112 protein-coding genes and 1 pseudogene (2 of these 113 only partly in view) are annotated in these 112,811 nt (G+C 67.5%); 62 read left to right on the plus strand and 51 right to left on the minus strand.

What is annotated here, in order from left to right; translation table 11 throughout:
• Positions 1 to 414, minus strand: partial view of an FBP domain-containing protein gene (locus AB0F43_RS30070; RefSeq protein ID WP_360484242.1) — the 5' portion only. The gene continues 75 nt to the left of window position 1, outside the view; only the first 414 of its 489 coding nucleotides appear in the window; its start codon is at positions 412 to 414; the stop codon falls past the left edge of the window.
• Between the two features lie 232 nt (positions 415 to 646).
• Here AB0F43_RS30070 and AB0F43_RS30075 point away from each other — a divergent pair, with 232 nt between their 5' ends.
• Both AB0F43_RS30075 and AB0F43_RS30080 read left to right on the plus strand, forming a co-directional pair.
• Positions 647 to 1,198 carry a YceI family protein gene (locus tag AB0F43_RS30075; RefSeq protein ID WP_360484245.1) on the plus strand — a complete coding sequence of 184 codons (552 nt, stop codon included), beginning with the start codon at positions 647 to 649 and terminating at the stop codon, positions 1,196 to 1,198.
• Between the two features lie 352 nt (positions 1,199 to 1,550).
• Complete coding sequence (locus AB0F43_RS30080; RefSeq protein WP_360484248.1) at positions 1,551 to 1,949, plus strand: hypothetical protein; 399 nt, start codon at positions 1,551 to 1,553, stop codon at positions 1,947 to 1,949.
• A 195-nt stretch (positions 1,950 to 2,144) separates the two neighbouring features.
• Here AB0F43_RS30080 and AB0F43_RS30085 read toward each other — a convergent pair whose 3' ends face one another.
• On the minus strand, positions 2,145 to 2,690 hold the full coding sequence (locus AB0F43_RS30085) for a hypothetical protein (protein WP_360484250.1): 546 nt from the start codon (positions 2,688 to 2,690) through the stop codon (positions 2,145 to 2,147).
• A 247-nt stretch (positions 2,691 to 2,937) separates the two neighbouring features.
• Between AB0F43_RS30085 and AB0F43_RS30090 the strand changes: the two genes are divergently transcribed.
• Genes AB0F43_RS30090 through pgm form a run of 6 tightly spaced genes read left to right on the plus strand, consistent with a single transcriptional unit; the run spans position 2,938 to position 9,039 of the window.
• Positions 2,938 to 3,630, plus strand: a complete 693-nt coding sequence (locus AB0F43_RS30090; RefSeq protein ID WP_360484253.1) for a hypothetical protein — start codon at positions 2,938 to 2,940, stop codon at positions 3,628 to 3,630.
• Between the two features lie 25 nt (positions 3,631 to 3,655).
• Positions 3,656 to 4,855, plus strand: a complete 1,200-nt coding sequence (locus tag AB0F43_RS30095) for a sensor histidine kinase (RefSeq protein WP_360484256.1) — start codon at positions 3,656 to 3,658, stop codon at positions 4,853 to 4,855.
• A complete protein-coding gene (locus AB0F43_RS30100; protein ID WP_360484259.1) occupies positions 4,830 to 5,489 on the plus strand; it encodes a response regulator transcription factor in 660 nt (219 codons plus the stop codon). Before AB0F43_RS30095 ends, AB0F43_RS30100 begins: the two co-directional genes overlap by 26 nt.
• A 10-nt stretch (positions 5,490 to 5,499) precedes the next feature.
• Positions 5,500 to 5,859, plus strand: coding sequence for an MmcQ/YjbR family DNA-binding protein (locus tag AB0F43_RS30105; protein ID WP_360484262.1), 360 nt, complete (start codon positions 5,500 to 5,502; stop codon positions 5,857 to 5,859).
• Positions 5,860 to 5,909: 50 nt separating this feature from the next.
• On the plus strand, positions 5,910 to 7,364 hold the full coding sequence (locus tag AB0F43_RS30110) for a fused MFS/spermidine synthase (RefSeq protein ID WP_360484265.1): 1,455 nt from the start codon (positions 5,910 to 5,912) through the stop codon (positions 7,362 to 7,364).
• 52 nt (positions 7,365 to 7,416) lie between these two features.
• On the plus strand, positions 7,417 to 9,039 hold the full coding sequence (pgm, locus tag AB0F43_RS30115) for a phosphoglucomutase (alpha-D-glucose-1,6-bisphosphate-dependent) (protein WP_360484268.1): 1,623 nt from the start codon (positions 7,417 to 7,419) through the stop codon (positions 9,037 to 9,039).
• On the opposite strand, the gene AB0F43_RS30120 is transcribed toward pgm, so the two are convergent.
• Positions 9,036 to 9,422: a DUF3037 domain-containing protein gene (locus AB0F43_RS30120; protein ID WP_360484271.1), complete on the minus strand. Its 387-nt coding sequence runs from the start codon at positions 9,420 to 9,422 to the stop codon at positions 9,036 to 9,038. The genes pgm and AB0F43_RS30120 overlap by 4 nt on opposite strands.
• Complete coding sequence (locus AB0F43_RS30125) at positions 9,419 to 10,156, minus strand: HipA family kinase (protein WP_360484274.1); 738 nt, start codon at positions 10,154 to 10,156, stop codon at positions 9,419 to 9,421. Before AB0F43_RS30125 ends, AB0F43_RS30120 begins: the two co-directional genes overlap by 4 nt.
• Positions 10,157 to 10,204: 48 nt before the next feature.
• On the opposite strand from AB0F43_RS30125, the gene AB0F43_RS30130 reads away from it, so the two are divergent.
• Positions 10,205 to 11,260, plus strand: coding sequence for a glutamate--cysteine ligase (locus AB0F43_RS30130; RefSeq protein ID WP_360484277.1), 1,056 nt, complete (start codon positions 10,205 to 10,207; stop codon positions 11,258 to 11,260).
• Here AB0F43_RS30130 and AB0F43_RS30135 read toward each other — a convergent pair.
• From AB0F43_RS30135 to AB0F43_RS30155, 5 genes are all read right to left on the minus strand, one after another.
• On the minus strand, positions 11,257 to 13,032 hold the full coding sequence (locus AB0F43_RS30135; protein ID WP_360484280.1) for a glycerophosphodiester phosphodiesterase family protein: 1,776 nt from the start codon (positions 13,030 to 13,032) through the stop codon (positions 11,257 to 11,259). The two genes, AB0F43_RS30130 and AB0F43_RS30135, sit on opposite strands and share 4 nt — an antisense overlap.
• A 123-nt stretch (positions 13,033 to 13,155) precedes the next feature.
• Positions 13,156 to 13,872, minus strand: coding sequence for a hypothetical protein (locus tag AB0F43_RS30140; RefSeq protein WP_360484283.1), 717 nt, complete (start codon positions 13,870 to 13,872; stop codon positions 13,156 to 13,158).
• 33 nt (positions 13,873 to 13,905) lie between these two features.
• Entirely contained in the window at positions 13,906 to 16,686 is a 2,781-nt protein-coding gene (locus AB0F43_RS30145) for an FtsX-like permease family protein (RefSeq protein WP_360484286.1), read from the minus strand.
• Positions 16,683 to 17,411, minus strand: a complete 729-nt coding sequence (locus AB0F43_RS30150) for an ABC transporter ATP-binding protein (RefSeq protein ID WP_360484289.1) — start codon at positions 17,409 to 17,411, stop codon at positions 16,683 to 16,685. Before AB0F43_RS30150 ends, AB0F43_RS30145 begins: the two co-directional genes overlap by 4 nt.
• Positions 17,412 to 17,554: 143 nt before the next feature.
• Positions 17,555 to 17,794, minus strand: a complete 240-nt coding sequence (locus AB0F43_RS30155; protein WP_360484295.1) for a LuxR C-terminal-related transcriptional regulator — start codon at positions 17,792 to 17,794, stop codon at positions 17,555 to 17,557.
• Positions 17,795 to 17,807: 13 nt separating this feature from the next.
• On the opposite strand from AB0F43_RS30155, the gene AB0F43_RS30160 reads away from it, so the two are divergent.
• Positions 17,808 to 17,939, plus strand: a complete 132-nt coding sequence (locus AB0F43_RS30160) for a hypothetical protein (RefSeq protein WP_360484298.1) — start codon at positions 17,808 to 17,810, stop codon at positions 17,937 to 17,939.
• A 544-nt stretch (positions 17,940 to 18,483) separates the two neighbouring features.
• Here the strand turns inward: AB0F43_RS30160 and AB0F43_RS30165 are convergent.
• Positions 18,484 to 19,089, minus strand: a complete 606-nt coding sequence (locus AB0F43_RS30165; protein WP_360484301.1) for a hypothetical protein — start codon at positions 19,087 to 19,089, stop codon at positions 18,484 to 18,486.
• Positions 19,090 to 19,322: 233 nt separating this feature from the next.
• Here AB0F43_RS30165 and AB0F43_RS30170 point away from each other — a divergent pair, with 233 nt between their 5' ends.
• The 4 genes from AB0F43_RS30170 to AB0F43_RS30185 all read left to right on the plus strand — a co-directional run bounded on the left by AB0F43_RS30170 (position 19,323) and on the right by AB0F43_RS30185 (position 22,833).
• Entirely contained in the window at positions 19,323 to 19,721 is a 399-nt protein-coding gene (locus tag AB0F43_RS30170; RefSeq protein ID WP_360484304.1) for a hypothetical protein, read from the plus strand.
• Between the two features lie 90 nt (positions 19,722 to 19,811).
• Complete coding sequence (locus tag AB0F43_RS30175; protein WP_360484307.1) at positions 19,812 to 20,927, plus strand: GNAT family N-acetyltransferase; 1,116 nt, start codon at positions 19,812 to 19,814, stop codon at positions 20,925 to 20,927.
• On the plus strand, positions 20,899 to 21,849 hold the full coding sequence (locus AB0F43_RS30180) for a potassium channel family protein (protein WP_360484721.1): 951 nt from the start codon (positions 20,899 to 20,901) through the stop codon (positions 21,847 to 21,849). Before AB0F43_RS30175 ends, AB0F43_RS30180 begins: the two co-directional genes overlap by 29 nt.
• Positions 21,850 to 21,924: 75 nt before the next feature.
• Entirely contained in the window at positions 21,925 to 22,833 is a 909-nt protein-coding gene (locus AB0F43_RS30185) for a zinc metalloprotease (protein WP_360484309.1), read from the plus strand.
• 219 nt (positions 22,834 to 23,052) lie between these two features.
• Here AB0F43_RS30185 and AB0F43_RS30190 read toward each other — a convergent pair whose 3' ends face one another.
• Positions 23,053 to 23,982 carry a hypothetical protein gene (locus tag AB0F43_RS30190; protein WP_360484311.1) on the minus strand — a complete coding sequence of 310 codons (930 nt, stop codon included), beginning with the start codon at positions 23,980 to 23,982 and terminating at the stop codon, positions 23,053 to 23,055.
• A 386-nt stretch (positions 23,983 to 24,368) separates the two neighbouring features.
• On the opposite strand from AB0F43_RS30190, the gene AB0F43_RS30195 reads away from it, so the two are divergent.
• The 13 genes from AB0F43_RS30195 (at position 24,369) to AB0F43_RS30255 (ending at position 39,260) form a co-directional block, all read left to right on the plus strand.
• A complete protein-coding gene (locus AB0F43_RS30195; RefSeq protein ID WP_360484313.1) occupies positions 24,369 to 25,358 on the plus strand; it encodes a LacI family DNA-binding transcriptional regulator in 990 nt (329 codons plus the stop codon).
• Between the two features lie 115 nt (positions 25,359 to 25,473).
• Positions 25,474 to 26,397 (plus strand): sugar ABC transporter permease, encoded by a 924-nt coding sequence (locus AB0F43_RS30200; protein ID WP_360484316.1) that lies wholly within the window; start codon positions 25,474 to 25,476, stop codon positions 26,395 to 26,397.
• Positions 26,394 to 27,227 (plus strand): carbohydrate ABC transporter permease, encoded by an 834-nt coding sequence (locus tag AB0F43_RS30205; protein ID WP_360484319.1) that lies wholly within the window; start codon positions 26,394 to 26,396, stop codon positions 27,225 to 27,227. Before AB0F43_RS30200 ends, AB0F43_RS30205 begins: the two co-directional genes overlap by 4 nt.
• 22 nt (positions 27,228 to 27,249) lie before the next feature.
• The gene (locus AB0F43_RS30210; protein ID WP_360484322.1) at positions 27,250 to 28,533 is read left to right on the plus strand and encodes a sugar ABC transporter substrate-binding protein; all 1,284 of its coding nucleotides are present in this window, start codon (positions 27,250 to 27,252) and stop codon (positions 28,531 to 28,533) included.
• A complete protein-coding gene (locus tag AB0F43_RS30215; protein ID WP_360484325.1) occupies positions 28,533 to 29,666 on the plus strand; it encodes an ADP-ribosylglycohydrolase family protein in 1,134 nt (377 codons plus the stop codon). The genes AB0F43_RS30210 and AB0F43_RS30215 overlap by 1 nt, the downstream gene beginning before the upstream one ends.
• A gap of 59 nt (positions 29,667 to 29,725) precedes the next feature.
• Complete coding sequence (locus AB0F43_RS30220) at positions 29,726 to 31,018, plus strand: ADP-ribosylglycohydrolase family protein (RefSeq protein ID WP_360484328.1); 1,293 nt, start codon at positions 29,726 to 29,728, stop codon at positions 31,016 to 31,018.
• Positions 31,008 to 31,946 (plus strand): ribokinase, encoded by a 939-nt coding sequence (locus tag AB0F43_RS30225; RefSeq protein ID WP_360484331.1) that lies wholly within the window; start codon positions 31,008 to 31,010, stop codon positions 31,944 to 31,946. Before AB0F43_RS30220 ends, AB0F43_RS30225 begins: the two co-directional genes overlap by 11 nt.
• The gene (locus AB0F43_RS30230; RefSeq protein ID WP_360484334.1) at positions 31,943 to 33,931 is read left to right on the plus strand and encodes an SUMF1/EgtB/PvdO family nonheme iron enzyme; all 1,989 of its coding nucleotides are present in this window, start codon (positions 31,943 to 31,945) and stop codon (positions 33,929 to 33,931) included. Before AB0F43_RS30225 ends, AB0F43_RS30230 begins: the two co-directional genes overlap by 4 nt.
• Complete coding sequence (locus AB0F43_RS30235) at positions 33,928 to 35,115, plus strand: CoA transferase (RefSeq protein ID WP_360484337.1); 1,188 nt, start codon at positions 33,928 to 33,930, stop codon at positions 35,113 to 35,115. Before AB0F43_RS30230 ends, AB0F43_RS30235 begins: the two co-directional genes overlap by 4 nt.
• A complete protein-coding gene (locus tag AB0F43_RS30240) occupies positions 35,116 to 35,943 on the plus strand; it encodes a CoA ester lyase (protein ID WP_360484340.1) in 828 nt (275 codons plus the stop codon). It begins immediately after the preceding gene.
• A 10-nt stretch (positions 35,944 to 35,953) separates the two neighbouring features.
• Entirely contained in the window at positions 35,954 to 37,546 is a 1,593-nt protein-coding gene (locus tag AB0F43_RS30245; protein WP_360484343.1) for an NAD(P)/FAD-dependent oxidoreductase, read from the plus strand.
• Between the two features lies 1 nt (position 37,547).
• Entirely contained in the window at positions 37,548 to 37,955 is a 408-nt protein-coding gene (locus tag AB0F43_RS30250; RefSeq protein WP_360484345.1) for a TIGR03668 family PPOX class F420-dependent oxidoreductase, read from the plus strand.
• Between the two features lie 57 nt (positions 37,956 to 38,012).
• Positions 38,013 to 39,260, plus strand: coding sequence for a DUF6596 domain-containing protein (locus AB0F43_RS30255; RefSeq protein ID WP_360484348.1), 1,248 nt, complete (start codon positions 38,013 to 38,015; stop codon positions 39,258 to 39,260).
• On the opposite strand, the gene AB0F43_RS30260 is transcribed toward AB0F43_RS30255, so the two are convergent.
• A complete protein-coding gene (locus AB0F43_RS30260; protein ID WP_360484351.1) occupies positions 39,261 to 40,337 on the minus strand; it encodes a methyltransferase domain-containing protein in 1,077 nt (358 codons plus the stop codon).
• Positions 40,338 to 40,400: 63 nt separating this feature from the next.
• Between AB0F43_RS30260 and AB0F43_RS30265 the strand changes: the two genes are divergently transcribed.
• Together AB0F43_RS30265 and AB0F43_RS30270 are read left to right on the plus strand one after the other, a co-directional pair.
• Positions 40,401 to 41,708: an acyl-CoA dehydrogenase family protein gene (locus tag AB0F43_RS30265; protein ID WP_360484354.1), complete on the plus strand. Its 1,308-nt coding sequence runs from the start codon at positions 40,401 to 40,403 to the stop codon at positions 41,706 to 41,708.
• Positions 41,708 to 42,916: an acyl-CoA dehydrogenase family protein gene (locus AB0F43_RS30270; RefSeq protein ID WP_360484357.1), complete on the plus strand. Its 1,209-nt coding sequence runs from the start codon at positions 41,708 to 41,710 to the stop codon at positions 42,914 to 42,916. Before AB0F43_RS30265 ends, AB0F43_RS30270 begins: the two co-directional genes overlap by 1 nt.
• Positions 42,917 to 42,949: 33 nt before the next feature.
• Here AB0F43_RS30270 and AB0F43_RS30275 read toward each other — a convergent pair whose 3' ends face one another.
• Positions 42,950 to 43,435: a tyrosine-type recombinase/integrase gene (locus AB0F43_RS30275; protein ID WP_360484360.1), complete on the minus strand. Its 486-nt coding sequence runs from the start codon at positions 43,433 to 43,435 to the stop codon at positions 42,950 to 42,952.
• A gap of 113 nt (positions 43,436 to 43,548) precedes the next feature.
• Here AB0F43_RS30275 and AB0F43_RS30280 point away from each other — a divergent pair, with 113 nt between their 5' ends.
• From AB0F43_RS30280 to AB0F43_RS30290, 3 genes are all read left to right on the plus strand, one after another.
• Positions 43,549 to 43,761 carry a helix-turn-helix domain-containing protein gene (locus AB0F43_RS30280; RefSeq protein ID WP_360484723.1) on the plus strand — a complete coding sequence of 71 codons (213 nt, stop codon included), beginning with the start codon at positions 43,549 to 43,551 and terminating at the stop codon, positions 43,759 to 43,761.
• Positions 43,761 to 44,717, plus strand: coding sequence for a DUF3560 domain-containing protein (locus AB0F43_RS30285; RefSeq protein WP_360484363.1), 957 nt, complete (start codon positions 43,761 to 43,763; stop codon positions 44,715 to 44,717). Before AB0F43_RS30280 ends, AB0F43_RS30285 begins: the two co-directional genes overlap by 1 nt.
• Positions 44,718 to 45,447: 730 nt before the next feature.
• Positions 45,448 to 46,083 carry a hypothetical protein gene (locus AB0F43_RS30290; RefSeq protein WP_360484366.1) on the plus strand — a complete coding sequence of 212 codons (636 nt, stop codon included), beginning with the start codon at positions 45,448 to 45,450 and terminating at the stop codon, positions 46,081 to 46,083.
• A 247-nt stretch (positions 46,084 to 46,330) separates the two neighbouring features.
• Here the strand turns inward: AB0F43_RS30290 and AB0F43_RS30295 are convergent, their stop codons facing one another.
• Both AB0F43_RS30295 and AB0F43_RS30300 read right to left on the minus strand, forming a co-directional pair.
• Positions 46,331 to 46,534: a hypothetical protein gene (locus AB0F43_RS30295; protein WP_360484369.1), complete on the minus strand. Its 204-nt coding sequence runs from the start codon at positions 46,532 to 46,534 to the stop codon at positions 46,331 to 46,333.
• Positions 46,535 to 46,562: 28 nt separating this feature from the next.
• Positions 46,563 to 46,844 (minus strand): hypothetical protein, encoded by a 282-nt coding sequence (locus tag AB0F43_RS30300; RefSeq protein WP_360484372.1) that lies wholly within the window; start codon positions 46,842 to 46,844, stop codon positions 46,563 to 46,565.
• Positions 46,845 to 46,948: 104 nt separating this feature from the next.
• Here AB0F43_RS30300 and AB0F43_RS30305 point away from each other — a divergent pair, with 104 nt between their 5' ends.
• From AB0F43_RS30305 to AB0F43_RS30330, 6 genes are all read left to right on the plus strand, one after another.
• Positions 46,949 to 47,161 carry a hypothetical protein gene (locus AB0F43_RS30305; RefSeq protein ID WP_360484374.1) on the plus strand — a complete coding sequence of 71 codons (213 nt, stop codon included), beginning with the start codon at positions 46,949 to 46,951 and terminating at the stop codon, positions 47,159 to 47,161.
• 250 nt (positions 47,162 to 47,411) lie between these two features.
• Positions 47,412 to 48,143, plus strand: a complete 732-nt coding sequence (locus AB0F43_RS30310; RefSeq protein ID WP_360484377.1) for a hypothetical protein — start codon at positions 47,412 to 47,414, stop codon at positions 48,141 to 48,143.
• Positions 48,144 to 48,455: 312 nt separating this feature from the next.
• Entirely contained in the window at positions 48,456 to 49,511 is a 1,056-nt protein-coding gene (locus AB0F43_RS30315; RefSeq protein WP_360484380.1) for a serine hydrolase, read from the plus strand.
• A 140-nt stretch (positions 49,512 to 49,651) separates the two neighbouring features.
• The gene (locus tag AB0F43_RS30320; protein ID WP_360484383.1) at positions 49,652 to 49,876 is read left to right on the plus strand and encodes a hypothetical protein; all 225 of its coding nucleotides are present in this window, start codon (positions 49,652 to 49,654) and stop codon (positions 49,874 to 49,876) included.
• A 359-nt stretch (positions 49,877 to 50,235) separates the two neighbouring features.
• Positions 50,236 to 50,979: a DUF2071 domain-containing protein gene (locus AB0F43_RS30325; protein WP_360484386.1), complete on the plus strand. Its 744-nt coding sequence runs from the start codon at positions 50,236 to 50,238 to the stop codon at positions 50,977 to 50,979.
• 293 nt (positions 50,980 to 51,272) lie between these two features.
• Positions 51,273 to 51,548, plus strand: a complete 276-nt coding sequence (locus AB0F43_RS30330) for an SOS response-associated peptidase family protein (protein ID WP_360484389.1) — start codon at positions 51,273 to 51,275, stop codon at positions 51,546 to 51,548.
• Here AB0F43_RS30330 and AB0F43_RS30335 read toward each other — a convergent pair.
• From AB0F43_RS30335 to AB0F43_RS30345, 3 genes are all read right to left on the minus strand, one after another.
• Positions 51,520 to 52,095 carry a dihydrofolate reductase family protein gene (locus AB0F43_RS30335; RefSeq protein WP_360484392.1) on the minus strand — a complete coding sequence of 192 codons (576 nt, stop codon included), beginning with the start codon at positions 52,093 to 52,095 and terminating at the stop codon, positions 51,520 to 51,522. The two genes, AB0F43_RS30330 and AB0F43_RS30335, sit on opposite strands and share 29 nt — an antisense overlap.
• A gap of 115 nt (positions 52,096 to 52,210) precedes the next feature.
• Complete coding sequence (locus AB0F43_RS30340; RefSeq protein WP_360484395.1) at positions 52,211 to 52,621, minus strand: hypothetical protein; 411 nt, start codon at positions 52,619 to 52,621, stop codon at positions 52,211 to 52,213.
• Positions 52,618 to 52,971, minus strand: a complete 354-nt coding sequence (locus tag AB0F43_RS30345) for a hypothetical protein (RefSeq protein ID WP_360484397.1) — start codon at positions 52,969 to 52,971, stop codon at positions 52,618 to 52,620. The genes AB0F43_RS30340 and AB0F43_RS30345 overlap by 4 nt, the downstream gene beginning before the upstream one ends.
• A gap of 438 nt (positions 52,972 to 53,409) precedes the next feature.
• Here AB0F43_RS30345 and AB0F43_RS30350 point away from each other — a divergent pair.
• A pseudogene (locus AB0F43_RS30350) lies at positions 53,410 to 53,643 on the plus strand (SOS response-associated peptidase family protein); the annotation flags it as partial.
• 314 nt (positions 53,644 to 53,957) lie between these two features.
• Here AB0F43_RS30350 and AB0F43_RS30355 read toward each other — a convergent pair.
• From AB0F43_RS30355 to AB0F43_RS30375, 5 genes are all read right to left on the minus strand, one after another.
• On the minus strand, positions 53,958 to 56,345 hold the full coding sequence (locus AB0F43_RS30355) for a glycoside hydrolase family 3 N-terminal domain-containing protein (RefSeq protein WP_360484399.1): 2,388 nt from the start codon (positions 56,343 to 56,345) through the stop codon (positions 53,958 to 53,960).
• Positions 56,346 to 56,451: 106 nt separating this feature from the next.
• Positions 56,452 to 57,348: a carbohydrate ABC transporter permease gene (locus AB0F43_RS30360; protein WP_360484402.1), complete on the minus strand. Its 897-nt coding sequence runs from the start codon at positions 57,346 to 57,348 to the stop codon at positions 56,452 to 56,454.
• Positions 57,349 to 57,355: 7 nt separating this feature from the next.
• Complete coding sequence (locus AB0F43_RS30365) at positions 57,356 to 58,297, minus strand: sugar ABC transporter permease (protein ID WP_360484405.1); 942 nt, start codon at positions 58,295 to 58,297, stop codon at positions 57,356 to 57,358.
• An 11-nt stretch (positions 58,298 to 58,308) separates the two neighbouring features.
• Entirely contained in the window at positions 58,309 to 59,592 is a 1,284-nt protein-coding gene (locus tag AB0F43_RS30370) for a sugar ABC transporter substrate-binding protein (protein ID WP_360484408.1), read from the minus strand.
• 532 nt (positions 59,593 to 60,124) lie between these two features.
• Positions 60,125 to 61,336 (minus strand): LacI family DNA-binding transcriptional regulator, encoded by a 1,212-nt coding sequence (locus AB0F43_RS30375; protein ID WP_360484411.1) that lies wholly within the window; start codon positions 61,334 to 61,336, stop codon positions 60,125 to 60,127.
• 44 nt (positions 61,337 to 61,380) lie between these two features.
• Here AB0F43_RS30375 and AB0F43_RS30380 point away from each other — a divergent pair, with 44 nt between their 5' ends.
• From AB0F43_RS30380 to AB0F43_RS30390, 3 genes are all read left to right on the plus strand, one after another.
• Positions 61,381 to 61,740 (plus strand): SOS response-associated peptidase family protein, encoded by a 360-nt coding sequence (locus tag AB0F43_RS30380; protein WP_360484414.1) that lies wholly within the window; start codon positions 61,381 to 61,383, stop codon positions 61,738 to 61,740.
• Between the two features lie 301 nt (positions 61,741 to 62,041).
• A complete protein-coding gene (locus AB0F43_RS30385) occupies positions 62,042 to 62,509 on the plus strand; it encodes a PPC domain-containing DNA-binding protein (protein ID WP_360484417.1) in 468 nt (155 codons plus the stop codon).
• 952 nt (positions 62,510 to 63,461) lie between these two features.
• Entirely contained in the window at positions 63,462 to 63,728 is a 267-nt protein-coding gene (locus AB0F43_RS30390; protein WP_360484420.1) for an oxidoreductase C-terminal domain-containing protein, read from the plus strand.
• Positions 63,729 to 63,738: 10 nt separating this feature from the next.
• Here AB0F43_RS30390 and AB0F43_RS30395 read toward each other — a convergent pair whose 3' ends face one another.
• From AB0F43_RS30395 to fdxA, 3 genes are read right to left on the minus strand one after another with little or no spacing between them, the layout of a single operon-like run.
• Entirely contained in the window at positions 63,739 to 64,170 is a 432-nt protein-coding gene (locus AB0F43_RS30395; RefSeq protein WP_360484423.1) for a hypothetical protein, read from the minus strand.
• Positions 64,167 to 64,874: a helix-turn-helix domain-containing protein gene (locus AB0F43_RS30400; protein WP_360484426.1), complete on the minus strand. Its 708-nt coding sequence runs from the start codon at positions 64,872 to 64,874 to the stop codon at positions 64,167 to 64,169. The genes AB0F43_RS30395 and AB0F43_RS30400 overlap by 4 nt, the downstream gene beginning before the upstream one ends.
• Positions 64,875 to 64,879: 5 nt before the next feature.
• On the minus strand, positions 64,880 to 65,206 hold the full coding sequence (fdxA, locus tag AB0F43_RS30405; protein ID WP_360484429.1) for a ferredoxin: 327 nt from the start codon (positions 65,204 to 65,206) through the stop codon (positions 64,880 to 64,882).
• Between the two features lie 86 nt (positions 65,207 to 65,292).
• On the opposite strand from fdxA, the gene AB0F43_RS30410 reads away from it, so the two are divergent.
• Together AB0F43_RS30410 and AB0F43_RS30415 are read left to right on the plus strand one after the other, a co-directional pair.
• Positions 65,293 to 66,015 (plus strand): DUF2249 domain-containing protein, encoded by a 723-nt coding sequence (locus tag AB0F43_RS30410; RefSeq protein WP_360484432.1) that lies wholly within the window; start codon positions 65,293 to 65,295, stop codon positions 66,013 to 66,015.
• A complete protein-coding gene (locus tag AB0F43_RS30415) occupies positions 66,008 to 66,412 on the plus strand; it encodes a hypothetical protein (RefSeq protein WP_360484435.1) in 405 nt (134 codons plus the stop codon). The genes AB0F43_RS30410 and AB0F43_RS30415 overlap by 8 nt, the downstream gene beginning before the upstream one ends.
• Positions 66,413 to 66,484: 72 nt before the next feature.
• Here the strand turns inward: AB0F43_RS30415 and AB0F43_RS30420 are convergent, their stop codons facing one another.
• The 15 genes from AB0F43_RS30420 to AB0F43_RS30490 form a co-directional block, all read right to left on the minus strand.
• Entirely contained in the window at positions 66,485 to 67,447 is a 963-nt protein-coding gene (locus AB0F43_RS30420) for a TerC/Alx family metal homeostasis membrane protein (RefSeq protein WP_360484437.1), read from the minus strand.
• Positions 67,447 to 68,859, minus strand: coding sequence for a V-type ATP synthase subunit B (locus AB0F43_RS30425; protein WP_360484440.1), 1,413 nt, complete (start codon positions 68,857 to 68,859; stop codon positions 67,447 to 67,449). Before AB0F43_RS30425 ends, AB0F43_RS30420 begins: the two co-directional genes overlap by 1 nt.
• A complete protein-coding gene (locus AB0F43_RS30430) occupies positions 68,856 to 70,658 on the minus strand; it encodes a V-type ATP synthase subunit A (protein WP_360484443.1) in 1,803 nt (600 codons plus the stop codon). The genes AB0F43_RS30425 and AB0F43_RS30430 overlap by 4 nt, the downstream gene beginning before the upstream one ends.
• The gene (locus AB0F43_RS30435) at positions 70,655 to 70,996 is read right to left on the minus strand and encodes a V-type ATP synthase subunit F (RefSeq protein WP_360484446.1); all 342 of its coding nucleotides are present in this window, start codon (positions 70,994 to 70,996) and stop codon (positions 70,655 to 70,657) included. Before AB0F43_RS30435 ends, AB0F43_RS30430 begins: the two co-directional genes overlap by 4 nt.
• A 28-nt stretch (positions 70,997 to 71,024) precedes the next feature.
• A complete protein-coding gene (locus AB0F43_RS30440) occupies positions 71,025 to 72,032 on the minus strand; it encodes a V-type ATPase subunit (RefSeq protein ID WP_360484449.1) in 1,008 nt (335 codons plus the stop codon).
• Entirely contained in the window at positions 72,029 to 72,592 is a 564-nt protein-coding gene (locus tag AB0F43_RS30445; protein ID WP_360484452.1) for a V-type ATP synthase subunit E, read from the minus strand. Before AB0F43_RS30445 ends, AB0F43_RS30440 begins: the two co-directional genes overlap by 4 nt.
• Positions 72,592 to 72,771 carry a hypothetical protein gene (locus AB0F43_RS30450; protein WP_360484725.1) on the minus strand — a complete coding sequence of 60 codons (180 nt, stop codon included), beginning with the start codon at positions 72,769 to 72,771 and terminating at the stop codon, positions 72,592 to 72,594. The genes AB0F43_RS30445 and AB0F43_RS30450 overlap by 1 nt, the downstream gene beginning before the upstream one ends.
• Positions 72,695 to 74,767, minus strand: a complete 2,073-nt coding sequence (locus AB0F43_RS30455; protein ID WP_360484455.1) for a V-type ATPase 116kDa subunit family protein — start codon at positions 74,765 to 74,767, stop codon at positions 72,695 to 72,697. Before AB0F43_RS30455 ends, AB0F43_RS30450 begins: the two co-directional genes overlap by 77 nt.
• A complete protein-coding gene (locus AB0F43_RS30460) occupies positions 74,764 to 75,144 on the minus strand; it encodes a hypothetical protein (protein ID WP_360484458.1) in 381 nt (126 codons plus the stop codon). Before AB0F43_RS30460 ends, AB0F43_RS30455 begins: the two co-directional genes overlap by 4 nt.
• Positions 75,141 to 75,809 carry a V-type ATP synthase subunit D gene (locus AB0F43_RS30465; RefSeq protein WP_360484461.1) on the minus strand — a complete coding sequence of 223 codons (669 nt, stop codon included), beginning with the start codon at positions 75,807 to 75,809 and terminating at the stop codon, positions 75,141 to 75,143. The genes AB0F43_RS30460 and AB0F43_RS30465 overlap by 4 nt, the downstream gene beginning before the upstream one ends.
• A 232-nt stretch (positions 75,810 to 76,041) precedes the next feature.
• Positions 76,042 to 76,590: a hypothetical protein gene (locus AB0F43_RS30470; RefSeq protein WP_360484463.1), complete on the minus strand. Its 549-nt coding sequence runs from the start codon at positions 76,588 to 76,590 to the stop codon at positions 76,042 to 76,044.
• A gap of 5 nt (positions 76,591 to 76,595) precedes the next feature.
• On the minus strand, positions 76,596 to 77,540 hold the full coding sequence (locus tag AB0F43_RS30475; RefSeq protein ID WP_360484466.1) for an NAD(P)-dependent oxidoreductase: 945 nt from the start codon (positions 77,538 to 77,540) through the stop codon (positions 76,596 to 76,598).
• Between the two features lie 21 nt (positions 77,541 to 77,561).
• Entirely contained in the window at positions 77,562 to 78,518 is a 957-nt protein-coding gene (locus AB0F43_RS30480; protein ID WP_360484469.1) for an NAD(P)-dependent oxidoreductase, read from the minus strand.
• A gap of 28 nt (positions 78,519 to 78,546) precedes the next feature.
• Positions 78,547 to 81,276 carry a pyruvate dehydrogenase (acetyl-transferring), homodimeric type gene (gene aceE / locus AB0F43_RS30485; protein WP_360484472.1) on the minus strand — a complete coding sequence of 910 codons (2,730 nt, stop codon included), beginning with the start codon at positions 81,274 to 81,276 and terminating at the stop codon, positions 78,547 to 78,549.
• The gene (locus AB0F43_RS30490; RefSeq protein ID WP_360484475.1) at positions 81,273 to 82,265 is read right to left on the minus strand and encodes a universal stress protein; all 993 of its coding nucleotides are present in this window, start codon (positions 82,263 to 82,265) and stop codon (positions 81,273 to 81,275) included. Before AB0F43_RS30490 ends, aceE begins: the two co-directional genes overlap by 4 nt.
• 176 nt (positions 82,266 to 82,441) lie before the next feature.
• Here AB0F43_RS30490 and AB0F43_RS30495 point away from each other — a divergent pair, with 176 nt between their 5' ends.
• Together AB0F43_RS30495 and AB0F43_RS30500 are read left to right on the plus strand one after the other, a co-directional pair.
• The gene (locus tag AB0F43_RS30495; protein WP_360484478.1) at positions 82,442 to 83,683 is read left to right on the plus strand and encodes a helix-turn-helix domain-containing protein; all 1,242 of its coding nucleotides are present in this window, start codon (positions 82,442 to 82,444) and stop codon (positions 83,681 to 83,683) included.
• Between the two features lie 364 nt (positions 83,684 to 84,047).
• Complete coding sequence (locus AB0F43_RS30500) at positions 84,048 to 84,809, plus strand: hypothetical protein (protein WP_360484481.1); 762 nt, start codon at positions 84,048 to 84,050, stop codon at positions 84,807 to 84,809.
• 46 nt (positions 84,810 to 84,855) lie between these two features.
• On the opposite strand, the gene AB0F43_RS30505 is transcribed toward AB0F43_RS30500, so the two are convergent.
• Positions 84,856 to 85,755: a universal stress protein gene (locus tag AB0F43_RS30505; RefSeq protein WP_360484728.1), complete on the minus strand. Its 900-nt coding sequence runs from the start codon at positions 85,753 to 85,755 to the stop codon at positions 84,856 to 84,858.
• A 9-nt stretch (positions 85,756 to 85,764) separates the two neighbouring features.
• The gene (locus AB0F43_RS30510; RefSeq protein ID WP_360484484.1) at positions 85,765 to 86,355 is read right to left on the minus strand and encodes a helix-turn-helix domain-containing protein; all 591 of its coding nucleotides are present in this window, start codon (positions 86,353 to 86,355) and stop codon (positions 85,765 to 85,767) included.
• Between the two features lie 707 nt (positions 86,356 to 87,062).
• Here AB0F43_RS30510 and AB0F43_RS30515 point away from each other — a divergent pair.
• The 3 genes from AB0F43_RS30515 (at position 87,063) to AB0F43_RS30525 (ending at position 91,075) form a co-directional block, all read left to right on the plus strand.
• Positions 87,063 to 88,202 (plus strand): TerC family protein, encoded by a 1,140-nt coding sequence (locus AB0F43_RS30515; protein ID WP_360484731.1) that lies wholly within the window; start codon positions 87,063 to 87,065, stop codon positions 88,200 to 88,202.
• 141 nt (positions 88,203 to 88,343) lie between these two features.
• Positions 88,344 to 88,787, plus strand: a complete 444-nt coding sequence (locus AB0F43_RS30520; RefSeq protein WP_360484487.1) for a universal stress protein — start codon at positions 88,344 to 88,346, stop codon at positions 88,785 to 88,787.
• 683 nt (positions 88,788 to 89,470) lie between these two features.
• On the plus strand, positions 89,471 to 91,075 hold the full coding sequence (locus tag AB0F43_RS30525; protein WP_360484490.1) for a GMC family oxidoreductase N-terminal domain-containing protein: 1,605 nt from the start codon (positions 89,471 to 89,473) through the stop codon (positions 91,073 to 91,075).
• 836 nt (positions 91,076 to 91,911) lie between these two features.
• Here the strand turns inward: AB0F43_RS30525 and AB0F43_RS30530 are convergent.
• The 3 genes from AB0F43_RS30530 to AB0F43_RS30540 all read right to left on the minus strand — a co-directional run bounded on the left by AB0F43_RS30530 (position 91,912) and on the right by AB0F43_RS30540 (position 94,447).
• Entirely contained in the window at positions 91,912 to 92,493 is a 582-nt protein-coding gene (locus tag AB0F43_RS30530) for a dihydrofolate reductase family protein (protein WP_360484493.1), read from the minus strand.
• 66 nt (positions 92,494 to 92,559) lie between these two features.
• Entirely contained in the window at positions 92,560 to 93,399 is an 840-nt protein-coding gene (locus AB0F43_RS30535; protein WP_360484496.1) for a helix-turn-helix domain-containing protein, read from the minus strand.
• A 172-nt stretch (positions 93,400 to 93,571) separates the two neighbouring features.
• Positions 93,572 to 94,447: an aminoglycoside phosphotransferase family protein gene (locus tag AB0F43_RS30540; protein ID WP_360484499.1), complete on the minus strand. Its 876-nt coding sequence runs from the start codon at positions 94,445 to 94,447 to the stop codon at positions 93,572 to 93,574.
• A 647-nt stretch (positions 94,448 to 95,094) separates the two neighbouring features.
• On the opposite strand from AB0F43_RS30540, the gene AB0F43_RS30545 reads away from it, so the two are divergent.
• The 10 genes from AB0F43_RS30545 to AB0F43_RS30590 all read left to right on the plus strand — a co-directional run bounded on the left by AB0F43_RS30545 (position 95,095) and on the right by AB0F43_RS30590 (position 105,568).
• Entirely contained in the window at positions 95,095 to 96,126 is a 1,032-nt protein-coding gene (locus AB0F43_RS30545; RefSeq protein ID WP_360484502.1) for a LacI family DNA-binding transcriptional regulator, read from the plus strand.
• 403 nt (positions 96,127 to 96,529) lie between these two features.
• Positions 96,530 to 97,360: a hypothetical protein gene (locus AB0F43_RS30550; RefSeq protein WP_360484505.1), complete on the plus strand. Its 831-nt coding sequence runs from the start codon at positions 96,530 to 96,532 to the stop codon at positions 97,358 to 97,360.
• A gap of 256 nt (positions 97,361 to 97,616) precedes the next feature.
• Complete coding sequence (locus AB0F43_RS30555; RefSeq protein ID WP_360484507.1) at positions 97,617 to 98,423, plus strand: hypothetical protein; 807 nt, start codon at positions 97,617 to 97,619, stop codon at positions 98,421 to 98,423.
• A gap of 166 nt (positions 98,424 to 98,589) precedes the next feature.
• On the plus strand, positions 98,590 to 99,438 hold the full coding sequence (locus tag AB0F43_RS30560; RefSeq protein ID WP_360484510.1) for an aminoglycoside phosphotransferase family protein: 849 nt from the start codon (positions 98,590 to 98,592) through the stop codon (positions 99,436 to 99,438).
• A gap of 267 nt (positions 99,439 to 99,705) precedes the next feature.
• A complete protein-coding gene (locus tag AB0F43_RS30565) occupies positions 99,706 to 100,881 on the plus strand; it encodes a globin domain-containing protein (protein WP_360484512.1) in 1,176 nt (391 codons plus the stop codon).
• Positions 100,878 to 101,495: a DivIVA domain-containing protein gene (locus AB0F43_RS30570; RefSeq protein ID WP_360484515.1), complete on the plus strand. Its 618-nt coding sequence runs from the start codon at positions 100,878 to 100,880 to the stop codon at positions 101,493 to 101,495. The genes AB0F43_RS30565 and AB0F43_RS30570 overlap by 4 nt, the downstream gene beginning before the upstream one ends.
• Positions 101,496 to 101,622: 127 nt before the next feature.
• Entirely contained in the window at positions 101,623 to 103,155 is a 1,533-nt protein-coding gene (locus AB0F43_RS30575) for a nitric oxide synthase oxygenase (RefSeq protein ID WP_360484518.1), read from the plus strand.
• Positions 103,156 to 103,319: 164 nt separating this feature from the next.
• Positions 103,320 to 104,063: an MBL fold metallo-hydrolase gene (locus tag AB0F43_RS30580; protein WP_360484521.1), complete on the plus strand. Its 744-nt coding sequence runs from the start codon at positions 103,320 to 103,322 to the stop codon at positions 104,061 to 104,063.
• A gap of 256 nt (positions 104,064 to 104,319) precedes the next feature.
• The gene (locus AB0F43_RS30585; protein WP_360484524.1) at positions 104,320 to 105,159 is read left to right on the plus strand and encodes a DUF1353 domain-containing protein; all 840 of its coding nucleotides are present in this window, start codon (positions 104,320 to 104,322) and stop codon (positions 105,157 to 105,159) included.
• 79 nt (positions 105,160 to 105,238) lie between these two features.
• Positions 105,239 to 105,568: a cupin domain-containing protein gene (locus AB0F43_RS30590; protein WP_360484527.1), complete on the plus strand. Its 330-nt coding sequence runs from the start codon at positions 105,239 to 105,241 to the stop codon at positions 105,566 to 105,568.
• An 83-nt stretch (positions 105,569 to 105,651) separates the two neighbouring features.
• On the opposite strand, the gene AB0F43_RS30595 is transcribed toward AB0F43_RS30590, so the two are convergent.
• The 5 genes from AB0F43_RS30595 to AB0F43_RS30615 form a co-directional block, all read right to left on the minus strand.
• Positions 105,652 to 106,866, minus strand: coding sequence for an MFS transporter (locus AB0F43_RS30595; protein ID WP_360484530.1), 1,215 nt, complete (start codon positions 106,864 to 106,866; stop codon positions 105,652 to 105,654).
• Positions 106,867 to 106,960: 94 nt separating this feature from the next.
• Positions 106,961 to 108,613 (minus strand): glycoside hydrolase family 13 protein, encoded by a 1,653-nt coding sequence (locus AB0F43_RS30600; RefSeq protein ID WP_360484533.1) that lies wholly within the window; start codon positions 108,611 to 108,613, stop codon positions 106,961 to 106,963.
• Between the two features lie 136 nt (positions 108,614 to 108,749).
• Complete coding sequence (locus AB0F43_RS30605; protein WP_360484536.1) at positions 108,750 to 109,433, minus strand: response regulator transcription factor; 684 nt, start codon at positions 109,431 to 109,433, stop codon at positions 108,750 to 108,752.
• Positions 109,430 to 109,804 carry a response regulator transcription factor gene (locus AB0F43_RS30610; protein WP_360484539.1) on the minus strand — a complete coding sequence of 125 codons (375 nt, stop codon included), beginning with the start codon at positions 109,802 to 109,804 and terminating at the stop codon, positions 109,430 to 109,432. Before AB0F43_RS30610 ends, AB0F43_RS30605 begins: the two co-directional genes overlap by 4 nt.
• Positions 109,805 to 109,978: 174 nt before the next feature.
• The gene (locus tag AB0F43_RS30615; protein WP_360484541.1) at positions 109,979 to 110,554 is read right to left on the minus strand and encodes a GNAT family N-acetyltransferase; all 576 of its coding nucleotides are present in this window, start codon (positions 110,552 to 110,554) and stop codon (positions 109,979 to 109,981) included.
• Positions 110,555 to 110,763: 209 nt separating this feature from the next.
• Between AB0F43_RS30615 and AB0F43_RS30620 the strand changes: the two genes are divergently transcribed.
• From AB0F43_RS30620 to AB0F43_RS30630, 3 genes are all read left to right on the plus strand, one after another.
• Positions 110,764 to 111,771, plus strand: a complete 1,008-nt coding sequence (locus tag AB0F43_RS30620; RefSeq protein ID WP_360484544.1) for an acetylxylan esterase — start codon at positions 110,764 to 110,766, stop codon at positions 111,769 to 111,771.
• 109 nt (positions 111,772 to 111,880) lie between these two features.
• Positions 111,881 to 112,306 carry a VOC family protein gene (locus AB0F43_RS30625; RefSeq protein WP_360484547.1) on the plus strand — a complete coding sequence of 142 codons (426 nt, stop codon included), beginning with the start codon at positions 111,881 to 111,883 and terminating at the stop codon, positions 112,304 to 112,306.
• Positions 112,303 to 112,811: the 5' portion of an RNA polymerase subunit sigma-70 gene (locus AB0F43_RS30630; protein ID WP_360484550.1), read on the plus strand. 454 nt of this gene lie beyond the right edge of the window; 509 of the gene's 963 nt are visible here — the first part of the coding sequence; its start codon is at positions 112,303 to 112,305; its stop codon lies off the right edge, out of view. Before AB0F43_RS30625 ends, AB0F43_RS30630 begins: the two co-directional genes overlap by 4 nt.

Genomic DNA, 112,811 nt, shown 5'->3' on the forward strand with positions numbered 1-112,811 from the left:
CTCGCCCTGCGGTACGTCGACGTCGCGCAGCCCCCGCACGTACAGCGAGCAGGCGAGGTCCGCGCAGATGTACAGGCCTACGGTGTTGCCCTCCCGGCCGGCCGCACCGGCGCGGCGCGCCGCGAAGAGGGCCACGTCGGTCACCTGGTGTGCGGTGTAGCAAAGGTCGCACAACCCGGTCCCGCGGCGCGGCTTACCGGTCGCCTGGGTGTTCAGTGCGATCCCGGTGACGCCGCCGTCTCGCCGTACGACGAGGTACCCCCGGTTGGGCGCTTTCGGATCGCGCCAGCCGAGGTAGTCCAGCGAATCCCACGGGAGCTCGGCGAACCCTCGCGGGAGCGTCATCGCCTTGACCAGGCTCTTGGACGAGTTCACGAACGAGCGCCTGATCTCCTCCGCGGTGAGCGGTTGCACGACAATCCTCCATTCCTTCGACCACACATCACACCTGCCGCCCGCCGTACCCGCAACCGAATATCAGCTAGTTGCCAGTGGCAACGGTCAACTGCCGGCTGGTCGTCCGGCGCGTGTCCTGGTTGCCCGCGCCGGACCCGGAATGCGGACACCGGGGGTGGACAACTGGGCGCATCGGGTGAAAAGTAGACTGTGCAAACTTCAACTATAATACCCTCTGGAGGAAGACTTCATGGTCAGCGAGTACGCCGCTCTGACCGGTGACTACACCATCGACACCGCGCACAGCCGGGTCGGGTTCGTCGCCCGGCACGCGATGGTGACGAAGGTGCGGGGATCGTTCAATGAGTTCGAGGGGTCGATCCACCTCGACGGGGAGAACCCGGAGAACTCGTCCGGGCGGGTGACGATCCAGGCCAAGAGCATCGACACGCGCAACAGCCAGCGGGACGACCACCTGCGCGGCAACGACTTCCTGGACATGGACAACCATGCGGAGATCACGTTCGTGTCGACCGCGATCAAGCAGGACGACGACACGAACTTCACCGTCACCGGTGAGCTGACCGTCCGCGGGGTGACGAAGTCGATCGACATCCCGTTCGAGTTCACCGGGTCGGCGACGGACCCGTTCGGCAATCAGCGGGTCGGGCTCGAAGGCTCGGTCGTGATCAACCGCAAGGACTACGGCGTCAACTGGAACGCGGCGCTCGAGACCGGCGGCGTCCTGGTCAGCGAGAAGGTCACACTCGAGATCGAGGTCTCCGCGATCAAGAACAGCTGACCTGATCCCCGCCGAGGTGGGCCAAGGCCCGTGGGTGATCACAAGTCACCTGGTCAGATCAGAACCCCGCGTGTGACCACGCGTCACGCGCTCAGGATGCAGCCCCGTGGGTGACCAGCGGTCACCTGCGGGGCTTCATCTTTGTGGGTTTGTGGAGGTGGGATCACGATCGGGGTGGGGGTGGTTGGCCGGTACGGCGGGGTGGGGAGACTGGGATTAAGTGCCGGCTAGGTCGAGGGGTCCGCCGATGATCGACACGAGGTTAAGGCGTTGGTTGGCGCCGCTGTTCGGGCGGCGGCGTGCCGGACGGCGTACGCCTGAGGCATTCCGGACGCGCGGGACGAGTTCGCGGGTGAGCCGGCTGGCGGCGCGCTACGACGCTGACGTCGACGCGGCGTTGCTGCGGATCTGGCCGAAGGCGCGGATCTATCACGACCGCGAGTACACGCGGGACCGGGCCGACTTCCTGCTGGTGGTGCGCGGGCGTGGCGTGATGGTCGAGACGAAGGTGAAGAGTGACCCCGGTGTGTTCCGTGGCTCGACGCTTCCGCCGCTGCTCGAGCGGTTGCAGCGCGACGGGCGGCGGCTGGTCGTCGTACTGAATCAAGGTGACCCGACGCCGGCTCGCGAGTTGGTCGCGGGGGCGTTGGGTGACAAGGGATGCGTCGTGGTCTGGTCGGGGCCCGAGCATGACGGCGAGCTGCGCGATGCGGTCGAGGCTCTGCTGCATCAGATGGTCCGCCATCCGTGATGCCAGCAGCGCGGAGAAGTGGTTTCTCCGCGCTGCTGCGGCTCCGGGGCGCGAGGTGTGCCGGATGGCAGCGAACCGGAGACGATGTGACCGGCGATCATGCCGGGTGCTGGCGCTTGCCCAGTGAAGGTGACCGAAGCGGCACTCTCTGGGCTGTGCCCGGCAGGACGCTGGTGTCAGCGGGCGTTGGGTGGGTCAGCACGCGTTGGGAGTGGTGCTGCCGCCGTCGACTACCCAGCGACCTTCGAGTTGCTGGACTCGCATCTCGTCGAGCCAGCGGGTCGGAGTGGAGGCGGGAAGAACGGCGCGGCCTTTCGCGTCGACGGTGCGGGCTTGCGTCGTGTCGTAGCACGCGCTGACGATCACACCGCTCGACGCGAGGGTGCGCTTGGCCCAGAGCACCTTCGTGGCGCCCGTGTTGTGCAGTCGCTTGGTCCGGTAGTACTTCGCCTGCACGCTGATCGACTGGAACAAGGTCGGCGTCATCACGGGCGCGAGGTGTTTCGTCTTCCGGCCGCCGCTGCGCATCATCAGGTCGAGGGCGACGCGGTACTCGTAGTACGCGTTCACGACCGGGTCGGCCTGAGCGGCGCTGCTGACCTGCTCGGTGAGTCCGTTCTTCGACGCCTTCTTGGCGCCGGGGGTCGAGGCTGCGACGTCCGACGAGTTGTCGTTCCCGCAACCGGCGAGCATCAAAACCGGGATCAGCGTGGCGGTCACCGCCAGGTTCCGAATGCGCATGATGGTCCGAACCTCCTGTCGGGCGCGGCAGAGCCGCTCGCGCCGTCGGGCACCCAGGTGTGCACTGAAGCAGCGCACGCCGTCCGGCACTGACCGTGTAACGCTACGGCACGGAAGGTGGTCACTGTGACCTGGGTCACGTCGCACCCCTACCCGGGTACGGGGTGCGATTTGGCTCCGTGGCCGGAGGTACGGCGGACCGCTGGTTTCTAGCGTGGATCTCAGGATTTGAGACCCGAGGAGAGACATGACGGACATCCGAACCACCACCCGGACTCACCCGGCGAGACCGCTCACCGGGGACGGGCCGTTGCCCGGCCGGCTGCTGAGATCAATGGGGTACGACGCTCGCCTGGTCGTATTCGGCGTGCGGACGATGGCGGACGCGGTGACCGGCGAGAACCGCACCGAGCCCTGGCGACGCGAACAGCTGGCGCGGTCGGTGGAGCCCGAGCGGGTGGGGGCAGAGCGGGTAGAGCGTGCAGGCGGTAGGTCGGGGTTGTCGGTGGGGGCCGAGCGTGCCGGCGGCAGGTCGGGCCGGTCGGTGGAGCCGGAGCGGGGTGAGGGTGCGGGCGTTGGGCCGGGGCCGTTGTTTGGGTTTGGGTTGGTTAGTTCGGTGTTGGGGCTGGTGAGTTGGTTCTTGCTGGGGTTGTTGGGGCTGGCGGTGGTGCGGGGGGTGTTCTACGGGTTCGTGGAGAGGGGGCCGGTGGGGCCGGGGACGTGGGGTGGGCCGACGTTGGCGGGCGCCTGGGTGGCGCATGCAGTGATTTCGGTGCCGATCGTGGTGGGGTTGTTGTGCGCGATGGGCGGGATCAGGATGCTGCATGGGCGGCTGGTGCGGCGGCTGTACGGGCTGGGTGGGAGGTGGGTGCTTCCGGCAACCATCGGGGTGTGCGCCACCGGCATGCTGCTGATGTGGTCCTGGATCCAGCAGCTGTGAAACCGAGCGGACTAGGGTCCCGGACGTGACCGCTTACGCATGGCCCCGCGGGCGGTGGGGCTGGGCCGCCGGGTTCGGCGTCGCCGCGCTGGTGTTCCTCACCGCGCTGGACCTGAGCCAGCACTACCGCGCTCCGCTGGGGGCCGAACTCGCGTTGGGGCTAACGCGAGGACTGTCGCTGGCGTTGGCGTGGCTTCGGCCGCGGGTCGCGCTCTTCGTGTCTCTGGTCGTCACCGGGATCACGGCCGCGGTGACTGTGCCGAACGCGGGTGAGCCCTGGCCGTGGGGGACCACCGCGGCGTTCGGCACCTGCTTGGTCCTGGCGATCGTCGGTGCGCGGGGACTGGAACGGCATGAGGTGCTGACGTGGTGGATCATCATCCAGGTCCTCGGAGTGGGCGTGACTGCCTTGGCGCCCGACCGGGGCGGCTGGAGCGGGCTGTTCGTGATGGCTGTGCTGTCGGCTGCCGCGCTCGTCGTCGCCGAGCTGCTGCGGTCTCGGGCGGAGGTACGTCGCCTGCTGGCCGAGCAGGAGGTCATCACCAAGGAGGAGCGGGCCGAGCGGAGCAGGTTGCTGGAGCGGGCGCGGATCGCGCGTGAGCTCCACGATGTGGTCGCGCACCACCTCTCGGTTGTGGTGGTGCGTGCGGATAGTGCACCGCATCGGCTGCCCACGCTGCGGGACGACGTACGGGAAGAGTTCGTGGAGATCGCCGACGCGGCGCGGGCGTCGTTGACGGAGATGCGCCGAGTGCTGCGGTTGCTGCGCGAGCCGCTCGAGCAACCGCCGCTGGGTGAGCTAGGTCCGCAGCCGGGGTTGGAGCAGTTGGAGGAGCTTGTCGCGAGTACCAGGCAGGCGGGGGCCGACGTACGCCTGGAGGCCGGTGTGCCGACCGGACTGGATCCTGCGGTGGAGTTGACGGCGTACCGGGTTGTGCAGGAGGCGCTCAGCAACGCGGTGCGGCATTCGCCGAGGTCCAGCGTCCAGGTGACGGTACGGCGTGACGGCGGTGAGCTCACGCTCGAGGTCCGGAATGGTCCGGCGCAGTCGGATGAGCGGCCGGTGCGGGGGAGTGGGCAAGGCTTGGTGGGGATGCGGGAGCGGGTGGCACTGCTGGATGGGACGGTGAGCGCGGGGCCGACCCCGGAAGGCGGTTACCTGGTGGAGGCGTCGATACCGGTGGGAGAGGAGGTGGCGAGTGGCGATCAGGGTGCTGGTGGTTGACGATCAGGAGATGGTGCGGGCCGGGTTCAGTGCGCTGCTGGACGCGCAGGCGGATCTCGAAGTCGTCGGCCAGGCAGGAGATGGGGCCGAGGCCGTCGCATTGGCGGCTGAGTTGCAGCCGGACGTGATCCTGATGGACGTCCGGATGCCCGTGATGGACGGCCTGGCCGCGACCCGCCGCATCCTCGCGGCAGGAGACCCGCAGGCGCGGGTGGTCATGTTGACGACGTTTGATCTGGATGACTATGTGTACGCCGCGCTGCGGGCGGGGGCGAGTGGGTTTCTGCTGAAGCACTCGACGCCGGATGAGTTGGCGGGTGCGGTCCGGGTCGTGGCGGCGGGGGACGCGTTGCTGGCGCCGTCGGTCACGCGTCGTCTGGTGGAGGACTTCGCTCGGGTGCAGCCGGTCGTGCCGATCACGCCCGTCCGGCTCACGCCGCGCGAGACCGACGTACTGCGGCAGGTCGCGCGCGGGCTGTCCAACCGGCAGATCGCGGCCGAGCTCGTGCTGGCGGAGCAGACGGTGAAGACGCACGTGAGCAACATCCTGACCAAGCTGGACCTGCGGGACCGCGCCCAGGCCGTGGTCTACGCCTACGAAGCCGGTGTGGTGACGCCGGGCCCACGCCACTGAGGGAGGACACATGGAGGCGCTGGAGCGGTTGCGGGAGCTGTGTCTCGCGCTGCCCGAGACGACGGAGCGGCTGAGTCACGGGGAGCCGACATGGTTCGTGCGGGACAAGAAGGTGTTCGTGATGTTCGCGAACCAGCATCATGACGACCGGGTCGGGCTGTGGTGCGCGGCGCCACCTGGGGTGCAGGAGTCCTTGGTGGAGGAGGACCCCGAGCACTTCTTCAGGCCGCCGTACGTCGGTCATCGCGGCTGGCTCGGGGTCTACCTCGATGTCGAGGGCGTGGACTGGGACCACCTGGAAGACCTCGTCGAGAGTGCCTACCGGCAGATCGCTCCCAAGACGCTGATCGCCAAACTGGATGCCCTCTAGGCGGTGTCTGACGGACGAAGGCCGCGAGGATCGGCAGATAGGGTGACGCGGTGAGTAACGGTGAAGTGGGGTCGCGGCTGGCGATCGCATTGGCGTTCGGCAGTTCGGCGGCCGTGATGGTGCTGGAGCTGGTTTCGCTGCGGCTGGTGGCGCCATACATCGGGCTGACGCTGGAGACGAACACAGCGGTCATCGGGGTCGCGCTGGCCGCGATCGCCACCGGTGCGGCGTGGGGTGGCCGGTACGCCGACGCCGTACCGCCGCGGAAGACGCTGGGTCCGCTGGTGCTGATCGGCGGTGCCCTGGTGATGCTGATCCTCCCGGTCGTGCGCTGGACCGGTGAGTCACTGCGTGGTGGCGGCACCGATCTGGTGTTCCTGGTCCTCGCGGTAGCCCTGTTCGCACCGGCGGCGCTACTGGCGGCTGTGACGCCGATGGTGACCAAGCTGCGCCTGGCGACGCTGGCGCAGACCGGTACTGTCGTCGGCCGGCTGTCGGCGTACGCGACTGTCGGTGGCATCGCGGGCACGGTGCTGACCGGGTTCGTCTTCGTGGCTGAGGTTCCGGTCAGCACGATCTTGCTCACCCTCGGCGGGCTGCTCGTGGTCTCCGGTGCCGCGCTGACCGTCGTACTGCGAGGTGCCCGGACGGCTGTGAAACCGGTGGCCCTCGCACTCATCGGTGCCACGCTGACTGTGGTTGCGCCACGCCCGTGTGAGGTGGAGACGGCGTACCACTGCGCCCGGGTGGCGGCGGACCCCAACCGCGAGAGCGGGCGCACTCTGTACCTGGACCAGCTCCGGCACTCGTACGTCGACCTGAACGACCCGACGCACCTGGAGTTCGACTACATCAAGAGCTTCGCGGCCGCGATCAACGGGAACTGGCCGGACAACCGGCGGCTGGACGCGCTGCACATCGGCGGCGGTGGACTGACCATGCCGCGCTACCTGGCCGCGACCCGGCCGGGTAGTCACAACAAGGTGTACGAGATCGACGGGGCCGTCGTCGAGCTGGACAAGAAGGAGCTCGGGGTGCGGACCGGGCCGGATCTGGACGTCACGGTCCGCGACGGCCGGCTCGGCATCCGGTCCGAGGCGACGGACAGCGACGACCTGATCATCATGGACGCGTTCAGCGGTGTGTCGGTGCCGTGGCACCTGACCACGCGCGAGCTGGTCGCGGACATCCGCCGGGTGTTGCGACCGGACGGTCTCTATCTGGTCAACGTGATCGACTTCGGCGAGGCGAAGTTCGCCAAGGCCGAGATCAAGACCCTGCAGGCGGAGTTCGCGCACGTCACCGTGATCGCCCCGACCAACGAGGCGGGCGGCAATTTCGTGCTGGCCGCCTCGGACCGGCCGATCGACCAGCAGGCGATCGCGTCCCGGCTCGGGCCGGCGATGGAGATCATGCCCGACCCGGCGGAGTTCGCCGGCGACGCGCCGATCCTCACCGACGACTACGCACCGGTCGACCAGCTGCTGACGCCGTTCACCAGTTGAGCCGAACCACCCCGGAGTTGTGCTCTCGGGCCGGGGCTTGTTGCATGTTCCCATGCACTCACGCGCAGGCCAGCCCGCTCAGCCAGAGGACCTCGTCGACGTCGACGCGCTGCTGAAGGCGTACGACGACATCACTCCCGACGTGCAGAATCCTGCCCAGAAGGTCGTCTTCGGTACGTCGGGACATCGCGGCTCGAGCCTGGACGGCGCCTTCAACGAGGCGCACATCCTGGCCATCACCCAGGCGATCTGCGAGTACCGCGCCGGTGAGGGGACGTCCGGACCGCTGCTGGTCGGCCGGGACAGTCACGGGCTGTCCGAGCCCGCCTGGCGGACCGTGCTCGAGGTGCTGGCCGGCAACGACGTACAGACGCTGGTGGACAGCGCGGACCGGCTGACACCGACACCTGGGGTGTCGCACGCGATCCTGCGGCTCAACCGCGGTGCCGGCGCCGGTGCCGACGGCATCGTCATCACGCCGTCGCACAACCCGCCGCGGGACGGCGGCATCAAGTACAACCCGCCACACGGAGGTCCGGCCGACTCCGATGCGACCGGCTGGATCGCGGCCCGGGCCAACGAGTTGATCGCCGGCGGCAACCGGGAGGTACGGCGCAGGCCGTTCGAGCAGGCGCGGTCGGCGGCGGGGGAGTACGACTTCGTCGGTCACTACGTGGACGACCTGCCCTCGGTGCTGAACCTGGACGCGATCCGCACCGCCGGCGTGAAGATCGGTGCGGACCCGCTCGGCGGTGCCAGCGTCGACTACTGGGCCGCGATCGCCGAGCGGCACGGCCTCGACCTGACCGTGGTCAACCCGCGGATCGACCCGGCCTGGTCGTTCATGACGCTGGACCACGACGGCAAGATCCGGATGGACTGCTCCTCGCCGTACGCGATGGCCTCGCTGGTCGCGCAGCGGGACCGGTACGACGTGGCCACCGGCAACGATGCGGACGCGGACCGGCACGGCATCGTCACGCCGGACGCGGGGCTGATGAACCCGAACCACTACCTTGCCGTCGCCATCTCGTACCTGTTCAGCAACCGGCAGTGGGGTCCGGAGGTCGCGGTCGGCAAGACCCTGGTGTCGTCGTCGCTGATCGACCGGGTTGTCGCGGACCTGGGCCGGCGGCTGTGGGAGGTGCCGGTCGGTTTCAAGTGGTTCGTGCCCGGCCTGGTGGACGGATCGGTCGGCTTCGGCGGCGAGGAGTCGGCCGGAGCGAGCTTCCTGCGCTTCGACGGGACGGTGTGGACCACCGACAAGGACGGCATCCTGCTGGCGTTGCTGGCGAGCGAGATCACCGCGGTCACCGGCGAGACGCCGTCACAGGCGCACGCGAAGCTGGTCGAGCGGTTCGGTGCTTCGCTGTACTCGCGGGTGGACGCACCGGCCACGCGCGAGCAGAAGGCCAAGCTGTCGGCCCTGTCGGCCGACGCGGTCACGGCGACCGAGCTCGCGGGTGAGCCGATCGTGGACCGGCTGACCAGCGCACCGGGCAACGGCGCCGCAATCGGCGGGTTGAAGGTCACCACGGAGTCGGCGTGGTTCGCAGCCCGTCCGTCCGGCACCGAGGACCTCTACAAGATCTACGGCGAGTCCTTCAAGGGCGCCGACCACCTCGAGCAGGTGTTCGTCCAGGCCCGCGAAGTCGTGTCCCAAGCGCTGGGTTAACGCACGAAGGCGTCGAGCAGCCGGTCCAGGTCCGCGGCGGGGTCGTTCGTGAGCCCGCTGTGGATCGGCCCGGGGTGTACGACGGTACTGCGCGGTGCGGCGAGCCAGCGGAAGCGTTCGCCGATCCGGGTCGCCGCGGCCGGTCCGCCGTCCGGATCACCCGCGCAGATGGCCCGGATGTGCTCCAGCGACGCACACACCACGTCCACGTCGACCGCGGGGTCGAGAGCCCTCAGACGCGCCGGTTCCACGTCCCAGGCCGCACCCAGGAAGTCCAGCGCACGGCAGTACAGCACCGCGCCGACGTTGACGAACTCACCGCGATGGATCCGCGGCGCCGCCCGCAGAATCACGTAGTCGAAGGGAACCAGGTCGGAACTCACCGCACACCCCCCGGCAGCCAAGCGGACCGGTTCTTCAACCGGGCGGTCAGGTGACCGAGGTAGCGGTCCCGGTCCCCGTCGTCGATCCATTCGTCCGGAACGAGCGCGATGACCTCGGTCAGCAGATCCTCGGTGATCAGCGACGCCAGCTCCGCGTCCACCGCCGGTACGTCGGGTGTCGCGACCGAGAACACGTGGTCCGAGGCGTCGTACGGAAGCGCGGCGAACTTCTCGGCCGTCATCCAGGAGTGGTGGAAGTACAACGCGGCTCCGTGGTCGATCAGCCAGAGGTTCTTGTGCCAGACCAGCAGGTTCGTGTTCCGCCAGGAGCGGTCGACGTTGGCGACGTACGCATCGAGCCAGAGGATCCGGGCCATCCCTTCGTCACCGGGGTTACCGGCCGAGCCGTCGTACCCGAAGGCGCCGGGGAGGAAGTCGACGGCCAGGTTCAGGCCGGCGCTGCGCAGCAGCAGTTCCTGGATCTCGAAGTCGGGCTCGGACTTGCCGATCGCGGGGTCGAGCCGCATCAGCTTCAGGTCTGGCACCCGCAGCCCGAGCCGGCGGAACAGCTCGCCGACGATGACCTCGGCGACCAGTGCCTTCGGGCCCTGGCCGGCACCGTGGAACTTCAGCACGTAGGTGCCGAGGTCGTTGCCCTCGACAACACCAGGCAGCGAGCCGCCCTCGCGCAACGGCAGCACGTAGCGGGTCGCGGTGACGGTCGGCAGGCTCACCCCGCAGAGCCTAGTCGGCACCCGTTTGTGACCGGGTACCGGCCGAGGGTGAAACGTCCTTCCATCGGAGTAGAAGAAGAGCTCCTGCTGGTCTCCGCCACCGGCGAGCCCCTCCCACGCAGCAAGGCCGTCGTGGCGGACGTGCAGGACCTCGACATAGCCCTCGAGCTGACCCGGGCCATGGTGGAGATCAACTCCCCGGTCTGCGACACCGCCGGCGAACTGCGCGGCTGCCTGACCGAGATGCGCGGCAAGCTCGCCCAGGCAGCCGCTGAAGAGGGTGCCCACCTGCTGGCGATCGCAGTGCCGCCGCACGGCAAGGCTGCCCAGCCGATCACCAACAAGCCGCGCTACCGGGAGCTGGCCAACCAGTGGGGGTTGCTGGCCCGGGAGCAGAGCGTCTGCGGGTGCCACGTGCATGTCGACGTACACGACAAAGAAACAGCTGTCAGAGTGAGCAACCACCTCCGGCCGTGGTTGCCGACGTTGCTCGCGCTCACAGCGAACTCACCGATCTATCTGGACCAGGACACAGGCTTCTCGAGCTGGCGGTGGCTGATGACGACACGCTGGCCGTGTGCCGGTCCACCGCCGTACTTCGAGTCCTTGGAGCACTACGACGCACTGGTGGCTGCGCACCTGGCGGCCGGGACCCTCATCGACGAGCAGATGGTCTACTGGGACATCCGGCCCTCCTCGCACCTGCCGACGGTGGAGGTGCGGGTGAGTGACATCCCACTCACCGTGGACGAGACAGTGCTCCTCGCGACCCTCGTCCGCGCGCTGGTGATGACTGCGCTCGAGGACGGGTCACAAGGTCCGACCCTGGAGCCTGAGGTCCTGCGAGCCGCCTACTGGCTGGCCGCGCGTGACGGGATCACCGGCAACGGACTCGACGTCCGCAGTGCCGAACCGATGCCGATGATCGACGTGATCAAGCGGCTGCGCGAGCACGTCGAGCCGGCTCTGCAGGAACTGGGTGACTCCGACGTGATTGACGACACCCTGCAGCGGGTACTAGCCACCGGCAACGGAGCCGTCCGCCAACGCAAGGCCTTCCGTGAGGGTGCCAACCTCATCGCCCTCACGGAAGTCAAACCTTAGCTACGCAGGAACGCTTCCAGCCCGTGCAGGTCATCGGTGTTGATGTGGTCGACCCCTGCCGCCTCCAGCTCGCTCCACAACGCCTCGCGAGCGGCACCGCGTACGTCCGGTGTCGCCCAGAACCGCACCCGATAGCCGGCGCGGTGAGCCTGCACCACGATGTCGTGCAGTTTGGTCCGCTCGGCGGTCGGCATCGGGCCGATGCCCTTCCAGGTGAAGTGGTTGGTCCAGTTGTCGCTCACCAGCGGCATCAGCGACGCCGGCATGCCTGATCGCAGGTCGCTCAGCCGGCCGTCGTACCCGGCGTACCGGACCTTCTGGGCCTTCAGTACGTCGAGAGGCCGGTTGCCGCTGATCACCGACGTCACCGCGCCCTTGAGCACGCGCCCGTTGATGAACACCGTGCTGATCCCGCGGTACTTCGTCAGCTCCTTGTCGATCGCGGCGTACGTCGACGGGCCGTCGCTCTTGATGTCGATGAGCAACTGGAAGTCGCGCCCATGTTTGTAGACCTGCCCGTGGTTCTGCCGCACCCGGTCGGCCAGCGGCTTGAGGTAGAGGGTCTCCAGGTTGCGCCCTGGTACGGCGTCCGCCAGGTCATGGGCGACCCGCAGCTCGCCGTCGACCAGCCACACGTCCGCCTCGACACTGTTGAACCCACGGTCCAGCGCGTCCTGCAGCGGCCGCCGGTGCTCGTAGTCGTTGTGCGCATGTGCTGACGGCAGCGCGCGTACGGCGGGAGCGTCGTACGCGCGAGGCAGGCGGAAGCCCTCCGACCGTACGACGTCACGCAGCCGGTCGGGATAGTCGGTGATGATGCCGTCGACGCCCTTGTCGATCAGGGACCGCATGGTCGCCGGGTCGTCGATGGTCCACGGGACGACCTTCATGCCGGCCTGGTGCGCGGACTCGACCATGTCGGCGGTGACGTACGGCCGGTAGTTCGAGTCGGTGATCTTGCCGTCCTGCGGGAAGCCGTGCACCGGTGAGATCGCGGACGCGCCGAACGACCTCGTCGCCTTGACCAGGTCGCCGCCGAAGTCGTCGATGTCGAGCCCACCCAGCCACGGCGACTTCCCCGGCTGACCGACCTGGAGGAAGTCGTAGTTCGTCAGCGCGACCAGCGGCAACTCGGGGGCGACCTGGCCCATCCGCATCAGCGCACCCCAGTCGAAGCTCTGGATCGTCACCTGCCGGGCGATCCGGGCCTTGCGGACCTCCTGCGCGACGACCTGCACGAACTGCTCACGCGGCGCGGTCTCGGACGGTGCGCCGGCTTCGACCTTCGTCTCGATGTTCAGCTTCACGCCGTACGCGTGGAACCGGTGGACCAGGGCGAAGACGTCGCGCAGCTCGGGCATCTGGGCGCCCGGGTCGGGCTGCTGCCCGGGGTGGTTCGGCAGCGTCTGCGAACCACAGTCGAGCTGCTTGACCTGCTTGAGCGTGAGGGTCTTGATGAACTTCCCGACATACGGGTACTCGGGGTCGCCCGGGGTGTAGGGCGCGGTGTCCTTGCACTTGGTGCCGGAGATCTTGCGGTCGTGGGTGACGACGGCGTGGCCGTCCTCGGTGATCTGGACGTCGAGCTCCAGCGTGCTGACGCCCAGTTCGAGGCCGTGCGAGAAGGACGCGATCGTGCTTTCCACCGTGAGCCCGAGGCCACCGCGATGGGCCTGGATGTCGAAGTCGCCGCGGGAGGCGGCCGCCGGAGCGGCCGGCAGCAGTCCGGCGACGAGGGCAAGCGGAAGCAGCGCGCGGGTAAGGCGACGCATGTGGGGTCTTCCTTCCGAGGGGTGGGCGGACGCCCCTGAGGCTGACTGCCACAGGGATACCTGTGCCTTCGTGAAGGTAACCCACAAAAGGCCGCCAGGTGATCTCCGCGTGTCGCCAGCCGGTTACGGAGCGGAGACGACCCGGCGTACCGACTGGCTTTCGGCTGCGATGGAGCCGTCCTTGAACGCCTCGTCCAGCGTGCCTTCGACCCGGCGAGTCAGCGTGAGGTCGATCTGGCACGTCGACGACGAACCAGCCGGAGTCACCGTGGTGGCGGCCGGCTTGATCGACCCTCGGGCGATCGTGGCCGAGGTCCGGCCCGGTTCCAGCTGGAGGCTGCCGGGCTGGATGCACTCACCCGCCCAGGTGAGGATCGACGGCTGCTGCGACGGCCCGCTGTCGAACCGCACCGCGATCGCCGTACGCCGGGAGTACGTCGTACCGGCCGCAGGAGCAACGAGGCGAACGCGCTCCGGCAGTACGACGGTCGACCTCGGAGCCGACTCGTTGTCGCCGTCCCGCTCGAGGCTGAAGGTGATCTCGGTGCCGGCCTTCGCCGCGTCGAGGCGGTTGCTGTAGCGCGTCACGCCGGCGGCTCGGTGATGGTCGAGCCTGGTGGTCTGGCCGCCGCCTGATGCGGTGATCCGGTCGTCCGCGCCGAGCTCGACGAAGGTCAGGGTGCCGACTCGCAGTGAGGCGTTGACGTCGGCCTGGTCGGCGTTCTCGGGGAGCGTCACGAGCAGGTTGGCGGTGATCCCGCTGGTCCGGACGTCCTTGGACTCGACCGTCGAGCAACCGGTCAGGATGAGTACAACGGCCAGGGCAGCGATGCGCTTCACGGGTACGGAAGCTAACACCGCAAGGGATCAGACCTACTCGTACTGCAGCGCCTCGAGGGGGTTCAGCCTGGCCGCGCGGCGGGCCGGCCAGATCGCGGCGAAGATGCCGACCACCACCGAGACCACGGCGAAGATGGCCAGTTGGCCGGTCGGTACGGCGAAACTGATCTCATCCAGCCGGGCGGCCAAGAGCAGGGCCAGACCGAGACCGAGCAGGATCCCGATCACCGCACCGATCAGGGCGGTCATGACGCTCTCGTGCCGGATCATCCGCTTCACCTGCCTCCGGGTCAGCCCGATCGCGCGCAGCATGCCGAGTTCGCGGGTCCGCTCGAAGACGGTCAGCACCAGTGTGTTGACGATGCCGAACAAGCTCACCAGCACCGAGAGCGCGAGCAGCACGTACAGAACGTTCAGCAGCCCCTTGATGCCGTCGGACTGGGCTTTCTTGAACTGTTCGCGGGTCTGTGCCTTCGCGTTGGGGAATGAGGCCAGGGCCGCATCCAGCGCTGCCGTGTTCGCGGCGGTGACACCGCCCTGCAGGCTGACGAACGTGTACAGGTTCTGCGGTTGCGGGCTGGTCGCGTCGAACGCGGTGGTCGAGATCGTCACGTTGCCGAACGGTGAGCCACCCGGCGGCGGAGTGAAGATGCCGCGCACCGTGAGCGTCAGGGTCTTGCCGCCGACGGTCTGGATCGGGAAGGTCGATCCGAGCCGCAGATTGTGCTGCTCGGCGTACGCGTCGTCGACGACGGCGCCGTCGGCTCCAAGCTCGCCGAGCACAGCCTGGGAGCCGTTCTTCCAGTCGAAGCTGAGGACCGCCGGAGCCTGGGTGTCGACGCCGGTCATGAAGATGGCCTCGTCGAACGCCTGGGCCTGCCCACCACGCACGCTGGAGATCGCCTCCACACCGGGTACTGCCTCGACCGCCTGCGCCACGGCCGGGGGCAGCGGGCTGAAGTTGTTCTGGGCCGTGACGGCGTAGTCCCCGTTGAAGATCTTGTCGACCGCGTCCTCGAACGGCCTGATGATGCCGGCTCCGAGCGTGGCGACGAGGGTGACCAGGGCCAGCCCGATCATCAGGGCGGCGGCGGTCGATGCTGTCCGTTGCGGATCGCGTCGGCTGTTCTGGCCGCCGATGTGGGTCGCGGGCCGGTCCGCGAGTACGCCGGGGAAGTCGGCGGGCCACTCCGGCTCCCACGAGCTGACCCGGCGTCGTACCGCCATCAGCACCACGATCACCAGCAACACCGGGTTGAGCACCGCACCGAGCACGAATCCCGCAGTACGGCGCGCCTTCGTCCCCGGCCCCCAGACCCCGCGGCGCAGGAGCCAGTACGGGAGCGAGAAGAACGGCCAGGCCAGCACGGTGAGAACCAGTACCGACCACCGCGCCACCGGATCCGACAACGCGGCCAGGGGCCGCACCAGCCGTGACGAGAACAGGGCGATGCCGATGAAGATCAGCAGGACCCCAGCCCCGAGCGCGGAGAGCACGCTGGTGGTGCTGAGCCCGTCGACGAACAGCCCGACGACCACCAGCACGACGCCGGCGATGGCGAGCAGCGCCGCGCCGACCGGCCGGAAGCGGTTGAACCGGCCTGGCGGTAGCGCCGCACCCTCCCGGACAGCCGCGATCGGTGGCACCCGGGTGGCGCGCCAAGCCGGTCGCAGGCTGGCGAAGAGCGTCACCAGGACGCCGACCAGCAGGCCGACCACGATCGTGCGGGTCTGGAAGACCAGCCCGTTGTTGGGCAGCGTGAGTCCGACCGAGTCGAAGATCTTGAACAGACCGCTGGCGATGCCGAGGCCGAGGAACAGCCCGGCGACGGCGGCGACCAGTCCGGTCACCAGTGCTTCGAGCACCACCGAGCCGAGCACCTGGCGACGCGACGCACCGAGCGTGCGCAGGGTGGCGAACTCGCGGGTCCGCTGCGCGATCGTGATCGACAACGAGTTCGCGATCACGAACGATCCGACGAACAGAGCGATCCCGGCGAAGACCAGCAGGAAGGTCCGGAAGAAGTCGAGGAACTCGCTGGTGCCTTCGGCGTCCTGGACCGCTTGATCCTCGGCGCTACGGACCTGAGTGCCTTCCGGCAGCACCTTTCCGATCGCGTCGAGCAGTTGCTGGTCCCCGACACCGTCCTCCTTGGCGACCAGGACCTGGTCGAGCTTGCCCTCCTTGTCGAGCAGCCGTTGCGCGGTCGGCAGATCGAATCCGGCGAGCGTCGCACCGCCGATCGACGACACCTCGCCGAACTCGACCAGCCCGGAGATCCGCAGCTGCTGGATCGGCCCCCGGGCCTGGACGCCGATGGTCTGGCCGGTCGCGAAGCCCTTCTCACGCGCGGTCTGGGTGTCGATCACCACCTCGCCGGAGGCCGGCCAGGCGCCGTTCACCAGGGCCAGCGTGTTGAACTCCGGCCGGTCGGGATCCACGCTGAAGGCGAGGTTCGGTGCACCACCGAAGACCGCGGCCTTGCCGTCCCGCCCGATCAGCTGGGCCTCCCCGATGACGGCACCGCCGGCCGTACCGACCTCGGGCAGCGCCTGTACGGCGGCCAGCACGGATTGGTCGAACGACGGCGCCGTGGTGTCGAACTCCTCCGTCTGCTTGAACGGGGACTTGCCGGTGACCGCCGCGTCGGTGTTCTTGTAGTTCTCGCTGAAGATCGAGTCGAAGGCCGAGGAGATGGAGTCGGTGAGGACATAGGTGCCGGACACCAGCGCCACCCCGAGGACGACGCCGATCGCGGTCAGCGCAGTACGGAGCTTGCGACCGAGCAGGCCGCGGAGGGCGAACCGGATCATTGCAGGTCCAGCGTGTCGATGATCTGCAGGATCTCGTGCTGGCTGCTGCTGCCGGTCTCCTTCACGATCTCGCCGTCGGCCAGGTACAGCACCCGGTCGGCCATGGCGGCCGCGCGGGCGTCGTGCGTCACCATCACCGTGGTCTGGCCGTATTCGTCGACCGAACCACGCATCAGGTTCAGGATCTCGCCACTGGTCCTGGAGTCCAGGTTGCCGGTCGGTTCGTCGGCGAAGATCACCGTCGGCCGGGACACCAGCGCCCGGGCGATCGCGACCCGCTGCTGCTGGCCACCGGACAGCTCGGCGGGCCGGTGCGAGAGCCGGTCGGCGAGCCCGACCCGGTCGATCAGCTCGTCGAAGAAGGCATCGTCCGGCTTCACCCCGGCGATCGTCAGTGGCAGCAGCACGTTGTCGCGTGCGGTCAGCATCGGCAGCAGGTTGAAGAACTGGAAGATGAAGCCGATGTGCTTGCGGCGGAGCCGGGTCAGGTCGTTGTCACCGAGCGTGGTGATCTCGGTGTCGTCGATCCGCACCGAGCCGGACGTCGGCTTGTCCAGGCCGGCCAGGATGTGCATCAACGTCGACTTACCCGAGCCCGACGGCCCCATCACCGCGGTCAGCTCGCCTGGCGCGATCCGCACACTGACGCCCCGCAGCGCGCGGACGGCCGTGTCCCCTTCGCCATAAACCCGTACTACGTCGTCCGCTTGAACTACGGACGTCATCAAGGTCCCCTCCATTGCCGATCGCCCCTCCCGGCTGATCAGCGGCCAACCCCCAAGGCAGACCGGTCAACAACTTCCACCGAGTCTGCGCGCGTTCGGGCGATACCGATAGGGGATTTATCCCTGGCTTCCCCCTGACCGGGTCAGATCCAGCCCCGGCGGGCAGCGTGGAAGCCCAACTGGAGCCGCGTGTCCGCGGCGACCATGTCCATCAGGGCCCGGACTCGGCGCTGGACCGTGCGCGTCGAGAGGTTAAGTTGGTTGGCGACGGCCTGGTCGGTGAGGCCGGCCAGCAGCAGGCCGAGGAGGCGAGCATGCCGCTGCTGTGCACGATCAGCCCCCGATACCCCCCGGAGCCGGACCTGAGCGGTCGGCAATGACAAAGGCGCCGGCTCGTTGACCATACCGGCCGCCGGCACCGCCGAGCTCCCGGTGACGATCGATCCGTCCGCCTCCCTGGACTACGGCCTGTACGGCGCGGTCAGCGCACGTGTGTTGCTACCGGCAACGATGGTCGCACGGTCGTGACGCCGTTCGGCTCCTACCTCGAGCCGCAGTACGTCGACGTGACCTTCAAGTTAATCGACCGGAACGGGCAGCCGGCCTCGTCGACTACCGCGCTGGACGTGTTCGATACCGACAGCATCGCCGCGCAGCGAACGACCGCGCACCCCGTGTGCCGCCTTTCCTATCACCGTCACCGTCGACTCCGGCCACTGGCACACGCCAGGCCGCCTCACCGCCGCCAAAGCCTGGACCTCACCAGACGACCGCACCACCTGGACCCAGATCCAAGTCCTCAACCTAGACACCAAAGCAATCGCCCTGGCCAAATTCGCGGCAAAACGCTCGAGGTCGGTGAGAAGACTTCGAGCGCTCTGGTGGAGGCAAAAGATTGTGGCGCCGGACCGGGAAGCGCCTCACGGCGCGTGGCCGCTCGTAGCGGCTTATTTTGGGACCCGGGGCTTGCACCGGCCCGACACCTCGAACAGTGTAACGGCTGGCAAAACCCCTTGTCCTGTGGAGATCTCGGGCTTCAAGACGCCATAGCATCCGAACCGGAACTCTGCAACTACCAGAGCTGCCCGGCGCGTTCGGTCCGGGCCGCGGTCTGCAGCTGATCGGCCATCTCGACCAGTTTCGACGCCGACAGCACCTGGGCGTGCCCCTCCTCGGCCAGGTGCGCGCGGCCGGTGGCGACGATCCGCGCGAAGGCGGCCGCCCGGTCCAGCGTGGTGGCGAAGTCGCCGGTCGCGACACCCCGCAGTACGGCGTCGACCATGTCGCGGACCTCGGTCGGTCCGGGTGGTTCGGCGACCCCCGCGACCACCGCGTGCACCTCGGCGTACTTGCGTCCGGTCGCGAACTCGCGGGAGACCTCCTCCGAGTTCGAGTGCACCCATGACCGCAGCAGGTACAGCCGCCAGAGTGAGCCCGGGAGCGAGTCGGCCGGTGCGTCGGACCAGAGCTCGGCGAGCTCGTCGAGGCCGTAGTCGTCGGCCAGTTTCACCACCCGAGCGTGCACCTCGGTGTCCTCCGAGGAGCGGACACCGCGGACCAGCAGCTCGGCGGTCCGGTGCGCGACCTCGGTGACGGCGGCCGGGTCGGCGGCACCGGGCAGCGACTCGAACAGCTTGTTGCCGGGCAGGATCGGACGGCGCGGGTTGGGGCTGGTCACGCGCTCAATGGTGCCTGACGCGGCCAGCCCTCGCATGCCGACCCGGCGCCGCCCGGCCCTCCCGAGCCGCCCAGCCCTCCCGAGCCGCCCAGCCCTCCCGAGCCGCCCAGCCCTCCCGAGCCGCCCAGCCCTCCCGAGCCGCCCAGCCCTCCCGAGCCGGCCCGGCCCTCCCGAGCCGCCCGGCTGGCCCGAGGCGCCGGGGTGTGGCCGCTGCGGTCAGTACGCTGAGGGGTATGGCAGGTGTTGGTGGTGGGCGTGGACGACTGGCCAAGAATCTGGTCAAGTACGGCGTGCGGTACGGGCCGCTCGCCGTGGAGGCGATCAAGCACGGCCGTGAACCCGCTCAGCAGGCGGTGCAGGCGGCAGTCGCGAAACGGACCGCCCGGAAGAAGGCGGTCGAGCATGCGCTGACGGTTCGCGAGGGGTCTTTGCTCAAGGTCATCCGGGACGGTCAGGCGGTCTTCTTCGTCTTCAGTGGTGACGCGATCGTCACGACGTACCCGCCGGTGCCGCCGAACACCTATCCGGAGCTGCTCCGGCACGCCGACCTGGACAAGCGCGAGCCTGCTGTCGTGCTGGCCGCCCGCAAGCCGAAGATCGGCCCTCGGCTGCCGAAGATGCGCCGGCGCTGAAAGGTTGACGCGGGCGTAACATCCCGGACCCGGCCGGGCAACAGGGCTGACGGACAGTGGGAGGACGTTTCCACGAGGGAGGGCGTCCGCATGCTCTGGAAGATCAGGACCGAACTCGCCGACCGGCCCGGTGCGCTGGCCGAACTCGCTGCACGGTGTGGTGCGGACGACATCAACATCTTGAGCCTGGAAGTGTTCACCGCCGAGACCGGCGCCATCGACGAGCTGGTGGTCTCCACCGGGGTCGGCTGGACCGCGGCCGATCTGACCGCGTTGGTCGCCGCGGCGGGGTGTGTCCGTACGACGGTTCGTCCGTGCCAGGCCGACGTACTGAGTGACGCGCCGACCCGCTACCTGCGTGCCGTACTGCGGCTGATCGACGACCCGGTGTCCGTGGACGAGGAGCTGGGCAACCTGCAGGGGTTCGACGAGTACACCCCGGCCGAGTGGGCGCGGGCCGACGTACTCGTGGAGATCGCCGGCCGGCTGGCCGAGCGCCTTCACGGGACTGTGGTGGAAGGGCCGCGCCCGGGCAGCGGCGTACCGGAGCTGCGGAAGGCGACGGTCGAAGACGCCGAGGCTGTCGTCGCCATGCACGAGCGGTGCTCGTACGAGAGTCGAACCCGGCGCTATCACGTGCCGATGCCGAAGCTGACCACTCGGACCGCGCGGCACCTGGCCGCACCGGCCGGCGGGATCTCGATCGTGGCGTCCGTCGGTGACGCCGTCATCGGGATGGCCACGGCAGCGCCCTGGGAGGAGTTCGGCAGTACGACGATGGAGGTCGCCGTACTGGTCGAGGACGGGTGGCAGGGACAGGGCCTGGGGTCGCGGTTGCTGCGCCGGCTGATCGGCGAGGCGCGCGGGCTCGGCGCCGACCGGGCGGTCTGCGTGGTCCAGCCGGAGAACATCGCGATGCTGCGCACGATCGAGGGCCTGCGGATGCGGACCCGGGTGGTCCAGGACGGCGACAACCTGACGGTCACCGTCGCCCTGTCCGACCAGAGCCTGTCGCATGCGGTGGATCGGCCGCCGGTGCAATATCGTCAGTCTCGTGCCACCCCTTCCCATCGGTCGCAACCCGCACGGGCTGCTGGTCAACATGCCCGCGAGCACGCGCTCGCCGCTCTTCCAGCTGTTCCTGCGGTTCCTGGTCGCGCTGGGACTGCTGACGACGATGGTGCTGATCGTGGTGGTCGACCGTGACGGGTACACGGACAACTACGACGGCAGCGTCGGCCTGATCGACGCGATCTACTACGCGACCGTTACCCTGACGACCACCGGGTACGGCGACATCACGCCGGTGACACCGACGGCGCGGCTGGTCAACGCCTTCATCGTCACCCCACTGAGGATCTCGTTCCTGGTGGTGCTGGTCGGCACGACGCTGGAAGTCTTGGCAACCGAAGGTCGTCGCATCATGCGCGACACGCGATGGAGGAAGCGCATGAAGGACCACACTGTCGTCGTCGGCTACGGCACCAAGGGCCGGTCGGCCGTGCAAACGCTGATCAGCAACGGGGTGAAGCGCGAGAAGATCGTGGTGATCGACCCGCGCGCGCAGGCGATCGGTGACGCGGGCAACGATCAGATGGCCGCCTTCCACGGCGACGCGACGAATCGGACGGTGCTGCGCCGGGCCGAGGTGATGACGGCCCGCGAGGTGATCGTCACCACCGATCGCGACGACGCGGCGGTGCTCGTCACGCTGGCGATCCGGCAGCTGAACGCGGACGCGCACATCGTGGTCGCGGTCCGCGAGGAGGACAACGTCCCGCTGCTGCGGCAGAGCGGCGCCGACGCGGTCGTCACGTCATCGGAGGCGGTCGGCCGGCTGCTCGGCCTGTCGGCGGTCAGCCCGAACCTGGGCGAGGTGATGGAGGACCTGCTCACGTACGGCGAGGGCCTCGAGGTGGCCGAACGACCCGTCCTCGGCCGCGAGGTCGGCAAGCCGCCCTCGGCGGTGGCGGACCGTGTCGTCTCGGTCGTCCGCGACGGCAGAGTGCACCGGTACTACGACTCCAGCGTCTCGGTCCTTGCCGCGGGCGACAAACTCATCGTGGTCCGCCCGGCCAAGGAGACGCCCTGGGCCGAACGTCCGGGCGCCGACGACGAGGAGGAGTGAACTCTTCCACCGCCGGGCCTCGAGTGCTTACCTCGGAACAGGCGGGGACGGATCCCGCCGGAGGGGTGAGGGGTTATGTGGTGGAAGAAGCCGGCCGGCATCGCCGCTGTCGCGCTGATGGTGTGTTCGGGAACGACTGCGGCGCAAAGCCAGGCGATCTCGCCGGGTAACGAGTGGACCGCGCCGTGCGGGCCGGAGGAAGCCGGTGCCTCGGCGCGCGGTGGACCGCTGCGGGAGCCGGACCTCGGGGAGGTGCATCAGGATCTGCCGGCCTCGGCCAAGGGGAAGGCGGGGCCTGGGTTCAAGACGACCGTACCGGTGTACTTCCATGTGGTCACCGACGGAGCGATCGGTTCGGTGACGGAAGCCCAGATCAGCGCACAGATCAGCGTGCTCAACAACACGTTCGCCGGCGGTGAGGGCGGGGACCGGACCGGCTTCAGTTTCCGGCTCGCGGGAGTGACCCGGACCGACAACGCGGCCTGGTTCTACGCGAACCCCGGTGGCACGAACGAGCACAGCATGAAGCAGGCGCTGCACACCGGGGGACCGGGAGCGCTGAACTACTACTCGACCACTGCGGGCGCCTACCTCGGCTGGGCGTACCTGCCCGACATCGTGACGAAGCCCGGACAGGCCTATCTCGACGGTGTGGTCGTCGACTGGGAGTCCATGCCGGGTACGTCGACCACGTACGCCGGCCGCTACGACCAGGGCGAGACGGGCACGCACGAGGTCGGTCACTGGCTCAACCTGGAACACACCTTCTACGGCGGCTGCAGCCCTCACGGCGACTACGTCGACGACACCCCCGCGCAGAAGACCGCGACGAGCGGCTGCCCCGAAGGCAAGGACACCTGCAAGGCACCCGGCCTGGACCCGATCCACAACTACATGGACTACTCCTACGACTCCTGCTACACCGAGTTCACCCCCGGCCAGTCCCAACGCATGGCCGACGCGTGGCTCCTCTACCGGGGCTAAGGACAGTACGGCGGCAGGCGGCAGCGCCCGTGACCAGATCGGGGCTGCCGCCGACCGGCAACCTCACCGCACCGGACCCGCGACTGAAGCCACCGTGCGGTCAGTTCATCGAGTGTGAGGACTTTGCCGCTGGCAAGGGCTTTCGGACGACACACTCGCCGCACTCGATGTTCCGCCTCCGGGCAACCCGCGAGTGAAGCCTCCGTGGCGCGAACCTGCTCACGCGGTCCGGCGGTGGTACGTCCATCGGGCGGCGATGGGTGTAGTGATCAAGCACGCTTGATGAGCGCGACGGATCCGGCTGAGCAGAGTCTGCTCGTTCTCCATGTCCAATGACGTCACCCGGACGATCGTCAATCCGCTGCGTTCGAGACCCTCCTCGCGATGATTGTCCGCGGTGTGTTGCCCGAGATCCCGGTGGTAGGCGCCGTCGTACTCGAGACCGAGACCGGCCATCGGTTCCAGCAGGTCGACGATGCCGAGGAAGGTTCCGTCGGCGTCGAACACCGGTACGTTCACCTCGAGCGGAGGCAGGCCCGCCTGCCGGCACAGCATCCTGAGCCTCGATTCCGGTGGAGAGGCGGCCATCCTGTTCAGTAGCGGCAGCGCCTCGCGGAGCCGCCGGATGCCTCGGCGGCCTGGATGACTGATGGCGTACGCCGAGATCGCGCTGGAATCGGTGAGTCCGGCATGAAGCATGCAGTCGCCGGCGACGACGGACTCGGTCAGGTTTGGCGCCAGTCGGAGCAGGTCGTACGCCGTCCGGGTGCCCGTCGTGCAGCTGACACCGTGGCACTCGACCACATCGTCCGGTTGCAGAGTCGCCCGTAGCGTCGTGATGCCCACCCGGTTCACCACAGTTTCGGGCGGGACCACGAGGAGTACAGGTTCGCCGACCCGCACATCCCCCCGAATCGTGCGTCCCCAGCCGCCGTCTAGGTAGGCCACGCCTTGCAGGTACGCCGAAGCCCAGCCACCGACCACATCGCCAGACGGCATGACAGCAACCGCATCCAGGATGCGCTGCCTGACCAAGTCGTTGACCTGCGCCGATCGGTGGTAGCCGAAATGCGGCGAAACCCAGGGCGCAGATTCCAACTGTGCCCGGGTAACCCCAGCGGCGAGCAGATCCTTCCGTCGTTTGGCCATCGGCCACCTAGAGACATGCCCCATCCCCTGACCTTGCCTCATATCACCGACCCCATGCTGATCCCTGTCCACAGCCCTCCCGCGACTGAAGCCACCGTGCTCCATATATCCGTCCACCGAAGCCAGCGTGCTCCCCGTACCCGTCCACCGAAGCCAGCGTGCTCCACCTATCCGCCCACCGAAGCCACCGTGCCGCATCCCGCCAGCAGGGTGGTCGACCGTACTGCGACGTCCGAAAAGCCGTCGACTGTGGGGAGTGTGCCGGATGCAAAGGTTTTCCAACGGCCGACTCCTCACAGTCGATGCTCTCGGGTGTTGACGGGTGCCGGGGGGCGCTTTATCGTCTGGGCTGTAAACGATTACAAGAACGATTACAGGAGGCGGGCGTGAGCCGTCCGACGATCGCTGGAGTGGCCCGGGCAGCCGGGGTCTCGGTGGCGTCGGTGTCGCGTGTGCTGAACGGTCTGCCGGCCACCGAGGAGATGGTCGAGCGGGTGCAGCGGGCGGTCGAGGAACTCGGGTACGTGCCGGACGCGCGGGCCCGGTCGCTCAAGGTCGGGCGCACGTTCCAGCTCACGCTGGCCGTCGCGGATGTCGGCAACCCGGTGTACGTGACGATGATGCGGGCGGTCGAGGAAGTGGTCTCGGCGGCCGGCTATCGCCTGGTGGTGACGACGACCGGGCCGGACGTGGTGGACGAGGTCGCGCTGGTTCGGGGGATGGCGCGAGGGTACGCCGACGGCCTGGTGATCAGCCCGCTTCGCGTCGACGAGGACTTGATCAAGTCGATCCGCGAGTGCGAGGTCCCGGTCGTCGTCGCCGGTAACGTCCCGGCCAAAGCCGGCGTCGACACGGTCCGCGCGAACTCGCCCAAAGGCATCATGCTCGCCGTCGACCACCTGGTCGCCCGAGGCCGCCGCCGGATCGCCTTCCTGAACGGCCCGGCCGACACCGTGCCCGGCGCAGCCCGTGCCAAAGGTTTCGCCGACGCCCTGAAGGCACACGACCTGCAACCGGTCGCGGCCGCCGAGGCAACCGACTTCACCTTCGCCGCCGGCCGAGCCGCAGCCCCCGACCTGCTGGGCGAACAACACCTGGACGCGGTGATGTGCGCGAATGATCTGCTCGCGGTCGGCGTGATGCACGAGCTGGCCGCCCGCGGGCTCACGGTGCCGGGGGACGTCGCTGTGGTGGGGATGGATGACAGTGAGTTGGCTGAGCAGAGTTTTCCGCCGTTGACGAGTGTGAATCTGGGCTCGGCGGAGCGGGGGCGGCGGGCGGCGGAGTTGCTGTTGGCAAGGATCGAGGACAGCGGCCGGGCGCCGCGGCGAATCGTCGTACAGCCGTCCCTCAGTGTGCGGAAGTCCACGCCATGACCGTATTGAATGCCGCGCTGCCGCGCGGCGGGTCATGGGGCTTTGACTCCCGCCCTTCCCTCGTCGCTCCAGTCGTTTCGCTCCCTCCGCTCCTCAGTCCAGGCCGGGAGGCCCCATGACCGCGACCGTCGCGGCGCCGCCGGAAACCCCGGTCAAGCACACCGGTCGGCCCAAGCAGAACCGGGAGGCGATCTTCCTCTTCCTGCCTGCGCTGCTGCCCGTCCTGCTGCTCTCCGTCTACCCACTGGTCCGGGGGATCGCGCTCGGCTTCACCGACGCCCGCGCCGGCCTGAACGTTGATACCAACTTCATCGGGTTCGGCAATTTCGAGAAGCTGCTGCAGAACGACCTGTTCTGGTCGTCGTTCCGGATCGGCGTGATCTGGACCCTGTCGGTGACGATCCTGCAGTTCGTCGCCGCCCTCGGCCTGGCGCTGCTGCTGAACACGAACATCAGGTTCCGCGGCGTGGCCCGGACGCTGGCGCTGATCCCGTGGGCGATGCCGCCGGTGGTGGTCGCGATCATGTGGCGGCTGCTGCTGCACCCGACCAACGGCCCGGTCAACGAGGTGCTGCGGACGCTGAACCTGACCGACCAGCCGATCAACTTCCTCGGCGACTTCAGTACGGCGTTGCCGGCGGTGATCGTGGTCGGTATCTGGGTCGGCATGCCGATGACCACGGTGACCCTGCTGGCCGGTCTGCAGGGGATCGACCGGTCGCTGTACGAGGCGGCCGCGGTGGACGGCGCGGGTGCGTGGAGCCAGTTCTGGAACATCACGCTGCCGCAGCTGAAGACCGTGATCGTGGCGATCACCAGCCTGGACATGATCTGGAACTTCAACTCGTTCGGCCTGGTCTACGTGCTCACCGCCGGCGGCCCGGGCGGCAAGACGATGCTGCCGATGCTGTTCGCCTACAACGAGGCGTTCCGGTACGGGAACTTCGGCATGGCCGCCGCGATGGGTGACGTGATGGTCGTGATCATCATCGTGTTCCTCGGGTTCTACCTGCGGAACCGGTTGCGGAGCCAAGCATGAGAACACGTCCCGTCGCCCGCGTCCTGCAGTACGCCGCCGTCCTCGTCTACCTGATCTTCCTCGGCTTCCCACTGCTGTGGCTGATTTCCAGCTCGCTGAAGTCGCCGCAGGAGTTCGCCAGTATCACCCCGTCGCTGTTCCCGAAGGACATCGACTTCTCCAACTACACCGCCGCCCTCGAGGAACAAGGCCTGGTCAGGTCGATGGGCAACAGCCTGCAGATCTCGGTCGCGAGCACGATCCTGGTGCTGATCGTGTCGCTGCCGGTCGCGTACGCGCTGGCCCGGTTCCGCAGCCGCCTGCGGCCGGTCACCAACGGCTGGATCCTGGTCAGCCAGGTGTTCCCGGTGATCCTGATCGTGATCCCGCTGTTCATGATCCTGCGGCCGCTGCACCTGACCAACACGATCCCCGGTGTGGTGATCGTCTACATGGTCTGGTCGATGCCGTTCGCGTTGTGGATGCTGCAGGGGTACGTCGCCGCCGTACCGCGCGAGCTGGAGGAGGCGGCGTCGGTGGACGGGGCCGGGCGGCTGCGGACGATCGTGTCGATCGTCATGCCGTTGCTGCGACCCGGGCTGATCGCGACCGCGATGTTCACCTTCATCTCGGCGTGGAACGAGTTCTTCTTCGCTCTGGTCCTGCTGCAGGACCCGGAGCTCAAGACGCTGCCGCTGGTCCTGGCCCGCTTCGTCGGGGCCGAGGGCCAGGTCCAGTTCGGTCCACTCGCGGCCGCGTCCGTCCTGGCCACGGTGCCGAGCCTTGTCTTCTTCGCCTTCCTGCAACGAAGGCTTACGTCCGGCCTGCTGAGCGGCGCCGTCAAGGGCTAGCCCCATCCCCTGAGGAGAAACCATGAAGAAAGTAGTGACCGCCCTGCTGGCGGCCGGCGCCCTGGTGACGCTCGCGGCCTGCGGTGGCAACGACGACACCGGCTCCGGCGACTCCGGTTCGTCGAACGAGAAGGTGACGCTGAAGTTCCAGAGCCTCGCCTTCCAGAAGACCACCGTCGCCGCGACCAAGAAGATCGTCGCGGACTGGAACGCCGCCAACCCGAACATCCAGGTCGAGTACGTCCAGGGCAGCTGGGACTCGGTGCACGACCAGCTGGTCACCCAGTTCCAGGGCGGTACGGCGCCGGACATCATCCACGACGAGTCCGCCGACATCACCGGCTTCGCGAACCAGGGTTACCTGGCCGACCTGTCGCCGTACCTGAGCCAGGAGACGAAGGACGCCGTACCGCAAGGCGTCTGGGACACGGTGTCCAGCGACGGCAAGGTGTGGGCGGCGCCGACGCTGCTGCAGTCGTACGTCGTGTTCGGCAACTCCGCGTTGCTCAAGCAGGCGGGGATCACCACGACCGGTGACTCGCTGAGCTGGGACCAGTTGCAGGCGGACGCCCAGAAGCTGACCGCCGGTGGCAAGTACGGTCTCGGCTGGGGTCTGAAGAGCCCGACCGCGACCGTGCTGAACCTGGGCATGAACTTCGACGCGCAGTTCTTCGAGGGGTCCGGGCGGGACGCGAAGGCGAAGATCGGCGATGCCGAGCTCGAGGTGCCGAAGCGGATCCACGCGATGGCCTACACGGACAAGTCGATCGAGCCGACCTCGCTGACCCAGAGCGGCTCCGACGTGCTGCCCGGCTTCTTCGCCGGCAAGTACGCGATGGTGGTCGGTGGCAACTATGCCGCCCAGCAGATGGTGGAGCAGGCGCCGAAGGGCTTCCAGTGGGAGGTGCTGCCGCCGCTGAAGGGCACCAGCACCAAGCAGGCGGCGAACCCGCAGACGCTGTCGGTCCCGGCCGAGGGCAAGCACATCGAGCAGGCCGCCAAGTTCATCGACTACTTCATGAAGGCCGAGAACCTGGCCGCCGTCGGTCAGGGCGACTGGCTGATCCCGACCACCCAGGCGGCCCGGGACGCGATCCTGAAGTCGACCGGCGGCAAGAACGGCTGGCAGCAGACGCTGGCCAGCGGCAACGAGCTGACCAAGGCGCCGTTCCAGAGTGTGGAGAACTACCCGAAGTGGAAGGACCAGATCGCCACGCCGGCACTGCAGGAGTTCCTGGCGAACAAGACCGATCTGGCCACGCTGGGCAAGAAACTGAGTGACGGATGGGGCCAGGTCAACAGCTGATGTCCCTGCTGGAGGAGAAGGCAACTGGCGCCCTCGTCGGCTCCGCGGTCGGTGACGCGATCGGTGGTGCCGTCGAGGGCTGGACCCCGGAGGCGATCCGGGAGCGGCACGGCGGCTGGGTGACCGGCATCGTCGGTCCCTGGTACGACGACTGGCGCACCGCCCGGCCGATCGCGCCGTACCACAAGGGTGACGGGCACATCACCGACGACACGTTGATGACGCACGCGCTGGTCGAGGTGTACGACGAGCGCCGTACCCACCTGGATGCGTACGCGATCGCGGAGCTGCTGGTGCCGAAGATGCTGAGCGGGCGCCGGTGGGTGCCCGAGCTGGAGACCGACGCGCTGCTGCTGCACCGGGTGTTCCTGGCCGAGAAGTGGCTGGTCCACCGGCTGCACTACGGGCACGTCGATCCGCGGGAGGCCGGCGTCGGCAACATCGTCAACTGCGGTGCGGCGATGTACATGGCACCGGTCGGGATCGCCAACGCAGGCGATCCGGACGGCGCCTACGCGGAGGCGATCGACGTCGCGGGCGCGCACCAGTCGAGCTACGGGCGGGAGGCGGCCGGCGTGTTCGCGGCCGCCGTCGCCGCTGCGATGGTTCCAGACGCCACCGCCGCGTCGGCGGTGGACGCCGCGCTGAAGCTGGCCAGGGACGGCACTCGGAGGGCCGTCGAGGCAGTGGCCGACGCGGCCGACGGGATCATCGACTGGGAGCAGGCGATTCCGCTGCTGCGGCGGGCGATCGAGCCCTTCGACACGGTCGGCCCGGACTACCGGGACCAGTCGCTCGACGCGCGCCGGCCGAGCCGGACCAAGTCGATCGAGGAGCTCCCAATCGCGCTCGGGTTCGTCCTGGTGTCCGGTGGCGACGTACGACGTGCCGTCCTCGGCGGCACGAACTATGGCCGGGACGCGGACTCGATCGCGTCGATGGCCGGTGCGATCACCGGTGCGCTCAGCGGCCTGGCCGGTGTACCGGCGGACTGGGCGGCGGACATCGCCGCGGCGAGCAAGACCGACCTCGAGCGGCCCGGTCAGGTGATGGCTTCCGTGGCCGAGGACATCCGCGCGGCCGACGCCGAGCGATGGGCTCGCCGTACAGCCGCGTTGGACGCACTGGTCTGAGTGTCACGACCTGCCAGAGACGCGTTTCGCCTGCTGCAACAAGGGAAGAAAGGACCCGGATGAGACTGACCTGGGTGCAGCCGGAGGATCTGCTGCCACATCAACTGATCCAGTCCCTCGCCGAAGGTGCCGACGTCGCCGATGTCGAGGAGCGCTGGCTCGCGGCCGGTGGTACGACGGAGGCGCCGGCCTCGGGCGCTTCGGATCAGCCCGCGTCGCCGGAGCTGCGTTCGCTCGCCCGCGAGCTGATGGACGAGCTGGACCGGCGGTCGCCCGGCTGGCTGGAACCGGCCGTCCCTGAGGTCCCGGTCCTCGGTGCGGGCGACGACAAACGGGTGCTCAACGCGTGGCTCGGCCGTGCTGCCGGGAACCTGCTCGGCAAGCCGGTGGAGAAGATCCCGCGTGAGGGCATCCGGCAGATTCTGCAGAGCTCGGGCCAGTGGCCGCTCAAGCAGTACATCACCGCCGTCGGCGTACCGGACGAGCTGCAGGAGCTCTGGCCGTGGAACCGGCGGTCGAAACCGACCAGCCTGCGCGAGAACATCGACGGGATGCCCGAGGACGACGATCTCAACTTCGCCATCCTGGCTCTGCAGCTGCTGGAGCGGCACGGCGCGGCGCTGACCACGGACGACGTCGCACAGGCCTGGCTGAACGACCTGCCCGCCGGCCGCGTGTTCACCGCCGAGCGCGTTGCCTATCGCAACCTTCTCCAAGGGGTCGAGCCTGGGCGAGCCGCCGTGGTCGGCAACCCGTTCCGCGAGTGGATCGGCGCGCAGATCAGGACGGACGCCTACGGCTGGGCGCACCCGGGCGACCGGACGGCAGCCGCTCGGCTGGCGCTGGTCGATGCACGACTCAGCCACACCGGCGCTGGGGTGGACGGCGCCCTCTGGGTCGCTGCGATGTCAGCGTCCGCGATGGTGCTGGACGACCCACGAGAGGTGGCCGTCGCCGGGCTCGACGTGATCGCCGCGAATGGCGCAATCGCACAAGCGGTCCGCTTCGGCTTGGCCCTGGCGGATACCGAGCTGGACGAGGCCCTCGACGCTCTGCATGGCGAGTACGGCGACCTGCACTGGGTGCACGCGGTGAACAACACCGCACTGACGGCGTACGCGTTGACCGCGTCCAGCTTCACCGATGCGATCGGTCGCGCGGTGATGGGCGGGTGGGACACCGACTCGGTCGGCGCCACCGTCGGTGCGGTGTTTGGCGCCGTCCGCGGGGTTCCGGCAGAGTGGTCCACACCACTGGACAACCGGGTGGCCACGAGCCTGCCGGGAATGAACCAGATCGCGATCGACGAGCTGGCTGCGAGGACTGTGGAGGTGTCGCGGGGTGGAGCCTGACGTGGTCCAGGATGTGGTCCCGGACGTGGTCGTTGTAGGTAGTGCGAACGTGGATCTGGTGCTCCCGGTCCAGCGGATCCCACGCCCTGGCGAGACGGTCCTGGCGGGAGTGATGACTCGCGGACCCGGCGGCAAGGGTGCGAACCAGGCGGTCGCGTCCGCCCGTGCGGGCGCACGAACTGCAATCGTTGCCTCACTCGGCGTGGACGACGCGGGCGATCTGCTCCGCGACGCGCTGGCCGGCGCCGGTGTCGACCTGTCCCTGGTCTCGTCCTCGGCCGGCACCCCGACCGGTACGGCGATCATCACGGTCGACGACTCGGGGGAGAACGCAATCGTGGTCGCACCGGGTGCGAACGGCGAGCTGAGCCTGTCCGAGGTGGCGAGCCGGGCCGTGGCCAGGGCGAAAATCGTCCTTTCCCAACTGGAGATCCCGTTCGCGACCGTGCAGGAGGCGGCCGCGACGAGCTCGTACTTCATCCTCAACGCTGCTCCGGCGGCCGAGCTGCCCGACGAGTTGCTCGCCGGGGTCGACCTGCTGGTGGTGAACGAGTCCGAGGCCGAGCTGATCGCCGGCGCCGATCGGTCCGCGCTGCTCAAGCGGGTCCCGGCGGCCGTCGTCACGCTTGGCGCTGCCGGTGCGGTGGTCCTGACCCGGGAGGGTGACGAAATCTCCGTCCCCGGTGTGCCGGTCGACGTGGTCGACACCACGGCGGCGGGTGACACGTTCTGCGGGGTGCTGGCGGCAACCTTGGCTGCCGCATCAGCGAGCGGACCGGTTGCCGGCTCGATCACGGCAAGCGACCTGACGAATGCGGTCCGACGCGCTACCGTTGCTGCTTCATTGAGTGTTCAGGCCGCGGGGGCGATTCCCTCGGTGCCTCACGGGGATGCAATCGACGCGCGTTATGCGGAGGTGTACCTGTGAATCCGCTCGAGCCGCGGCCCATCGATCTGCCTGCCAAGGTGGACCTGGGGCTCCGGGCCGACCTGGCCTTCCTCGACGACGCCAAGATCCTCGGCGCGCCGGAGGACCCGGCCGACCTGCCGCGGTGGCGCGGCAAGCTCGCCGAGTGGTTGATCGGCGCCTACGACCGGACGCCGTACGACGGCTCGCACTACGAGGTCCCCGGCCGCGAGTGGACCCAGACGGCGTACTCGGTGGCGCTGGTCTGGCTCTGGGACGACCAGCTGTACGACGCCGAGACCGGGCAGTTCACGCCGGACAAGTTCGTCCAGCACGGGATCGACGACTTCGGCGGGTACGACGCCGTCGTACTCTGGCACGCCTACCCGGTGATCGGGATCGACTCGCGCAACCAGTTCGACTTCTACCGCGACGTACCCAGGCTGCGGGAGCTGGTCGACGACCTTCACCGGCTCGGGCTGAAGGTGTTCTTCGACTACAACCCGTGGGACGTCGGCACGCGCCGGGCCGCAGGCTCCGACGCCGAGGAGTTCGCCGCGCTGGTCACCGACTACGCCGTCGACGGTGTCTTCCTGGACACGCTGAAGGAGGGTGACCCGGCCTTCGCCCGCGCGCTGCTCAAGGCGAACCCGGCGATCGCCCTCGAGGGGGAGTCACGGTTGCCGATGGCAAGGATCGGGGACCACGCGCTGTCCTGGGCGCAGTGGTTCGCCGACACCAGGGCCCCCGGCGTCCTGCGCGCGCACCTGTTCGAGCGCCGGCACATGATGCACCACACCCGCCGCTGGAACCGCGACCACAGTGACGAGTTGCAGTCCGCCTGGGTGAACGGCGTCGGCATGCTGGTCTGGGAGTCGGTCTTCTCGTCCTGGGTCGGCTGGAACGCGCGCGACCGGGCGACCCTGCGCCGGATGGTCGCCGCCCAGCGGGCGTTCGCCCCGGTGCTGCTCAACGGCGACTGGATCCAGCTGACCCCGGAGGTCCCGGACAAGGCGAGGGACCACGGCATCTACGGTTCCCGCTGGGACCTGGCCGACATCACCTTCTGGACGCTGATCAACCGCGACGAGCAGGACTTCGAGGGCATCGTGCTGCGCTCCGAGGACCAGGTCGGTGACTGGTACGACGTGACGTCCGGCGTACCGATCACGGCCGACGACGAGGGGGTCCACCTGGTCGTGCCGGGGCGGGGTGTCACCGGGATCGTCCGGGTCGGCGCCACCGCCGGGCCCAACTGCCGGGCGACGGCTCGGCGGCTGGGCACTCTGCCACGGCCGCATGTCAAGGACTCGTCGTTCCCGGCCGCACCGGCCCAGCGGCTGCCGGTCCCGGCTGTCTCGGGTGAGGCTTCCATCGGCCCGGCGGTCGTCGTACCGGCGGGGGAGCACGCGTTGACGGTCCGGCACCGGCGGCGTGAGACCGGGCTGTACGACCAGGCGCCGTACGTGGAGGAGTGGAAGCCGCTGCCGCCACGGTTGCACGACATCCGGACCGTCCGGCGCGAGGTGACGCTCCCGGAGATCTCGGTCGCGGTGTCCGAGGTGACGAACGGTGAATTCGCCGAGTTCCTCCAGGCGACCGGCTACCGGCCGCGGATCGCGAACCGCTTCCTCCAGCACTGGGTCGACGGCGCACCCGTCGCCGGGACCGAGGACCAGCCGGTGACGTACGTCGACCTGCCGGACGCGCGGGCGTATGCGGCCTGGCGGGGCGGGCGGTTGCCGACCGAGGACGAGTGGCAGGTCGCCGCCGGGCTGGACGAGTTCACCCGCGCCGAGCCACTGGTGTGGAACCTGACCGAGAGTGAGCACCGGGACGGCCGCAGCCGGTTCTGCATACTCAAGGGTGGTTCGCACTACACGGCCGAGGGCTCCGACTGGTACGCCGACGGCGGGCCGAAGGAACCCGAGGTGAGCTTCAAGCTGGTATTGACCGGTGGTGGTCTCGATCGCTCCGAGACCATCGGTTTCAGGGTCGCGGGATGAGGGCTGCTCCACTTGACGGTGTGAAGGTGCTGGAGGCGGCGACGCTGTTCGCGGGGCCGCTGGCAGCGACGTTCCTGGCTGATTTCGGGGCCGACGTCACCAAGATCGAGCACCCGGCCCGACCGGACGCGGCCCGGACGCACGGTGCCTCGAAGGACGGCGTCGGGTTGTGGTTCAAGACGCTCGGCCGGAACAAGCGGCTGGCGACCCTCGACCTGTCCCGCGGTCGCGACGTCTTCCTCGAGTTGGTGCGGAACAACGACGTACTGATCGAGAACTTCCGGCCGGGGACGCTGGAGCGCTGGGGTCTCGGTCCCGACGTGCTGCTCGAGGCGAACCCGCGGCTGGTGATCGCGCGGGTGACCGCCTTCGGTCAGGTCGGGCCGTGGTCGCGCCGGCCCGGGTTCGGGTCGCTGGCGGAGGCGATGAGCGGGTTCGCCGCCGTCACGGGTGAACCGGACGGTCCGCCGACGCTGCCGCCGTTCGGGCTGGCCGACGGGATCACCGCCCTCGCGACCGCGTACGCCGTGATGGTCGCGCTGCATGAACGCGATCGGTCCGGTCAGGGCCAGGTGATCGACCTGGCGATCATCGAGCCGATCCTGATGATGCTCGGCGGCGGCATCACGGCGTACCAGCAGACCGGGTACGTCCAGCCGCGGCTGGGGAACCGCTCGTCGAACAACGCGCCGCGCAACGTCTACCGGACCGCGGACGGCCGGTGGGTCGCGGTGTCGACCAGCTCGCAGAGCATCGCCGAGCGGGTGGTGACGCTGGTGGGCCGGCCGGATCTGGTCGCCGAGCCCTGGTTCGCGACCGGGCGGGAGCGGGCACAACATGCGGACGAGCTGGACGAGGCGGTCGGCTCGTGGATCGCCGAACGGCCGCTGGACGAGGTGATGGCGGAGTTCGAGAAGGCGGAGGCCGCGGTCGGGCCGGTGCACGACATCCGCGGCATCATGACCGATCCGCAGTACGCCGCACTGCGGACGATCGTTGCCGTGGACGACGAGGAGCTCGGGGGACCGGTACAGATGCAGAACGTGTTGTTCCGGCTGTCGGAGTCGCCGGGGTCGATCCGGTGGGCCGGCCGGCCGCACGGTGCGAACACCGACGAGGTGCTCGCGGAGATCGGCGTGACGCCCGAGCAACTCGCGGCGTTGCGCGAAGCCGGCGTGGTCTGAGTGCTGACTGCCTTGTATGTTCCGGCGAACCGGCCGGACCGGTTTGCGAAGGCAGTTGCCGCAGGCCCCGATGTGGTGGTGTTCGACCTGGAGGACGCGGTTCCGGTCGGGGACAAGGCGGACGCGCGGGGCTGGGCGGTGGCATGGATCGCGGCCAACGCCGCGGGGCCGGTGGAGGTCCGGGTCAACGCGCCGGGTACGCCGTGGATCGAGGACGACCTGGCCGCTGTCGCCGCGGTCCCGCGGATCCGGATCCGGCTGCCGAAGGTGGAGAGTGCGGCCGACGTCCACGCCGTACTGGAACAGGTGCCATCGGCAAGGATCACCGCACTGATCGAGTCACCGCTGGGTCTGGAGAAGGCGTTCGAGATCGCGACGGCGGACCCTCGGGTGGTCGCGATCACGCTGGGCGAGGCGGACTTGCAGAGCTCACTCGGCGTCGATGGTCCGGACGGTCTGGCGTGGGCGAGGGGCCGGCTCGTGTCGGCGTCGCGCGCCGCCGGACTGGGTGCGCCGATGATGTCGGTGTACCCGCATGTGAACGACGAGGACGGCTTGCGCCGTACCTGTCTCGAAGGGCGGGCGCTCGGTTTCGTGGGCCGGACAGCGATCCATCCGCGACAGCTGGCCGCGATCGTCGAGAGCTTCACGCCGTCCGCCGTACAGGTGGCCGAGGCCGAGGCCCTGCTCGCGGCGGTCGAGAAGGCCGGGGTAGCCGACGGCGGCGTCATCGTGCTGCCTGACGGCCGGATGGCCGACCCGGCCATGGTCGGCCGCGCCCGCGAGGTCGCCACCCTGATGCGAGAGATAGAAGCCCGGCAGGGCTAAGGTCATAGACATGCTCCCGCGCAGTGTTGATGCCGTGGTGATCGGGTCGGGGCCGAACGGGCTGGTGAGCGCGATCGCCCTCGCCGACGCCGGCTGGGACGTGCTGGTGCTGGAGGCCGCGGAGACCTTCGGTGGTGCGGTCCGGTCGACCGAGAGCGATGGCTGGATCAGCGACCGTTTCAGTTCGAACTACCCGCTCGGCGTGGCCTCGCCGGTCCTGCGCGCGCTCGAGCTGGAGAAGCACGGTCTCCAGTGGGCCTATGCTCCGCTGCCGCTGGTGCATCTCCTCGACGAAGAGGGGGGCTCGGTCGCCATCCATCCGGACCCCGAGGACACCGCCAAGTCGATCGGCGCCGACCACCCCGGTGACGGCGAAACGTGGTTGCGGCTCTACCAGCAGTACGTCGAGATCCGGGAGCCGCTGCTGCAGGCGTTGCTGACGACGTGGCCGCCGATCGTGCCGGGGATCAAGCTGGCCCGGAAGCTGGGTTCGGTGGGGGAGTTGCTGCGGTTCGCGCGGTTCATGGCGATGCCGATGCACCGGATGGGCCAGGAGCTGTTCGAGGGGCAGCGTGGCCCGGCTCTGATCGCAGGCAACTCGCTGCACGCCGACGCGCCGCTGTCCGGCGCCGTCAGCGGCACCATGGGCTGGCTGCTCGTCATGCTGGCGCAAGATGTCGGCTACCCGGTCGCCGCCGGTGGATCCAGCGCGTTGTCCGGCGCGCTGGTACGCCGAGCCGGACGCGCCGGCGCCCTGCTCGTCTCCGGTACGCCGGTCTCCGCGATCGAGGTGTCGTCCGGCCGCGTGACCGGCGTACGGACCGCGACGGGTGAGACGGTCGTGGTCAATCGCGCCGTCGTCGCCGACACGTCCGCGCCGATGCTGTACCAGCAGCTGTTGCCGAGCGCCACGATACCGGCCGGGTTGCGGCGGGACCTGGATGAGCGGTTCCAGTGGGACCACCCGACCGTCAAGGTGAACTTCCGGCTGAGCGGGCCGATCCCGTGGCGGTCCGCCGAGGCGCGGTCGTCCGGCGTCGTACACCTGGCCGGGACGGCGGACGACCTGGTCCACCTGTCGGCCGATCTGGACACCGGCCGGCTGCCGTCGCAGCCGTTCCTGCTGATCGGGCAGACCACCAAGTCCGACCCGTCCCGGTCTCCGGCAGGGACCGAGGCGGTCTGGGCGTACTCGCACCTGCCGCGCGGCATCGTGGACGACGAGTCCGCGGCGAAGCAGGCCCACCGGATGGAGCGGGCCATCGAGCGGTACGCCCCGGGCTTCACCGAGCTGATCATCGACCGCGACGTCCAGCGGCCGAGTGACCTCGAGTCCGCCGACCCGTCCCTGGGTCTCGGCGCCGTCGGCGGGGGCACCATGCAGCTGCAGCAGCAACTGGTGTTCCGCCCGACCATCGGCCTGGGCAGTCCGCGCACCTTCGTCTCCGGCCTCTACCTCGGCAGCTCCGCGATCCACCCCGGCGGCGGCGTCCACGGCGCCTGCGGTCACCTGGCCGCCCGAACGGCCCTCCGCGACGCCTCCCTCCTCGGCCCGCTGACCCGCACCCTGCCCACCGCGGCCCTCCGCCACCTCCAGCGCTGACGTGCGACTCGACGAAGCCAACTGCAGGGCTCGAGTCACCGCGGCGCGGGTTGGGCGGTTGGCGACCGTCGGGGCCGACTTGCGGCCGCACGTCGTACCGGTGACGTATGCGGTGCACGGGGACGAGGTGTTCGTCGGGATCGATCGGAAGCCGAAGACGACGACCGCGTTGAAGCGGCTGCGGAACATCGCGGCGAACGACCGGGTCGCGATCCTGGTCGACGAGTACGACGAGGACTGGACGCATCTGTGGTGGGTGCGGATCGACGGGGTCGCGCGCGTGCTGCCGGAGGCACCGGCGGCGGTCGACTTGTTGCGGGCGAAGTACCCGCAGTACGAAGCCGACCCGCCGCGCGGGCCGATGATCGCCGTACAGGTGGACAACTGGTCCGGCTGGTCCTACACCTGAGTCCCGATGCGGCACGGGCCTAGGGTGGGTGGGGAGAAGTTCGGTGGGAGGACTGCGGTGGGTGACGGAGAGGGATTGCTGCGGGAGTTGGCGCCGCAGGTGCTGGGGTTCCTGGCCCGGCGGTACGGGCAGTTCGATTTGTGTGAGGACGCCGTACAAGAGGCCTTGCTGGCGGCCGCGACGCAGTGGCCGGTGGACGGCGTACCGGCGAACCCGCGGGGCTGGCTGATCACGGTCGCCACCCGGCGGCTGACCGACCAGTTCCGCAGTGAGAACGCCCGGCGGCGGCGCGAGGACACAGTCGCGGCGATGGCCGGGCCGGAGGAGCTGGTTTCCCCGGGCGCCGATGTGGACGCGCCGCCGGATGCTGACGACACGCTCACGCTGCTCTTCCTGTGCTGCCATCCGGCCATCACGCCGGCCTCACAGGTCGCGCTCACGCTGCGCGCGGTCGGCGGTCTGACCACGGCGGAGATCGCCCGCGCGTTCATGGTGCCGGAGGCAACGATGGCGCCGCGGATCAGCCGGGCGAAGAAGAGCATCAAGGCGGCCGGCAGCCGGTTCGTGATGCCGCCGGAGGAGGAGCGGGCCGACCGGCTGCGGGTGGTGCTGCAGGTGCTGTACCTGATCTTCAACGAGGGCTACACAGCCAGTTCGGGCGAGGAGCTGCAGCGGGTCGAGCTGACCGCCGAGGCGATCCGGCTGACCCGGATGCTGCACGACCTGCTGCCCGACGACGGTGAGGTGGCCGGCCTGCTCGCGTTGATGCTGCTGACGGATTCCCGTCGTACGGCGCGGACGACGGCCGACGGGAGCCTGATCCCGATCGACGAGCAGGACCGGACGCGGTGGGACCGCCGGCAGATCGAGGAAGGAGTCGCACTGATCCTCCGGACCCTTTCCCAGGGCGCGGTCGGTCCGTACCAGCTCCAGGCCGCGATCGCGGCGATCCATGCCGAGGCGCCGAGTACCGAGGAGACCGACTGGCGCGAGATCCTCGCCCTCTATCTCCTGCTGGAGAAACTGGCGCCGAATCCGATGGTGACGCTGAACCGGGCGATCGCCCTGGCCCAGGTAGAAGGTCCGCAGGCCGGTCTCGACCTGCTGGCCACGCTCGACGACGACAAGAACCTCACCGAGACACACCGGCTGGACGCCGTACGGGCTCATCTCTTCGAGCGGGCCGGTGAGTTGGCGAAAGCGCATGAGCATTACCTGGCCGCGGCACGCCGTACGACGAGCCTGCCCGAGCAGCGCTACCTGACCGCCAAAGCCGCCGCGATCTCGCCCAGTTCACCGCTTTGATCAGGGGATCAGTCGGTAGAACCGCAAGTAGTCGTTGACGATCGGCAGGACCTGCACGTCGCGGAAGCCCGCTTCGGTGGCGTAGCGGCGGAGAGTGGACGGGCGCATCACCGCTCCGGTCGCCGCGGTCTGCGGGTCACCCATCGCGTCCGGCAGGCAGGACAGGACGCTCCAGCTGTAGTGGTACCGCTCGAGGTCCGGGGCCGGTGCGGTGAACTCGTCCTCGACGAGCTCGTCGACGACCACGACGGTCCCGCCCTCGGCCAGCATCGATCGCGCGCCCTGAAGCGCCTCGACCGGCCGGGTCATGTCGTGCAGGGCCTCGATGATCGTCACCAGGTCGTAGCCGGGGGTCTGGGCCAGCTGGGCGGCATCCGCGACCGAGAAGTGGACTCGATCGGCAAGGCCGGCTTCCTCGGCGTGGTCGCGCGCCGCGGCGATGGCGTCCTCGTCGAGGTCGTACCCGTCGACCGTGACCCGGGGATAGGCCTGCGCGATGGCGATGGCTGCCCATCCGGTGCCGCAGGCCACGTCGGCGAGCCGGGCCGGTGGATCGGTGCGAAGTCTGCGGTCGATCTCCGGGATGGCCGGCAGCCACTCCCTGGCCAGCAGGTTCAGGAACAGCGGACGGTTCCACTCCGCCCGGCCTTCTGGCTCCCAGGCGAGCGGAGGCGGTGCGTCTCCGGTCCGGAAGACCTCGACCAGGTCGGGTAACCGTCGCCCGGCGCGAGCGATCTCCACACCCTGATGGGCCTGGTAGCGGACGTCATCCGGATCGGCCAGGACCGGGATGTGCTCGGGCGGCAGGCTGAACCGTCGTACGTCGGGTTCCGCCGCGGTGTCGTCGACGTCGAGCAGTCCGCTGGCGGCGTGATGCTCGAGCCACTCGCGAAGGTAGCGCTCCGCGGTGCCGGTGCGCTCGGCCAGCTCCGCGGAGGTCGCCGGGCCGTGCTCCGCGAGCACCCGGTACAGCCCGAGCCGTTCGCCGATGTAGATCGTGTAGAGCTCCAGGGCCGCTCCGGCGTTCCGGAGCAGCCGGTCGGCCAGCGCTTGGGTTCTGTCGCCCGTCGTACCCATGCAGGGATCGTAGTGGCCCGCGTCACGTGACCTGAGTTGTAACTTCGGTTTACAGTAGCGGGTATGAGCCTTCAGGAACGAGCCAAGGGCCGGCGGGACGCCATCGGGGTCGGGGTGGCGTTGCTGAACCGGCTCGCGACCTCGCGGGCGATCGACCGGTTCGGGTTGCGGAAGCCGGCCGAGCGGGTGGTGTTCGAGGCCACCAAGACCGGATTCCGGACGGCCGGTGCCTTGACCCGCCGGTTCACCGCCGCGTCCAAGCTGGCCCAGCCCTCGCGATTGCCCGCCGCGCGCGGCACCGGGCGGTTCGACCTGACGCCGACCGAGGACCAGCAGATGGTGGTCGACGTCGTCCGGGAGTTCGCTACCGAGGTACTGCGTCCCGCTGCCGCCGACGCGGACACGGCCTGCGCGACCGAGCCGCGGGTGCTCTCGTCGTCCGCGGACCTCGGCTTGAGTCTGATCGAAGTACCGGAGGAGCTCGGCGGCATCGTCACCGAGCGGTCCGCGATGACCGGCGTACTCGTGGCCGAGGCGATGGCGCACGGCGACCTGGGGCAGGCGGTCGCGTGCCTGGCGCCGGCGGCGGTGAGTACGGCGATCTCGCTGTGGGGCGACGAGACCCAGCAGGCGACGTACTTGCCGGCCTTCACCGGGTCGTCGGTGCCGGCGGCCGCGCTGGCGATTCTCGAACCGCGGCCGTTGTTCGATCCGTTTTCGTTGTGGACGACCTTTTCGGGCGGCCGGCTGAACGGCGTGAAGTCGTTGGTGCCCCGTGGTGCCGAGGCGGAGCTGTTGGTGATCGCGGCGCAGCTGGAGGACCAGGGGCCGGCGCTGTTTCTGGTCGAGTCGGAGCATCCCGGTGTGACGATCGAGGCCGAGCCGTCGATGGGGTTGCGCGCGGCGTCGCTCAGCCGGGTGATCCTCGAGGATGTGCCGGCTGTGCAGCTGGGGTCGTTGGAGGACTACGCCGAGTGTGTGCGGCTCTCTCGACTCGGGTGGTGTGCGTTGTCCCTCGGTACGGCGCGCGCTGTGCTCGACTACGTCACGCCGTACGTGAACTCTCGCTTCGCTTTCGGTGAGCCGATCAGTCACCGGCAGTCGGTCGCGTTCATGGTCGCGAACATCGGCATCGAGCTGGAGGGTATGCGGCTCGTCACCTACCGGGCCGGATCGCGCGCGGAACAAGGGCTTCCGTTCGCCCGCGAGGTCGCGCTCGCGCGGCGGCTGTGCACCGACAAGGGCATGCAGATCGGGACGGACGGCGTCCAGCTGCTCGGCGGGCACGGGTTCGTGAAGGAGCATCCGGTGGAGCGGTGGTACCGCGACCTGCGGGCCATCGGCGTGATGGAAGGTGCGGTGCTGGCCTGATGATCAACCTCGAGACCCCACGGAAGTTCCGGGCCTTCGTCAACCAGGCGCATCAGGTCGCGGCGGAGATGCTGCGGCCGAACTCGCGCAAGTACGACCTGGCCGAGCACGCCTATCCGGTCGAGCTGGACATGCTCGCCGCGATGGTGGACGGATTAGGTGCCTCGGGCACCGGTTCGGGGGCGGGTGCTTCCGGCGTACGACGTACTGCGTCCGGCGACGACGGTGTCGTGAACGGATCGAACCTCTCCTCGGTGTTGTCGGTCATGGAGATGTGCTGGGGTGATGTCGGGTTGCTGCTGTCGATGCCGCGACAGGGGCTCGGCAACTCGGCGATCGCGTCGGTGGCGTCGGACGAGCAGCTCCGGCGGTTCGAGGGGGTCTGGGCCGCGATGGCGATCACCGAGCCCGGGTGCGGATCCGACTCGGCGAACATCCGGACGACGGCCCGGCTCGACGGCGATGAGTACGTGCTGGACGGCGAGAAGATCTTCGTGACCGCGGGCGGTCGCTGTGACGCGGTCGTGGTGTGGGCCACGCTGGACAAGTCGCTGGGACGGGCCGCGATCAAGTCGTTCGTCGTACCGAAGGACACCCCGGGGATGACGGTCGAACGGCTCGAGCACAAGCTCGGCATCCGCGCGTCCGACACCGCGACGATCCGCTTCGAGAACTGCCGGGTGCCGGCGGCCAACTTGCTCGGCTCACCCGACATCGACACCGACAAAGGCTTCGCCGGCGTCATGCAGACCTTCGACAACACACGACCGCTGGTCGCCGCGATGGCCGTCGGGGTGGCCCGCGCCGCACTGGAACTCACCCGGGAACTCCTGTCGGACGCGGGTGTGGACGTGGACTACGACCGTCCGGTCCACCGTCAGCCGGCGGCGGCAGCGACGTACCTGACGATGGAAGCAGACTGGGAGGCCGCCTACCTCCTCACCCTGCAAGCCGCCTGGATGGCCGACAACGGCCAACCCAACTCCCTCCAGGCCTCCATGGCCAAAGCCAAGGCCGGCCGCACCGCCAACGACATCACCCTCCGCTGCATAGAACTCACCAGCACCCTCGGCTACTCCGAACACCACCTCCTCGAAAAGTGGGCCCGAGACTCAAAAATCCTGGACATCTTCGAGGGAACCCAACAGATCCAACAGTTGATCGTCGCTCGGAGACTCCTCGGGAAGACTTCAGCGGAGCTCAAGTAGCCTTTTCTGCAACGGATTCACGAGGAGGCGAGTTCACGATGAGGACGCCTCTGAGCGGCTGCCGCACCAGCTCCATGCGGCGGTCGAGTCGTCCTTGCTCCGTCCCTGCTCCGTTAGCCGCGAAGCAAGGCGCTCCAATCGGCGGTCGACGGACTGGCGGGCACGGTCGTAGGACGACGGGAGCATATGGGTGTACATCTGCAGCGTGAACCCCGGGTCATAGTGACCGAGGTACTCGGAGAGCTCCTTGATGTTGACACCGTCCGCCAGCGTGATGCTGGCGAAGTAGTGGCGCAACGCGTGCAGACCCGTCGTGCGGTCGGTCTTGTAGCGTCGACGACCTCGCTTGTCCTTGACGGGTGGCGGGATGACACCAGCCGTCACGAGCGCAGGTTTCCAGACCACCAGGTCGTACAGACGTGCACGGAGCTGCTTGCCGTCCGACCAGGTGAAGAGCAGAGCGTGGTCCTGGATCGCGCCGTCGAGCCGCTCCCACGGCAGCGCCCAGCTCGCTCGCATCTGCGGATCTACTGAGGCGGCCGCTGAAATCCTCGGCCGGTCCATGCGCGACGTACGGCGAGTGATCAAAGCGGAGAAGGAACGAATCGCTCAGGCCCGACCTGGAGGTGACGATGTCAGCGGCGCTTGACTCAGACCCACTGTGGGACGTCGACCAGGTCGCGGCGTACCTCAACATTCCCAAGCGGACCCTGTACCGGTGGAGAACGCTCGGCTACGGCCCTCCGGGAAAGCGAATCGGCCGGCATCTCCGCTACCGCGCCTGCGAGGTCGTCGACTGGTTCACAAGCCTCGAAGATCACCTCCTCGACGACAGGTGGGACTGATGCCAGAGCGGATAGAGATCGCCCACACTCACGCCGAGGGCACGCTCGCCCGCGGCACGCGCAGGGGCGACGGGGCAGGTGAGATCTTGAAGGCCAACTACTGGCGATGGTCCGCCGACTTGAAGGCTTGGTACCTCCCGCGGTCGCGGGATCAGTTGGCCAAATCCGCAGTCATCAAGGAAACCGAGGGTGCGCTCCGAGCGGCCGGGTTCGACGTGACGGTGACGATCGACAACAGCGCCGGCAGGTCCGTAAAGGAGCGCGAGGCCGACCGCGATTCCCGGGCGCGGGAGCGAGCCGAGTTGCTCCAGGCACGTTCGAAGCGCCGCAGAGCCGCGGCCGAGGCTGCCTGGGAGGCGTCCCGGCGTATTGCCGACGGCATCCCACTGGGGCAGCCGATTCTCCTCGGCCATTATTCGGAACGACGCCACCGCCGAGATTTGGAGCGCATCCAGAATCTGGCAAGCAAGTCGGTTGGGGAGTCACGGGCCGCGGACGATGCACGGCGGCGCGCTGAATCGCTCGCCGGTACTACCGAGCGGCGGTATTCCGCGATTTCGGTCGGTAGGCGGATCACCCGGCTCGAGGCACAGCTCCGGAAGGTCAAGCGTCAGCTTGACGGGTACACCAGAGTCATCGGCGGCTACAAGCAGATCCACCCGCCAGCGGAGGGCGAGTGGGCAGAGCAGTTGCAGCTCGTCAGCGCAGATCTGGAAGCGCAGCTCGAGTTCTGGAACGGCGTTCGCGAAGAGCTCGCCACAGCTGGACCGACGTACTCGAAGGAGACGATCAAGAAAGGCGACTACGTGAGAGTCTGTGGCATCTGGCGAAAGGTTGCTCGTGTCAACCAGAAGTCCGTCAGCGTCGAGACCGGCTACTCGTGGACGGACGGAGCGCCGTACCACGACATCATGGGACACCAGTCGGCCGAGGACGTCGAGCGGCCGCGTCTCTGATCACCTCACCGCTTCGTCGATGAGTCGCGGCATCGTTGGCGCAGGTGCGTTGGCTGCGGACCAATCGGTGGTGCGGAGTACGGCATCGATGGGATCGTGTCGCTCATAGGGCCGCCAGTGAGTCAGGTACGGCGGCGTCAGCCGGCGGATCCGGCCGGTCGCCTCGGTGTAGGTATCGGGAGCGATAACCCAGCCGGACGAGCCCGAGAACACGTGCCGCCCACTGCTTCGATCAGACTGCGTGGCACCGATCCAGGTGATACGAAGCAGCTCCAACGCCGAGTGTTGGGCCCCAGGGCGGTAGGGCAGTGGGTCTTGAGTTGTGGCAACACTGCCTCGACGCACTCCCAGACGGCTGTACGGATCTGCTCAGCGGCCTGCTGGGGCAATACACATCAGCGGGATCGCACACGAGTCTCGCACCGCCCTCGAAGCATCGCGAGTCAAGCCACTGAAACAAACTGTGCCCGGCTAGCGATGTATCTCGCAGGGGGTGAGATCATGTCGGTGCCGAGGGGGCGACCCCGTCGATGTTCCTACAGGATGTCGCGAAGCGGCCGGTCGGCTGATGGCGTGCGTCGTCAGTTCGATCTTCGGCCTTCCGCGGCTATCGAGCAATCTCTCGATTCGGGTGGCGATTCTGTCACGTCGGACGATGCCCTGCTCGACAAGCTGATTGGCGGGAAGCCCTCTAGTGCCCGGCAGCCTGAACGGTCGGCGAGGGGTGCGCATGGATAGCGAGACTTGGGCCACGGCGCTCGTTGCGCTTGTCGGCGTCGGCGCGTCCACCGTTGTTGCGATTCTAACGATGCGTCGCCAGGCGCGCCTGCACCGCGAGCAGCTCGCCGCCGCTCAAGCGACATTTGATCGAGAACAGCACGTTACCGAACAGCGAATCGAAGATGCGGTGGAACGTGAGCATTTCGCACGGCTCTGGGAAGTGCGAAAGGACAGTTACAGTCGTCTTGCGGCCTGGCTGGTGGAGTTGCGCGAGCAGGTCGATACGTTCACCAGAATCGGCTCCTGGACACCTCCCTCAAAGCTTGAGCCATTGACACTCGGGCAGATCGTCCTCTATGGCCACTGGGACGTCTTCACCAGGGCCGAGGTCATGCGCGGTGGTTTCTACGAGATGCTCCACACTGCCGAGGTCTTCGCAGACAGGCTGCCTGAAGGATTCATGAGCGAGCGGCTGAACGAGTACTCTTCACAGGCGTACTCGTTGTTACTAAAGGTACGCGAGGAAGCCATAACGCTGCCCGACTGGGACGAGCCGATCCCACTGCGGAAGCAGAATCCGGAGCCGCCGACCTTCACCATCGACATGTCCCCGGCTCCGGATAGCGGTGGCAGCCCTGGCGCATGAGGGCGGCACAGACGGCTCGACGAGGATGGCCGTCCACCAGGACTCGGTGCAACGGCCGTCGGCAGAACTGTGGATAACCGCTCTTGCGATCAGGGGAGTGCCGATAGCGATCAGCGCAGTTGAAACGGCTAACTCGGGACAGCCGTCCTGCAAGGCGCGTAGCGGACCGCCCCAACGTGTGGCGTGCCTTACCGCGAAGGCCCCACACGGGACGGGTGCCCTGATCTTGGTGACCAGGGTACTCCGTTCACTGCGCCGTCGAAGGTATCTCGGGCAGATCAGACCGGAACGGCACCCACGCGCTGAGCCAGCTTCCCCAGGTCTCCGGCGGCCAGGTGACGCTTATCCCTTCGACCGCCGCGGCGTCGTGGTTCTCAGTCAGCCGCTGCGCGATCTGCTGGCTCACCGGGCGGCCCTGTTCACGGGCCAGCGCCCGGGCGGTCTTGACCAACTGCTGGACCATGCTGTGGCGGCGGGGGTCAGCTGGCGAGCCGTGCCCCGTCGCCGGCCACCTGCGCCTGGCGCAGCTCCTCTCCGAGCTCGGTGAGGTCGTTGATCTGGTTGGGTGCGGCCCGGACGAGCTGGTTGGCCAGCCAGGCCGCGAGTGTGGGTTTCCGCAGCGCCTTGATGACGGCAGCGGTTCGTGGGTCGCCGGCGTCTGTGGCGGCCCGGGCGAGCTCGTTGCGGGTGGGGGTGAACTGTTCGGGCGCCAGCCCGTACACCTCGACCATCGCCGCGTCGACATTTACGTGATCTACCACGTGGGCGCCATAGGGGAGTCGCAACGCCGGTCGCGGCGCGTGTCTGGTCCAGTACGTCGGGGTACCGGGGCCATGGGCAACCATCGACGAACGGAGGGAATCCGATGGCCGACACGACCACCGGCCGCCACAACGGCGAGGAATGGACCGCCGAGGACGCGGCGAGGCTGAGGGAACTTGCCGACGGCAACACCCCGACCGGCGTGATGAGCATCAAGCTCGGCCGCAGCGAGGACGCGATCCGAGCCAAGGCACAGGCTGAGGGCATCTCGCTGGCGCCGGCGAACCGGGCGCCGTACGGCAAGGTCAGCCGCTGAGCGTCAGCGCTGTGTTGCGGTCCGGGTACGGCGTACCGCACGAGACCGTGACGTCGCCGTCGTGGCTGGGCGCGATCGCCTCACCAGGCGCATCCTGGCCTCATGGGCGCATGGCACTGCGGGAAATGCGAGGCGCCGGAGGGGGCGAGCGTCCCCGAGCATCACCGTTGCTGTCCGCACCGCGATCCGCTCCTGAAGGAGTGGGCTCCTTCAGGTGGTGTGGCGATCGTTCGGCGGCGCAGGGACCCCGGTGAGCCCGGCTCGCCGAACTGATCCGGCTGCGGTCCGGCTGCCACCGGATCTGGTCGGTCCGGTTGACCTCGAGCTCGCCAAGGCGGTCGACACGATCCCCGGCGAGAACGCGTTGCCGGGCGGGTCGCGGTACGAGCCGAAGTGGGACGGCTTCAGGTTCAGCATCGTGCGGTCTGCAGGCGGGGCGCGACTGTGGTCACGGCAGGGCAAGGACCTCACCGACCGCTTCCCCGACATCGCGGCCGCCGCCGTACGGCAGGTCCCGCCCGGCGTCGTATGGGACGGGGAAGTGGTAATCCTGCTCGACGGGAAACTCAGCTTTGACGCACTCCAGCGGCGCCTGGTCACGGCTCCGTCCAAGGCGCGGAAGCTGGTCGCCGACGTGCCGGCGTCGTACGTCGCGTTCGACGTGCTGGCGGCGGCCGGCGTCGATCTGCGCACGCAGCGCTGGACCGTACGCCGCAGCCGACTCGAAAAACTCGCATCGAACTGGTCCGCTGGGCCGCTGCAGTTGTCACCGGTCACTGACAGCCTCGACGAGGCCCAGGAGTGGTTCGACGTACTGCCCGACGCGATGGGCATCGAGGGCCTGGTGGTCAAAGGTGCTGCGACCCGGTACGCCGGCGGTCAGCGGGGCTGGGTCAAGGTCAATTCTGTCCGGGTCGCGGTGTTGTATGAGCTCACTGGTGGGACATACGACCAGGTCAGCAGTGGTTCGCATGGAATTTGACTGTGAGCGACACCTGTCGGACATGCTCCGAACGACGGTTTGCTGTCCCGCCGCGAGGTTCAGCTGTAGGTCGCTGCGCTGGGGGCGAGTAAATGGTGTCGGGGAGCGCGGCATGCGCTGCCGGGATCCGCAGCGCTGCACCTCTCAAGCGCTACGCATCTCTGCTGGAACGATCGTGATGACAGAAGGGCCGGCTGCCTTCCACAACAGACCCGAGCCTGGTGTCGAAACCGTTCTTGGCGATGCAGACCGACTCGACTGTGACGGCTCGACGCACAACGGAAGCGACGGAATCGATGCGATGATGTCTCGATGAGCACTCGGACGAGCGACCTGACAAGCCTGCTCGAAGCCGAAGCTGCGCGATTCACCTTGCAGGCTCCGGACGACACGGCACCAGCGGGCGTCGTGGAACTTGAGTCGCTGCGCGAACGCAAGCCTCTGGGCATAGGGATCTACGTCAAGCGGTTGACGACCGGCGAGGAGGCCGCGGTTCGAGCCGATGTCGTCTTCGAGACCCAAAGCGTCATCAAGCTGGCTGTCGCGATCAGGTGCTATCAGCTCGCTGATGACGGGCGGCTGGACCTCGACGAGCGGATCCGCGTGACGAGGTCGGACATTGTCGGCGGCTCTGGCGTTATCCGGTACTTCCAGGAAGGCTTGGAGCCGACGGTGCGGGATCTGCTGACTGCGATGATCGTGGTGAGCGACAACAGCGCGACCGATCTGCTGCTCGCCAGGGTCGGGGGCGTCGCCGATCTCAATGCCTGGCTGGCCGCGTCCGGATACACGCAGACGCGCATGGCCCAGAGCCTCCTCGATGCCGATCGACTCCCGTACGTGCTCGCGGATGCGCGTCATGCCTCCCTCACGCGCGCCCAGGTCTACGCGTTGCGAAACGGCGATCCGCAGTGGGCCGGGACGACGCAGGAGTGGCTTGATCCCATCGCGCGCGAGGTGGCCTCGCTGGCGGCACGACCACTCGGCGAGGTGCGCGCGTTGGCACAGGAGCGCGGCCTGCCGCTGTGCTTCGGTCAGATGACGCCGCGGGAGGCCGGCCGCATGTTGGAGTCGATCGAGCACGCGACAGCCGTCTCCGACAAGAGCGGTGCGGAGCTGCGGGGAGCACTTCGACAACAGCAGCTAGGTGAGCGCCGCCTGCCGCAGTTCGTCGAGCATCCGGTCGGCCACAAGACAGGCGACAACCCGCCGTGGGACGCCAACGACGTTGGCATCATCTACTCGCCCTCGGGACCCATCGTTGTCGCCGTGTTCGCGAACGATCTCGGCGGCGTCTACGAGGAGGAAGAAGATCGGATCGGCCGGATCGGGCGCGCGATCGTCGACCACTTCGAACGGGCGAGCTGACCTGCCGCACATGCTGTCGACCCGGGCAGCTGCACTTCCCCAAATGGATGTCGCACACATGTTGGTCAACACCCTCAACACGACAGTGCGCGACGGCCTGGAGGCCCCGACGAAAGGTCAAACGAAGAGCCTCCTACGACGTGCTCGTTGGTGGTGTCCTGGGCCCGATCAACCGACCCGAGGTCGTCATCGCGGGCCGCTACGCCGCTGACGGCGAGCTCGTCATGGTCGGCCGCACGGTGCCTTTGACCGCGGCGCAGTCGGCCGAGCTCGGTGCCGTATTACGGCCCGGTGGCAGCAGGCACACCTGGCCGGACGAGATCACGTCGTACCGGGGGGTGGGAAGGACTCGAACAAGCCGCTGACCAAGGTGCGGCCCGAGACCGTTATCGAGGTTGCCGCGGATGCCGCAGTGCAGGCCGGCCAGTGGAGACACGGGCTTCGGTACCTGCGGCTCCGCCCAGACGTGCGTGCGGCGGATCTGGCAACCATCGGCGACGAAGTCTTGAGCTGACCAGAGCAGGCGTCCCGCCCGGCGACTGTGGGCAGGGATCGTCGCGATTTACGGCCAGAGTGACCAGTTCCGTAGTGCCCGCAGCCACCTGTGCGACCTTGCCGGCTTCGACACCCGCGATTGCGAGGTCAGCGGTCTGAAGGATCCGGCAGATGCGCGGCGTGCGCGAGCGTGAGGTGACACGATTGTCGGTGACGAGAGGGGTCGCAGATGTGGCACCCACGGGTTCGGGGCGAGATCGAGCGTCGGCTGCTGGTGAACTACCGGGTGGACCCCGAGGTCTTGGCGCGGGCTCTGCCCGCACCGTTTCGCCCCCAGTTGGTCGAGGGCTCTGCGGTCGCCGGCATCTGCCTGATCCGGCTCGGCGCCATGCGGGTGGCTGGAGTGCCCCAGTGGGCGGGCCTTCGCAGCGAGAACGCCGCCCACCGCATGGCGGTCGAATGGGATGACCCAGAGGGCGTCACCCGAACAGGGGTCTACATTCCCCGACGGGACAGCGACTCCTGGACCAACATCGCCCTGGGTGGCCGCTTCTATCCCGGTGAGCACCACCGCGCGCGATTCCAGGTGGCGGAGACCGGCGAGAGCATCCGTGTCGCCTTCTCCGCCGCGGACGGCTCGGCCGACGGCGACGTTGCCGTGCGCCTGACTGATCAGCTCGCCGCGAGTGCGCTGTTCGCCAGCCTCGATGAAGCCTCGGCCTTCTTCGAGGCTGGTTCGGTGGGCTACTCCGCGACACGAGTGGACTCGCGGTTCGACGGATTGCAGTTGCACACCTCAGCGTGGAAGGTCGAGCCCGCCGTCGTCACGCACGCACACTCATCCTTCTTCGAGGATCGGCTTGCCTTCCCACCCGGCACAGCCCAACTCGACTCCGCACTGGTAATGCGCAAGGTGCCAGTCGACTGGCTGCCCTTACGCCGACTGGACGCCACCGCCGACACCGGTGAATAGGCGCGCCACTACAGCCCGTCTCAGCCTGGCCTGCCCGGACAGCAGGCGCCACACAGCCGCGGCCTGCAGGTCGCTCCTCCGGCAACTCCCGGCTGATCAACTCCCGTTCCAGCCAGTCAGCTGGAATAGCACAGGTTCCGATAACGCCCACTCCCAGCGTACCGAGCAGAACTCGGCCCAGACGACGTCCCGACACTAGACAGCGCTGGCGGCAACTGACCGAGCAAGATTTACAAGCGCTACCGGACCAGCGCCCACCTCGCCGAAGAACTCGGAGAGCCGCGCTGGCAGGCATGTGCGGTCGATACGTGTCAACATCCAGCCGGGCGAACCTGCTCGAGCAGTTCGTCGTCGATGACAAGAACGCCGACGAGTTGAAGGGACCCGACTACAACGTCGCCCGACTAAAGGCGCCGGTCGTGATCGCCAGGGTGGCCAGCGACGATGACCCGGTGCGTGAGCTGCGGCTGTTCCGGTGGGGGCTTTTACCGAACTTGCTGCGGCGCGTGTGCCGGCCTGGGGTGGTCCCGTCGCCAGTACTTAGGCGTGCAGGGTGGGCCGGTAGATGAGCTCTTGGATATTGCCGTCGAGTGTGCGGCTCTCGATCAGCTCGAGGTCAAAATCAGCCCCCTGGAAGATCGGAAAAATTCCAGTCCTCCCGGTGATCACCGGGAAGACCGTCACCTGAACGCGGTCGACCAGACCGGCGGTCATCAGCGCCCGGTTCAGCGACAAGCTGCCGTGCGAACGCAGCGGCACCTCAGACTCCTCCTTAAGCTTGGCGACGACGTCAACGGCGTCACCGCTCACGAGGGTCGCGTCCGGCCAGTCGAGGGGCCCTTCGAGCGTCGACGACACCACCGTTAACGGCAGGTTCCTCATCCGCGTGATCCACGATTCGTCCCCCTCGAACGCCTCGGGGAACGCGGCCGCCATCTCCACGTTGTCCCGATACGTGGTGCCCCCGAAGACCATCCGCTGCTTCTCGCCGTACTGGGCGAGACGGCGCTCGAGGAACTCGGGACCTTGCTTACCCCAGTAGCCACCCCAGTCGCCCGTGTGGGAACCGAAACCGTCAAGGCTGCAAAAGACATCGAATGTGTAGATAGCAGTCATTGTGCTCTCCTCGAGTACTGTGCGGCACCCCGTCGTTGGTGGCCGTCACCCCTGCTACGAACGCATCGCCTCCAATCCGACACCTCCTCCGGACTTCTTTCGAGGATTTCGCGGATCACGGCAGAAGCGGGTCAGGCACGACGTACCGGGAATCGAGGTCGCTTGCTTCGAGAGGTGGTCGTGGCAGCGGCTGCGGTCCGCCTGCCACCGGATCTGGTCGGTCCCGGTCGATCTCGAGCTCGCCCGCGCGGTCGACACCATCCCCGGCGAATCCGCGCTCCCAGGCGGCTCTAGAACGGGCGGGGCCGTTCGCGCTGCGAGGGACGATCGGGACCACGCCGATGGCGCTCAGGACCGCCACGAAGCCGTTCTCGATCTGGGTGGCGGTACTCGGCCAGTAGCCGGGCGATTCGCACATGTACTCGTCGCAGACCGTCGGAGGTGGACCTGCACAGCCGGTGACGAGCAGGACGACAGTGCTGGCAAGGGCTGTCAGGCGGAACCGGGATACGGCAGAGCCCTTCACAGGAACGAACCTCCTCGCACAGGCTCAGTGGAACGCTGTGGGCCGGAACCCACCAGCACCATCACACCGATGGCCAGCAGAATCGCGAGCACGGCCTGGTAGAACCCCGTGATCACGCTGATCAGCGCGCTCGCGACACCCACCGCCTCCATGAACAGCGCGAGGCCGCGCGCCCAGGGATGTCGAGTCAGGAAGGCCGCGGCGAGGGCGACGAGAGCCGCGATCAGGGGATTGATCACGATCACGAGCCACACCGAACCCGGAACGTCTTGGTTGTGGTCGAGGCGCGTGCTGGTCGTCAGCAGTTGCACGACCCAGATCCCGAGTGAGGCCACGGCCTGCGCGAACATGATCAGCTGCGCAATCCTGAGTTGCCTTCGGACCACGATCCACTCCCTTCCACGACGACTCACCGAGGACGCTAACCGCCGGCGACGACCAAGGCGTGGATCAGTCACGGCTCGCACGCCGATGCTCCGGCAACTGCACCACCGGCGGCTCTCCGGGCCTGTCCGCTACCTGCCAGCCGGGGTGTAGTTCATCCGCAGCACGGTGCGCTTGGGGTCGGTCTGGTGACTGAGTTGATCGGGCTCTGCCGGTCGGGTCGTCCGGTGTCAGGCGGTTCCCGGTGCTGGCGTCTCAACGCAGGGGACCTGAGACTGCGCCGGACCGCGGGGCGGCGCTGCCCTGGCGGGCCGGCTCCCGGTGGAGGGTCGGATATGTCTGGGAGCCGTGCACCGGCTCATCGCTGCCGCCGATGGTCGGTGCGGCGTGGCAGGCCGGCAGACATGTGTGGTCGATACGCGTCAACTTCCAACCGGGCGAACCTGCTCGAGCAGTTCGTCGTCGATGACAAGAACGCCGACGAGCTGAAGGGGCCTGACTACAACGTGGCCCCGACCAAGAAGGCGCCTGTCGTGGTGGCCCGCGTGGCGAAAGACGCACCCGAGGACGACCCGGTCCGCGAGTTGCGGCTGTTTCGCTGGGGCTTGATCCCCTTTTGGGCAAAGGATCTGAAGATCGGAAACAAGCTTCTCTGCACTAGTCAAATCCGCCTGGCGGGCGAAGGCCGCCCGGTTGCTCGGCGGACGCCGACGCGAGGAGGGTCGGCCGTCGGTGTGCACAACGACCGCATCGCGGCAAAGAGTGCGCCTCTGCCGGATCTCGGCCAAACTCCACATGTGGCCGAATGGAGCACACCTGCCGATGACTTCGAGCATGGCCCGCCGGCGAGCGACGCGTCGATCGCCGAAACAGAGGAACGATTGGGCACTCGACTGCCCGATGCACTCGCGTTGCCGGAGGAACCTCGGCGGCGGCAGGCCAGTGGTCGCCTTCACGCGATCCGGAAGCCGGCAGTGATGAGGTCGGTGGTCCGAGAACTCGGTCCGACGCGGAGTGCGAACTCGCCCGGTTCGACCACGCGGCGGCCATCGGCGGTGACCACTGTGCAGCAGGCAGCAGGCAGCCTTAGGTCTACGGTCATGGTTTCGCCCGGCTCGATGTTGACCTGCCTGTATGACTTGAGTTCCTTTTCCGCCCAGGTGACTGTCGTGACCAGGTCGCTGACGTACACCTGAACTGTTTCCAGGGCCGGGCGGGCGCCGGTGTTGGTCAACTTCACCTCTGCGTGGATGGTGTCGTCCGGGCCCAGGTCTGGGGTGTGCATGACGAGATCGGTGTACTCCACAGTGGTGTAGCTGAGCCCTTCTCCGAATGCGAAGAGGGGGTCTTGTGTGAGGTCGGCATAGCGGTCGCCGTGTTGGCCGCGCAGGACGTTGTAGTACACGGGCTGCTGGCCGACGTGTCGCGCGAACGACACTGGCAGACGACCGGACGGTTCGATCCGCCCCAGAATGAGCTCGGCGATGGCGCGTCCGCCGCGCATGCCCGGGTTGAATGCCTGGATGAGCGCAGCGGCGTTCAAGGCCGCAGGCGGGAGGACAGCAGGCTTGGAGTTCAAGAGCACAACGATCATGGGCGTGCCCGTTTCCGCCAACGCCTCAAGGAGGGCCACCTGCCCGCCGACGAGTTCCAAGGTGGCGGTCGAGCGGCCTTCTCCGATCAGCGAGACGTTGTCGCCAACGACGGCGATGACGTAGTCGGCCCGCTGTGCGGCAGCCACGGCGTCGGCGATCATCACCGGGTCGGGCACCGCCGGCTCGAGCACCGGATACCGCGGTTGACCGTCGGGAAACACCGCGCCGGCAGGGTTGGGCGCGAGCACCCCGATCTCGGCGCCCCTGCTGTAGTTGACCGTCCAGTCGCCGGGTGCGACGGCTCGAAGCCCGTCCAGCACGGTCTCGACAGTCTCGCGTGGGTGACCGTCGGCCATCCAGTCCAGCTGGCCGGAGGCGCCGGCCCAGTCGCCGAGCTGCGCGTGCGGGTCATCAGCATTGGGCCCGACCACGAGCAACGTCCGCGGTGCGACGCCGGCCGAGGGTGAACCACTCGTCAAGTCCGGCGCTTCCCGAGCATCTGCTGGGCCACCTGTGCCGCCCTCAGCGGGCCCGCTCACCGCGGTGCCGGCAACCGGACCGCCCTCCAGCGGCAGTGTTCCGTCGTTCCGCAGGAGCACCAGGGATCTGCGCGCAACCTGGAGATTCACGGCCGAGTGCTCGTCGCATCCGATCACCGCGGCTTGGCGGGCGGGGTCGGGCAGACGCGCGTCCTCGAACAGTCCCAGCTCGAACTTGAGACGCAGGATGCGGCGCACCGCCCGGTCGATGTCTCCCTCGCTGATCACTCCCCTGGCCAGGGCTTGCTGAGCACCTTCGAAGAAGGAGGGTGTGGCCATGATCATGTCGTTGCCGGCGCGGACGGCGACTGCGGCTGCCTCCGCGTCATCGGCGCACACCTTCTGCTCCCACACCATGCGACCGACATTGTCGAAGTCGGTGACCAGCGTTCCGCTGAAGCCCCATTCCTCCTTCAGTACATCGCCGAGCAGCCAGGTGTTGGCGGTGATGGGCACGCCGTCCAGCGCCTGGTAGCCGAGCATGAAGGTGCGACAGCCTTCTTGGACCGCCCGTTCGAACGGCGGCAGGAACCATGACCGGAGTTTGCGCCGGCTGAGGTCCGCCTCACTGGCGTCTCGGCCGCCTTGGGTCTCGGAGTAGCCGGCGAAGTGCTTCGCGCAGGCCAGGACCGCCGTCGGGTCTTCCAAGCCCGCTCCTTGATATCCACGGATCATCGCGGCACCGAGCTCGGAGATCAGGAACGGGTCTTCGCCGAACGTCTCGTCCACGCGGCCCCAGCGCAGGTCACGGGTAATGCACAAGACAGGGGAGAAGACCCAGTGGATCCCGGTTGCGGCGGCTTCGATCGCAGTGACCCGGGCGCAGCGTTCGACCAGGTCGACATCCCATGTGGCGGCCATGCCCAGCTGTGTCGGAAAGATGGTCGCCCCCGGCCAGAACGAGTGACCGTGGATGCAGTCCTCCGCGATGAGCAGCGGGACGCCGAGCCGGGTTTGGGAGGCCAACGCGACTGCCTCGCTCATCTGCTCGGGGGAGGCGTGAAGGATGGACCCGGCGGACCTGGTCACGACGATGTCGTGCAGGTCACCGGTGGCGTCGAGTTGCAGTAACTGGCCCACCTTCTCCTGACGGGTCATGCGGATCAGCAGATCGTCGACTCTTTCGTCGACGCTCAGGGACGCGTCCCGGTACGGCTCTGCGGTCGTCAGGGGCTTGGGCGAGCGGGACAGGCTCGACGAGGCCATATGGGGCTCCAGTCTTGGTTGATGGGGGGCGGCCTGGCTTCGCAGGCCGGCCCCCGATTTTGTGGGGATCGTCTTTCCGCCGATCCACCGTGGGACCGTGGGATCTCTATTTGATTCCGGCGGATGCGACGCTCTGGATGAAGAACCGCTGAAGGGAAACGAAAAGCGCCACGATGGGTGTGATGACCAGGACCGAACCGGCGAGCAGCAGCCCGTAGTCGGTAGCGTCCTGCCCGGTGGAAAACAGGGACAACGCCACCGGGAGCGTGTATTTGTCTTCGCTCTGGGCGGCGACGAGCGGCCACAGGAAGTTGTTCCATGACCCGAGGAAGGTCAGGATGCCGAGGGTCGCCAGCGGCGGACCGCACAGCGGTAAGACTATGCGCGCGAACGTCCGGACCTCACCTGCGCCGTCGACGCGGGCTGCTTCGATCAGTGAGTCCGGGATGCCGAGCATGAACTGACGCATCAGGAACACGCCCAGGGGTGTCGTCAGAAACGGCAGGAACAGTGCAGGGTACGTGCTGACCAACCCGAGCTTGCTGACCAGCACGAACAACGGCACGAACGTCACGACACCCGGGGTCATCAGCGTGATCATGACGAGCACGAACAGCACGCGCTTGCCCGGGAAGTCCATCTTCGCCAATGCGTAACCGACCATCGAGCAGAACGCCAGGTTGCCGAGAACTGTGACGACTGCGACGAGGAGGCTGTTGACGAAGAACTCCTGAATGTTCAGCTCGCTGAACCACTTGGCGTAGTTGCCCCAGGTCGGGTCCGAGGGCAAGAACCCAGTCGGGTTCCGCAGGATTTCGCCCTGCGTCTTGAAGGAACTCAGCACCATCCACACAAACGGCAGCATGGTGGCGGCGCCCGCGACGATCAGTGCCGAATAGATCAACCCTTGCCGCACCGGCCTGCCACCGCGGCGCCGGGGCCTGGTGGGCGTCGCCCGTCCGTCGGGTTCAAGGGCCAGTCGCGTGTCCTCGGAGATTGTCATGTGGGTCTCAATCCTTGGACCGTAAGGCCCGGAACTGGACAAGGCTGAGCAGTGCGATCGCCACGAACAGGATGTAGCTCGCGGCCGATGCCGTGCCGTACTTGCCGAAGCCGAACTGGTTGTAGGTGAAGTAGCTGATCGACAGGGTGGAATCCAGCGGGCCGCCCTTCGTCATCACAAACGGTTCCTCGAAGAACTGCAGATACCCAACGGACAACAGAACCGCGCCGAGCAACAGCGTCGGGCGCAGCAGCGGCAGGGTGACACGCCGGAATGTTGCCCAAGCGTTGGCGCCGTCGATCAGGGCAGCTTCCTTCACCTCTTCAGGGATGCTCTGGAGCCCGGCCAAGAAGATGATCATCAGCGTCCCCATGTTCCGCCAGACCGCCACCAAGATCATGGCTGGCATCGACCATGTCGTGCTGTTCAGCCAGTTCGGCCCGTCGATGCCGACCCAGCCGAGCATCGCGTTGAGGAGTCCGTTGTCCTGCAGGATGAACCTCCACACAACCGCCACCGCAACGATGCTGGTCACCACTGGGGTGTAGAACCCGACCCGGAACACCGTGCGGAAACGGTTGATGCCGCTATTGAGGGCTACGGCCAGCGCCAGCGCCACGACCATCGTGAGCGGAATTCCCACGACCACGAAATACGCGGTGACCGACATCGACTTGAGGAACTGTGGATTGCTGAGCAGGTCGGTGTACTGATTGACGCCGACGAAGCCCACCGACAGCGGGGTCTGTACGTCGCTGCTGGTGAAGTCGGTGAACGACATGAGGAACGAGGACACGATCGGGAGCAGCATGAAGATGCCGAAGCCGAGCACGAACGGCAACGCGAACAGCCAGGCAACAAGGCCTTGCCGGCGGCGACGCGCCTTGCTCGCGCTCCCTCGGACCGCCCGGCCGGCGCGGGTGACGCCACCCGGGCCGGCCATAGTCATCCTGGGCATGCTCAGCCGCCGCTTCGGGTGCCGATGGAGTTGGCCGTGGCCTGCAGGCTCTTCATCGCATCCTCTGGGGCCACTCCTGCCCTGACGATCTTTTCGAGGGCCGTGTCGGCGGCGGCGCTGACCTGGGTCCAGGTCTTCAGCGACGGCGGCGAGTTGGTGTCCTTGAGTTGCTCGCCGAAGACGGACAGCTTCGGGTCGTTAGCCAGTGCCGGGTCCTTCCAGGCGCTCTGTACCGCGGGCAGGTCGCCGACCGCCTTCTGCCACCGGACCTGGACGTCGGGCTTGGTGAGGAACTGGATGAACTTCCAGGCCGCGTCCTGGTTCTTGCTCTTCTTGAACACGACCAGGTCGCCGCCACCGATGAACGATGTGGCCGACTCGTCCTTGGGGACCATGGCCACGCCTACCTTGTCAGCAAAGCCTGGTCCGCCGGCCTTGGCGATCGAGCCGATACCGCTAGGGCCGGCAATCCACATGGGGACGGAGCCGTTCACGAACGCCGACTCTGCCGAACCCGCGCCCGTGTCGGGGTTTGGGGTTGCGATGCCGTCGGTGAAGAAGCTCTTGTAGTACGTCATCGCCTTGACCCAGGCGGGACTGTCCAGGGTCCACTTGGTCTGGTCCTTGTCTGTCAACTCCGCGCCGGCCGACCAGGGGAAGAACAGCATGGACTGGAAGGAGTCGGCTCCGCTCACGGGCAGCGTGATTCCCCATTTGGCCCCAGCCTTGGTCTGCATAGCCTTGGCCATGGCCTTGAAGTCGTCCCAGTTGGTGGGGAACGTGGTGTAGCCGGCTTTGGCGGCGAGATCCTTCCGGTAGTAGATGACCCGCGTGTCGACGTACCACGGGACGCCGTACGTGGTGCCGCCAATCTGGGTGGATTTCACCGCCCCGGGGAAGAAGCCGCTGGTGTCGATGGAGGTGGGCGTCGGGACGAACGCATCGGCGAAGTCACCCATCCATGTCGTCCCCATGTGGGCCAGATCGGGTGTCGAGCCACCTGCGATCGCGGTCTGGTACTTGTTGTGCGCAGCGTCCCACGGGATGGCCGTGATGTTGACCTTCACCCCGGGATTCGCTGCCTCGAACTCTTTGGCGAAGGGCGGCAAGGCGGCGCCCTCGTCGGCCTGCGCCCAGACAGTGATGGTGCCCTTGGCGGGGCCAGCGGCGATCGTTCCGGCCGCTGCCGGCGTCCCCGACGTTTCGCTGTTTCTGCCGCATGCCGTGAGGAGTATCGCGGCGGACACGAAGATGACCGCCGCAGATTTCGCTCTCTTTGAAAACATCGATGCTTCTCCATCCAATGGTCGGTGGTGTGGTTGCCGTCGCGGCGCTGATCAGCGCGGCCGCGCGCGACAACAAGCGGCAGTCAGGCCGCGTAGCTCGATTTGGGGCGCGAGGCAACAACTAGGTCCTCGCGGAGGATGCCCGAAGGCCGAGGCCAGTCCTACGTGAGGACCTCGGCGACGGTAGACGTGCGCCACAGCGCTGTTGTTGGCGGCGGTCGTGCTGCTGGTCGTACACTCGAAAGCGGGGCCATTGCCAGACCGAGCGCGCCGAACGCTAAGCGGCGGTCACCGATCCTGCTGAGACCGGTCAGCACCGAGTGGGCGCCGAGCGCCGCAGCTGCCACGGCCCTGCCGGGGACCTGATCAAGCCGCCAGAGTTGTTAACATAGATCTCCTTCGGAAGTTGATTCTGCTGTCGGTAGACCCTCAAATCGCCCGCGGCACGTCGCTCCCGAGGAGGGTGCCGGCGGCCTGGCCGCCGTCGGCACCGCAGCATCGCCCGGGCGAAGTCCTGCGTGGTGTCTGTTTCTCAGGCTTTCGCCTCCTTCTCATTTCCACTGGTGCGTAAGGTCGACTCCCTGATCACCAACGATGCGGGAACCGTCCGCCGGATCGGCCCCTGGACACCGCCCATCTGCTTCAGCAGGATCTCGACCGCCTCACGGCCCACCGCTGCCATGTCGTGGTGCACGGTGGTGAGCCGGACGTCAATCCGGTTCGCGTCCCGTACGTCGTCCCAACCAGACACCCCGATGTCCTCGGGGATCCGCAAGCCCGCCGCGCGGAGGGCGGCGAGGGCGCCCATCGCCATCGGATCGTTGCCTGCGACGATGCAGTCGGGTCCATGCCGGAGAAGGGCCGCCGCGGCGTCGTACCCGCTCTCGTAGGAGAAGTCGCCCACCGCGACCAGGTTGGCGTCGATCTGATCGGCACCACCCATCGCCTCGATGAACACCGAATGCCGTTCCTCGGCATCGGTGTTGCCGATCGGGCCGCGGATCGTGGCGACACGCATGTAGCCCTGATCGCGCAGGTGCTCCATCAGCGCTCTCGTAGCAGTGATGTTGTCGATCGCCGCATAGCTGGTATCGGTGCGACTGCTGTGCCGGCCGATCAGGACGCAAGGCAGCCCGCTGTCCAGGAGCTCATCGATCCATGGCTCGTTTTGGGCGAGAATGGACACGACCAGGCCGTCGATGATGCCGTTACTCACCGTTTCGCGGATCGCGCGACTCGGCCGATCGTGCGACAGCCAGAGCATCACGCCCCCGTCGTGCTCGCCCGCCGCCGTGGTCACCGCGCTGACCAGTTGCGCGCCGTAAACGTCGTCCATCAGGGAACTCGGCACAATGAGACCGAAGATCCCCGAGCGCCCGGTCGCGAGCGTCCGGGCGGCCACGTTCGGACGGTAGCCCAAGGCCTTCGCCACCAGGCGAACGCGGTCGGCCGTCTCCTCGCTGATCCGCGGGTCGCCCTTCAACGCCCGCGATGCGGTCGAGCGCGACGTGGCGCTCATCCGGGCAACATCTGCCAACGTCACCACCGCTTGCACCACCCTTCGTGACACCTGAAGCCGAGCGCTTGTGCAACCGGTCGCACACCCTGGATGGTCAACGACTGTAAGACGCTGGCAACACCCTGGCAACCCCTCGGTTACAACTTTGCCGATCCACCGTGCAACCAGTTGCACGCCGGATCCTGTCTGGCGCCTATGAAAGTGGGATCGCAACCCAACCCGCACGCCGCGGCCCGATGTGGCTTGCCGAAGTCGCAGTCGCTTGACTGGTGCAGAGAACGCACGACGCTGTGCTGGCCTTGGGCGACCTGTACGAGTTCTGGCTGGACAAGTCCAAGGCCGAGGACGATCCGGACCGCTGGCTGACGACGTTCACGATCATCACCACCACCGCGACCGACGACGTCGGTCACATCCACGATCGGATGCCCATGTCCGTCGCTCCGGAGAACTGGGAAGCCTCGCTCGACCCCAGGAACGACGACACCGACCGGGTCCGGTCGCTGATGGCGCCGCCAACACCTGGCAGCTTGGACATCTTTGCGATCTCGACAGCCGTCAACAACGTGAGGAACAACGGACCAGACCTGCTCAAGCCCATCATGGCTGGGACAGACCCCGAGCACTAGGCGGCCGCATCGCGCCGCCGTCGACGACGCGTGGCATGCCGAGGTCGACAACACCGCTGGTGCCGCTGGTTGCCCGGATACGTTCGGCGGCGGCTTGCTTCTCGCGCAGCAGCCTCAGCGTGAGGTCGATCCCCTCGATCTCACCAAGCCAGCCTTCGGCGGTTCCGCAGGCGGTGTGAAGAGCTTGCTGTCGCTGGTGTCGAGGACATCGCCCACCCGCGGAGCCGTCTACTGTCCACGCGCGGGTTGAACACCGCGATTCGCTACGTTGCCTACATTGACACCCTCGAAGGAGCTGATCTTGCGCGCCGCTGAACTGACCATGGGCCGTACCTTTGCCGTCCACTTCGACCACGGCGACGACTTCTACACCGCACTCGCTGAGTTCTGTGCGGAGTACGACGTACGGCAGGGCTTCATCCCGATGTTCATCGCCGGCATGCGTGACGTCCAGCTCGTCGGCACGTGCGAGAAGCTGGAGAACCCGGATGCTCCGGTCTGGAATTCTGTGCATCTCGAGAACGTCGAGGCCGTCGGTGGCGGCACCCTGGCGTACGACGAGGAGACCGGCACCGTCCTGCCGCACATCCACGTCTCGGTCGGCCTGAAGGCACACTCGGCGACCGCGCACACCAGCCACCTGCTCGGCGCGAAGATCCAGTTCCTCACCGAGATGTACCTGGTCGAGGTAACAGCCCCTGGCTTCTCGCGTCCGCGCCAGCCAGACCTCTTCAACGTGCCGCTCCTGTCGTTCGGCGATGCCGGGTAGTCAGGAGATCCTGGATTTTCGGAGCCGGGTTCTGGTCCAGCCGTAGCACGGCGATCGTCGACGTCATGGATGTGAAGTCGACTTTGGCGCAGGCATCGTGAGCCCGCGTGAGTGTGATGCGAACGCGGTTCCGAACGCCGCGGAACGGCGGCGCCTACTCGAGGCGAATCGGGCGGCGTCGGGATTCTTTCGCCGGGAGTTGCTTAGGGCAAAGGGTGGTTGGGGCCGTGAGTACGTGGTCCGTGGGGGAGCACTTGAACTACTGTCCCCGGACTCGAAATGGGCTGTGGGCCACGCGCCGGACGAAACGTCACGACTGGTCGGGTAGCTCCACAGGAGTGGGACACTGATGGCGCGACCGCAGCGACTGCACCTGCCGTACCGCCCTGTGTCCATTCTGACCAGCGCAGATTCAATCTCCTCGAGCGCCGCACGTGCTGCCACGGCGAGTTTGCGACCGACCTCGATGTGCGGTGTGGAGCGTGCCCCGGAGGCGTCGCGGCCGCTTCCTGCGGCAATCTCGCCCAGCTGCTGCAGCCGGAAGCGCCGGTCCTCTTCCAGGCTCACACGTAGCATGTTCAGGTCGGCATCGCCAAGCAGTTGATCGTCGACAGCCGCCACATCTGAAGCACGCCGGATCCGCGCGGTCTGCGTGGCGTGCCTGGTGAGGTGCAGGGTCCTGCCCACATCCGTGGTCATCTGGATCGAAGTCCTTTCGAACTGCCCGCGATGATGACAGCCGGCGTGCGCCAAGGAGGCATTGCACACGCCGGCTGAGCGACGCTGGTCGGGTTGGGTGACTGCGTCGGACCACCACCATGACCGAAGCCCTCGCCGGAGACCATCGGGCCTGACACCCATTTGCTGGGCGTGCGGTCACACGCCGGCTGTCGGACCTTGCCGGACGGCGCATCGGCGAGACCCGGCCCTCCTACCCAGTCGCACTCGACCGGTGCGCCGTCACGAAACGAAGGTTCGCCGGGAGGTTGCCGGTACTCGGCAACCGGAGCATCCGACGTTCGCCGACCGGACCCGTATCGAGGGGCAGGCGTTCCATGCGTTCTGGCTGTCGGGTGACCGGGTAGTCGCCGGCATGCAGGTCAACCGATGGGACGACCGCATCGCGCCGGTAGAGGAGCTGATCCGCGGTAGGCAATCCATCGACCCGGATCGGCTCGCAGATAGCTCGGTGCCACTCGCCGCGCACGTCCTGGTCTAGTGGTGTCGAGTCAACCAGTCATCAGCAGGCAGATGCCGAGCGCCACCAGGCCGATGACCTTGGCGGTCTCCAGGGCGACGTAGTAAACGTGGACGGTCGAACGGGGCAGGTTCTCGCCGGCCAGCACTCGGTCGGAGCGCCGGTTGAGCTGTGGACGGATGATCGTGAGTTGTCCGGCGAGGACGACGGCGACGGCTGCAGTAAGGGTGGCTGCCGTGGCTGAAGGCCGCCCGGCGATGATCGCTGCGAGCGTCACCGCCGCTAGTGCGAGCTCGACCCGATTGAGCGCCCGGAACACGATACGCCCGATGCCAAGGCCGACCGGGATGGTGACGCCGGGCGCCCGGAACTTGAGCGGAGCCTCAAGGAAGGAGATCGCCAGGACCATGCCGAGCCAGACGAAGACTGCAGCCGTTGCCACTGCAGTTGCAGTCGCGTTCACCTTGCTTCTCCAGGGATTCCGGTTGGATCTGTGATCTGGGCAGGGGCGCGAGTGGGGGAGAGCTTAACGATGCAGGCATCGGGCTCGGCGAATGGCTCCAGGCTGGTCGCTGTGATCGGTGCACGGATCTCGGAGAGGGCGCCTTGCATCAGGCCGAGATGCAGTGGGCACAACGTGGAGGTGAACTCCTCTGCGAGCTCCAAGAAGGGACAGTGGCGCAACCTGATGCGCTCGGCTGCTTCGCTGTCTGGCTCCGGGGCAAAGCCCAGGTCGGTCATCAGCGCGCTCAACCGCTGAGTCGCCTCGGCGGCACCGGGCTGATGGGTAGGTGGGACGGGCTCGACCAGATAGCCGCCCCAGTTGCGGCCCGCGTCCTCTGCAGCGGCGCCTGCATCGGGGCCGGTGGACAACTGGCCAAGCAGGATCTTGGCCAGCAGTTGGTACTGGCGCTGCCCGCCACGGTCCATCCCAGGCCGTGGGGTGTGCACGGTCCGGGGTCTGCCCCGCCCGCTCGGCTTCTCCAGTCGCCGATCGACCAGTCCTTGCGTCACGAGCGCATCGAGATGGAAGCGGACCGTGTTGGGATGGACGCCGAGTCGTCCGGCGAGCTCAGTGACGCCCAGCGGAGCGTCGGAGTCTCGCAGAACTTCGAGCAGCGCCTGACGGCGTGACCCGTCGTCGGTGGTCCGGTCGTTCCTGGTCATGATGGTCAGCTTGCCTGAACCTGTGGCGGCAGTGTCGAGACGAGGGGGTTGTCGTGTGTGATCAGGCCGATCTTGTAGGTTCCAACGGGGGCCCCGAGGTCATCGAAGGATCCTGCGTTCGCGGCCTGGTAGTCCTTCCACTGCTCGGGCAGATCGTCCTCGTAGGAGATGGCCTCTACCGGGCATGCCGGTTCACAGGCACCGCAGTTGATGCGCTCCTCGCGATGGATGTACAGCGAACGCGCACCTTCGTGGATGCAGTCGACCGGGCACTCCTCGACACAGCCGCGGTCCTTGAGGTCTACACACGGCAACGCGATCACGTACGTCACAATCGACTCCCTCACAGCTGCTTGTATTTTCTACAAATACCACATGTAATAATCATAGAAAACCTTGACGTGAGGGGAGTGGCAGCATGTCGGCTTCGGAGATCTTCGTCCAGAAGACCGAGACCGATCCGGACGTGATCGCCTGGGGCGCGGTCCGCGAGGCTCACGAGCGGTTGCGGTCCAGCCTGGCGGAGTTGACTGCGGTGCAGTCGGGTGCTGGCGGGGCTCAACCACGGTCGACCGCACTGACGGACTTCTGCCTACGTGATGTGCGCCGGTACTTGGTCACCGCGGATCGGGACCTGTACGCGCCCGCGGCCGGGGACAACGAGACCCGGATCCTGATCGAGGCTCTCCGAGTCGGCGCCGCAGCACTCGACGCGCAGATCGACGAACTGGCGGTGGCCAACCCGGTTGATGGGGCCAGGCTTGGCGTGATGATCGCGGCGGCCTTGGACCTTCACCTCCGGATCGAGGAGTCGGTGTTGCTTCCTGCGCTCGCCGGCCGGCCCGGCGTGGACCCCGTGCGGCTGGCCGCGGAGGTGCAGGCCTATCTCGCAGGGAAGGAGGTCGAACAGCCGGTCATCGACGTACGGAACATCGCGCGAGGTGGACGTCACCCGAGGGTCTTCGCTCGCTATGCGCGCCTGGCGCCCGGAGAGGCGTTCATCCTGGTCCACAACCACGACCCCAAGCCGCTACGACAGGAGTTCGAAGCCATCCATCGTGGCGCCGTCAGTTGGGACTACTTGCAGACCGGGCCTGACGAATGGCGAGTCCGGATCGGCAGGGTCGCTGCTGATGCCTGAGGCGTCGGCGACTTCAGTCGACCCCCTGGCTGAGCAGCCGACGGTGCGGGTCCTAGTCGACCTTCACGAACTCGTCGATGATTCGTCCCTACCGTCAGGTGCCCGGTGGACGCTCGCCGAGCCGGGACGCCAGCTCGACGCGAACCTTATCCATCTGCCGTCCGGTCGACGTGTGGACACCCACACCGAGCCCGATCTCGACGTGGTTCTAGTCGTCGTCGCCGGTGGTGGCACCGTCGGTACACCTGACGGAGAGCAGGTTCTTGCCGACGGCAAGGTGGTCTGGTTGCCTCACGGCACGACCCGCAACGTCACCGCCGGCAACGACGGCCTGTCCTACCTGACCATCCATCGACGTCGTCCAGGCCTGCAGATCAGGAAGCGGCCCGGTCAGTAGGCCGCTCAGAGCCGACCTGCCAGTCAGCGTGGCTCCTGCAGGCGCCGGGCCAAGCGTCGTAGTTCGCCTTCGTCAATGGGTCCGGGCACTGACCAGTGATGCGATGACCGTGACGATTAGGATGCCGGCGATCGCGCTCAAGGAGACGCCTGTGCTGATCTCGGGGACGTGGACGGGCCGGCCGTCGTTGACGAAGGGCAGGTGGTTCTCGTGCAGCGCGTGCAGGATGAGCTTGACTCCGATGAAGCCGAGGATCGCGGCGAGGCCGTAGGACAGGTAGACGAGGCGGTCCAGTAGTCCGTCGATGAGGAAGTACAGCTGTCGCAGGCCCAGCAGAGAAAACGCGGTGGCGGTGAAGACGACGAACACGCTCTGGGTGAGGCCGAAGATCGCCGGGATGGAGTCCAGCGCGAAGAGGACGTCGGTTCCACCGATTGCCACCATGACGAGCAGCATCGGCGTCATCACCCGCCGGCCCTTGTCGATGGTGAAGAGTCTGTCGCCGTCGTAGGTTTCAGAGGTCCGCAGGAATCTCTTGGCGAGGCGGACGGCGACATTGTTCGCCGAGCGGCCCGTCGCAGTCTCGGGTTTGAGCATTTGGCCGGCCGTGACGAGCAGGGTCAGCCCGAAGAGGTAGAACACGAAGGCGTAGGAGTTGACGAGCGCAGCGCCGAGGAAAATGAAGGCGGTGCGCGCGAGGAGAGAGAAGACGATGCCGAAGAGCAGCGCCTTTTGCTGGTCGGCGCGCGGCACGTTGAAGCTTGCCATGATGATGAGGAACACGAAGAGGTTGTCGACCGACAACGCCTTTTCCGTGATGTAGCCGGCGAAGTATTCGCCGCCCATCGCCGCGCCGCCCAGGAGCCAGACGCCGACGCCGAACAGGACGGCGATGCCCACGTAGACGGCAGACCAGATTGCTGCCTCGCCGAGGGTCGGAGTGTGGGCGGCGCGGACGTGGAAGAAGAAGTCGAACAGCAGCAGAGCAAGGATCCCGAGGATCGTCAGCGCCCAGACAAGCGTGGGAACGGCCATCAATCATCGGTCACTGTCGCCTCGTGGTGATGGCGTGCCAGCTGTTCAGCGCTGACGCGCCGCAGCTCGGCTGCCGGGAACGGCGACAGCAATCGCCACCCGAGCTGGAGGGTACCGGTGAGAGTACGGCGGTCTGGTCCCTGTCCGAGGTAGGTGCGTTCGAAGGCCGCGGCGAAGGCAAGATAGCGCCGGTCCGCTGCGGGCAGTCCGCTCTCGCCGACGATCGACATCAGGCGCCGGACCTCACGCCCCCGGGCGTAGCAGGCATACAGCTGATCGGCGAGGCCGCGGTGGTCGGCGCGGGTCCTGCCGGCGCCGATGCCGGCGTTCATCAGGCGTGACAGCGACGGCAGTACGTCGATCGGGGGGTCGATGCCTTGCCGGTCGAGTTCACGCGAGAGCACGATCTGGCCTTCGGTGATGTAGCCGGTGAGGTCTGGGATCGGGTGGGTGATGTCGTCGTCCGGCATGCTAAGGATCATCAGCTGGGTGAGTGATCCGGTGCTGCCGCGGACCCGGCCGGCCCGTTCGTACAGTGCTGCGAGATCGGTGTACATGTAGCCGGGGTAGCCGCGGCGGCCCGGCAGCTCCTCGCGGGCGGCGGAGATCTCGCGCAGTGCTTCGCAGTACGCGGTCATGTCGGTCATCACGACGAGGACGTGCCGGTGCTGTTCGAACGCCAGGTACTCGGCCATCGTGAGCGCGACCCGGGGCGTCAGCAGCCGTTCGATGGTGGGATCGTCGGCGAGGTTCAGCAGCAGGACGCTGCGGGCGGCCGCACCACCGGTGAGGAACTCGGTGCGGAAGAACTCCGCCTCGCGGCGAGTCACGCCCATGGCGGCGAAGATGACGACGACCTCGGCGTCGTCGCCGGGCACGCGGGCTTGGGCGGCGATCCGAGCGGCGAGGCTGTTCGCGGGGAGCCCGGCGCCGGAGAAGATCGGCAGCTTCTGGCCTCGCACGAGCGTGGTGAGTCCGTCGATCGCCGAGACACCGGTTTCGATGAATTGGTCGGGGTGGGCGCGGGTGATTGGGTTGAGGGGGAGGCCGTTGACGTGGCGGTAGTCGTCCGGGACAGGTTGCGGGCCGCCGTCACGCGGCCGGCCGGCTCCGTCGAGGACGCGGCCGAAGTAGTCTGTGCCGACACCGGTCGTGGCTGTGCGGCCGCGGGTGAGTACGGAGGTTCCGCGGCGTCCTATTCCGGCGGTGCCGCCGAAGACCTGGACGACGGCCAGTGAGCCGTCGAGCTCGAGCACCTGGCCGTCCCGGACCGAGCCGTCGCCGGTCTCGACCTCGACCAGTTCCCCGTACCCGACGCCGTCCATCCCGTCTACGACGATGAGGGGGCCGGCGACCCGGGTCACGGTGTGGTGCCCGATGGTGAAGAGGGGGTGGGCTTCGGTGGTGGTCACAGCGAGCTCATTTCTTCGGCAATCCGTTGGATGAGGCGGGTGGCGGAGTCGTCGACGGCGCCGGGCGGCCACCGGCGCATCCGGCCGAGCTCGACCAGCACGCTTGCGGAGGTGATCTCGGTGATGGCGACGCCCCGCTCTAGGGCCGAACTCATCGCGGCGGCAGTCTCGTGGATTACGCGCAGCATGGCCAGCAGTCGTGGCGGTGGGCAGGATGCGTCGAGGTCGTCGAACGAGGACTGTTGGAGCAGGTCTTCGCGCAGGGCTTGCCCGATGCGTAGGCTGATCCGTTGCTCGGGTGCCAGCGCTTCGACGCCGAGCAAGGACACCACTTCCTGCAGGGCGCCTTCGTCTTGCAGGCCTGCTGCTGCCCAGCGGCGCAGCGGCGACCAGTCCGGGCCGATCTCCTGGTCGAACCATTCGTCGAGGTCGTACTGCGAGAAGCTGCGCAGCCAGTTCACGGCGGGGAAGTGGCGTTGTCGGGACAGGGCGGTGTCGAGCGCCCAGAAGCAGCCCGCGAGCCGCAGGCTGTTCTGGGTGATGGGCTCGGAGAAGTCACCGCCGGCCGGTGAAACGGCGCCGACGATCGTGACTGACCCGGTGCGTTCCGGTGTGCCGAGGCATTGGACCACGCCGGCCCGTTCGTAGAAGCCGGCCAGGCGTGTGGCCAGGTAGGCGGGGTAGCCGTCCTCGGCTGGCATCTCCTCCAGCCGGCTCGAGACCTCGCGCAACGCCTCGCCCCAGCGGCTGGTCGAGTCGGCCATCATGGCGACGTTGTAGCCCTGGTCCCGGTAGTACTCCGCGATCGTGATCCCGCTGTAGATGCTGGCTTCCCGGGCGGCGACCGGCATGTTGGACGTGTTCGCGATCAACACAGTCCGCTCCATCAGCGGGGCGCCGCTGCGCGGATCGGACAACTCCGGGAACTCCTCGAGCACCTCGGTCAACTCGTTGCCGCGTTCGCCGCAGCCGACGTAGACGACGATGTCCGCGGTCGAGAACTTGGCCAGGGCCTGTTCCAGCACCGTCTTGCCGGTCCCGAAGCCGCCCGGGATGATGGCGCTGCCGCCGCGGGCGACCGGGAAGAGGAGGTCGAGGACCCGCTGGCCGGTGATCAGCGGCACCCTGAGCGGCAGTCGGTTCGCGACCGGACGGGCAAGGCGCAACGGCCACCGATGCATCATCGCCACCGGACGCGCATCGATGTCCACGACAGGATCAAGGACCGTGGCCGGCCCTGGCCGGACCGCCGTGACGACCCCACGGATGCCTGTCGGCACGAGGATCCGGTGCTCGATGGCGCGCCCCTCGGGCACCGATCCGAGCAGGTCACCGGGTCCGACGCGGTCCCCGACGTCGACGGCGGGCCGGAACTTCCACCGCAGGTCGCGGTCCAGGCGGGGCGGGTCTGCGCCTCGGGCGATGTACACATCGCTGTCCGTGCTGAGGCTCTGCAGCGGTCGTTGGGTGCCGTCGAGGATCGCGCCGAGGAGTCCAGGTCCGAGTTCGGCGTACAGGGGTTCGCCGGTCGCCTCGACCGGTTCGCCGACCTGCAGTCCCGTGGTGTCCTCGAAGACCTGCATCACCACCAGGTCGCCGTCGAGCTTGATGACCTCACCGAGGAGTTGTTCGGCGCCGACCCGGACCACGTCGAACAGGCGGGTGTGGGGCAGATCGGTGGCACTGACCACGGGTCCGGAAATCCTGACTACCCGTCCGCTGTCGGTGGCCACCTGCCTGCGTCCACCCCCGGGTGACCGTGATGACGCGAGCCTGGTGTGTTGTCCGGGCATGGTCATGGGGTACCTCCGCTGGGTGTGAAGGTGATCTGGTAGCCGATCGCGCGGGCAAGCAGGTCCCGAAGCGCCGCGTCCTTGGCCGCGGAGACGTCACCGTCCTCGTCGGGGAGGCTGAGGATGAGCGGGCTGGTCTGCTTGGCCCAGGCCGCGCGAACCTGCGGTGGAACGGCTGACCAAAGTGCCCCGTGGACGGCGACGACCGCGGCCCGGCCGTCCGCGATCGCTGCGGCGACCGCGGCGACGGTTTCGTTGGCATCGACTGCCGTAACAGTTCGGGCGCCGCCGAGGAGATAACCGATGGCCGTCATGGGGGTTGCGATGACGAGTGCGTCGCTCATGGGCTGGTCCTTCCGATCGGTGTCGTGGTCATCGGACGAGTAGGTCGCGGACGTCGTAGCCGGGGGCGAGACCTGAGAGCAGGAGCCGGATAGTGCGCGCCTCGCATTCGGCGGCCAGGACGTAGCCGACAGGGATGTCCGCACCGAGGGGGTCGCCGCGCCGCAACCCGCGCACAGCCTGGCGCCACATGGCGACATCCAGATCCCATTCGAGCGCAGCGACGTCGCCGCTGCGGACGTGCTGTTCGAGATGATGCCGCCATCCGGGACGGGCGGCTACGACGGGTTGCGGATCGCCTCGCCTGGCGGCCTGCAACGCCGATTCGGGCACCAGCCCTGGGGGGAGGAGGCGCGGCATCTCCATTGCCGGGTCGCGCACTGCGGCGAGCAAGTTGGCGCGGTCACACTCAGCCCGCACAAGGTCGAGGACGGGTCGGGCGGCCCGTCCTACCCGTTCCAGCCGGTCGATCCAGCCGTCAATCGCGGCCGCCGCGATGGTGGTCTCGAACTCGTCAGGGTCATCGTGTAGCTCATACTGCTCCCAGGCCGCCGGCAGCGCCCGGGCGGTCAGCGGATCCGGGAGCCTGTGCGTGGCGAGCCGCAGGACAGCTGTTGCGCCGTCAGGTGCGGCGGCGATATCGGCGGCGGTTGGCTGGTCGAGCGCACCGATACCCATCACGGCGGCGAGTCGAACAGTTGCGGGCTGCCCGGTGCGCGCACCCCGCAGCAGCGCAAGGGCGTCGTGTAGGTCGTGCCGGGCCAGCAACACCGCGACTGCGGTGCGGGCAATACCGACGTACAGTCCTCGCACTCCGCGCAGCAGGTCGCGCAGTCGCTCCCCGACCGCATCGAGAAGCAGGTGGTCGCCTACCTGGTCGCGCTTCAAGTAGGGACGGTAGGTCGACGCGGCGAGCAGTTCGGCGGCTGCCTCGCGGGAGACGCCGGCGAGCTGGTCGTAGCCGGCTGGGTCGAGCAAGGCGGGCAGGCGCGCACGGAGCCGGGTGTTGCCGGCGATGAAGTCGGGCCGGGACGTCATGAGTCCTGATTCCAGGAGCCGCTCAGTTCGGCACGGATCTCCGGCCAGGTGTTCGCCAGCCGGGTGAGGTAGGTGTTGTCGATGTAGCGGCCTTGGTCGTCCTCGGCGATGGCGCCGCCGTGTTCGAGGTCGGCGACGACCCGGACCGTGGCTTCGTGCCTCAACGTCGCCGCGTCGGCCGGGTGAACGTGCACCGTCGTAGCCTGGGGCAGCGCCGTTACTGCTTCCTCCAGGCAGGCGGCCGCCATTCTCGGGCCGTCTGGGGTGCCGGGCAGGGCTTGCAGTTGCTCGCGGACCTGCCTGAGGACCTTCTCCAGCGCGTCGTCGCGCGCGGTCCTGACGGCCCGGCGGGCCGTGAACCGCGCGGTGATCAACAGGTCCTCCGCCTCCCGCCGGGCCGCGGCTTCGGCCGCTGTCACGGCGTCCTGATGGATCGTCGCGGCTCGCTCGTGGGCATCGGCGAGGAGCTGAGCTGCTTGCCGGCGCCTGTCCTGCTGAGCCATGTCGTGCTCAGCTGCTCCTTCTTCCTCGAGCGCGGTGAGCAGATCGCGCAGCGCCATCAGTTGCCGCCGAGGAGCAGGATGATCATCGCTGAGACCGCGAACCCGAGGATGACCAGCGTTTCCGGGATGGCGACGAGCAGGATCGCGCGGCCGGTCAGCTCAGGCTTCTCCGCCACCGCGCCCATGGCCGCGGCCCCGATCCGCGCCTGGGCATAGCCGGTGGCGAGTGCGGACAGGCCGACCGCGAGACCGGCGCCGAGAGCAATCAATCCGAGTTCCATGATGATGTCCTTTCAGACAGATGACCCGACCGGGATCGGATCGGGTGAGTTGGTGGCGGGGGAGCGCAGCGCAGTGGCGCGCTCGGGCTCGGGGCCGAGGGCAACGGAACCCCCCGAGAGGTGCGAAGAGTCGGCCACCTCCTTCGTAGAACTGCCCGAAGAATTCGACATAGTGCAGCCGAAGCGCCTGGATCGTCGGGCTGAAGGCCGCCAGGGCGAGATTCAGCGCATGGAACAGGGCGGCGACGAGGACTCCCAGCAGCAGTGGGCCCCTGGCGCCGAGCTGGTTGGCGACCTCCGCCAGGTACGTCGAGGCCAGACCGACCGCCGCCAGCCGTAGGTAGGACAAGACGTTGCCGAGGGCACCGAGCAGATCGAGTGGACCCAGCAACAGCCCGAGCGCGCCCTGGGACACGCAGGCCACGACCACACCGACGACAAGCGCGGCAACCGCTGGGGACATCACCGCTGCGGGGAATCCGGCGGCGGCGACGCCGGCCAACCCGAAAAGGCCGGCCAGGACCAGAAGGGTTCCCACCTTGGAGGCCAGATGCCGGTGCTGGTGTCCGCGGGCGGCTGTCCAGACACCCAGCACCAGTCCCAAGACGACATGCGCAAGGCCGATGGCCAACGCGAACAGCAGCAACGGCTGGAGGGCGGTCGGTCCGCCGCGGTAGAACCAGAGAGCTGGCAGGCCGATGCTGTGGCCGAGGCTGCCCAACGCCTCGCCGTACAAAACGCCGAACAGGACGGTCCAGGCACCGCCGAGCAACATCACCCGGCCGGCTTCACCGAGGGTGCTCTTTCTGGCCCGGTGCGATCTGAGCCACCACCCGGCGGCTATCAGGATGGCGCCGTACACGACGTCGCCGACCATGATGCCGAAGAAGAGCGGCAATGCCAGCGCTGTCAGCCCGGTGGGGTCCAGGTCGCCGCGCGCCGGCCAGGACAGGAGCCCGACCAACTGCTGAAACGGCTGCCAACCGGCCCGATTCCGCAGCAGTACCGGTTGGTCCTCGGCCTGTGCGCCAGTGTCCAGTCGCTCGACGGCAACCGCACGGCCGAGTCTGTCTGCCAATGCCTGCTCGACCCGCGCGGTCTGTTTGGTCGGAACCCAAAGTCTGAGGACGAACGTGCGCGAGGACAGATCCGCCTGTGTGGCCGCAACAGCTCGTTCCGCGCGAGCTCGCAGCGTGGCGAGGGTGGCGTGCAGTGACCCCGCGACCGGCTTGATCGTGGCGGCCAGTTGGGCCCGTACGCGTTGGCGTTCACCCGGCAGTACGGCGAGTCGTTCGCGCATCGCCTCGACGGTCGCACGCAGCGACTTGCCGGCGTAGGCAGCGGGGACACCTACCTCGACGATGCGCTCCGTGCCGAGCAGCGCGCCGACTTTGGGCAGGTCTCCGCGGCGAAGCACGAGCAAGCAACCGACGGGGCTACCGGGCGTCGCCGCAGAGGTGACCATCAAGTGTCCTCGGCCGAGCAGCTCCGCGAGTTGCCGGATCAGCTCGGGGACGATTCGCAGATCCGGGTCGTCGAGGACCAGCGCCATACTGGCCAAGCCCAGGTTCGCCAGCTGCCGGTCGTTCAACCGGCCCAGTTCGGGTACGAGTGGCTGTAGCGGGTCCAGGGCCTCGATAGACCGGGGCAGTGACTCGGCCTCGCCGCGCAGCTCCTCTTCATCGGCCAGCAGCTTTGCCACCTGGGGTTCGAGGCGGTCGAGAGTCGTCCGCAGGACGGTGTCGCTGAGCACGGGTCCGGTCGTTGGCTGGTCGACGAGCGCTATCACTGCCTCGGTCCGGTCGATGAGGTCAGCCAGATCGGGCGCTGGCTCACCGGGATCGACGAGGGTCACAACTTCGGCCAGGCGAAGCTCCTGCAGGGCAGCCAGGGCGTCGTCCAGGCGGGGGCGGAGCCCGACGACCTCAAGTTGGGTGAGTGGAACCCTCACGGCCTGCTCACCTCTTCCCGCGTCGAGTCGGCCGGCTGCGGCAGGACCGCGGCGACGACAGTAGCGACGTCCTGGTCGCGGCGGCGGGCAGCGACAGCGGTCAGGTCGGCCGCGCGCTGGACACCGGATTGCGTCAACCGGCTGGCCTCCGCGCGGGCGGCGGACAGGATCGCGGCTGCCCGTTGCCGCGCCACCTCCGCCGCCTGCGCTTCGGCCTCGGCGATGAGGTGATCCGCCTGCACTTGAGCTAGTGCCACCTCATCGCGGGCATGATTCGCCGCGGCCAGCCGGGCGGCGATCGAATCCTCGAGCTTCCGCACCAACTCGTGCGGCGTCGCATGGTTGATCCTCTCGCTGTCGTCGGTTGTGCGGCTCATGCCGCGCTCCATGTGCGGTTGGGCGTGTCGCCACCGACTTCACGGGCAGCTCCGCGCGTTCGCGCTCGTCTGAGCCGGGCGTGTTCCTCGCGTTCGCGCTCGTCGAGTGTCAGTGTGATCCGGCGCGCCTCGTCGTGCAGCTTGGGGAGCACGATGTTGTCCAGGGCATTGACCTGTTTGGTGGTTTGGGCGATCTCCGTGGCCAGCCGCCGTACGCTCAGCTCCACCGCGCACAGGTCCAGCAGCCACTCCAACTGGTCCTCATAGGCCGCGGCCACGGCGTCCAGATGGGCTGAGACAAGGGAAGGAGCCCAACCGCGGGTCGCTGGATTGCGACGGACGGGATCGTGGCGCAGTTCGAACACCTGGATGCCTGCCACGGTCCGAGACTGCAGGTGCGAGCCGATCCCTGTCGCGGCGGCCAGAGCACCTGATGCGAGAGCCTCCGGGCCGCAGACCGCAGTCGCCTGGTCGAGAAGCTGCCGGGCCTGGACCGCGAGATTCCGCAGTTGTTCCAGCCCGTCCAGGAGCTCGGTCCGGTGGTGCCGGAACTCGCGCACCAGCGCGGTTCTCTTGTCCTTCAGCAGATCGCGGCCCTGAGCGACGAAGACTGCCCGCCGCCGGCGGTCGAGCAACTCACTTCGGGTGGCGATAACGGATTCCATGGCGCACTCCCGGATGCTTGATCGGGTACCTCTGACCTTGCCGCTCCACCGCCTGGCCGGGTAGTGACACCTTCGGCGAAGGTTGGATCGCGTTGGTTGCCGGGAACCGGCAAGCGTGAGATGAGTGAGGGCGGTGGCAGGATGTGAAAACTCGTGTTGCTCAAGGCAACAATCGATGATGGATGCCGCCGGATCGACTCGGACAGGCTCAGGTGGCTGTCCCCGTGCGAGGTCAGGAGCCGTGTCGGGCCGGTGCGTACTTGGTTGCGAGCCGCCACAGCGCGAGGGCTGCGACGAGGAGGCCGAAGTCGCGAAGCGCGACGTCGTAGAAGTCGGGGATGGTCAGCAGGTTGAGGATGATGCCGGCGAGCCAGGCTGCTACCAGGAGTGCTCCGTAGCGTGGGATCAGGGCGACCGCGATGCCGGCGACGATCTCGATGACTCCTACCACGTACATGGCGTCCTGGCCGGAGCCAGGGACGATGTCGTTGATCCACGGGGCCAGATAGCCGGGCCAGTCGGTGAGCAGGTTGGCGAACTTGTCCAGGCCGAACAGGATCGGCGCCACCGTGAAGACCGTCCGCAAGACCAGAAAAGCCTGGTACGCCGGATCGGACAATGCCTGCCGGTTTGGTACGCGGTTGTTCGGCAGCTCAGTCGTCATAGCTCCCACCCCTTCCAGAGTGTTGATCTCCTTCCATGCTTGCCAGTAGACGACGTACTGGCACCGCCCTTGGTCGGCCGACTTCCAGAGCACCACGTTGCCGATCACCGGCAGCACTCGCGTCAGCGTTGGGCCGCGCGGGTCAGCTCCGCGGCGAATCCTTGCCGCCAGGACACGTACTGCGGGCGCCAGTCGAGGGTGTATCTGGCGCGCATGTTGTAGGCGCCGCGTAGCTGGGTCATGTATGCGACTCCCCAGCCGCCGGCGGTCAGTCGTGCCAGGGCCACTGGGACCTGTCTTGGGGCAGGAGCTTCGAGCAGCTCCGCCAAGATGGGTAGCCACTCGCGCACCGGCGCCGGATCGTCGTCGACGATGTTCAGAGCGCCGGTGGCGGTGCTGTCGAGCGCCGCGGCAATGGCCGCGGCCGCGTCGTCGACGTGAAGGAAGGAGAAGGTCCCGAAGCCGGATCCGACGAGGGGCATCTTTCCGGACTGAACCTGGCGTACGAACGATCCGTTCGGTGCGAACATCGTGCCGGGGCCGTAGAGCTGACCCAGTCGCAACACGAGTCCGTCGGCTCGCTTCGTGCGCGCTTCGAGCTCTCGCAAAGCGGCGAGAACAGGCGCGAACTGGCTCGGTGGGTTTCGCCACCAGGGCGTAGCCTCGGTGGCCGGCACCCATCTGTGGGGGTCGTAGATGCAGGCAAGGCCTTGAGTGATGACACGTTTGGTTCCGGCCTCTTGGGCGGCGTACAGCAGGTTGCGGGTGCCTTCGGTGCGCAGCCGGTTGGTTCGCGCGAAGTCATGCCGCATTCTCCGCGGGTTGATCTTGGCCGGGATGGCCGTGAGCAGGTGAACGACCGCGTCCGGTGCGGCGTCCTTGACCACGCGCGCCAGCACTCCGGAGTCCAGTGCATCGGCTCTGGCGACCTCGGCACCGAGGCCCTTGACCGCCGTTGCGGCATCGTCCGACCGGGCCAGACCGATGACTTCGTGGCCTTTGAGGGCAAGCAGTGGCAGCAGCCGTTGACCGATCACTCCGGTCGCTCCGGCTACGAAGACGCGCATGATTCCTCCTCGGTGGGTTCGTCATGGCCGCGCCTGCGGGCCGCCGGCATGAGCCAGCTCGGCCACGAACCCTTGCCACCACGAGCGGTACGTCGGGTTCCAGTTGAGGACGCGTTTGACGTTGGTGTTGTCGGCGCCGCGCAGCTGGGTCATCAAGGCGACGCCCCAGCTGCCGAGGGCCAGTCGGGCCATTGGCAGCGGAAGATGCACTGGCGGAGGTGCACCGACCAGTTCGGCCAGCACCGGAAGCCACTCGCGGACCTGCGCGGGCTGGTCGTCGACCACGTTCAGTGCACCGTCGACGGTGGTTTCGAGTGCTGCGACGATGGCGCTCGCGGCGTCATCGGTGTGGATGAAGGAGAACGTGCCGGTGCCCTGTCCAACGATCGGCACAGTGCGGTTCTGAACCTGGTCGACGAGCGATCCACCGGCCCCGTAGATAGTGCCGGGGCCGTACAGGTGACCGAAGCGCAGGACGATTCCGCCCGCTTCAGCCGTAAGGGCCTCCAGGTCCCGAAGGGCGTCGAGCACGGGACCGAACTCCCTCGGCGGACGATGCCAGAAGGGCACGTCCTCAGTGGCCGGGTCGGCGCCGTTCGGTTCGTAGACAGCGGCCGAGCCCTGGGTGATTACCCGCTTGGCTCCGGCTTGGGCCGCCGCATCCACCAGGTTGATGGTGCCCTGAGTGCGCAAGCGGTTGGTCTGGGCGAACTCGCGGGCCAGCCGCCTCGGATTGATCCGCGCCGGGTTCGCTGTGAGCAGGTGGACTACGGCGTCGGGCGCGGCGACTCGCACGGCGCGGCGCATGGCGGCGTGGTCCAGCGCGTCGGCGTGTACGACGTCGGCGCCCAGGCGCTCGAGGGCGATGGTGGCGGCCTGCGACCGTGCCAGACCGATGACCCGGTGGCCAGTCGAGAGGAGCTGAGGCACCAGACGGCGACCGATGACGCCGGTTGCCCCGGCGACGAACACACGCACGATTCCTCCTGGAGTCCGGCGCCGACGATCAGGGCACCGGGTCGGAACAGCTGTTCAGTTGATAGGCCTGCTGCGCCGTACGCGGCACAGACGAGTCCAGGTGACCGCTGTCGGCGAGCTGCTGCAGTACCCGAACAGTGATGGCCGGGGCGTCGACACCGAGGTGTCGACGCAGAGCGGCGCGGGTGTCGGACCGGCCGAATCCGTCGGTTCCCAATGAGGCCCAGGCGCCGGGGACGAACGGTGCGATCTGATCGGGGACAGCACGCATCCAGTCCGACACGGCGATCACTGGACCGGGCGCGTCACTCAGGCGGCTGGTGACGTAGGGAATTCGGGCGCGTTGGCCGGGGTGCGTCAGGTTCCACTCTTCGACGGCGAGTGCGTCGCGGCGCAGCTGGGTCCACGACGTCACGGACCACACGTCTGCCTGGATCCCCCAATCGGCCGCCAGCAGGCGTTGCGCCTCCAGGGCCCAGGTCATCGCGATGCCGGACGCAAGGATCTGTGCCTTGGGACCGTCGCCGGCTGGGGCAGGGGAGTAGTGGTGCATCCCGGCGACGATCCCGTCGATGTCGACGTCGGCGGGCTCGGCCGGTTGCGTGATCGGCTCGTTGTAGAGAGTGAGGTAGTAGTAGACGTTCTGGTCCTCGCCTGGACGTGGTTCGCCGTACATGCGCCGGAGGGCGTCGGCGGTGATGTGGGCCAGCTCGAAGGCATAGGCAGCGTCGTACGCGATGCACGCGGGATTGGTCGATGCCAGCAGCAACGAATGGCCGTCCTGGTGCTGCAGGCCTTCGCCGTTCAAGGTGGTGCGGCCAGCGGTGGCGCCGAGCAGGAAACCTCTGGTCAGCTGGTCCGCAGCCGCCCAGAGTTGATCGCCGGTGCGCTGGAATCCGAACATCGAGTAGAAGATGTAGAGCGGGATCATCGGCTCGCCATGAGTGGCATACGACGTACCGGCCGCCGTCCAGGATGCCGCCGAGCCGGCCTCGGTGATGCCCTCGTGGAGGAGCACACCGTGGGTATCCTCCTGATAGCTCAGCACCAGGTCCCGGTCGACCGAAAGATACGTCTGTCCGTGCGGGGAGTAGATCTTCTTGGATGGGAACAGCGAATCCAGCCCGAAGGTGCGGGCCTCGTCCGGGATGATCGGCACAAACCGATGACCGATTTGCGGGTCCTTCATGAGGTCCTTGAGCAGCCGGACGAACGCCATTGTGGTGGCGACCTCCTGCCTGCCTGAGCCGCCCCTGGCGATCGCGTACGCCGCCTCGCCCGGCAGTGGGAGCGGTTCGCCGGTGACTCTGCGGGCGGGCAGGTAGCCGCCGAGGGCACGACGGCGCTCGTGGAGGTACTCCAGCTCAGGTGCGTTCTCCGGTGGCCGAAAGTAGGGCGGCTTGACGGCGTCGATGTCAGCGTCGGGAATGTCCAGGAACAGCCGGTCGCGGAAGGCCTTGAGGTCGTCGATTGTGAGCTTCTTCATCTGGTGCGTCGAATTGCGGCCCTCGAAGTGGGAACCGAGAGTCCATCCCTTGATCGTCTTGGCCAGGATGACCGTCGGCTGGCCGGTGTGCTCCGTGGCCGCTCGGTAGGCGGCGTACAGCTTGCGGTAGTCGTGCCCGCCGCGTTTGAGGTTCCAGATCTCGCTGTCGGACAGGTGCTCGACCATGGCGGCGGTGCGGGGGTCGCGGCCGAAGAAGTGTTCGCGCACGAACGCACCGGACTCGGCCTTGTACGTCTGAAAGTCGCCGTCGGGCGTGGTGTTCATCAGGTTGAGCAACGCGCCGTCGGTATCGGCGGCCAGCAAGGGGTCCCACTCGCGACCCCAGATCACCTTGATGACGTTCCAGCCGGCGCCGCGGAAGTACGACTCCAGTTCCTGAATGATCTTGCCGTTGCCACGGACCGGACCGTCGAGGCGCTGCAGGTTGCAGTTGACAACGAAGGTGAGGTTGTCGAGCTCCTCGCGGGCCGCGACCCCGATCGCACCGAGGGACTCCGGCTCATCCATCTCGCCGTCGCCGAGAAACGCCCACACGCGCTGCCGGCTGGTGTCTTTGAGGCCGCGGTTGTGTAGATAGCGGTTGAAGCGGGCCTGATAGATCGCGTTGATCGCGCCCAACCCCATCGAGACCGTCGGAAACTCCCAGAAGTCCGGCATCAGCCGTGGGTGCGGGTACGACGGCAGTCCGCCGCCCGGCCCGGCGTGTGAAAGCTCCTGCCGGAACCCGTCGAGCTGGCTTTCGGTGAGTCGTCCCTCCAGGAACGCGCGCGCGTAGATGCCGGGGGAGGCGTGACCCTGGAAGTAGACCTGATCGCCGCCGCCGGGTGCATCGCGGCCGCGGAAGAAGTGGTTGAACCCGACCTCGAAAAGCGCCGCCGCGGAGGCGTAGGTGGAGATGTGTCCGCCGACGCCGATGCCGGGCTGCTGTGCGCGGTGCACCATGACCGCGGCGTTCCAGCGGTTGTAGGCGCGAATCCGTCGCTCGGTGTGCTCGTCTCCGGGGAACTCGGGTTCGGCCTCGGGAGCGATGGTGTTGAGATAGTCGGTGTTGCGCAGGTTCGCGACCCCGACCCGCCGGTCACGCGCCCGCTGCAAGATGCTGAGCAGCAGGTACCGCGCCCGGTTCTGTCCGGCATGGTCGACCACCTGGTCGATCGATTCCAGCCACTCTTGAGTCTCGGAGGGATCCAGATCGAGGAGTTGGCTGTGCAAACCGAGGCTTTCTGGCAGGCCTTTCGGCGTCGGTGTCATGACAGCTCCTTCAGGTCCGGCAGCCCGCCCGGCGATGCGGTCGCACACCGGAGCCGGCCCGCAGACGAGGGTTTGACGGACGAGGTCCGGTGCGGACGGACGACAGCGACGGGGCAGGCCGCGTGTTGCAGGACCGCCTGACTGACCGATCCGAGCAGCATTCCGGCGAAGCCGCCGCGACCGTGCGACCCGACCACGAGCAGTTCGGCGCCGGCCGAGAAGTCAATCAGGGCCTGGGCAGGGTGACTGTGCACGAGCTCCGCTTGTACGTCGATGCCCGAGAAGCGCGCGCGTCTGCTCTCCATCGCCTCGGCGAACAGTTGCCGGTCGATCTGGTCGACGATGTCGGCTGGAATCTGAAGTGACGGGTGACGGCGGGTGGGTGTCGCGGCGTGCACGGCGGTGATCCCGGTATGGCGGCTGACCGCCTGCTGGAAGGCGAACCGGATCGCCGCGGCGGAGATTTCCGACCCGTCGACGCCGACCACGATCCGCCCGATCGGTGAGGCGGGGAACGCCGTACCGTGTCCGTGGGGGCGGACGACGACCACCGGACACGGAGCATGTGCGGACACGGTCGCGCTCACGGAGCCCACAAGCAGGCCGCGGAAGCCACCGACACCACGGCTGCCCACGACCACCAGGTCGGCGTTCTGCGCCTCGTTCAGTAGCGTCGGAGCAGCGGGCCCGACGAACAGGCCAGCGCTTACCCTAATGTTGGGAGCCACTTCGCGCGCATGCATCTGGGCCTCGGTGAGGACCCACTCCGCGGCCGATTCCAGGCCGAGGTCCGTGTCCCCGACGTACGTCAGGTCCAGTGGATTGCCGAGCATCGGCCAACTAAAGGCGTGAATGATGCGAAGCGCACAGTGCCTCGACGCCGCCTCTGCGGCCGCCCAGGCCAGCGCGCCCTGCGCGGACACCGAGCCGTCGACCCCGACCAGAACTGCCCGACGACCCCGATTGTTCAAAGCTTTTGCTTTCGTCATACCGCTGCTCCGCTTCAGTCCCGGATGCCCTGCGGCTCCGACTGTGCCGTTTCAGCGGTGAGCCCGGTACTGCGGCGATCGGCGAACCTGTGACCGGGCTTATGGCCGACGCCCGGCAACGATGCTCTACTGAAGTACGCCCAGCACCTGCGTCGATTCAGTGTGAGGGGGAGGGGATGAGCGAGACCGGATCGCTGAGGTGGCCGGGCTCCGGCGCCGAGAACAGCGCGGATGAAGCGTGGCTGACGGCGATCGCGCAAGCGGCCGCCGGAGACTCCGAAGCGCCGCTGGAGTTGCTGGTCGAGTACCTCACCCTCCTCGCGGACGCCGCCATCTCGGGGAGGCGGCCCCGTGACCACGAATTGGCGATCGTTCGGGAACTCGGTCGTCGTGCCGCCGAGCAGGGCATCCCGGCCGGACGGGTCGCCGACCTGTATCTGTCTGCGGCCTGGCGGATGTGGCGGGACCTTCCTGATGTCGTGCCGTACCGCGACCGGGACACCGTGCGCGCTTCGGCACAGGCGGTACTCCGCGCTGTCGGTGAAGCGATCGCCGTACTCGTAGACAGCTACCAGGTCGCCACGAAGCATCTGATCCGCCAGGAGGAATCGCTGCGGCGCGAACTGGTCGACGACTTGCTGCGTGGCGATCCTGATGTCGCCGGAATGGTCGAGCGCGCCGAGCCTTTCGGGCTCGACCTCGGCCGCCCGCACCAGGTGGTTTTGGCCCGCCCTGCCGATGGTCTCCCCGAGGCCGACGCCAGCGTGAACATGCTGGAAGCCTTCATCCTGGACCGATTTGGGGACCGTGAAGTGCTCGTGGCCACCAAAGAGGGGCTCCTCGTGGTGCTGATCCCGGCGACGACCCCCGGCACCGCCCCGCGCACCGTCAATCAGGGCGTGGGGACGCTGATACACGACGCGTTGATCCGGCACCGCTCGGGCCGCGAATGGCGCGTGTCGACGGGCCGGCCCTATCCCGGCTCGTACGGCATCGCCCGCTCGTATGAAGAGGCGCGGGAGGCGCTGACGCTGGCTGACCGGCTGCGACTCGACACTCCTGTCGTCGACGCACAGGACATGCTCGTCTACAGGGTCTTGGTCCGCGATCAGGCCGCAATCGTCGATCTGATCCAGGCCGTGCTCACCCCGTTGACCGGCGCTCGTGGGGGCGCGGAGCCGTTGCTGCGAACCCTGGAGGCGTACTTCGCGACCGGCGAAGTCGCCACCGACGCGGCCCGCCGCCTGAACGTGTCGGTCCGCACCGTCACCTACCGGCTGACAAAGGTCAGGGAACTCACGGGCCACGACCCGGGTGATCCTGGTCAGCGGTTCATTCTGCACATCGCCGTTCTGGGCGCGCGCCTGCTCGACTGGCCCTCGCGTGATCTCCCTCGCGGAGCGGATGCCCTCTCCTAGCCGCACCGCGGCGGCCCAGGCCAGTGCACCCTGAGCGGACACCGAGCCGTCGACACCGACCAGGATCGGTAGCCGCTCCGCGAAACCTCACCGCGCTTGATGTCTTCATATCGCCGCTCGCTTCAGGTCTGGACGCCTGCGGTGCTGACGTGCCGTTGAAGTGAGCCGAGATGTGGCGACGACCGGCGAACCTGTGACCCGCCTCATGGCCGACGCCCGGCACGAGTACTCGACCGGGACTCGCCGTTGCCGGGCGCCGGAAATCAAGCCTGCGAGAGGTTCGCCGACTGCGGCCCTACTGGTCATCGCCGCCTCGAGGCAAGGTGGCAGGTGAAGGCGAAGGAGTACTGCTGGGAGGTGCGTCGTGCAAGGCGCAAAGAGCGTCTACCGTGTCCTCTGGCTGCTCGTGTGCGGGCTGCTCGGCGTGGTCGGCGTGATGGCCGCATTGACCTTGTCGCTAGGGACGATCATCACGGTACTCGTGATGGCGGCCATCGTCGGCGGCGTCGTCTCGTGGATCGTGCTGATCCCTGAGGTCGACAACCCCCGGCTCCCACCGGGCGGCCGGCGAGTGGTGGCGACCAGCACGGCCCTCAGCGGCGCAGGCTGCGTGGTCTGGATCGGTTTGGGGATGCTCCTGGGAGCCCCGATAGCGGTGCTGTTACTGGCATTCGTGATCGGCGGATCGCCTCACCTCATCGGGTCCGGTCTGAAGCGGCTCGATTGGCATGGCCACTTGTCGACGTCGCCAAGCGCGGCCGGCGCGGGAGGCAACGACGAGACCTTGCCGGATTCCGCGCCAGAGCCCAGTTCTTGCCCCGAGCCTGAGCAGGCATCTGTCCGGACTGCGCCGGCCGACCTGAGCGATGATGCGTTGTCCTTGGCGTGGCGGGCCAGTTTTCCCGCCCTGCAAAGAGCAACCTCACCGGCGCAGCGCCTGCGGATCGTGACGGAACGCCAGGAATATCTCGACGAGCTCGAGCGCCGAAACCCCCGCGGGCTGGCCGCATGGCTGGCATCAGGTGCCAGAGCAGCAGGAGACCCCAAGCCCTACGTTCAAGGAGACAGCGGAGCGGGCCGTTCCCCGATCGACTGGGATGGCCTGATCCACGGCACCGGAAAGTGAGCCCGGCTCAGGCAGCCGAACAGCCGGTACGACGACCCGCTTCAAGTCAGCGCGCGATCGCGACTGGAACCACCGCGTGGCGAAGGAGACCTTGGCTCACTGATCCCAAGAACGCCCCGGCCACGACGGATCGTCCCCTTCCTCCCACGACGACAACCTCGCCGCCTGCCGCCGACACCGCCGCGAGCTCGGCGACGACGTGCCCTTCGATCGACCGCGTTTCCACGATCACGTCGGGAAACCGGTCCTGCCACGGGATAACAGCGCGGGCCAGCAGAGACTCCGAGTCGCTGCGAACACGGTCGACGTCTGCTGTCGAATGCCCACTGAATTGCCTCGGGAGGTTCCACACCTGCAGTGCGACGAGGCGGGCACGGCGCTGGGCGGCGCGAGCGAAGGCGAACTCCAGCGCCGACTCGCAGCCGGTGGAATCATCGACGCCGACCACGACGGCGCCGGATCGATTCCGGACATCGGCACCTGGAGGGACGACCACGACAGGGCAGGCGGTCCGCGCGGTCACTTCGACGGCCGTAGAGCCCAGCAACAAGTTCGCGAAGCCGCCATGTCCACGGCTGCCCAAGACCAGGAGAGCGCAGTGCCGCGACTCCTCGATCAGCACCTTGACGGGCAGTCCATCGACGATGTCGTTGGTCACGGTCAGCGGTCTGCGATCCAGCTGCCGGGCAAGTGCGGCGAGATCCGCGAGTCCACGTGCCGCGGCATCGACATGCGGATCCGGACCACCACTGCGGGTCAGTCCGATAGGCAACGCATACACGATACGCAGCACAGCTCCGCGGAGCCTTGCCTCTCCTGCTGCCCACTCCAAGGCGCGACGGCTGTGCTCGGACCCGTCAACCCCACGACCACAGAGGTCCGCGAGGCGTGCGTGCCGTCTGCCATCAGATCCTCCTCGAGTCCAAGGTACGGGAGTCCCAGACAGGCCTCGGGGTCAGGACCGCCGGCGTCGGGGCGGTGTGACCGCGGGCGTGACGAGGTCGAGAGCCCGGTCTGTCCACCCATCGCGCGGGCTGCCGAATCTGAGGACCTCTGCGAGGTAGGCGCCGACCAGAATGCCGAGCACCGTGTCGGGGTCGAGGTTCGCATGCAGTCGGCCGGTCTTGATGTCGAGTTTCATCAGGTCGGTGAGGGAACTCAGACGTGCGGCCAGCCGTGCGCGTACCGCGGTGGTGAATTCAGGATCGCTATTGGCGATGACCGCGGCGGTGGCGCCGGGACCGAGCCGGTTCTCCAGGATGTCGCTGATCCTGTCGAGCACCCAACGCAGCTTTTCGCGGACCGGGAGTTCGGGTGCCAGGGGCGCTGGGTCAATAAGGTGCTCCAGGATCGCGTCCATGAGCTCGTTCCGGCTGCGATAGCGGCGGTAGATCGTCGTACGGGCGACGCCGGACCGGGCCGCGACGGAGTCGATGTTCACCGCCGCCGGTCCCTTCAGGCGGAGCAGTTCGCGCGCCGCCTGGAGGATGCGGTGGTCGGTCGACTCGAGCCGGGGCCGGCCGCGACCGGTTGTGCTGTGAGGCATGGGTTCAGTCTGCCGGGAATAGATCTGCATCCAGTTACGCTACATCCTGTGTAGCGATAATGCGAGCATCCAGGAAGGATGAGCATGGTGACGGTCGACGGGGTTGACTACATCCTGTGGGTTCTGATGGGGGTGGCGGTGGTCGTCATGAGTCTCCAAGCCGTCATCAGGTCTCAGCGGACCGAGCGGCGGTCCGCCGAGGGTGGTCGATCGAGCCGGCGCAGTCGTGGCCGCGCCGTAAAGCGAGCGCGTCTGTTCCTTCGGGAGTAGACGCCTGCTTATTTACGATACACCTGATGTAGCGATAAATTCAAGAGGAGGAAGCAGGAGTACGGCGACGTTCGATGCGATCGACATGGCACTGCTGATCCTGATCGGGGTGGCAACGCCCCTGATCTGTTTCGGTGGTATCGGCTTGGCCTACCGCGCACAGGAGCGTAGCTCGGCCATGAAGGCGTCAGGCGGCCGCCGCGCGACGGAACCTGTCGCCGATGACCGAGACGCCGCGAGCACGCGCGCTCGGACCATTGACAACTCGGTCAGTGAGGATCCGACCTCCGGTGCGCATCGGGCCCACGACAGGGTGGGTCATTGATGACGCCGTCGTCATGGCCGCCTTCGCCTTGGGTACAGGAACGGACAGGACCGCGTGCCTGGCAGCCGGCAGCCGATCGGCCTGACGCGTGGGCTGGTCGGGAGCCGCTGTGATGGACGTGCCGGGCTGGGTGTGGAGTCTTACGGTCCTGGGGATCGCCGGGCTACTGGTGTTCGACTTCTTCTTTCATGCCCGTAAGGCCCATGTCCCGACGCTGAGAGAAGCCGCGGTCTGGTCGTCGGTGTACGTGGGACTGGCGCTCGCGTTCGGGGTCGGTGTCCTGATCTTCGGCGGGCCGGGGATGGGTGCGGAGTACTTCGCCGGCTATGTGACCGAGAAGGCGCTGTCGGTCGACAATCTGTTCGTCTTCCTGGTCATCTTCACCAGCTTCCGGGTTCCTCGCGAGGACCAGCAAAAGGCGCTCCTGTTCGGGATCACGTTCTCGCTGGTCGCGCGTACCGGGCTGGTGTTCCTTGGCTCCGTGGCGATCAACGCGTTCTCATGGGTGTTCTACGCCTTCGGTCTGATCCTGCTGATCACCGCCGGCAACATGCTGAAACCGCGCGGTGGCGAGGACGAGTCGGCCGACAACGTCATGGTGCGGGCCGCCAAGAAGCTCGTCCGCACCACCGACAGGTACGACGGCGACCGGCTGTTCACCGTCCATGACGGCAAACGGGTCATGACCCCGATGCTGCTCGTCATGGTCGCGATCGCAGGCACAGACCTGTTGTTCGCCCTGGACTCGATCCCGGCGATCTTCGGTCTGACACAGAACGTGTACCTGGTGTTCACCGCGATCGCGTTCTCGCTGCTCGGCCTGCGCCAGCTGTACTTCCTGATCGACGGCCTGCTGGACCGTCTGATCTACCTCGCCTACGGCCTGGCGGCCATCTTGGCCTTCATCGGCGTCAAGCTGATCCTGCACGCCCTGCACGAGAACAACCTGCCGTTCGTCAACAACGGCGAACCGGTCGACGTGGTCGAGATCGGCACCGGGCTCTCGTTGACCATAATCCTAGCTGTCCTCGTCGTGACTGTCGTCGCCTCGCTGGTCAGCCGCAAGGGCAAGGCGCAGACCGCAATCGCCAACGCTCGCAGACAAGACACGCGGCGGCCTACCTGGACGCCGAGTACACCGCCGATCCGGCCGAACGGGAACGGATCTACCGGCGTCTGCTCGACGAGCGCGACCAGATCATCCGTCTCGGCCCTCAGTACCGGCAGATGGCCCGGAGCGAACAGGACCTGATGAGCCTGGTTGACCGGGCCCGCGCCAGCCACGACGCGGCCGTCGTACGCGGCGAAGCAGCAGCGGACAGCTGGCCGCCGCCACCCGCACCGACAAACTGACGCGCTCGATACGCAGTACATCATCGGAGGAGAGGTGGGGATGGAGAAGATCGTCGTCGGCATCGACGGCAGCGAGACCGCTCAGCAAGCACTCGAGTGGGCGGTGGCCGAGGCCAGGTTGCGCGGCGCCCGTCTGGTCGTCGTGCACACATGGCCGCAACCCACGGCGGCCCTGCTGTCGCCGTACCCCCACTCCTGGCGGACCCGGCCACGCTGGCGGAGAGGCACGACAAACACTGACCGACAGCGTGGCGGCAGCAGACCTCACGGGGCGCCGGCGATTCCGAACAACTGCTCGTCCAGGGTCCCGCCGCACCAGATCTGCTCGCAGCCGCACAGGACAGCTCCCTGCTCGTCGTCGGGTCACGCGGACGGGCTCGGGTCGGTCAGCCAGCAGGTCGCCCACGAGGCCACCATCCCAGTCGTCATCATCCCACCGGCCGCGAATCCGACGGGCGGGCACAGCAGCCGATCGGATGGCTGAGATGGTTGCCTTAGACAAGTGGCAGCTGCCGGTCCAAGAGTTGGTCGAGCTGAGACTCAGGCTGCACGAACACCGCCGTTTCCGTCAGAACCAACTACAGGAGCTCTCGGATCCGTCCAGGCTAAGTCAGCCGCAGGAACGCTGCACCGCGGCGCGGATTGAGGTTCAGGGGCAGCTAACCGCTGCCGCTGCGAAGGTGCTGAGCGACATCGAGGCCGCAATGGTCCGGATGGACACCGGCCGGTATGGCGAGTGCCAGATGTGCGGGGGCCCATCGGCCTGCAGCACCTGCGGATCGTTCCCCACGCTCCCTACTGCGCCCGCTGTCACCGCGCCGAGGAACTCGGAGCCAGCGGCATCTGCGGACGAGTGCGGATGACCGCCCAACGACCGGTCCTTCTCACTGCGGCTCTGGGTGGCGGTTGCCCAGTGCGGCGCTGACCGTGGCCGGTTGCGGGGTCGCGCTCGCCACAGCCAGTCGACAGTGGTTCTACGTTGCGGTGGCGCTGCTCGGCTTCAGCACGCCGGTCATCGGCAACTCTGCGGGAATATCTGTGTGGCTAATTACGCTACACACTCTATAGCGATAAGTGCAGGTGTCTTCCGGTACCTGTGCGGACCGTCGATGTTCGCGGATCACTCTCTAGGGCCGACGCCTTTGGAGCACGAGTAAGGAGATGGGCATGAACGGCGACTACGACTACGACTTCATCGTCATCGGTGCTGGGGCTGCGGGCTCCGTGCTGGCCAACCGGCTGTCAGAAGACCCCAAGAACGAGGTTTTGCTCCTGGAGTACGGCGGTGGGGATACCAACCCCATGCTCTACATTCCAAAGGGATTCTTCTTCACCCTTCGAGGTGACCGGTACACCTACCACTACAAGACCGAGCCCGTGGGACCGACTGGACAGATCGAGGACTGGACTCGCGGGAAGGTGCTGGGCGGTTCGACTGCGGTCAACGGGATGATGTGGACTCGAGGTGCCAAGGCAGACTTCGACGGGTTGGTCGAGCGCGGGAACCCCGGCTGGGGCTGGGACCGTGTGCTGCCGATCTACAAAGCGATGGAGGATCACAACCTCGGGGCCTCAGACATGCGCGGAGCGGGCGGTCCACTGGGCATCTCGGTGGTCGAGAATGACGATGAAGTGGTGTCGGCGATCCTAGGCTCGGCACAGAACTACGGGTGGCAGCAAGTGGACGACGCGAACGCCCACGACACCGAGCGTATCGGCTTCACGCCTTCGACGATCAAGAACGGGGTACGCACCAGCGCCTACAGCGCCTTCGTACGCCCGGTTCGCAGCCGCCGGAACCTGACGATCCAGACCCGCACCCGGGCTGGCTACTTGCTATTCGAAGGCAACCGTATCGTCGGTGTTCGTGCCCGCGAAGGCGGCCAGACGCGTGACTATTCCGCCCGCAAGGAGGTCATCGTCTCCGCCGGAGCCGTGGAGACCCCCTTGCTACTGGAACGGTCCGGGATCGGGCGCGGTGACATCCTGCGCGCAGCCGGGATCGACGTAGTCGTCGAGAGTCCCAACGTGGGTGAACGTGTCATCGAGCAGCGCGGGGTGAGCACCCAGGTGCGGTTGAAGCAAAACATCGGCCCCACTCAGGAGCTCAACACGGTCCCCAAGCAGGCCTGGGAGGGCTTCAAGTACCTGTTCAACCGCAAGGGCCCGATCTCGACCGCCGGCTACGACCTGGTGGTCCAGTTCAAGTCCTCGCCCGAGCTGGATCGTCCCGACATCCATGGGCTCTTCGTCCCGATGGCGCTCGACACGAGCAGCGCCACCATGAAGCTCGCTAAGCACTCCGGAATCATGTTCATGGGTTACCAAACGCGTCCCACCACGACTGGGTCCGTTCACCTGTCCGGCAAGCTCCCCGAGAATGCACCCATCATCAACGCACGCTTCCTCGAGGACGAGGGCGATCGCAAGGCCACCGCCACCATCTTGAACACGGCACGCAGCGTGTTCGGTCAGGGTCCGATTGCTGACTACATTTTGGACGAAGAGTTTCCCGGGCCTGCAATCTCTACTCCAGAGGAAGTGCTGAGGTATTCCCTTGACACTGGCGGGGGCATCTTTCACGCAGTCGGATCAGCGGCCATGGGACCCAACCACGACGATGTGGTTGATTCACGACTTCGGGTCCGCGGAGTCCAGGGCCTACGGATCGCCGACGCTTCGGTTCTGCCCGTCCAGGTCTCCGGCAACACCGCCGCGCCGACGATGGCCGTCGGATGGATCGCCGGAGATTACGTCTTTGATGAAGCGTGACCTTGCTGGTGTGGTGACCCGCCAAAGGGTCACCACACCAAGTGGTTCAAGCGTCGCAAGCCGGATCCAGCCGGCTTTCCTGCCCGTGGCCATCTTGACGATCGATGCTGCGCGCTGGTCGGTTGGCCGCGGTCGGCGACCTCCGCCAATCGATCGCGACCACGCAGGAGCCATCCCGAGGTTCGCGCACCTCTTTGCGCCGCAATCGCGCCGAAAGCCGACGCGATTCGAGCAGCTTCCGCGAAGCCGTGGCTCGACCGGCGAGACCATGCCGGCGTTCGCGACGGTGTGATGATCTGATGACACGCCATCTGGCTGATCCGGTGCGAATTCGACGATCCCATGACGGCGACTGGCGCGAACTTGTCTCTGCGAGGGAGCATTCCCCAACTTCGTTGCGCTCGGTCTGGCCGTCATCCCCGTGACGTCAGGCCGAGTTCAGTCGCGCAGATCTGAGCACAACAGGACTGCGCGTCCTGTGGGTTCTTCTGTGGACGGGCGCCTGGTCGTCTGCTCCGTGACTGCTCCGTGGCGCGTTGACAAGCGGCCATCAGCGTCGAGAAGCGATGAGCATAAAAGTGCAGGTCAGAGGGCAGATCGGGGGTGGGTGGCCGATCTGCCCTCGCTTGTACCGGGAAGATCCTGGACATCTTCGAAGGCACCCAGCAAATCCAGCAGCTGATCGTTGCGCGGAGATTACTTGGGAAGACTTCCGCAGAGCTGAAGTAGCCTCATCGCGCGGTCCTGGCATGCCGGGTCCTGGAGGCCGATGCCGGCACCGAGGGCTGGTGCCGACGCTGCGGGTGTGCAGGACTTCGCCGACCCGCTCAGATCGGTCAACGGCGCACCCGATAGCGCAGGTGAAGCACCCGGTTGCCCTGAATGACCACGTCAGGATCCTCCAACAGGTGCTGCGCGTGGACCGACCCGAAGTAGCGCTTGCCGGACCCGAACACGACGGGTACGACGTCCATGCGCACCTCGTCGACCAGGCCCGCGGCAAGCACCTGGCCACCGACGTCGCCAGCGGCGACCTCGACTATGCGGTCACCCGCAAGCTCCTGCGCCTTGGCCACGGCTGCCTCGACGCCGTCGACGAAGTGAAACGGCGCCTCGGGGTCCCAGCCCTCGGGCTGCGGGCGGTGCGTCACGACGACCACGTGGTCGATCCCGCTCGGAGGCTTCCCGTCCCAGCCGTCCGTCATGTCGAAGACGTGGCGGCCGGCGATTGTGGCCCCGATCTGGTCCCAGTACGGCCGGGTGTAGTCGTAGGACGTCTGCGACACCTTCACCTCGCCGCTCTCGTCCAGCGGGACGTCACCGCTGGTCAACCAGTCGAACAGCGGTCCGGGCTGGTCATTCTCGTCCGCGATGAAGCCGTCCACCGACACCGAGCTGTACATGACCACCTTGCCCACGGGGCTCTCCTCTGCTTTGGGGTGCCCCCAAATTAGCGTGTCGTGAGCTGTCGCTCTTGTAAGAAATCAATCGGCCGGCAGCGGCCAGCCGTCCAGCACGTGGCCGGGATGTTCGCGCAGGAACCGCCGCCGGACTTCGACGTACCGGGTCGGCGTGAGCCCGGTGAACGCACGGAACTCGTGGCCGAAGTGGGCCTGGTCGAAGTAGCCTGCGCTACTGGCGAGGTCGCCCCAGTCGACCGGTCCGGCGGGGTTGATCGCGAACACGGTGGCGGTGAAGCGGTAGGTGCGGGCCAGCCGCTTCGGCGTGACGCCGATGAGCTCCTTGAACCGCTGTTCCAGATGAGTGCTGCTGACACCGGCTGCCACCCTCAGGTCGCCGATCGCCACCGCCCCGCTGGTCGCCGCGATGACGCTGCTTGTATGGCGGACCAGCCCCAGGCCGGCGGTCTCGCAAAGCCGTCGCATCAACTCCTCCTCGAGCAGCGTCAGCATCTCGTGCGGTCCATCCGCCGTGGCCAGCCGGTCTCGCAGCTCAGCAATGGCGGGCCGGCCCCAAACCTGCTCCAGCGTCACCGGCCGGTCACACAGCTCGGCCGCGGGCATCGGCAGGAACGGCGCCGGCCCCCACGGCTTGAAGTGCACGCCGACGGACCGGGTCCGGGGTGGGTAGCCGAACTCGAACGCGCGGGTGGGCGTGGTGACCACGCAGCCATCGGCGTACTCAACCGTCTCGATATCGGTGCCGGCGCGGATGCGGAACGGCGCCCCGAGGTTGACGATGAGGAACGCCGCCGGACTTGCCGGCAGCGTCAGCCGGGCGTACGGCGGCGCACCCTCCAGGTAGTAGAGGTCGTCGATCAGCCCGTCCAGCGGCGGTCGCGGCACTCGGGACACGTACTCCACGCCCACAGCATCGCCGACGCCCCGCCGGTTTGAGAATCGAAACAGGGATGTGACCTTTCAACTGGTAAGGCAGGGGCAAAGTCTCCCGTCTCAGCCGACCTGTTCCCGTTGGTGCTGTTGTCGGTGGGGCGGCAAGGGATCGTCTCTATCACGGCCTACGCTCGGGGCGACATCACTCCATCGACTCCAGAATGCGGTCGAGTGTCCGGCGCCCCATTCTGCTCATCGTCGGATTACTCTCGACGTAGTACCAGACAACACCCATCGCCTGTTCGAACGCCCATGCCTTGCCGCGCTCCCACTCCAGATCGTCACAGACCAGTGTCCGCCGGAGCACTTCCCGCGGGCCTGGCTGCAGCAGGTGCCAGGCACTGACCAGATCGAGCGCGGGGTCGGCCGGGCCGAAGCCGCCGGTGTCGAGTACGCCGCTGAGCCGGTCTCCTTCGACCAGTACATTGCCGGGAATCAAGTCACCATGGCTCATCACGTCGGCACCCGTGCGTGGCAACTCCCGAAAGTGGCTCCACACCTGGCGCAGCCGGGGCACGTCGAGCAGCCCCTTACTCTCCTCGAAGCACTTCGCCATCCAATCGTCGTGGTGAGCGAGAACGCCGCCACGACTTTCGCCGCTGAAAAGCCGCCCCCGCGTCTCGGCGTCCCGCAGGGCTGCGATGAAGGCCGCAAGGTCCTCGGCAAACGCGTCCGACCCACTCGGGTCGGCATCAAAGGCAACCGTTCCCGGCAGCCATGTCTGGACCGACCACGGCATGGGGTAATCCGCTCCAGGCTTTCCCAAGGCGACGGGTTCTGGGGCGGGGAACCGAGATACCTGTGCCAGCTCCGCGCTCGCCTGGGCTTCCTGTTCCAGAACCGCCAGCGCCTCGGCAGCATCGGTCAGACGCAGTGGGAAACGCGCAGAGAGGTCGTTCCCGATGCGGAAGATGGCGTTGACCGTCCCGGTCGACGGTACGAGTTGGATCGCCTTGCCGCTCCACTGAGGGAACTGGTCTTGGATCAAGGTCGCAACGATTTCGGTGGTCACGTCCACTTGGTCATCGTGCATGGTGATTCTCGCAGACCTTTCCACTAGTCCAATTCGAAACGCCGGAAGCAGACGAGATCAACTGAGACGACAGCCAGTATTCATACGCCAGGGTCCAGATCAACTGAGATTCTCGGCCGCTTGAACGCCTCTCAAAGACGGGTAGTTCAGCCGCGGGCGCCACAAGTTACCGGCGAAGGAAAGATGATGATGGTCTGCGTGTAGGAGACGGACGGCGCAGACCCGCGGGCGGTTCCACGGCCCGCGCCGCGTGATCCAGGGCTCGAGCCAGTGCCGACCGCATGCGCGTCGCCCACGCCGTCCGGCGAGCCCGCCTCACATCGCGAACGACTGGCGCATCCGGCCGCGCGCTGTTCACGTCTTGGCTCACCAACCCGATGGCGATCAGCATCGCCGCGTCAAAGTGCCCATGCATCGTCGTTGCCCTCCGTCCTTTGACTCTCGATCAGTGGAGACCAGTTGGATCCGGCTTGGATGGTGCGTACTGGAGGCCTCCGTTACCGTTAACGTGACCGTTAACGGGACAGAGTCTGGTCTACGCGACGGACTTCGTCAACAGGATTCCGGGACCTGGTCACCGGAGTGATTGACTGGCGCACATCGCCCGACAGTTGCAGGAATGAGCGGAGAGCATGGCCGATCGACGCAAGGATGCAACGGACCGCCGAACAGGTGGGACGCCTGCGGTCACCCGCGTGACGCTGCGGGACGTGGCAAAGATCGCCGGCGTCTCCCACCAGACCGTCTCCCGCGCGATCAACGGCAAGGGGGAGATCGACCCGCAGACCCAGCGTCGCGTGCTGGAGGTCGCACGGGAGCTGCGCTACCGGCCGAGCAGGTTCGGCCGAGGCCTGGCCCGGCCGGACGTCACGAGTGTCGGTGTCATCGTTCCCGACGTGGTCAATCCCTTCTTCCCGGAGTTCATCGCGGGAGTGATCAAAGCCGCGGACAGCCGCGAGTGGCAGGTGGTTGTGGCCAGTACCGAGAATGACCCCTCCCGGGAACCGGCCCTCGTCCGCTCGCTCGGCCAGCAGGTCGACGCGATTGTCGGCTACCTCAGCTATCCCGACGAAGACCTCGACCCGTACGTCGGCGGGGTGCCGCTTGTCATCGTCGACCGCGGACTCGACTCCTCGACATACGGATTGGTCCAGGTGGACACCGCGACCGGAATCCGGGCCGCGGTCCGACATCTCATCGACCGGGGACACCGCAGGATCGCCATGATCGACTGCGATTCGGTGTGCGACCCGGCCGCACGGCGCCGCATCTTCCACGACCTGGCCGGCGAGCATGACCTACCGGTCGACGACAGCTTGATCGTCGTCGGCGACCAGTCCATTGCCGGCGGTGACGCAGCCTTCGTCCGGATGCGCGAGGCAAACCCGGACGCCACCGCAGTGCTCGCCTTCAATGACCTGGTGGCGATCGGCGCGCTCCAGGCGGCTCGCCGCATCGGCGTGCGAGTTCCCGACGATTGTGCGCTCGTCGGCTACGACGGGCTGACCATCGGAGAGCTCATCGATCCGCCGCTGACCACCGTCCATCTCGACAAGCGACGGCTTGGCGAACTCGCCATCGGCCAGGTCGACCGACTCCTGTCCGACGAACTGCCGCCGCCTTCAGTCCTGACACCTCACCTGATCGTGCGCCGCACGACCTGACGACCCCGGCGCCTTCTCCGCAGCAGTCCTGCAGGAGGTGAAACAGCTGACCGATCACCGCGCTGGTGCAGCGCCCTATCTGCCCGGGCGCCGCGCGGGCGCTGCAACCTGGTCAAACACTTCCCGTGCGGTCGAGGAAGTCTCAGTCGATTTGGTCGGTGAGCCAGGCGTCGAGGTGTTGGCGTAGTTCGGCGGGGCGGGAGAGCGGGACGTAGTGGTGGCTGCCTGGGATTGCCCGTGGGGTGTGGGTTCTTGACGGGATAGGTGCTTGCGGCGGTGGCGTGTTCGGGGTTGGCGTAGCTGGACAGTAGGGGTTGTTCGAGCTGAGCCAGGGTGGCAGGCTGAGCGGTGCGGTCGTTGCCTGGCTGAAGAACGCTCAGACGAATCGCAAACGGGAGAGGGCATGAGTGGGAGCGCATTGCTGAAATTGCCCTACGACCAGCGGCGGATCATCGTCGTGACAGACAAGTTGCCCGCCGCAACTGTCTCAACGAGGTCTCCTTGGCTAGAGGTCGTGAAATCGTCGTTCTTCGCCGGTTTGGGTGGTGTAGCCGGTGTTGCGGTCCAGCTCATCGTGGAGGCGCGGCGGAAGATGCAGGAGGCCGGTGAAGAGCTTGTGCCCGTATCTTGGTCGGATGCGGAGGCACTGCGATTCCCAGTAGGACACCCTCGCAAGAATGTTGTGTATATCGGCCACCCGATCGATCCACCTGCCTACATTCCTGTTGCCGACTTCCATCGGTTCCTGTTCGAGCACAAAGTCGCCGAGGCGCAGAGGCTGATTCGCTCCCTCGGTGCGCTGACCGTGGATGTCATACGGGTCGAGGGATGGGACCAGAGCTCGGGACTCGACCTCGGGCTTTCCGTTCCCACCCTGCCGGGCGCTCCGAGTGTCGAGGTAGGCGTGTCCGCGGGCCGCAAGATGAGTACCGGGCGGACCGTTCTGGCCACGATGAAGCTGAAGCCGACCCGGTCCCCGTACATTCCTGATGGACTTGTGTGGCTTCCACATGAGCCGCTGTGGCAAGAGGTCGCCCAAGCGCGCTTGGAGTCCGGTTTGGACTCATTCGTTATCGACGTGCGCTCAACGGACGACTACGGCGTGAACGCTGAACTCAAAGCACTCGTTGCCAAGACAGGCCTGGAGGCTGGCGGCGCGTTCGTCGAGCATCGTGACACGATCTGGCGCCTGCAGGGGACCTTTGCGTCGGTGCCGTCGACCTTCGCACAGTAGTGGCGCAGCGCATGTAGCCCACTCTTGCAATTGCTTTCGGGTGGGCGGCCTCGGCCCAGCCGGCCTGGCGGGCGGAAGCATGTTGACATGGCGCACACTGCGGCGTTGACTCAATGGTGGGGGCGGGGATTTAGAGCCATCGGATCGGGCCGTTCTGCAACGGTGGGGGAGGACATCATTGCGGACATCGCCTCCGCTCGGCTCGATTGACGTCGACGGGGGAAGCGCGATGCTGCCGCGAACCAGGCCGATACTCATGCCGGCCATTCTGATAATGGTCATGGGAATGGTCGTCCTCAACGGGTGCGGCGGCCAGTCGAAAGCTGCCACCACTTTTGGATCCAAATGGGTGGCCGGAGCGAAGGGTCTCAATGCGCCGGCTCGAGACTTCTCCCAGATCAGCGACGACGCACTGCGAAGCCGTGTCGCCGCGAACGTCAACAGAAAGATCTCCGAAGCGCCGGCGGAGCCGCAACTCAAGAAGATGACACCGGAGGTCCGAAACCAGGTCCAGACGGAACTGGCGCGGTTGCGGGCGATCGACGCCTTCAACGATCAGGTCACCAGCTTGCTCGCCAGTCTGGACGAACGGCGGATGAGCATCGCCGCAGCCGCTCGAACAGTCGCCGATGGAGCGGTGCGCCGCGGAAGCCGGCTCATTGACGATGCCCAGGTCCTCGTCCGGAACAACGCCTCCGACATATTGCAGGATGCCGGTTGTGAACTCGCCTGGAGCTACATGACGGACGAGGAGCAGACGCAGACCAACGCCGCAGTCAAGCAAGGGACAGTCCTACCGACGTACGGCGCCTACCTGACCGACTTTCTCGGCAAGAGCGGCAAAGCTCTCGCGGATGCCGTGGCGAGCGCGGGAAGGAGTGCCTATCTCAAGACGTACAACGATCCCGAAATTGTGGACTGGATCAATTACGGTACCGGCCTGGCAGAAAAGGCCGAGGAACTCACGAACGACAAGGCGACAATCCTGACAGGCCCCGACGGCGCCACCTACACTCGGGCACTGTTCTATTTCGCTCGAATCTGTCTGCGCCTCCCTTCATGACCCCACGACCCCGACTCTTGCGCTGGGGAACCACGCCCGCGGGAAGAACCTGGGCGCATCGCCCCATCGCGGCACGGAGGCTCGCTGTCGGCGGCTTGGTAGGGTGCCCAGGTTGTACCGCTTGGAGCGGTTCGGCGAGGCTCAAGGGAGAGGGGCAAGGCGAGCTATGCAAGCGGCCGAGGCCCAGCGTGCGGTGGCTGCGGCCAGGTCGATCGCCTCATCACTCGAACTGCCGGTCGACGACGCGATCGTTCTCAATGACTCGAACAAGCTCACTCTGCGTCTGCTGCCTTGTGACGTCCTGGCCCGGGTGGCACCTGTGGCCCAGCAGGTCGCACTGTTCGAAATTGAGCTCGCTCGACGCCTCGCCGAATCCGGGAGCCCGGTGGCTGCTCTTGAGCCTCGAGTGGACCCGCGTGTCTATGAGCGTGATGGCTTCGTGGTCACGCTGTGGACGTACTACGAACCCGTGACAACTGAAGCGGTCTCGCCAGCCGACTACGCCGATGCGCTCGAGCGGCTGCATGCCGGCACGCGCAAGCTCGATGTCCCGACGCCGCACTTCACAGATCGAGTTGAGAGTGCCCGACAACTCGTGGCAAGCCGCGACCGCACCCCAGCGCTCGCCGACGCGGACCGGGAGCTTCTCGGTAACACGCTACGACGTCTGAGTCGAGCGATCGCCGAGCGCCGCCCCGCCGAGCAGTTGCTGCACGGCGAGCCGCATCCGGGCAACGTGCTCAACACCAAGGACGGGCTGCTGTTCATTGATCTTGAGACGGGTTGCCGTGGGCCGGTCGAATTCGACCTCGCCCATGCGCCCGAAGAGGTCAGCGAGCACTATCCAGGTGTCGATCAAGACCTGCTCCGCGACTGCCGGATCCTGGTGCTGGCGATGATCACGACGTGGCGCTGGGACCGAGGCGACCAACTCCCCAACGGGCGCCAACTGGGCACAGAATGGCTAGACCAGATCCGAGCGGCGCTCGATCGCAAGGCGGACACCCACAGCTGATCCCGGGACGCCGACCCCTGACCCTCGCCGTGATTTCCGACACGAACGATTTCCGATTTGCCGGTTTCAACCCGGTGGCCGAGGGTACGTTGGCGGCGGAGAAAGACGGAGGACTGGAAAAGACTCGGGGACTGAACTGGGAGGGAACCCTTGTCAACGCAGTATCCGTCGGCTACAGCTGCCGACGACCGGCAGTCCATGCTGCCCGCTGATGGGCCGCCCGTTTCGTTCGAGGAGCTGCCTTCTCGAGACGGATAGCGAAGCCCGATGGATGCATACGCCCTGCAGCGCAGCTGGGACCAGGTGACGAAGCATGGAGAACAGGTAGCTCTGTACTTCTACTCGCATCTGTTCGTGTCCCATCCCGAGGTGCGATCGATGTTCCCGCTCGCCATGTCGAACCAGCGGGACAAGTTCGTCAGCGCACTCGGCCGGATCGTCAGCCACGCCGACCAGATCGAGAACGATGCGGCCTTCCTGCAACACCTCGGCCGCGACCACCGCAAGTACGCCGTCGTTGCGGAGCACTACAACGCGGTCGGCGCCTCGCTGTGCGCAACCTTGAAGCACTTCCTGGGGTCCGAGTGGGACGAGGACCTCGCCATGCAGTGGACGGCGGCTTACCAGGTGGTCGCGCGGATCATGGTCGAGGCCGCGGAGATGTCCTCGGAGTCCAGCCCTGACTGGTGGGACGCCGATGTGGTCTCGGTCGAGCGGCGGACCATGGACCTCACCCTGCTGACGGTCCGGCCCAGGCGCGCGTTCCAGTTCCTCCCCGGCCAGTCGGTGTCCATGGAGATCCCGCAACGCCCCCGGCTGTGGCGGTACTTCAGCCCGGCCAACGCCCCGCGCCGGGACGGCTCGATCGACCTGCACGTGCAACAGATCGACGGCGGTCAGGTGAGCCCGACGGTGGTGCGGTCCCTGAAGGTCGGCGACACCGTGAAGCTGGGGGCGCCGGTCGGCGAGCGGCTGACCCGGCGGGAGGGCGACGCGAGGGACCTGCTGATGGTCGCCGGGGGAACCGGTCTGGCCCCGCTCCTCGCGGTCCTCGAGCAGATCGACCTCGAGTGGCAACGGTCGCGTACCGCCCCCGGGGTCCATCTGCTCCACGGGGTCCGGATGGCCTGGCACCTCTACGACCGCCCCCGGCTGCGAGAACTGGCCCAGAAGCGGCCATGGTTCGACTACACGGAGGTCGTGTCGGACGACCCGTCCTATCCCGGGACGCGCGGGAAGGTCGGCACGGTCGCGGCCCGGCAGGTGCTGGACGGGCGTACGGCGATGGTGTGCGGCGGCCCGCAGATGGTCGCGCACACGCTGGAGCGGCTGGCCGCCGCCGGCATGCAGCCCGAGCACATCAAGTACGAGAACTTCTACTACGTAGCCGCGGACGCTCACACGGCCCAGCCGGCGCTGACCAGGTCAGGAGACAAGAAGTGACGAACAACAACCACCGCCGCGACTCTCCGCACTACCGGACTCCCGAATCGATCCGGGACGAGACGTTCCAGCGTCGGATGCTGGGCCTCGAAGCGGACAAGGTGTATGAGTACCTCGACCTTCTGGCTGACCAGGTGCAGACCATGGAGACAGAGCTCAGTGAGAGCCGGGCCCAGAACGAACGACTCCAGGCGGAACTGCGGCGCGTGCAGGCGGAGCTGGACGACTACGAGCAGATCGGCGACCGCGTGAACGAACAGGTCGTCCAGCTGTTCAGCCAAGCCCAGCTCGTGGCCGAGGAGATGGTCCAGGACGTCAGCCGAGACGCCCGCGAGCGCATCGGCCAGGCGCGCGCACACGAGCGACGGATTGTCGAGGAGGCCATGGGCACGGCTGGGCAGCAGGTTCGTTCGTACGCACGGTCGGCCCAGGCGCAGATGCAGTCGATCATGGAGTCGTTCGCCACCGAGGTCGACCGGCTCGGGAGCACGCCGCTGTCCGGCCAGTCGGGTTCCGCGGCGCCCGACCAGATCGACCCGTTGTTCGACGAACTGAGCGACCGGCAACTCCGCTACCGGAACGGGAGCGGTCCGGAGTCTCCGGGCTTGGACTGACCGGTGCGAACTCTTCTGAGACCCGCTCGGGCAGAGGACGACAGAGCGGGGGCCCTCGCGCGGCTGTCGGGCAGGCGGATGACCTGTCGTAGCCGCGGCTCTCGCCGTCCCTCCCCGAGGGAGTGACATGAAGACGCGACACCAAGAAGGCTGCCCTGCCCACACCGTCCCGGCCGACCCGCCGGCGACCCAGGATCGCCGGCTTCTGACCGTCCCGCTCGCAGTCGCCGGGCTGGCCGTGCCCGGTGCCGCCGTCGGCCTGCTCGAACTTGGTTGGAACGCGCCGACCAGCCGCCCGACCGTCGTAGCGATCGTCCTGAGCCTGGCGATCCTCTTCCTGGGCGTTCGGATCTGCGTCCGCCAACTCGCGGCGGTCCACGCCGAAGAACATGTGCTCCTTGTCCAAGACTGGCGACGGGGCAAGGCGCGACGGACCGTCCGTCCGGGGTCACCAGGTCCCGGGAGAGTTCGGGCGAGGGCGACGCCCGGACCCCTGGTGAGCCGGCCTGACCACGAGCGAAGCCCCGGGAGCGCCGACATCGAGATGGTTCGGGCCGCCGCCGAGGAGTTCCTCGAGCTCTTTCATGCTGAGAACCCGCAGGCGGGGCCGATGGGGCCGCGGGTTGCCGCGGTGATGCGCGAGATCGACATGACCGGGACCTACTGGCACACCGCCGAGGAGCTGACCTTCGGCGCCCGCGTGGCCTGGCGCAACAACGCACGGTGCATCGGCCGGCTGTACTGGCGCAGCCTGCAGGTGCGCGACCTGAGGACTGTCTCCGACGCCGGCGCTGTCGCCGGGCACTGCTTCGAGCACCTGCGCGAGGCTCACAACGGCGGGAAGCTCCGCCCGATGATCAGCGTGTTCGCTCCCGAGACCCCGCTCCGGCCTGCCCCCAGGATCTGGAACGAGCAACTCATCCGGTACGCCGGGTACGAGCAGCCGGACGGGCGTGTCCTCGGAGACCCCCGCTACCGAACTTTCACCAGCGAACTGATCCGGCGCGGGTGGCGGCCGCCCGAACTCCCGGGACCTTTCGACGTGCTCCCGCTCGTCGTGGAGACCGTCGAGGAGGGACCGCGGATGTTCCAGCTCCCCGGACAAGCGGTACACGAGGTCCCGCTCGAGCACCCCGAGCTGGCCTGGTTCGCCGACTTGGGCATGCGGTGGCACGCGGTCCCGGTGATCAGCAACAACCGGCTGGACATCGGCGGTGTCTCCTACCCGGCTGCACCCTTCAACGGATGGTACATGGGCACGGAGATCGGGGCCCGCAACCTGGGCGACAGCGACCGCTACGCCCTGGTCCCGGAGGTTGCGGCACGGATGGGGTTGGACACCTCGGACGAGGCGACCCTGTGGCGGGACCAGGCCTTGGTCGAGATCAACCGTGCGGTACTGCACTCGTTCCGTGTGAACGGGGTGACCATCACCGACCACCACACCGAGTCCCGCAGGTTCCTCATCCACCTGGAGAGGGAGGAGCGGGCAGGTCGCCGTTGCCCTGCCGACTGGAGCTGGATCGTGCCGCCGATGTCCGGCTCGCAGACCCCGGTCTTCCACCGCTATTACGACGTCGAGCACCGAGTGCCGAACTTCTTCGCCGACGACGACGCCACCCGCAGGGCGCTCGAGGGCGGTCCGCCCGCCTTCCGCTGATACACCGAGGCGGGCGTGGAACGACAAGGTGGTGTGCCCCTCGAGGAACCGGCTCGACTCCTGTTGAGGGTTTCTCAGCTCACCTCCAACCGTGCTCGAGATCCGACCTTTGGCCTGTGCGGGCCGACTCGGCTTAGCCGCACGCGCGTCTAGGCTTCTGGTTCATGAGACTGACCGACCAGATTTGGCTCGTCGGCAGCGGTGCGGGCGGGTTCTCCATGACGCAAGCCCGCGACTGTCACGTCTACCTGGTGGTCGACGGGGGCGACGCCGTGCTCATCGACGCGGGCGCCGGTGTGGACGTGGATCCGATCCTCAGGCAGATCGATCGCTGTGGTGTGCCGCGATCGCCCGTCGGCCGCATCGTCCTGACACACGCACATGCCGACCATTCGGGCGGAGCCGCGGCGCTTTCCAAGGCGCTCAACGCGCGGGTCATGGCCTCACCGGAGGTTGCGTCGTACTTGCGCGATGGTGACGAGCGGGCGGCGAGTTTCGACCGGATGAAGGGTCCAGGTGGCTACCCCGACGAGTACAGTTTCCGCGCGTGCTCCGTGGACGCGGAGCTGACAGACGGCCAACGCCTTACCGTCGGTGCTCTGGAGCTCGAGGTGCTCTCCACCCCAGGCCACAGCAGCGGTCACCTGTCCTACGCATTGCACCGGCCCGGTGGTGTCGACTTGTTCAGCGGCGACGCAGCCTTCGCCAATGGACGGGTCCTGCTCCAAGACATCTGGGATTGCTCGATCGCTGACTCAACCCGCACTGTTCGGCGGCTTGCCGAGCTGAAGCCCGATGGGTTGTTCCCGGGTCATGGCACCGTCGCGATCACCCTGGGCCGGCATCACCTCTATTCGGCCATGGAAGAGATCTCGGCAGGTCTCCCACCGCGGCAACTCACGTTCTAGCCGGCACCGACCGGAGCCAGTCAGAGACCCCGTGTGATTGACACTTCAGAGCAGCAGGGGTCTACTGCGAACGGGGGTGGGTGAGATGACCGGACTTGTGCGAGAGATTCGGTTTTACGACGGCGGGTCATCGAATGGTGTTGAACCACCGAACAGGCTCGTCGGACCCGAGATCAAGCTGAAGCGATTCATTGCGCCGAAGGTCACGTGGTGGACTCGGCTGCTCCGGTTGAGCCGCGAGACAGAGACATTCCTGTTGGAACGCAGGATCGGATACGAGGCACGGTCGGCGGACGGGTCAGCGCTGCGGATCCTGGTGCCGAGTGACGACGACTTCGGCCGTGACCCAGTCGCTCGGTTCCGGTCGGACCTGACCTCCGTTCCGAACGTCTTCACCTGGCTGATCCCGCGCACCGGCCAGCACCTGCCCGCCGCGATCGTCCACGATGGGCTGATCTATGACCCCGGTGAGCCGGCGTCGTACTCCGCCACCAAGGTGTGGCCTGATGGCCACTCCGAGAGTGTCGACGTGTCGCGGATCGAGGCGGACCGGATCTTTCGCGATGCGATGTTCGACCTCGGCGTGAGCTGGGTTCGGCGCTGGCTGATGTGGTCCGCGGTCAGCCTCGCGACCGTTGCCTCCGGTGCCAGCGATGTCGCTCCCTCGGGGCAGACGGCCGGCCGCGCGGCGGTACTCGGGGAACGCTCGCAGGCAGACACGCTGCGCAATCTCTATTATCGGGTGGTCGTTTTCGGAACCCTCGCCTTGATCACCGCTATCGGATTGCTCGCCTTCGTCGACATCTTCGACTGGTGGAACGTTCTTCCGTGGATGGGTGCAGCGGACACCGGCCGGGAACTCTTGCTCGGCGGCCTTTTCGCGTTCTTGATTCCCACCGGGTTGTCCTTCTTCTGGTGGAAACTCTGGCCCGCGGGCATCATCGTCGGGGTCTCGCTCGCGGTCTTCATTTATCCGACGCTGCTCCTGCTCGCCCTCACCGCCGGATTCGCGGTCCTCGACTACGCGACCCGGAACCGCACCACGCCGGTGCTCCCGGCCACCGCAGTACATGGCCCTGCGGAGCAACTCCACTGAGGCTGTTCCGGTGCGATCGCCTCCCGATCGGCCGGCCAGGACTGGACCTGACCACCTGATTTCGTGCAATCATCGATTGATGGACGTTGCGTCGATCAACGAGTTGACTACCGACCTGCTTGCCAAGGCAGCGGCTGCCGAGAGCGGGCGCAGTTCGGTGACGGTCTACAGCAGGCCCGGTGCCCGCCTCCGGCAAACGCTGATGGCACTGGCCGCGGATCGGGTGATGGGCGAGCACAAGAGCCCGGGGGACGCCTCACTGCTCTGCCTGCAGGGCCGCGTCCTGGTGCATGCCGGTGACGCGGAGGTCGAGCTCGGTCCGGGTGGCATGGTCGCGGTACCGCCCCAACGTCACGACGTCGAAGCCCTGGAACCGTCCGTCCTCCTACTGACTGTCGCCTTGCACTGACGTACGTCGGCACTTCCGCAAGGGGCTGAGCAGCTCAGTTGGGCTGGTGATGATCGCCAGCGTGGGTTGGTACTGCCGTTCTGTCAGTTGTGGATGGGGGTGGCGCGGCAGTGGTGGGTGCTGAGGAGTTTGCGGCGGCGGGGGGATGGTGGGCAGAAGAAGAGGGCGAGGGCGGTGGTGAGGGCTGCTGCTAGGAGGGTTGTGGGGTAGCCGGTTCGGTGGATTGTCAGGCCGGCGGCGGTAGGGCCGGCGATTGTGCCGATGGTGAGGGCGGTGTTGATCGCGGCGAGTCCGGCGGAAGGGCGCGCGGCGAAGACGTCGGCGCTCCAGATGCCTTGGGTCGCGACGACCGCGCTGTAGGCGGCGCCGAACAGGGCTGCGGCCAGCAGGACCAGCACGAGCTGCCGGGATCCGACGGCTATCAGCGCCAAGGCGGCGGTGAGCAGTGCGCAGGCGCCGAGGTAGCTGTTCCGCAGACCGATGCGGTTGACTGCCGATCCGCTCAACGAGGCGGCGATGCTGGCGACACCACAGAGCGCGTAGGCGGTCCTCGCCTGGCCGGCTGTCAGGCCGGATGCACGCAGCGCCTCGACGCTGAACGTCCACCACACCGCGCTCCCGGCACCGACCAGTACTGACGACAGCAGCAGCGGCCGTGACCTCGGGCAGACGAACCAGGTCCAACTCAACTGCGGGAGATTTGAGCGGCCCGTGGTTTGACCTCGTCGCGGTGCGCACAGGGTCGCGAGGATCCCCGCGCAGACGGCCAGCCCGACGAAGACCAGCCAGGCGAACCGCCAGTCGTCACCGAAGCCGATCGCGACCGGCCCGGCCACCGCGACACCCCACCCGGTCCCCGAGCTGATCGTCGACCAGGCCAGCGCACGCCGTGCCGGGGAGACCTGGTGGGCGACGATGTCGGCGTACGGCGGAAACGCAAGGCCGGCCGCCGCGCCCGCGACGAACACGCCGGCCGCGGCACCGGCCGACGTACCGGCCGTCGCGACAACCGCCATCCCGCCTGCCGCGAGCACCGCGGCGAGTCCGATCGGCCAGCGCGGTCCCAGCCGGGCGGTCATCCAGACGACGGCCGTGTTGGCGACCAGGTAGGACGCGTACGCCGATGACGCGATCAGCCCGGCCGCATGAGAGCTGATCCCGAGCTCCGACTGCATCTCGGGCAGCAGCAACCCGTACCCGTACCGCGCAAAGCCGAAGGTCACCGCGATCATCGCCACACCGGGCAGCACCGACCGCACGAGCGCCGGCGTGTCCACACTCACATCAGGCTCACGCATCGTCCTGCGCTGGTACCCACATCACCGAATCTGATTCAGCGCGTGTCAGTACTCCTCTGGAACGGCAGGCCTGGCGCCGAGGGGTGGAGGGGACTCAAGACGCCAGGCCCGCCGGTCTGGGGGTGGGAGACGGCGCCAGCAGGTACCACGCGGCGCTGTCCGGGGGGAGTTTGTCGCCCGCCTCTTGGTGACTGGCGAGCAGTAGTTCGCCATCGACCGGTACGGCGACCACTCGGGCTGAGCAGTTGACGACACAGCAGAAGCCGTCGCCACGGGTGAAGGCAAGCACGCCGGGTTCGGTGGGCAGCCAGCTGAAGTTGCTCGAGGCAAGTGCCGGCACCCGTCGGCGCAACGCGAGCGCTTCGCGGTACAGGTGCAGCATCGACTCGCCGGAGCTCAGTTGCCGGTCCACTGCGTGGTCGGCGAACCAGTCCGGCTGCGGAAGCCACGCATCACCGGCCGAGAACCCGAAGGCGTGCCGCCCCTCGGCCCACGGCAGCGGGACCCGGCAACCGTCCCGGCCACGCCGTACGCCGTTGCTGCGATGGAACATGGGGTCGACCAAAACCTCCGATGGGAGATCGGTGACCTCGGGCAGGCCGAGTTCCTCGCCTTGATAGAGGTACGACGCACCCGGCAGCGCGAGCATCAGCAAGGCACTCGCCCGCGCCCGACTGGCGCCGAGATCGACGTCTCCGGCCTCCATACCCGGAGCACCACCGGCGTACCGGGTGACCGATCGAGGCATGTCGTGGTTGTTCAGCACCCACGCGACCGAGGAGCCGCAGTCGTGAATCGTCCCCAGTCCTCGATCCACGACGTCGTACAAGACCTGGTCGTTCCACTCGGCGCGCAGGAACTCGAAGTAGAAGGTCTGGTGCAGTTCGTCCGGTCGCTGGTAGAGGGCGAGCTGCTCCGCGTCCAGTACGCCGACCTCGCCGATCAGCACGCGTTCGCGGCCCGTCATGACGCTGTAGCCCTCGGCGATTCGCCGCCAGCGGCGCCACACCTCGTGCACCTCGGGCTGGTTCCAGGCGTGCGGGTTGAGCGGGTCCCCGGTGAGCTCGTCGTCCATCGCGTACTCGTGGTCGGGCAAGCCTTCGGCCTTGTGCAGGCCGTGCGCCACGTCGATCCGGACGCCGTCCACGCCGCGCTCGAGCCAGAAACGCAGTACCTGCTCGAAGTAGGCCGTGACGTCCGGGTGCCGCCAGTTGAAGTCGGCCTGCTCCGGCGCGAAACCGTGCAGGTACCACTGGCCGTCTGGGACTCGCTGCCAGGCGGACCCGCCGAAGATGGACCGCCAGTTGTTCGGCGGCTCGTCGCCCTGACCGTCGGCGAAGTGGAACCGGGCCCGCTCCGGGCTGCCGGGGCCGGCCGCGAGGGCCGCGGCGAACCAGGGATGCGCGGTCGAGCAGTGGTTCGGGACGATGTCGATCAGGACCTTGAGGTCGAGGCGATGGGCGTCGTGGACGAGGCGGTCGAAGCTCTCGAGCGTTCCGTAGTCCGGGTCCACCGCGAGGTAGTCGGAGACGTCGTACCCGTGATCGTGCTGCGGCGAGGGGTAGAACGGGTTGAGCCAGAGGCCGTCCACCCCGAGGCTGCGCAGATACGGCAGCTTCTCGCGTACCCCGGCCAGATCACCGACCCCATCGCCGTCGGCGTCATGGAAACTGCGCACGTACACCTGATAGATGACCGCGTGGCGCCACCAGTCGGCTCCCTGCTGGGTGCGTCCGGTGGTGAACATCGCAATCGGTCCCTTGCTGCGGGGGGGTTCGTGATCCTGCAGCTACCATCCCGCGGTGGGAGCGCTCACGTCTGCACCGTCAGCGCCCAGACCGACTACCTGCTAGCCGGAAGTCCGGCGTCTCGCTGACGGGGAGTCAACGGGTCTCGAGGTAGGTGATCACGGCAAGTACCCGCCGGTGGTCGTCCCCGGTCTCGGGCAGGGCCAGCTTGGCCAGAATGTGGCGGACATGCTTCTCCACCGTCGCCTCGGTGACCCACAGGCGCCGGGCGATACCGGCGTTCGACCGTCCCTCGGCCATCAGTGCGAGTACTTCGCGCTCGCGCGGGCTGAGCTCGGCCAGCGGATCGTTGTGCCTGCGGGCGCTCACGAGCTCCTGCACCAGAGCCGGGTCCATCACCGAGCCACCTCGGACGATCCGGCCGAGCGTCTCGATGAAGTCGCCCACATCCGTCACCCGGCTCTTCAGCAGGTAGCCGATCCGCTGGCCGGACGCCAGCAGCTCCATCGCGTGCTCGACCTCCGCGTGAGCTGACAGCACGAGGATGCCGGTCCCCGGAAACTCGCGGCGAATCTCGCGGGCGGCGTCGAGGCCTTCGGTGCTGTTCGTCGGCGGCATCCGGATGTCCACGACCACCAGGTCAGGCGTCAGCTCACGCACCAGCGGGAGGATCCACGCGCTGTCACCGGTCTGCCCGACGACCTCGAACCCGGACCGCTGGAGCAGGCTGGCCAGTCCCTCGCGCAGGAGTACGTCGTCCTCGGCCAGCACGACACGGGTGCGAGCCGCACCGCCGTCTGTGGACGAGTCGATCGTCATCCTTCCAAGGTAGCGTCGAGAATCCGCCGGATGGCGGCTGCCGACAACTCCGATTTGGACAGGTACGCCGCGACCGGGGCACTTCCGACCAACTCCGCGACGTCTTCCTCGGCATGCGTCGAGATCAGGATCACCTTCGTCCGGTCCAGGCTCGTCTCGCGCTGGAGCCGCCGGGCGAGGTCGAAGCCGCTCTCGTCGCCGAGATCCACATCGACGAGTACGACGTCCGGCTCGGCGTCCGCCACCTCTCGCAAGGCCTGCCCGATCGTGGAGGCGACACCGACCACGGAGACCCCGTCGCGTTCGAGCAGGGTCTGGGCAGCCTCGAGGAAGTGAGTGCTGTCGTCAACGATGAAGCAGCGCAACGCCATGGCACCAGGATCACGCGGGCGGTGACCCCGCGCATTCCGGCTAACCCGACCTTTCTGACTACGCAGAGTGGCGGTCACAGCCTCCACGAGTTTGTTCACCGCAGGCCCTGACGCCCGCGGCATCTAATCCTCACGAGCCGCGGCCGGTCCAGGGGGTGCTCGAGCAGGTGTGAGCTACCGGCGGAGGTCGAGGCGCATCAGGATCCGTGGGTGGCCGGCCAGGACCGAGGTGGTGTCGGCGGCCTTGGTGAAGCCGGCTCGCTCGAAGTTCTTGCGGATCCCGGCGTACGCCATCGTCAGGTCGACCTTGGCGTCGCCGTTGTCCAGCGGGTACGCCTCGACCGCCGGCGCGCCGTGGTCGCGGGCGAACTCGACGGCACCGGCGATCAGGGCGTGCGAGATGCCCTGCTTGCGGTGACCCGGGCGGACGCGGACGCACCACAGCGACCAGACCGGCAGATCATCGAGCTGCGGGATCTTGCGGTTGCGGGCGAAGGAGGTCTCCGAGCGTGGTGCGACCGCGGCCCAGCCGACCGGCTCGTCGCCGTCATAGGCGAGGATGCCGGGCGCGGGCTCGGCGCGGCACAGCTCGGCGACGTACTCACCGCGCGCCGGGCCGCGCAGCTCGTTGTTGAGTTTGGACGGGATCCGGTAGCTCAGACACCAGCAGACGTTCGAGTTGGGCGACTTCGGGCCGAGCACGGCCCGAACATCCTCGAACACCGACGCCGGACGAACCTCGATGGTCATGCCACCACCATGTCAGACACGGATAGGGCCGAAAGGCGCGGGTGTCAGGCGTCTGAGCGGAGGGTTCTCGTGCAAGCGGCGGCGGCATCGAGGGATCTCTCGTCGGCCCAGGACCACCTGGGCTGAGGGGTCGCCGTACCTGCGTGTCCAGCATCGGACATGGCCGCGACGCTGTCGTCGTACCTGGCTTAGATTTGTTGCTCATGGCCATGTTCGACCTTTCCCTGGACAAGCTCCGTGAGTACCGGCCCGAGGTGGCCGCGCCCGCCGACCTTGCCGACTTCTGGCGCCGTTCCCTCGAGAAGGCGCGTACCGACGACCTGTCCGCCACCTTCACCCCGATCGACAACAAGCTCAGCGTCATCGACACCTACGACGTGACATTCGCGGGCTTCGGCGGTGCACCGATCAAGGGCTGGCTGCACGTGCCGGCCGGTGCGACCGGGCCGCTGCCGACCGTCGTGCAGTACTTCGGCTACTCCGGTGGCCGCGGCTTCCCGCACACCGGGAACCTGTGGGCGCAGGCCGGCTACGCCCACTTCCAGATGGACACCCGCGGCCAGGGCTACAGCGGCGGGAACCCGGGCGCCACGCCCGACGACACCGCGTACGCCGGTCTCAACCACGCGCCGGGCTTCATGACCGCCGGCATCACCGATCCGGAGACCTACTACTACCGCCGGGTGTACGTCGACGCCGTCCGGGCTCTCGAGGCCGCGCGGACGTCGGAGTTCGTCGACCCGGACCGGATCATCGTCACGGGCGGCAGCCAGGGCGGCGGTATCTCGATCGCGGCGGCCGGGCTGGCGGGCCTGGCCGGGATCAAGCTGGTCGGCTGCGCCCCCGACGTACCGTTCCTGTGCCACTTCGAGCGGGCGGTGCAGATCACCGACAAGGACCCGTACGGCGAGATCACCCGGTACCTGAAGGGTTTCCGGGACCAGGTCGAGACGGCGTACCGGACCTTGAGCTACTTCGACGGGGTCAACCTGGGCCGCCTGGCCACCGCGCCGACGCTGTTCTCGGTGGCGCTGATGGACGCCGTCTGCCCGCCGTCTACGGTCTTCGCCGCCTACAACGCGTACGGCACCGCGTCGGGCGCCGAGGTCGCCAAGGACATCAAGGTCTACTCCCACAACGAGCACGAGGGCGGTCAGACCTACCAGCAGGACGCCCAGCTCGACTGGTTCGCGAGCGTCTTCGGTACGGCGTCCTGACCGGCTGAAAAAAGTCATCGCTCGACCGATGAGTTCTGACCGGCGCTGTCGTTTCACCTGACAACAGCGTCGGTCAGACTGTGACCGACCCGAACCTTGGGAGGCCGCAATGGACTACAAACTCGAACTCGTCGTCGTGCCGGTGTCGGACGTGGACCGGGCGAAGAAGTTCTACACCGAGCAACTCGGCTTCCGGGAGGACGTCGACCACAGCGCCGGTGAGTCCTTCCGGGTGGTGCAGCTGACGCCGCCGGGTTCGGCCTGCTCGATCACGATCGGAACCGGCCTGACCACGGCGGCGCCCGGCACGTACCAGGCCACGCACCTGGTCGTGACCGACATCCAGGCCGCCCGGGCCGAGCTGGTCGAGCGCGGTGTCGAGGTGAGCGATCCGTTCCACTTCACCGCCGAAGGACAGCAGCCGGGCCTGGACCCGAACCGGGCCGACTACGGCACGTTCGCGACCTTCCAGGACCCGGACGGCAACGGCTGGATCCTCCAGGAGGTCCGCAACACCAACCCCGACCGCCTGTGAGGAGGCTGGAGGAGGCGGCGTTCGCGGGGGACGAGGGCGCGTTCGCCGAGCTTGCCGGGCGGCACCGGCGGGAGCTGCACGTGCACTGTTACCGGATGCTGGCGTCCTTCGACGATGCGGAGGACGCAGTCCAGGAGACGCTGCTGCGGGCCTGGCGCGGCCGGGACGGGTACGACGGCCGGACGTTCTTCCGGGCGTGGCTCTACCGGATCGCGACCAACGTCTGCCTGGACACGGCCCGGCGGCACGCCAGGCGGCAGGCCGCGTCACCGGGGGAGATGGTGTGGCTGCAGCCGTACCCGGACCGGTTGCTGGACGAGATCGCGCCGGCCACCGACCAGCCCGACGCGGTGATCGTGGATCGGGAGACCATCGAGCTTGCCTTCCTGGTCGCGATGCAGTCGCTGCCACCGCGGCAGCGGGCAGCCCTGATCGCACGAGACGTGCTCGGCTGGTCGGCCAACGACACGGCCGAGCTGCTCGAGACGAGCGTCGCGGCGGCGAA

The organism is Kribbella sp. NPDC023972 (assembly GCF_040639075.1).
Taxonomy (GTDB): Bacteria; Actinomycetota; Actinomycetes; order Propionibacteriales; family Kribbellaceae; genus Kribbella.

What these genes read in the sequence shown, in the direction of transcription:
- AB0F43_RS30200 (WP_360484316.1), top strand. Translation starts at nt 25,474, where the DNA reads ATGACCGCGACCGTCGCGGCGCCGCCGGAAACCCCGGTCAAGCACACC.
- AB0F43_RS30360 (WP_360484402.1), bottom strand. Translation starts at nt 57,348, where the DNA reads ATGACAATCTCCGAGGACACGCGACTGGCCCTTGAACCCGACGGACGG.
- AB0F43_RS30150 (WP_360484289.1), bottom strand. Translation starts at nt 17,411, where the DNA reads ATGACGTCCGTAGTTCAAGCGGACGACGTAGTACGGGTTTATGGCGAA.
- AB0F43_RS30175 (WP_360484307.1), top strand. Translation starts at nt 19,812, where the DNA reads ATGCTCTGGAAGATCAGGACCGAACTCGCCGACCGGCCCGGTGCGCTG.
- AB0F43_RS30545 (WP_360484502.1), top strand. Translation starts at nt 95,095, where the DNA reads ATGGCCGATCGACGCAAGGATGCAACGGACCGCCGAACAGGTGGGACG.
- AB0F43_RS30215 (WP_360484325.1), top strand. Translation starts at nt 28,533, where the DNA reads ATGTCCCTGCTGGAGGAGAAGGCAACTGGCGCCCTCGTCGGCTCCGCG.
- AB0F43_RS30510 (WP_360484484.1), bottom strand. Translation starts at nt 86,355, where the DNA reads ATGCCTCACAGCACAACCGGTCGCGGCCGGCCCCGGCTCGAGTCGACC.
- AB0F43_RS30210 (WP_360484322.1), top strand. Translation starts at nt 27,250, where the DNA reads ATGAAGAAAGTAGTGACCGCCCTGCTGGCGGCCGGCGCCCTGGTGACG.
- AB0F43_RS30285 (WP_360484363.1), top strand. Translation starts at nt 43,761, where the DNA reads ATGCCAGAGCGGATAGAGATCGCCCACACTCACGCCGAGGGCACGCTC.
- AB0F43_RS30355 (WP_360484399.1), bottom strand. Translation starts at nt 56,345, where the DNA reads ATGGCCTCGTCGAGCCTGTCCCGCTCGCCCAAGCCCCTGACGACCGCA.
- AB0F43_RS30440 (WP_360484449.1), bottom strand. Translation starts at nt 72,032, where the DNA reads ATGACGTCCCGGCCCGACTTCATCGCCGGCAACACCCGGCTCCGTGCG.
- AB0F43_RS30625 (WP_360484547.1), top strand. Translation starts at nt 111,881, where the DNA reads ATGGACTACAAACTCGAACTCGTCGTCGTGCCGGTGTCGGACGTGGAC.
- AB0F43_RS30445 (WP_360484452.1), bottom strand. Translation starts at nt 72,592, where the DNA reads ATGGCGCTGCGCGATCTGCTCACCGCGCTCGAGGAAGAAGGAGCAGCT.
- AB0F43_RS30075 (WP_360484245.1), top strand. Translation starts at nt 647, where the DNA reads ATGGTCAGCGAGTACGCCGCTCTGACCGGTGACTACACCATCGACACC.
- AB0F43_RS30515 (WP_360484731.1), top strand. Translation starts at nt 87,063, where the DNA reads ATGGACGTGCCGGGCTGGGTGTGGAGTCTTACGGTCCTGGGGATCGCC.
- AB0F43_RS30495 (WP_360484478.1), top strand. Translation starts at nt 82,442, where the DNA reads ATGAGCGAGACCGGATCGCTGAGGTGGCCGGGCTCCGGCGCCGAGAAC.
- AB0F43_RS30400 (WP_360484426.1), bottom strand. Translation starts at nt 64,874, where the DNA reads ATGACCAGGAACGACCGGACCACCGACGACGGGTCACGCCGTCAGGCG.
- AB0F43_RS30290 (WP_360484366.1), top strand. Translation starts at nt 45,448, where the DNA reads ATGGATAGCGAGACTTGGGCCACGGCGCTCGTTGCGCTTGTCGGCGTC.
- AB0F43_RS30315 (WP_360484380.1), top strand. Translation starts at nt 48,456, where the DNA reads ATGAGCACTCGGACGAGCGACCTGACAAGCCTGCTCGAAGCCGAAGCT.
- AB0F43_RS30185 (WP_360484309.1), top strand. Translation starts at nt 21,925, where the DNA reads ATGTGGTGGAAGAAGCCGGCCGGCATCGCCGCTGTCGCGCTGATGGTG.
- AB0F43_RS30600 (WP_360484533.1), bottom strand. Translation starts at nt 108,613, where the DNA reads ATGTTCACCACCGGACGCACCCAGCAGGGAGCCGACTGGTGGCGCCAC.
- AB0F43_RS30345 (WP_360484397.1), bottom strand. Translation starts at nt 52,971, where the DNA reads ATGTTCGCGCAGGCCGTGGCCTCACTCGGGATCTGGGTCGTGCAACTG.
- AB0F43_RS30435 (WP_360484446.1), bottom strand. Translation starts at nt 70,996, where the DNA reads ATGAGCGACGCACTCGTCATCGCAACCCCCATGACGGCCATCGGTTAT.
- AB0F43_RS30365 (WP_360484405.1), bottom strand. Translation starts at nt 58,297, where the DNA reads ATGACTATGGCCGGCCCGGGTGGCGTCACCCGCGCCGGCCGGGCGGTC.
- AB0F43_RS30145 (WP_360484286.1), bottom strand. Translation starts at nt 16,686, where the DNA reads ATGATCCGGTTCGCCCTCCGCGGCCTGCTCGGTCGCAAGCTCCGTACT.
- AB0F43_RS30430 (WP_360484443.1), bottom strand. Translation starts at nt 70,658, where the DNA reads ATGACCATGCCCGGACAACACACCAGGCTCGCGTCATCACGGTCACCC.
- AB0F43_RS30525 (WP_360484490.1), top strand. Translation starts at nt 89,471, where the DNA reads ATGAACGGCGACTACGACTACGACTTCATCGTCATCGGTGCTGGGGCT.
- AB0F43_RS30490 (WP_360484475.1), bottom strand. Translation starts at nt 82,265, where the DNA reads ATGACGAAAGCAAAAGCTTTGAACAATCGGGGTCGTCGGGCAGTTCTG.
- AB0F43_RS30105 (WP_360484262.1), top strand. Translation starts at nt 5,500, where the DNA reads ATGGAGGCGCTGGAGCGGTTGCGGGAGCTGTGTCTCGCGCTGCCCGAG.
- AB0F43_RS30560 (WP_360484510.1), top strand. Translation starts at nt 98,590, where the DNA reads ATGCAAGCGGCCGAGGCCCAGCGTGCGGTGGCTGCGGCCAGGTCGATC.
- AB0F43_RS30265 (WP_360484354.1), top strand. Translation starts at nt 40,401, where the DNA reads ATGAGCCTTCAGGAACGAGCCAAGGGCCGGCGGGACGCCATCGGGGTC.
- AB0F43_RS30605 (WP_360484536.1), bottom strand. Translation starts at nt 109,433, where the DNA reads ATGACGATCGACTCGTCCACAGACGGCGGTGCGGCTCGCACCCGTGTC.
- AB0F43_RS30275 (WP_360484360.1), bottom strand. Translation starts at nt 43,435, where the DNA reads ATGCGAGCGAGCTGGGCGCTGCCGTGGGAGCGGCTCGACGGCGCGATC.
- AB0F43_RS30475 (WP_360484466.1), bottom strand. Translation starts at nt 77,540, where the DNA reads ATGCGCGTCTTCGTAGCCGGAGCGACCGGAGTGATCGGTCAACGGCTG.
- AB0F43_RS30090 (WP_360484253.1), top strand. Translation starts at nt 2,938, where the DNA reads ATGACGGACATCCGAACCACCACCCGGACTCACCCGGCGAGACCGCTC.
- AB0F43_RS30590 (WP_360484527.1), top strand. Translation starts at nt 105,239, where the DNA reads ATGGACGTTGCGTCGATCAACGAGTTGACTACCGACCTGCTTGCCAAG.
- AB0F43_RS30305 (WP_360484374.1), top strand. Translation starts at nt 46,949, where the DNA reads ATGGCCGACACGACCACCGGCCGCCACAACGGCGAGGAATGGACCGCC.
- AB0F43_RS30325 (WP_360484386.1), top strand. Translation starts at nt 50,236, where the DNA reads ATGTGGCACCCACGGGTTCGGGGCGAGATCGAGCGTCGGCTGCTGGTG.
- AB0F43_RS30460 (WP_360484458.1), bottom strand. Translation starts at nt 75,144, where the DNA reads ATGAGCCGCACAACCGACGACAGCGAGAGGATCAACCATGCGACGCCG.
- AB0F43_RS30270 (WP_360484357.1), top strand. Translation starts at nt 41,708, where the DNA reads ATGATCAACCTCGAGACCCCACGGAAGTTCCGGGCCTTCGTCAACCAG.
- AB0F43_RS30205 (WP_360484319.1), top strand. Translation starts at nt 26,394, where the DNA reads ATGAGAACACGTCCCGTCGCCCGCGTCCTGCAGTACGCCGCCGTCCTC.
- AB0F43_RS30595 (WP_360484530.1), bottom strand. Translation starts at nt 106,866, where the DNA reads ATGCGTGAGCCTGATGTGAGTGTGGACACGCCGGCGCTCGTGCGGTCG.
- AB0F43_RS30465 (WP_360484461.1), bottom strand. Translation starts at nt 75,809, where the DNA reads ATGGAATCCGTTATCGCCACCCGAAGTGAGTTGCTCGACCGCCGGCGG.
- AB0F43_RS30565 (WP_360484512.1), top strand. Translation starts at nt 99,706, where the DNA reads ATGGATGCATACGCCCTGCAGCGCAGCTGGGACCAGGTGACGAAGCAT.
- AB0F43_RS30260 (WP_360484351.1), bottom strand. Translation starts at nt 40,337, where the DNA reads ATGGGTACGACGGGCGACAGAACCCAAGCGCTGGCCGACCGGCTGCTC.
- pgm (WP_360484268.1), top strand. Translation starts at nt 7,417, where the DNA reads ATGCACTCACGCGCAGGCCAGCCCGCTCAGCCAGAGGACCTCGTCGAC.
- AB0F43_RS30245 (WP_360484343.1), top strand. Translation starts at nt 35,954, where the DNA reads ATGCTCCCGCGCAGTGTTGATGCCGTGGTGATCGGGTCGGGGCCGAAC.
- AB0F43_RS30280 (WP_360484723.1), top strand. Translation starts at nt 43,549, where the DNA reads ATGTCAGCGGCGCTTGACTCAGACCCACTGTGGGACGTCGACCAGGTC.
- AB0F43_RS30415 (WP_360484435.1), top strand. Translation starts at nt 66,008, where the DNA reads ATGCCTGAGGCGTCGGCGACTTCAGTCGACCCCCTGGCTGAGCAGCCG.
- AB0F43_RS30420 (WP_360484437.1), bottom strand. Translation starts at nt 67,447, where the DNA reads ATGGCCGTTCCCACGCTTGTCTGGGCGCTGACGATCCTCGGGATCCTT.
- AB0F43_RS30335 (WP_360484392.1), bottom strand. Translation starts at nt 52,095, where the DNA reads ATGACTGCTATCTACACATTCGATGTCTTTTGCAGCCTTGACGGTTTC.
- AB0F43_RS30520 (WP_360484487.1), top strand. Translation starts at nt 88,344, where the DNA reads ATGGAGAAGATCGTCGTCGGCATCGACGGCAGCGAGACCGCTCAGCAA.
- AB0F43_RS30610 (WP_360484539.1), bottom strand. Translation starts at nt 109,804, where the DNA reads ATGGCGTTGCGCTGCTTCATCGTTGACGACAGCACTCACTTCCTCGAG.
- AB0F43_RS30190 (WP_360484311.1), bottom strand. Translation starts at nt 23,982, where the DNA reads ATGGCCAAACGACGGAAGGATCTGCTCGCCGCTGGGGTTACCCGGGCA.
- AB0F43_RS30580 (WP_360484521.1), top strand. Translation starts at nt 103,320, where the DNA reads ATGAGACTGACCGACCAGATTTGGCTCGTCGGCAGCGGTGCGGGCGGG.
- AB0F43_RS30620 (WP_360484544.1), top strand. Translation starts at nt 110,764, where the DNA reads ATGTTCGACCTTTCCCTGGACAAGCTCCGTGAGTACCGGCCCGAGGTG.
- AB0F43_RS30170 (WP_360484304.1), top strand. Translation starts at nt 19,323, where the DNA reads ATGGCAGGTGTTGGTGGTGGGCGTGGACGACTGGCCAAGAATCTGGTC.
- AB0F43_RS30615 (WP_360484541.1), bottom strand. Translation starts at nt 110,554, where the DNA reads ATGACCATCGAGGTTCGTCCGGCGTCGGTGTTCGAGGATGTTCGGGCC.
- AB0F43_RS30370 (WP_360484408.1), bottom strand. Translation starts at nt 59,592, where the DNA reads ATGTTTTCAAAGAGAGCGAAATCTGCGGCGGTCATCTTCGTGTCCGCC.
- AB0F43_RS30085 (WP_360484250.1), bottom strand. Translation starts at nt 2,690, where the DNA reads ATGCGCATTCGGAACCTGGCGGTGACCGCCACGCTGATCCCGGTTTTG.
- AB0F43_RS30410 (WP_360484432.1), top strand. Translation starts at nt 65,293, where the DNA reads ATGTCGGCTTCGGAGATCTTCGTCCAGAAGACCGAGACCGATCCGGAC.
- AB0F43_RS30550 (WP_360484505.1), top strand. Translation starts at nt 96,530, where the DNA reads ATGAGTGGGAGCGCATTGCTGAAATTGCCCTACGACCAGCGGCGGATC.
- AB0F43_RS30220 (WP_360484328.1), top strand. Translation starts at nt 29,726, where the DNA reads ATGAGACTGACCTGGGTGCAGCCGGAGGATCTGCTGCCACATCAACTG.
- AB0F43_RS30575 (WP_360484518.1), top strand. Translation starts at nt 101,623, where the DNA reads ATGAAGACGCGACACCAAGAAGGCTGCCCTGCCCACACCGTCCCGGCC.
- AB0F43_RS30330 (WP_360484389.1), top strand. Translation starts at nt 51,273, where the DNA reads ATGTGCGGTCGATACGTGTCAACATCCAGCCGGGCGAACCTGCTCGAG.
- AB0F43_RS30135 (WP_360484280.1), bottom strand. Translation starts at nt 13,032, where the DNA reads ATGCGTCGCCTTACCCGCGCGCTGCTTCCGCTTGCCCTCGTCGCCGGA.
- aceE (WP_360484472.1), bottom strand. Translation starts at nt 81,276, where the DNA reads ATGACACCGACGCCGAAAGGCCTGCCAGAAAGCCTCGGTTTGCACAGC.
- AB0F43_RS30235 (WP_360484337.1), top strand. Translation starts at nt 33,928, where the DNA reads ATGAGGGCTGCTCCACTTGACGGTGTGAAGGTGCTGGAGGCGGCGACG.
- AB0F43_RS30555 (WP_360484507.1), top strand. Translation starts at nt 97,617, where the DNA reads ATGCCGGCCATTCTGATAATGGTCATGGGAATGGTCGTCCTCAACGGG.
- AB0F43_RS30180 (WP_360484721.1), top strand. Translation starts at nt 20,899, where the DNA reads ATGGTGCTGATCGTGGTGGTCGACCGTGACGGGTACACGGACAACTAC.